Annotated in this window: 72 protein-coding genes; 42 read left to right on the forward strand and 30 right to left on the reverse strand. The window is 73.4% G+C overall.

Translation table 11 applies throughout. From position 1 onward, the window contains the following. Window positions 1-969 (reverse strand): 3-oxoacyl-ACP reductase (locus tag AB0K37_RS03880; protein WP_363974343.1); only part of this gene is annotated, 969 nt, incomplete at its 3' end. 172 nt (window positions 970-1,141) lie between these two features. On the opposite strand from AB0K37_RS03880, the gene AB0K37_RS03885 reads away from it, so the two are divergent. The 6 genes from AB0K37_RS03885 to AB0K37_RS03910 all read left to right on the forward strand — a co-directional run bounded on the left by AB0K37_RS03885 (window position 1,142) and on the right by AB0K37_RS03910 (window position 7,733). Further along, complete coding sequence (locus AB0K37_RS03885) at window positions 1,142-2,737, forward strand: AMP-binding protein (RefSeq protein ID WP_363974346.1); 1,596 nt, start codon at window positions 1,142-1,144, stop codon at window positions 2,735-2,737. Between the two features lie 78 nt (window positions 2,738-2,815). Beyond that, window positions 2,816-3,976, forward strand: coding sequence for a steroid 3-ketoacyl-CoA thiolase (locus AB0K37_RS03890; RefSeq protein WP_363974348.1), 1,161 nt, complete (start codon window positions 2,816-2,818; stop codon window positions 3,974-3,976). A gap of 7 nt (window positions 3,977-3,983) precedes the next feature. Further along, entirely contained in the window at window positions 3,984-6,161 is a 2,178-nt protein-coding gene (locus tag AB0K37_RS03895) for an acyl-CoA dehydrogenase (RefSeq protein ID WP_363974351.1), read from the forward strand. Then, window positions 6,158-6,769, forward strand: coding sequence for a PaaI family thioesterase (locus tag AB0K37_RS03900; RefSeq protein WP_363974354.1), 612 nt, complete (start codon window positions 6,158-6,160; stop codon window positions 6,767-6,769). The genes AB0K37_RS03895 and AB0K37_RS03900 overlap by 4 nt, the downstream gene beginning before the upstream one ends. Before the next feature lie 58 nt (window positions 6,770-6,827). Continuing rightward, window positions 6,828-7,454 (forward strand): Type 1 glutamine amidotransferase-like domain-containing protein, encoded by a 627-nt coding sequence (locus AB0K37_RS03905; RefSeq protein WP_363974357.1) that lies wholly within the window; start codon window positions 6,828-6,830, stop codon window positions 7,452-7,454. Window positions 7,455-7,565: 111 nt separating this feature from the next. Further along, window positions 7,566-7,733, forward strand: coding sequence for a hypothetical protein (locus tag AB0K37_RS03910; protein WP_363974359.1), 168 nt, complete (start codon window positions 7,566-7,568; stop codon window positions 7,731-7,733). 261 nt (window positions 7,734-7,994) lie between these two features. Here the strand turns inward: AB0K37_RS03910 and AB0K37_RS03915 are convergent, their stop codons facing one another. Further along, the gene (locus tag AB0K37_RS03915; protein WP_363974362.1) at window positions 7,995-8,735 is read right to left on the reverse strand and encodes a hypothetical protein; all 741 of its coding nucleotides are present in this window, start codon (window positions 8,733-8,735) and stop codon (window positions 7,995-7,997) included. 143 nt (window positions 8,736-8,878) lie between these two features. Further along, complete coding sequence (locus AB0K37_RS03920) at window positions 8,879-9,286, reverse strand: MerR family transcriptional regulator (RefSeq protein ID WP_363974364.1); 408 nt, start codon at window positions 9,284-9,286, stop codon at window positions 8,879-8,881. Window positions 9,287-9,375: 89 nt separating this feature from the next. Between AB0K37_RS03920 and AB0K37_RS03925 the strand changes: the two genes are divergently transcribed. Beyond that, window positions 9,376-10,383: an SDR family NAD(P)-dependent oxidoreductase gene (locus AB0K37_RS03925; RefSeq protein ID WP_363974367.1), complete on the forward strand. Its 1,008-nt coding sequence runs from the start codon at window positions 9,376-9,378 to the stop codon at window positions 10,381-10,383. A 13-nt stretch (window positions 10,384-10,396) separates the two neighbouring features. On the opposite strand, the gene AB0K37_RS03930 is transcribed toward AB0K37_RS03925, so the two are convergent. Next, window positions 10,397-10,903: a DUF4240 domain-containing protein gene (locus AB0K37_RS03930; protein WP_363974370.1), complete on the reverse strand. Its 507-nt coding sequence runs from the start codon at window positions 10,901-10,903 to the stop codon at window positions 10,397-10,399. 109 nt (window positions 10,904-11,012) lie between these two features. Here AB0K37_RS03930 and AB0K37_RS03935 point away from each other — a divergent pair, with 109 nt between their 5' ends. Both AB0K37_RS03935 and AB0K37_RS03940 read left to right on the forward strand, forming a co-directional pair. Further along, entirely contained in the window at window positions 11,013-12,434 is a 1,422-nt protein-coding gene (locus AB0K37_RS03935; protein WP_363974373.1) for an ATP-binding protein, read from the forward strand. Window positions 12,435-12,513: 79 nt separating this feature from the next. Further along, entirely contained in the window at window positions 12,514-13,305 is a 792-nt protein-coding gene (locus AB0K37_RS03940) for an NAD(P)H-binding protein (RefSeq protein ID WP_363974376.1), read from the forward strand. A 6-nt stretch (window positions 13,306-13,311) separates the two neighbouring features. Here the strand turns inward: AB0K37_RS03940 and AB0K37_RS03945 are convergent, their stop codons facing one another. Both AB0K37_RS03945 and AB0K37_RS03950 read right to left on the reverse strand, forming a co-directional pair. Beyond that, window positions 13,312-13,824 (reverse strand): DUF6624 domain-containing protein, encoded by a 513-nt coding sequence (locus AB0K37_RS03945; RefSeq protein WP_363974379.1) that lies wholly within the window; start codon window positions 13,822-13,824, stop codon window positions 13,312-13,314. Window positions 13,825-13,853: 29 nt separating this feature from the next. Then, window positions 13,854-15,461, reverse strand: a complete 1,608-nt coding sequence (locus tag AB0K37_RS03950) for an AMP-binding protein (protein ID WP_363974382.1) — start codon at window positions 15,459-15,461, stop codon at window positions 13,854-13,856. A 251-nt stretch (window positions 15,462-15,712) separates the two neighbouring features. Here AB0K37_RS03950 and AB0K37_RS03955 point away from each other — a divergent pair, with 251 nt between their 5' ends. From AB0K37_RS03955 to AB0K37_RS04035, 17 genes are all read left to right on the forward strand, one after another. Continuing rightward, entirely contained in the window at window positions 15,713-16,474 is a 762-nt protein-coding gene (locus tag AB0K37_RS03955; protein ID WP_363974385.1) for an SDR family oxidoreductase, read from the forward strand. Window positions 16,475-16,587: 113 nt separating this feature from the next. Further along, the gene (locus tag AB0K37_RS03960) at window positions 16,588-18,006 is read left to right on the forward strand and encodes an ABC transporter substrate-binding protein (protein ID WP_363974388.1); all 1,419 of its coding nucleotides are present in this window, start codon (window positions 16,588-16,590) and stop codon (window positions 18,004-18,006) included. Window positions 18,007-18,063: 57 nt separating this feature from the next. Further along, the gene (locus tag AB0K37_RS03965) at window positions 18,064-20,274 is read left to right on the forward strand and encodes an ABC transporter permease (RefSeq protein WP_363974391.1); all 2,211 of its coding nucleotides are present in this window, start codon (window positions 18,064-18,066) and stop codon (window positions 20,272-20,274) included. After that, window positions 20,267-21,016 carry an ABC transporter ATP-binding protein gene (locus AB0K37_RS03970; RefSeq protein WP_363974394.1) on the forward strand — a complete coding sequence of 250 codons (750 nt, stop codon included), beginning with the start codon at window positions 20,267-20,269 and terminating at the stop codon, window positions 21,014-21,016. Before AB0K37_RS03965 ends, AB0K37_RS03970 begins: the two co-directional genes overlap by 8 nt. After that, the gene (locus AB0K37_RS03975) at window positions 21,009-21,755 is read left to right on the forward strand and encodes an ABC transporter ATP-binding protein (RefSeq protein WP_363974397.1); all 747 of its coding nucleotides are present in this window, start codon (window positions 21,009-21,011) and stop codon (window positions 21,753-21,755) included. Before AB0K37_RS03970 ends, AB0K37_RS03975 begins: the two co-directional genes overlap by 8 nt. A 6-nt stretch (window positions 21,756-21,761) precedes the next feature. Further along, a complete protein-coding gene (locus AB0K37_RS03980; protein WP_363974400.1) occupies window positions 21,762-22,115 on the forward strand; it encodes a hypothetical protein in 354 nt (117 codons plus the stop codon). A gap of 85 nt (window positions 22,116-22,200) precedes the next feature. Continuing rightward, a complete protein-coding gene (locus AB0K37_RS03985; RefSeq protein WP_363974402.1) occupies window positions 22,201-23,400 on the forward strand; it encodes an NADH:flavin oxidoreductase in 1,200 nt (399 codons plus the stop codon). After that, window positions 23,393-25,048, forward strand: a complete 1,656-nt coding sequence (locus AB0K37_RS03990; protein WP_363974405.1) for an AMP-binding protein — start codon at window positions 23,393-23,395, stop codon at window positions 25,046-25,048. The genes AB0K37_RS03985 and AB0K37_RS03990 overlap by 8 nt, the downstream gene beginning before the upstream one ends. 16 nt (window positions 25,049-25,064) lie before the next feature. Beyond that, on the forward strand, window positions 25,065-26,228 hold the full coding sequence (locus AB0K37_RS03995) for an acyl-CoA dehydrogenase family protein (protein ID WP_363974408.1): 1,164 nt from the start codon (window positions 25,065-25,067) through the stop codon (window positions 26,226-26,228). Further along, the gene (locus AB0K37_RS04000; RefSeq protein ID WP_363974411.1) at window positions 26,225-27,232 is read left to right on the forward strand and encodes a bifunctional MaoC family dehydratase N-terminal/OB-fold nucleic acid binding domain-containing protein; all 1,008 of its coding nucleotides are present in this window, start codon (window positions 26,225-26,227) and stop codon (window positions 27,230-27,232) included. Before AB0K37_RS03995 ends, AB0K37_RS04000 begins: the two co-directional genes overlap by 4 nt. Next, window positions 27,232-28,296, forward strand: coding sequence for an acyl-CoA dehydrogenase family protein (locus tag AB0K37_RS04005; RefSeq protein ID WP_363974414.1), 1,065 nt, complete (start codon window positions 27,232-27,234; stop codon window positions 28,294-28,296). Before AB0K37_RS04000 ends, AB0K37_RS04005 begins: the two co-directional genes overlap by 1 nt. Before the next feature lie 11 nt (window positions 28,297-28,307). Then, window positions 28,308-28,772, forward strand: coding sequence for a MaoC family dehydratase (locus tag AB0K37_RS04010; protein WP_363974417.1), 465 nt, complete (start codon window positions 28,308-28,310; stop codon window positions 28,770-28,772). Further along, window positions 28,769-29,944, forward strand: coding sequence for a lipid-transfer protein (locus AB0K37_RS04015; RefSeq protein WP_363974420.1), 1,176 nt, complete (start codon window positions 28,769-28,771; stop codon window positions 29,942-29,944). The genes AB0K37_RS04010 and AB0K37_RS04015 overlap by 4 nt, the downstream gene beginning before the upstream one ends. Before the next feature lie 149 nt (window positions 29,945-30,093). After that, window positions 30,094-30,858: a MaoC/PaaZ C-terminal domain-containing protein gene (locus AB0K37_RS04020; protein WP_363974423.1), complete on the forward strand. Its 765-nt coding sequence runs from the start codon at window positions 30,094-30,096 to the stop codon at window positions 30,856-30,858. 11 nt (window positions 30,859-30,869) lie between these two features. Next, a complete protein-coding gene (locus AB0K37_RS04025; protein WP_363974426.1) occupies window positions 30,870-31,661 on the forward strand; it encodes an SDR family NAD(P)-dependent oxidoreductase in 792 nt (263 codons plus the stop codon). Window positions 31,662-31,948: 287 nt separating this feature from the next. Then, window positions 31,949-32,578 (forward strand): HNH endonuclease family protein, encoded by a 630-nt coding sequence (locus AB0K37_RS04030; RefSeq protein WP_363974429.1) that lies wholly within the window; start codon window positions 31,949-31,951, stop codon window positions 32,576-32,578. A 71-nt stretch (window positions 32,579-32,649) separates the two neighbouring features. After that, on the forward strand, window positions 32,650-33,417 hold the full coding sequence (locus AB0K37_RS04035; protein WP_363974432.1) for a hypothetical protein: 768 nt from the start codon (window positions 32,650-32,652) through the stop codon (window positions 33,415-33,417). 59 nt (window positions 33,418-33,476) lie between these two features. Here AB0K37_RS04035 and AB0K37_RS04040 read toward each other — a convergent pair whose 3' ends face one another. Both AB0K37_RS04040 and AB0K37_RS04045 read right to left on the reverse strand, forming a co-directional pair. Continuing rightward, window positions 33,477-34,409: an aminoglycoside phosphotransferase family protein gene (locus AB0K37_RS04040; RefSeq protein ID WP_363974435.1), complete on the reverse strand. Its 933-nt coding sequence runs from the start codon at window positions 34,407-34,409 to the stop codon at window positions 33,477-33,479. Window positions 34,410-34,521: 112 nt separating this feature from the next. Then, complete coding sequence (locus AB0K37_RS04045) at window positions 34,522-36,114, reverse strand: Coagulation factor 5/8 type domain-containing protein (protein ID WP_363974438.1); 1,593 nt, start codon at window positions 36,112-36,114, stop codon at window positions 34,522-34,524. Window positions 36,115-36,985: 871 nt separating this feature from the next. On the opposite strand from AB0K37_RS04045, the gene AB0K37_RS04050 reads away from it, so the two are divergent. After that, window positions 36,986-38,545, forward strand: coding sequence for a FadD3 family acyl-CoA ligase (locus AB0K37_RS04050; RefSeq protein WP_363974441.1), 1,560 nt, complete (start codon window positions 36,986-36,988; stop codon window positions 38,543-38,545). Here AB0K37_RS04050 and AB0K37_RS04055 read toward each other — a convergent pair. Then, window positions 38,542-39,444: an acyl-CoA dehydrogenase family protein gene (locus tag AB0K37_RS04055; protein ID WP_363974444.1), complete on the reverse strand. Its 903-nt coding sequence runs from the start codon at window positions 39,442-39,444 to the stop codon at window positions 38,542-38,544. The two genes, AB0K37_RS04050 and AB0K37_RS04055, sit on opposite strands and share 4 nt — an antisense overlap. Then, window positions 39,441-40,571 carry an acyl-CoA dehydrogenase family protein gene (locus tag AB0K37_RS04060; protein WP_363974447.1) on the reverse strand — a complete coding sequence of 377 codons (1,131 nt, stop codon included), beginning with the start codon at window positions 40,569-40,571 and terminating at the stop codon, window positions 39,441-39,443. Before AB0K37_RS04060 ends, AB0K37_RS04055 begins: the two co-directional genes overlap by 4 nt. A gap of 253 nt (window positions 40,572-40,824) precedes the next feature. Between AB0K37_RS04060 and AB0K37_RS04065 the strand changes: the two genes are divergently transcribed. The 3 genes from AB0K37_RS04065 (at window position 40,825) to AB0K37_RS04075 (ending at window position 42,964) form a co-directional block, all read left to right on the forward strand. Beyond that, window positions 40,825-41,112 (forward strand): hypothetical protein, encoded by a 288-nt coding sequence (locus tag AB0K37_RS04065; RefSeq protein WP_363974450.1) that lies wholly within the window; start codon window positions 40,825-40,827, stop codon window positions 41,110-41,112. Next, window positions 41,054-42,463, forward strand: a complete 1,410-nt coding sequence (locus tag AB0K37_RS04070; protein ID WP_363974453.1) for a carboxylesterase family protein — start codon at window positions 41,054-41,056, stop codon at window positions 42,461-42,463. The genes AB0K37_RS04065 and AB0K37_RS04070 overlap by 59 nt, the downstream gene beginning before the upstream one ends. A 96-nt stretch (window positions 42,464-42,559) precedes the next feature. After that, window positions 42,560-42,964, forward strand: coding sequence for a LytTR family DNA-binding domain-containing protein (locus tag AB0K37_RS04075; RefSeq protein WP_363974456.1), 405 nt, complete (start codon window positions 42,560-42,562; stop codon window positions 42,962-42,964). 214 nt (window positions 42,965-43,178) lie between these two features. Here the strand turns inward: AB0K37_RS04075 and AB0K37_RS04080 are convergent, their stop codons facing one another. After that, the gene (locus AB0K37_RS04080) at window positions 43,179-44,000 is read right to left on the reverse strand and encodes an SAM-dependent methyltransferase (RefSeq protein WP_363974458.1); all 822 of its coding nucleotides are present in this window, start codon (window positions 43,998-44,000) and stop codon (window positions 43,179-43,181) included. A gap of 202 nt (window positions 44,001-44,202) precedes the next feature. On the opposite strand from AB0K37_RS04080, the gene AB0K37_RS04085 reads away from it, so the two are divergent. Continuing rightward, window positions 44,203-44,958, forward strand: a complete 756-nt coding sequence (locus AB0K37_RS04085; protein WP_363974461.1) for an NYN domain-containing protein — start codon at window positions 44,203-44,205, stop codon at window positions 44,956-44,958. A gap of 8 nt (window positions 44,959-44,966) precedes the next feature. On the opposite strand, the gene AB0K37_RS04090 is transcribed toward AB0K37_RS04085, so the two are convergent. The 3 genes from AB0K37_RS04090 to AB0K37_RS04100 form a co-directional block, all read right to left on the reverse strand. Then, the gene (locus AB0K37_RS04090) at window positions 44,967-46,253 is read right to left on the reverse strand and encodes a phosphodiester glycosidase family protein (protein ID WP_363974464.1); all 1,287 of its coding nucleotides are present in this window, start codon (window positions 46,251-46,253) and stop codon (window positions 44,967-44,969) included. Between the two features lie 114 nt (window positions 46,254-46,367). Beyond that, entirely contained in the window at window positions 46,368-47,324 is a 957-nt protein-coding gene (locus AB0K37_RS04095; protein ID WP_363974467.1) for a DUF5954 family protein, read from the reverse strand. Between the two features lie 230 nt (window positions 47,325-47,554). Next, the gene (locus AB0K37_RS04100) at window positions 47,555-48,925 is read right to left on the reverse strand and encodes an endo-1,4-beta-xylanase (protein ID WP_363974470.1); all 1,371 of its coding nucleotides are present in this window, start codon (window positions 48,923-48,925) and stop codon (window positions 47,555-47,557) included. 432 nt (window positions 48,926-49,357) lie between these two features. Between AB0K37_RS04100 and AB0K37_RS04105 the strand changes: the two genes are divergently transcribed. Genes AB0K37_RS04105 through AB0K37_RS04115 form a run of 3 tightly spaced genes read left to right on the forward strand, consistent with a single transcriptional unit; the run spans window position 49,358 to window position 51,766 of the window. Further along, entirely contained in the window at window positions 49,358-50,368 is a 1,011-nt protein-coding gene (locus tag AB0K37_RS04105) for a patatin-like phospholipase family protein (protein WP_363974473.1), read from the forward strand. Between the two features lie 44 nt (window positions 50,369-50,412). Further along, entirely contained in the window at window positions 50,413-50,913 is a 501-nt protein-coding gene (locus AB0K37_RS04110) for an ArsR family transcriptional regulator (protein WP_363974475.1), read from the forward strand. Between the two features lie 46 nt (window positions 50,914-50,959). Beyond that, window positions 50,960-51,766 (forward strand): M23 family metallopeptidase, encoded by an 807-nt coding sequence (locus tag AB0K37_RS04115; protein ID WP_363974478.1) that lies wholly within the window; start codon window positions 50,960-50,962, stop codon window positions 51,764-51,766. A 13-nt stretch (window positions 51,767-51,779) separates the two neighbouring features. Here AB0K37_RS04115 and AB0K37_RS04120 read toward each other — a convergent pair whose 3' ends face one another. From AB0K37_RS04120 to AB0K37_RS04170, 11 genes are all read right to left on the reverse strand, one after another. Next, complete coding sequence (locus AB0K37_RS04120) at window positions 51,780-52,811, reverse strand: M20/M25/M40 family metallo-hydrolase (protein WP_363974481.1); 1,032 nt, start codon at window positions 52,809-52,811, stop codon at window positions 51,780-51,782. Next, a complete protein-coding gene (locus tag AB0K37_RS04125; RefSeq protein ID WP_363974484.1) occupies window positions 52,808-53,611 on the reverse strand; it encodes a [LysW]-aminoadipate kinase in 804 nt (267 codons plus the stop codon). Before AB0K37_RS04125 ends, AB0K37_RS04120 begins: the two co-directional genes overlap by 4 nt. Window positions 53,612-53,622: 11 nt before the next feature. Continuing rightward, window positions 53,623-54,636 (reverse strand): N-acetyl-gamma-glutamyl-phosphate reductase, encoded by a 1,014-nt coding sequence (gene argC / locus AB0K37_RS04130; RefSeq protein ID WP_363974487.1) that lies wholly within the window; start codon window positions 54,634-54,636, stop codon window positions 53,623-53,625. After that, the gene (lysX, locus tag AB0K37_RS04135; RefSeq protein WP_363974490.1) at window positions 54,633-55,487 is read right to left on the reverse strand and encodes a lysine biosynthesis protein LysX; all 855 of its coding nucleotides are present in this window, start codon (window positions 55,485-55,487) and stop codon (window positions 54,633-54,635) included. Before lysX ends, argC begins: the two co-directional genes overlap by 4 nt. Then, on the reverse strand, window positions 55,484-55,651 hold the full coding sequence (gene lysW, locus AB0K37_RS04140) for a lysine biosynthesis protein LysW (protein ID WP_258940458.1): 168 nt from the start codon (window positions 55,649-55,651) through the stop codon (window positions 55,484-55,486). Before lysW ends, lysX begins: the two co-directional genes overlap by 4 nt. Then, on the reverse strand, window positions 55,626-56,636 hold the full coding sequence (locus tag AB0K37_RS04145; RefSeq protein ID WP_363974494.1) for a transketolase C-terminal domain-containing protein: 1,011 nt from the start codon (window positions 56,634-56,636) through the stop codon (window positions 55,626-55,628). Before AB0K37_RS04145 ends, lysW begins: the two co-directional genes overlap by 26 nt. Continuing rightward, window positions 56,633-57,472, reverse strand: a complete 840-nt coding sequence (locus AB0K37_RS04150) for a transketolase (protein ID WP_363974497.1) — start codon at window positions 57,470-57,472, stop codon at window positions 56,633-56,635. Before AB0K37_RS04150 ends, AB0K37_RS04145 begins: the two co-directional genes overlap by 4 nt. Continuing rightward, a complete protein-coding gene (locus AB0K37_RS04155; protein ID WP_363974500.1) occupies window positions 57,472-58,326 on the reverse strand; it encodes a family 3 encapsulin nanocompartment shell protein in 855 nt (284 codons plus the stop codon). The genes AB0K37_RS04150 and AB0K37_RS04155 overlap by 1 nt, the downstream gene beginning before the upstream one ends. A 2-nt stretch (window positions 58,327-58,328) precedes the next feature. Continuing rightward, window positions 58,329-59,102: an SDR family oxidoreductase gene (locus AB0K37_RS04160; protein ID WP_363974503.1), complete on the reverse strand. Its 774-nt coding sequence runs from the start codon at window positions 59,100-59,102 to the stop codon at window positions 58,329-58,331. A 1-nt stretch (window position 59,103) separates the two neighbouring features. Then, window positions 59,104-60,042, reverse strand: coding sequence for a sulfotransferase (locus tag AB0K37_RS04165; RefSeq protein ID WP_363974506.1), 939 nt, complete (start codon window positions 60,040-60,042; stop codon window positions 59,104-59,106). 178 nt (window positions 60,043-60,220) lie between these two features. Then, entirely contained in the window at window positions 60,221-61,258 is a 1,038-nt protein-coding gene (locus AB0K37_RS04170) for a ketoacyl-ACP synthase III family protein (protein WP_363974508.1), read from the reverse strand. A 156-nt stretch (window positions 61,259-61,414) separates the two neighbouring features. Between AB0K37_RS04170 and AB0K37_RS04175 the strand changes: the two genes are divergently transcribed. Beyond that, window positions 61,415-63,664 (forward strand): lantibiotic dehydratase, encoded by a 2,250-nt coding sequence (locus AB0K37_RS04175; protein WP_363974511.1) that lies wholly within the window; start codon window positions 61,415-61,417, stop codon window positions 63,662-63,664. Here AB0K37_RS04175 and AB0K37_RS04180 read toward each other — a convergent pair. Both AB0K37_RS04180 and AB0K37_RS04185 read right to left on the reverse strand, forming a co-directional pair. Further along, complete coding sequence (locus tag AB0K37_RS04180) at window positions 63,637-65,034, reverse strand: MFS transporter (RefSeq protein WP_363974514.1); 1,398 nt, start codon at window positions 65,032-65,034, stop codon at window positions 63,637-63,639. The genes AB0K37_RS04175 and AB0K37_RS04180 overlap by 28 nt on opposite strands. Before the next feature lie 74 nt (window positions 65,035-65,108). After that, a complete protein-coding gene (locus tag AB0K37_RS04185; RefSeq protein ID WP_363974517.1) occupies window positions 65,109-65,693 on the reverse strand; it encodes a dihydrofolate reductase family protein in 585 nt (194 codons plus the stop codon). Window positions 65,694-66,454: 761 nt separating this feature from the next. Between AB0K37_RS04185 and AB0K37_RS04190 the strand changes: the two genes are divergently transcribed. After that, window positions 66,455-68,212 (forward strand): hypothetical protein, encoded by a 1,758-nt coding sequence (locus AB0K37_RS04190; RefSeq protein WP_363974520.1) that lies wholly within the window; start codon window positions 66,455-66,457, stop codon window positions 68,210-68,212. Continuing rightward, window positions 68,196-69,593 (forward strand): hypothetical protein, encoded by a 1,398-nt coding sequence (locus AB0K37_RS04195; protein ID WP_363974522.1) that lies wholly within the window; start codon window positions 68,196-68,198, stop codon window positions 69,591-69,593. Before AB0K37_RS04190 ends, AB0K37_RS04195 begins: the two co-directional genes overlap by 17 nt. Here the strand turns inward: AB0K37_RS04195 and AB0K37_RS04200 are convergent, their stop codons facing one another. Further along, the gene (locus AB0K37_RS04200) at window positions 69,594-71,033 is read right to left on the reverse strand and encodes an MFS transporter (protein ID WP_363974525.1); all 1,440 of its coding nucleotides are present in this window, start codon (window positions 71,031-71,033) and stop codon (window positions 69,594-69,596) included. Between the two features lie 127 nt (window positions 71,034-71,160). Here AB0K37_RS04200 and AB0K37_RS04205 point away from each other — a divergent pair, with 127 nt between their 5' ends. After that, the gene (locus AB0K37_RS04205; RefSeq protein ID WP_363974528.1) at window positions 71,161-71,787 is read left to right on the forward strand and encodes a TetR/AcrR family transcriptional regulator; all 627 of its coding nucleotides are present in this window, start codon (window positions 71,161-71,163) and stop codon (window positions 71,785-71,787) included. Here AB0K37_RS04205 and AB0K37_RS04210 read toward each other — a convergent pair whose 3' ends face one another. After that, the gene (locus tag AB0K37_RS04210; RefSeq protein ID WP_363974531.1) at window positions 71,788-73,056 is read right to left on the reverse strand and encodes a PQQ-binding-like beta-propeller repeat protein; all 1,269 of its coding nucleotides are present in this window, start codon (window positions 73,054-73,056) and stop codon (window positions 71,788-71,790) included. Between the two features lie 121 nt (window positions 73,057-73,177). On the opposite strand from AB0K37_RS04210, the gene AB0K37_RS04215 reads away from it, so the two are divergent. Next, window positions 73,178-74,122: a TIGR01777 family oxidoreductase gene (locus AB0K37_RS04215; protein WP_363974534.1), complete on the forward strand. Its 945-nt coding sequence runs from the start codon at window positions 73,178-73,180 to the stop codon at window positions 74,120-74,122. 164 nt (window positions 74,123-74,286) lie between these two features. Here the strand turns inward: AB0K37_RS04215 and AB0K37_RS04220 are convergent, their stop codons facing one another. Next, complete coding sequence (locus tag AB0K37_RS04220) at window positions 74,287-75,360, reverse strand: hypothetical protein (protein WP_363974537.1); 1,074 nt, start codon at window positions 75,358-75,360, stop codon at window positions 74,287-74,289. A gap of 348 nt (window positions 75,361-75,708) precedes the next feature. On the opposite strand from AB0K37_RS04220, the gene AB0K37_RS04225 reads away from it, so the two are divergent. From AB0K37_RS04225 to AB0K37_RS04235, 3 genes are all read left to right on the forward strand, one after another. Further along, on the forward strand, window positions 75,709-79,899 hold the full coding sequence (locus AB0K37_RS04225) for a peptidoglycan-binding protein (RefSeq protein WP_363974539.1): 4,191 nt from the start codon (window positions 75,709-75,711) through the stop codon (window positions 79,897-79,899). After that, the gene (locus AB0K37_RS04230) at window positions 79,896-83,342 is read left to right on the forward strand and encodes a DUF6603 domain-containing protein (protein WP_363974542.1); all 3,447 of its coding nucleotides are present in this window, start codon (window positions 79,896-79,898) and stop codon (window positions 83,340-83,342) included. The genes AB0K37_RS04225 and AB0K37_RS04230 overlap by 4 nt, the downstream gene beginning before the upstream one ends. 1 nt (window position 83,343) lies before the next feature. Continuing rightward, the coding region (locus tag AB0K37_RS04235) for a hypothetical protein (RefSeq protein WP_363974545.1) at window positions 83,344-84,747 on the forward strand (1,404 nt) is incomplete at its 3' end.

Below are 84,747 nucleotides of genomic sequence, written 5' to 3' on the forward strand. Positions count from 1 at the left end.
GGCGACATGGTCGCGCTGATGGCCGCGCCGACCGTGGAGCACAAGTTCACCGCCGCGGACGGCGTCTTCTCCGTCGAGCGCGGCGACGCTGTAGGCGGCGTAGGTCCGGTGCGGCTCGCGCCCCTCGAAGTACGGGGTGATCTGCTCGCCGAGCTCCTCGACGGAGAAGACGCCGTCCGCGGCGGTGAACTTGTGCTCCACGGTCGGCGCGGCCATCAGCGCGACCATGTCGCCGTACACCACGAACACCTGCCCGCTGATCTTCTCCGCCGCCGGGGACGCGAGGTAGCCGACGAACGTCCCGACCCGCTCGGGCGCCATGGAGTCCAGTCCGCCGGGGGAGGTGCCCTCGGCGAACGTCGCCTCGGTCATCGCCGTCCGGGCGCGGGGGCAGATCGCGTTGGCGCGCACCCCGTACCGGCCGAGGCCCGCCGCCGTCGACAGCGTCAGCGCGACGATGCCGGCCTTGGCCGCCGAGTAGTTGGGCTGGCCCGCCGACCCGAACAGGAACGCCTCCGACGCGGTGTTGACCACCCGTCCGTAGACGGGGCCGCCCGCGGCCTTGCTGGCGGCCCGCCAGTGCACGGCGGCGGCCCGCGACACCGCCGCGTGCCCCTTCAGGTGGACGCGGACGACGTCGTCCCAGTCCGACTCCGACAGGTTGAACAACATCTTGTCGCGCAGCACGCCCGCGTTGTTGACCAGGACGTCCAGCGAGCCGAACGTGTCGACGGCGGCCGACACCAGCGTGTCGCCCATCGACCAGTCGCCGACGTCCCCGGTCACCGCGACGGCCTGACCGCCCGCCCGCTTGATCTCGGCGACGACCTCCTCGGCGGCCGGTCCCATGTCGTTGACGACGACGTTGGCACCCCGCGCGGCCAGGGCGAGGGCCTCGCAGCGGCCCAGCCCCGCGCCCGCGCCGGTGACGACGGCGGTGCGGCCCGCCAGAGAGAGGTCGGCGTTCATCGGAGCCTCCGGGTCGGTGTGGGGGGAACGTCCGCCGGGAGGCTAGTACGTATTCTAGTTCCGCCGCCGGAGACGTCCCGCTGAGCGGACCCGCACCGGCCGTTCGACCGGCGCGGACCGCTGAGTGGGACAGCCGTTGCCCTCGAATGAGAATGAATTCTAGTCTCGCGCCATGACGCTGAACCTGGCGACCCTCTTCGAGGCGGTGGCCGCGGCCGTGCCCGCCCGTCCGGCTCTCGTCTGCGGCGACCGCAGGCAGACCTTCGCCGAACTGGACCGGCGGGCGGACGCCGTGGCGCACCGGCTGCGCGCGGCGGGCATCGCGCCCGGGGAGCACGTCGGCGTCCACATGCTGAACAGCGCCGAGTACGTCGAGACGCTGCTCGGCTGCCTGAAGGCCCGCGCCGTCCCGGTCAACGTCAACTACCGGTACACCGACCGCGGGCTGCGCCACATCTACACCGACGCCGAGCTGGCGGGCCTGGTCGTGGACGCGGAGTTCGCCCCCGCCGCCGCCCGGGTGGCCGGCGACTGCCCCGCGCTCCGCCACGTGGCGGTCGCCGGGGCCGGCGGCGACGCCCCGGCATGGCCGCCGCAGATCGACGTCGCCGCCTACGACGCGGACGAGACCGAGCCCGGCCCGTCCCTCAGGGAGGGCCGCAGCGCCGACGACCGCTACATCCTCTACACGGGCGGAACCACCGGGCCGCCCAAGGGCGTCGTCTGGCGCCACGAGGACTTCTACATGGCCGCCGTGAAGGGCGGGAACCCCTACGGCGACCCGCACCTCACCGCCGAGTCCCTCGCCACCGCGGCGCGGGACGGGTTCGCGCTCGGCTACATGCTCACGATGCCGCTGATGCACGGCGCCGCGACCTACACGCTGCTGATGTCGCTGTTCACCGGCTCCACCACGATCCTGATGCGGCGTTTCGACCCGATCGAGGCCCTCGGCCTGATCGAGCGCGAGAAGCCCATGATCGTGACGGTGGTCGGGGACGCGATCGCGCGCCCGCTCGCCGACGCGATCCGCGCGCACGGCGCCCGTCACGACCTGTCCTCGTTCAAGGTGCTCGGCTCCGGCGGCGCGATCCTGTCGCGCAGCGTCCAGGAGGAGTTCGCCGAGCTGATCCCCGGCCTGCACGTCAGCAACGGCTTCGGCGCCTCCGAGTCCGGCGTGGACGGCAGCATCAGCGTGGGCGAGGACGGCCTGATGCGGCTCGCCGCCGGCCCGCACGTCACCGTCGTCGACGCGGACATGAAGCCGATCCCGCCCGGCTCGGACGAGGTCGGCCACGTCGCCCGCTCTGGCCACGTCCCCCTCGGCTACCACAACGACCCGGTGAAGACCGCCCGGACCTTCCCCGTCATCGACGGCGAGCGCTGGACGATCCTCGGCGACATGGCCCGCGTCGAGGCCGACGGCACCGTCGTCGTGCTCGGCCGCGGCTCCGGCTGCATCAACACCGGGGGCGAGAAGGTCTTCCCCGAGGAGGTCGAGCAGGCCCTCAAGTCGCACCCGGCGGTGATGGACGCCCTGGTCGCGGGCGTCCCCGACGACCGTTTCGGCGAACGCGTCGCCGCCGTCGTCGAGCTGCGAACCGGCGCGCCCGCCACCGCCGAGGACCTGCGCGCCCACTGCCGCGCGCACCTGGCGGGCTACAAGATCCCGGCCGTCGTCGCCTTCACCCCGGTCGTCCGCTCCCCGAGCGGCAAGGCCGACTATCGCTGGGCCGAACAGGTCCTCGCCGGCGAGCCCACGGCCTGACCTACCGCCCGGGGAACGCCGCCGCGCGTTCCGGGGCGGCGTACCGATCCGCTTGTTCGTAGTGAAGGAGTGTCCGCCATGCCCGAGGCCGTCATCGTCGATGCCGTCCGAACTCCGGTCGGCAAGCGGTACGGGGCCCTGTCGGGGCTCCACCCGGCGCAGTTGCTCGGGGCGGTGCAGCGCGGGCTGCTCGAACGCGCCGGCGTCGAGGCCGCGACCGTGGGGCAGGTCGTCGGCGGCTGCGTGACGCAGGCGGGCGAGCAGTCCAACAACGTCACCCGCAACGCCTGGCTGTACGCGGGCCTGCCGTACCAGACGGCGTGCACGACGATCGACTGCGCGTGCGGGTCGTCCCAGCAGGCCGTGCACCTCGTGGCGGGACTGATCGCGTCCGGGGCGGTGCACACCGGGATCGGCTGCGGCGTCGAGGCGATGAGCCGGGTCTTCCTCGGCCAGGCGCTCACCCCGGAGACCGGCAGCCCGGCGCCCGACGGCTGGGAGCTGGACATGCCCGACCAGTTCACCGCGGCCGAGCGCATCGCGAGGAAGCGCGGCATCACCCGGGAGGACGCGGACGCGTTCGGGCTGGCGTCGCAGGTCAAGGCGAACGCGGCGTGGGCGCAGGACCGCTTCGCGGGACAGATCCTGGAGATCGAGGCGCCGGTCATGACCAAGGAGGGCCCCACCGGGGAGACCGCCGTCGTGACCCGCGACCAGGGCCTGCGCGACACGACCGCCGAGGCGCTCGCCGGGCTGAAGCCGGTCCTCCCGGACGGCGTCCACACCGCGGGCAACTCGTCGCAGATCAGCGACGGCGCCGCGGCGGTGCTGCTGATGGCGGCGGACCGGGCCGCCGAGCTGGGCCTGCGCCCCCGGGCCCGGATCGTCGCGTCCGGGATGGTGGGCTCCGACCCGTACTACCACCTGGACGGGCCGATCGAGGCGACCCGGCATGTGCTGGACCGGGCCCGGATGAGGCTGTCCGACATCGACCTCGTGGAGATCAACGAGGCGTTCGCGTCGGTCGTGCTGTCCTGGGCCTCGGTGCACGGCGCGGACATGGACCGGGTCAACGTCAACGGCGGCGCCATCGCCCTCGGCCACGCGGTCGGCTCCACCGGCGCCCGCCTCATCACCCAGGCCGTGAACGAGCTGGAGCGGTCCGACAAGTCGACCGCCCTCGTCACGATGTGCGCGGGCGGCGCGCACTCCACGGCCACCATCATCGAACGGATCTGAGGAGCACATGACCATCGGGCTGACCGAGGAGCACCGCGACCTCCGCGACGCCGTGCGCGCGTTCACCTCCCGGCAGGTGCCCCCCGCGGCCGTCCGCGCCGCCGTGGACGCCGGGCGGGAGGAGGCTCCCGCGTTCTGGGACGACCTCGCCGCGCAGGGCCTGCTCGGCCTGCACCTCCCCGAGGACGCGGGCGGCGCGGGCTACGGGATGGTCGAAGTGGCCGTCGTCCTGGAGGAACTCGGGCGCGCCGTCACCCCGGGGCCGTTCCTCCCGACGGTGCTGGCGAGCGCCGTGCTGCACCGGGCGGGGCGCGCCGAGCACCTGCCGTCCCTCGCCGACGGGAGCGCGACCGGCGCCGTGGGGCTGGACACGGGAAGCCTGGCGGTCTCCCGCTCGGGCGGCGAGATCACGGTGGCCGGCACGTCGGGGCCCGTCCTGGGCGCCCCCCTGGCGGACGTGCTCGTCCTCCCGGTGAAGGACGGCGACGCGACGGCCTGGATCCTGCTGCCCCGGGACGCCGTGAGGGTGGACGAACTGCCCAGCCACGACCTGACCCGGCGGCTGGGCAGGGTCGGGCTGGAGAACCGGACCATCCCCGGGGGTTCGGTCCTGGAGATCGGCTCGCAGGCCGTGCGGGACCTCGCGGCGGTGCTGTTCGCCGCCGAGGCGTCCGGCCTGGCGGACCGCGCGACGAGCACCGCCGCCGAGTACGCCAAGGTCCGCGAGCAGTTCGGCCGTCCCATCGGGCAGTTCCAGGGGGTCAAGCACCGCTGCGCGCGGATGCTCGCGCACGCCGAACAGGCCCGCGCCTGCGCCTGGGACGCCGCCCGCGCCCACGACGAGGGGCGCGGACGGGAGGCGTCGCTGGCGGCGGCGGTCGCCGGGGCCACCAGCGTCCAGGCCGCGTTCCAGACCGCGAAGGACTGCGTGCAGACCCTCGGCGGCATCGGCTTCACCTGGGAGCACGACGCGAGCCTCTACCTGCGCCGCGCCCAGACCCTCCGCGTCCTGCTCGGCTCCACCGCGTCCTGGCGCCGCCGCGTCGCCCGCCTCACCCTCGACGGCGTCCGCCGCGAACTCCGCGTCGAGCTCCCCCCGGAGGCCGAGCGGATCCGCGCCGAGATCCGCGCCGAGCTGGAGCCCGCGAAGGCCCTGGACGGCAAGGAGCGCCGCGCCTACCTCGCCGCCCGCGGCTACACGTCGCCCCACCTGCCCCAGCCCTGGGGCAAGGGCGCCGACGCCGTGTCCCAGCTCGTCATCGCCGAGGAGATGCGCGCCGCCGGCCTGCGCGCCCACGACATGATCATCGGCAACTGGGTGGTGCCGACGCTGATCGCGCACGGTTCGGCCGCCCAGCACGACCGCTTCCTGCCGGCCTCGCTGCACGGCGACATCCGCTGGTGCCAGCTGTTCTCCGAGCCCGGCGCGGGCTCCGACCTCGCCGCCCTCAGCACCCGCGCGGAGAAGGTCGAGGGCGGCTGGAAGATCACCGGCCAGAAGGTGTGGACGTCCATGGCCCGCGAGGCCGACTGGGGCATCCTGCTGGCGCGCACCGACCCGTCCGTCCCGAAGCACAAGGGCCTGTCGTACTTCCTGCTCGACATGAAGTCGCCCGGCATCGACATCCGGCCGCTGCGCGAGCTGACCGGAGACACGCTCTTCAACGAGGTGTTCCTGGACGGCGTCTTCATCCCCGACGACCTCCTCGTCGCCGCACCGGGCGACGGCTGGAAGCTCGCCCGCACGACCCTCGCCAACGAGCGCGTCTCGCTCTCGAACGACTCGTCCCTCGGCAGCGGCGGCGAGGCCCTCCTCAAGCTGGCGACGGACGCCGACGACGAGCGCCTGACCACGCTCGGCGGCATCCTCTGCGACGCGCAGTCGAGCAGCCTGTTCGGCCTGCGCACCACCCTGCGCTCCCTCGCCGGGGCCCAGCCGGGCGCCGAGTCCAGCATCGGCAAGCTGATCGGCGTCGAGCACATCCAGCAGGTGTGGGAGACGGCCGTGGACTGGATCGGCCCGGAGGCGCTCTCCGGCGAGGGCGGGGGCGGGATGGACGACCCGACCTGGATGTTCCTGAACTCCCGCAACATGTCGATCGCGGGCGGCACCACCGACGTCCAGCTGAACATCATCGGGGAGCGCCTGCTCGGCCTTCCGCGCGACCCGCGGGCGGCGTCGTGACCCTGGACCTGCAGGCCGAGCACCAGGCGACCGGCGTGGACACGGCGGCCGCCGCGGCCCGCCGCGTCGTCGACGCGCTGGTCCGCTCCGGCGACCTCACGGGCGCCGACATGTCCGACGTGGCCGACCGCCTGAACGCCGTGGCCGACGACCTGGAGGCGGCGGCCCCGCCGCTGCGCGACCGCCTGGTCGACATGTGGCGCGGCGACGGCAACACCCGCCACGACCCGGTCACCGGCCCCGAGAACCCGATCGCCCCGCCGCTCGAATACACCGCCGCGGACTCCCGCACCATCGAGGCGACCACGACGCTGGGCCTGCCCTACCAGGGGCCGCCGTCCAGCGTCCACGGCGGGATCTCGGCCCTCCTGCTGGACCACACCCTCGGCGTGGCGAACGGATGGGCGGGCAAGTCGGGCATGACAGCGGAGCTCACCCTCCGCTACCACCGCCTGACCCCCCTCTTCGAGCCCCTCACGATCAGCGCCCGCCAGATCTCCGTGGACGGCCGCAGGATCCGCACGGTTGGAGCGATCCAGGCCGGCGGCCACGACTGCGTGACCGCCGAGGGCCTCTTCATCGCCAAACACCCACCCCGCCCCCGCTGACCCGCCCCCTCACACCCCCGACGCGCCGCCCATGTCCGGGCGGCGGGAGGATCAAGGCGTGACGTTCTTGGAGGCACGGTTGTTTCTGGGGTCGGCTGGGCTAGGGGCGCTGCCCGCCTGGCTGGGCTCGCTGGCGGTTGCGGCCCGTCGGGCGGTCCTCGTCCCCACGGCGGCGAATCCGCTCCCGTCCGCCCCGTTCGTCCGTGCCGCCGCCGACCTGCTCAAGGCCGAGGGGCTGGCGGTGGACGTCCTCGATCTGGAACGGGCCGCTGGTGACCACGTCCGGCGCCTACTTGACGGGGCTCAGGTCGTCTTCGTCACCGGCGGGTATCCCATCTTCCTGCTGGAGCATGTCCGTCGCAGCGGGTTCGATCGCGTCGCCGCGCCCGCCGTCGCCGACGGCTCACTGGCCTACGTGGGGATCTCGGCCGGGGCGGCTCTCGCCGGGCCCGATCTGGGGCCGCTGCAAGGGGCCGACGATCCCGGAGCCGTCGACTCCACCGCCGGGCTCGGGCTGGTCCCGTTCGTCGTGCTGCCCCACCGGAACCGGGGCAGGGCCGCGCGCCACGACCGGCTGGCCCGCGAGTCTCGCCGGAGATGGCGCGTGCTGTCGATCGACGATGACCAGGCCGTCAGCGTCGCCGGCGACGGATTTGAGATCCTGGAGTCCGCTTGCTCAGGTTGAAGATCCGCAGCACCGGCGAGATCGAGGCGGGCGGCAGGACCTGCGTCTCCGCCGAGGGCCTCTTTATCACCCAGCACCCACCACGCCCTCGTTGACGGGCATCATGGACATATGAGCGATCACGAGCGGTCCGAGAACCCGGAAGGCCGATGGCGCGCGCTGCCGCCCCGCGTCCAGTTGGAGGACACGGTTCCAGGCCAGGAGGTCCCGCCCAAGCCCCAGGCGATAGCGGAAACGACCCCCACGCCGATCGACGAGGCCACCCGCTACCCGATCTAGCGGTCCGGCCGGCCGCACGGAGAGCGCTCCACGCGTCCGCGACCGGACCGACGTGCCGGAGCTTGTCCGAGTTGTTGACCGTACGGATCGTCTGGATCCGCCCGTCGAGGATGTCGAGTGCCCACGTGGAACCGCGCGGCGAGTCCGGTGCCTCGGTCCGGTCGGCGGTGAACCGGGTGCGGCCCGAGTCCATGTGGCGGCGAGGCCGGACGGCAAGCCGGCGGCATGCGGCCTCGGATGTGCTGTCGATCGCGGGTCGTGCTAACGGCCGGTGCCCAGCGCGGTGTGGGCATTGCAGCCCTTCCCGAGCTCGGCCGGGGACGGAAGCCACGCCTTCGCCTTGCCCGGGACGACCCTGGCGAGGACGCAGGGCGATTCGCCCGGGGCTGCCGTGGCGGTGACCAGGGCCACGCCGACGGCGAAGTCGGATTGAGCCTCGGTCTCGACCCTGATCGCGGGGTGCAGGCCGAGCTTCGCGAGCGCGGCGCGGACGTCCTTCTCCTCCACGCCCCGGCCTGAGGGAAGCGTGTTCACCTTGGGCAGGGCTCGCTCGATCCGCGCGACGGAGATCGATGGTGCGTCGGCCCAAGGGGCGAAGGTCAGGGGAGTTCCGGGAGGGCAGGGAGTCTGTGGCGGGACGGCGTTCCACTCGCCGGGCCCGCCGGCGAAGGCCAGCTCGAAGCAGCGGTCGACAGTGACCCGCCCAGGCCCTCGGAACAGCCCCTCGCCTTGTTGCGCGACACCGGAGACCCGCACGGTCACCCGGACGCCGCGCGGATCGCCGGTTCCGGCACCCGTCACCGCCAGAACCTCGACGTCCTTGAGGTCCGCGATGTGGTGGCCGATGTCGTCCGCATTGACCAGCCGGGTGCCGTACATGGCGTTGCCCACCTGCATGGCCTTGTCGCGCGCGTCGCCCGCGGCGTTCCTCTCGGCCGTGGTGTCCGCGCAGCCGGCGGCCAGGGCCGTGACGGCGAGGACCGCGATCATGGTGAGTCGCACCGGTCGACTCAATCACACCGCCGAGCCGCGCGCCTCGGACCGGCCGGCCGTCGCGGTCGATGGCGTGGAGGAGACGCTTGCACGCCCGGTTCGGGTCGGCTCAGTGGCGGACAGGTCGCGGGCAGCGGTTTCGAGCTGCGGAGTCATCCCTCCTGCGGTTGCGGTGGCGCGGGTTCCGCGGGGACGGGGCCGAGCCGCTGCAGGGCGGTGGCGAGGATCGAGTCGAGCGCGTGCTGGGCGGTCCTGAGCCGGGTGATCGTCCCGGCGATGCGGGAATGCTCCTGCCGCAGCTTGGCGATCGTGGTCGGGCAGGACGACGGCACCATCCGCCCCTCCTCGTCGTGGACGCAGGGCAGGAGTTGGGCGATGGTCGCGGTGGTGAGTCCGGCGGCGAGCAGGGCGCGGATGTGGCGCACCGCCGCGACGTCGGCGCCGGTGTACTCCCGGTAGCCGTTGGCCAGCCGTACCGGGTGCAGCAGGCCCTGCTCCTCGTAGTAGCGCAGCAGCCGCCGGTTCACCCCCGTCGTGGCGGCGAGCTCACCGATCCGCATGCTTCTCCCCCTCCGGAGTTGACCCTCACACGAATGTGACGCCTTAGCGTGCCGAGTATTCCCGACCAAGGATTTCGAGGAGGCGGAGAGTGTCCGGAGCAGTGATCATCGGAGCGGGCCCGGGGATCGGGCAGGCGGTCGCGCGCAGGTTCGCCGGGGAGGGGTATCCGATCGCCCTCGTGGCCCGCGGTGACGAGACGCTACGAGCCGGGGCTCGTGCCGTCGAGTCCAGCGGGGTGCCCGTCCTCACCCTCGCGGCCGACTGCGCCGACGAGGACGCCCTGCGCGCCGCCCTGGACCGGGCCGTCGCCGAGTTCGGGCTTCCCGACGTCGTGGTCTACAACGCCGCGATCGTCCAGGCCGATGCGCCGGGGGAGTTGCCGGCGCGCGCACATCTGGCGGCCTGGGCGGTCAACGTCGTGGGTGCGCACACCGCCGCCGACCATCTGGCTCCGGAGATGGCACGCCGCGGGAGCGGGTCGATCCTCATCACCGGAGGAATGCCCGAGCCGAAATGGCAGTACACCAGCCTCTCCCTCGGCAAGGCGGGCGTCCGGACCCTGGTCCGAATCCTCGACCAGCGGTACGGGGACGCCGGAGTGCACGCCGCCAGCGTCACCGTCGACGGACCCGTGGCGCCGGGTACCGACTTCGATCCCGACGACATCGCCGAGCACTACTGGCGCCTGCACGGCCAGCCGCGGCACCAGTGGGAGCACGAGGTCCTGCACACCGCGCGGCAGGCGGCGACCGGCGTCCTCGCGGGACTGCTGGACGCCTGGCGGGGCGCCTTCGACCGGCGCCGGCCCGACGAGCTGTCCTCGCTCTTCAGCCCGGACGCGCTCTTCCAGGGCACCACCCCCTCCCTGCGCCGGGGCAGGGAGGAGATCGTCGGCTACTACGCCGACGTCCCCGAAGGCACGACGGCCAGGGTCGACGTGCTCGGCGAGACTCGTCTGAGCGAACGCCTGGTGAGCGGGTTCGCCGAAGTGACCTTCACCGCCCCGACCGGTGAGGAGCGCCCCGTGCGGCTGTCCATCGTCGCCGAGCACCGCGGCGACGCCTGGCTCATCCGCCAGTATCACGCCGCCGGCTGACGATCGGGCCGCCTCAGCCCGGCCAGCCGTCGCGGTTCGTGCAGCTCTCGCGGGAGATGCCCGAGCCGGTGTCGGGGAAGTCGCCGAAACGTCCGCGGTGCGCGTGGGCGAAGAAGTAGCACATCGACTCGCAGTCGGCGTCCAGCACGGCGACGCGGGGGTCCGCGGCCACCGCCGTGTAGAAGTCGCGGCCCATGGCCACGATGAAGCCGCGCGCGTAGAGGAAGCCGTCGTCGGAGCCGTCCGTCACCTCGTGGATGTCGGCCCGGTCGATGTCGTGGAGCAGGCGCTCGCACACCCGGTCGAGGTCGGTCAGCTCCTCGGCGGACAGGTCGCGGGCGGCGGCTTCGAGGTTGCCGAGAAACGCGTCCAGGCCCTTGTCGACCACGGAGATCTCGGGCATCTCCCAGACGTCCGTGGACAGGTCGCGCGTGGTGAGGGCCCGTCGTGCGGCGGCGACCTCGTCCCCCAGGGGCGCCCATGCCGCTTCGATCAAGTCCCAGAATCGTTCGTCGGTCATGGCGGAAGCCAACCAGGCCCGGCCGACAGTTCACCGGCGTCAGGCCCCCTCGGGGACCTTCTATGTAGACTCAATCTACATAGATACGCGCTACCTACATGGGGGCCCGATGTTCATCGGTCGGAGGGCCGAGCTGGCGCTGCTGGGGAAGCGGCTGGAGCGGGTCGCGGCCACGGGGGCCGGGACGGCGGTCGCCTTGCGCGGTCGGCGCCAGGTGGGCAAGTCGCGGCTCGTCCAGGAGTTCTGCGACCGCGCCGGTGTGCCGTACCTCTTCTCGGCCGCCACGAAGGGAGCATCGCCCGTCGAGGCGGTGGCCTCGTTCACGCGCGACCTCAGGGAGTCGGCCCTGCCGGGCGAGCCCGACCTCGTCCCCCGGTTGGACGGCGGCAACTGGCCCGACGCGTTCAGGGTCCTGGCGGCGACGCTTCCCGACACGCCGTCCATCGTCGTGCTGGACGAGCTGCCGTGGCTCGCCGAGCAGGACCCCGTGTTCGACGGCGCGTTGCAGACCGCGTGGGATCGGCTTCTGTCGTCCAAGCCCGTCCTGCTCCTGCTCCTGGGCAGCGACCTGCACATGATGGAGCGCCTCACCGCCTACGACCGCCCGTTCTACGGGCGGGCCGACAACATGGTGCTCGGTCCGCTGAACCCGGCCGACCTGGGCCAGGCGCTCGGGCTCGGCGCCGCCGACGCCATCGACGCGCACCTCGTCTCCGGAGGGCTGCCGGGCATCGTCAGGACCTGGCCCCATGCCACGCCCGCGCTGGACTTCATGCGGGACGAGTGCGCCGACCCGGCGGCGGCCCTGTTCGGCGTGCCGGAGGCGTCCCTGCTGGCGGAGTTCCCCAATCCCGACACGGCGCGGCGCGTGCTGGAGGCCATCGGCTCGGGCGACCGGACCCACGCCAACATCGCCGCGGCGGCCGGTGGGCGCGGCGAGGCGCTCCCGTCCGGGACCCTGTCGCCCCTCCTGCGCCGGCTGACCCGGGAGAAGCGCGTCCTCGCCGAGGAGCACCCCCTCTCCACGAAGTCCGGCAGGCCCGCCCTGTACCGGATCGCCGACAGCAACATGCGCCTCTACCTGGCGGTCCTCCGGTCCGCCCACGAGCAGGCCCGCCGGGGGCGGCCGGACGCGGGCTTCCGCCTGATCGAGCGCCGCTGGACGTCCTGGCGGGGCCGGGCCGTGGAGCCGCTCGTCCGGCAGGCCCTGGAGCTGTCGGACCTGCCCTGGCCGGACGCCGGCGCGGTCGGCGGCTGGTGGAACCGCCGCTTCGATCCGGAGATCGACCTCGTCGGCGCCGACCGCGCCCCCGTGGCGAACCGGATCCTCTTCGCCGGCTCGATCAAATGGCTGAACGGCCCGTTCGACGACCGCGACCTGGCGGACCTCCGCCGCGCCGCGAACGAGGTGCCCGGCCTGGACCCGGCGGCCGCGGGTCTCGTCGTGGTGTCGCTCTCCGGCTCGGACATCACCGGTGACGTCGCCCTGAGCTGGGGCCCCGACGATGTGGTCGGCGCCTGGCGCCAGTAGACGAGCGCGCCGATGTCACATTTTCGGTGCCGGTCCAGTCGTGACGGGTGAATGCACAGGGGATTCGCTTGGAGGGGTCATGGGAGCAGCCATCCTGGTCACCGGTGGGACGGGAACGCTCGGACGGCAGGTCGTCCCGCGGCTGCGGGACGCCGGGCGGGACGTGCGGGTGCTCAGCCGCAGCGAGCGGAAGCCCGCCGGCGGCGTCGAGTACGTGACCGGCGACCTGTTCAAGGACGAGGGCATCGACGCCGCGCTGGACGGCATCGAGACCGTCCTGCACCTCGCGGGCGGCAACAAGGGCGATGACGTGGTCGCGCGGAACCTGGTGCGCGCCGCCTCGCGCGCGGGGGTGAGGCACCTCGTGCTCATCTCGGTCATCGGGGCCGACAGCGTGCCGCTGGCCTGGCTCAAGTCCCAGCTGGAGGTGGAGCGGGCCGTGGAGGAGTCGGGCGTGCCGTACACGATCCTGCGGGCCGCGCAGTTCCACGACCTGGTGTTCAAGGTAGTGCAGGGGATGGCGAAGTCCCCGGTGGTGCCGGTCCCGCGCGGGCTGCGCTTCCAGCCGGTGGACGCGCGCGACGTCGCGGAGCGGCTCGTGGAACTGGCGCTCGGCGAACCGGCCGGCCGCGTCCCCGACCTGGCCGGGCCCGAGGTGTTCCCGCTCGGCACGCTCATCCGCGGATACCTGAAGGCGAGCGGCAAGCGGCGCGCGACGGTGCCCCTCCGCATCCCGGGGAAGGCCGGGCGCGCCTACCGCGCCGGCGACAACCTCTCCGTCGAAGGAGCCGACCAGGGCACGCGCACCTGGGAGGACTTCCAGGCGGAGCGGCTCGGCCGCCCCGCCCCGGCCGAGGCGGCGGTCGGCTGAGCGGGCTCACGGCTGCTCGCCGCGGGCCAGGCGACGCATGCGGGCGTCCTGTTCGGCCATCGGCGGAAGCCCCGCCTCGGCCCGGCGCTCGCCGAGGCGGTCCGGGTCCTCGATCGGCCGCGGCCCGAAGACGCCCCCGGCCGTGTGGTACTGCGTCCCGTACAGCTGGGGGAGCCCGGCGTTGACCCGGACGCGGTCCTCCAGGTAGGCGAGGTCCCTGCGGTCGGCGTCCCCGGCCTCGACCGCCCCGCGCAGGGCCTTGAGGAACATGCGCTGGAGGCGCGGCCGCCGGTCGGCGTGCTGGGCGAGCAGCCAGGCCGCGTGCGCGGCCTCCGCGCCGACGGCCGCGACGCCCGGCCATCCGTGCCGGCGGACGGCGCGGGCCAGCCACCCCGTGTTGCGCCGGTCAGTCCAGAGGAAGCGCAGCCCCTGCACGATCGTCAGCCGGCCATCGGGCGCCGCCGCCTCCCGGACCCGCTGGTCCCGTTCCGCCCGACGTAACAACTCGTCCCGCAGCATGCCTTCACTATCGCGGCAGACCGGGCGGGTCAGAGGACCTCGGTCTCGACCTGTTTGCGGAGGACCTTTCCGGTCGCGTTGCGGGGGAGGGGGTCGGTGGTGACGTGCCAGCGGGACGGGACCTTGAAGTAGGCGAGCCGCTCCCGGGCGAAGTCGGCCAGCTCCTCGGCGGCGGGCGGGGCGTCGGCGAAGACGGCGACCGCGGCGACCTCCTGGCCGAGGTCGGGATGGGGGACGCCGATGACGATGCACTCGCGCAGCCCCGGGTACTCGGCGAGGACGTTCTCGATCTCCGCCGGGTAGACGTTCTCGCCGCCGCGGATGATCAGGTCGGAGCGGCGGGTGGTGAGTCGCAGCCGGCCTTCTTCGACCATGCCGATGTCGCCGGTGTGCAGCCAGCGGTCGGCGTCGAACGCGCGGGCGGTGGCCTCGGGGTCGCGCCAGTAGCCGACCATGTTGTAGGCGCTGCGGACGCAGACCTCGCCCTCGACGCCGTCGGGGAGCGCCTTGTTGTCCGGGTCGCGGATCTCCAGCTGCACCCCGACCGACGGGCGGCCGAGCGTTCCCGGCGCCTCCTCCAGGTCGGCGGGGGTGGCGGTGGACACGCCCGTGCACGACTCGGTGAGGCCGTAGCTGTCGACCAGGCCGCCCTTCGCGGGCGGGAACACCGCGCGCAGCCGCTCCTTGAACGCCGGTGAGGACGGCGCGGTGGCCAGCGAGAACGCCGTGAGCGAGGAGACGTCGTACTTCGACAGGTCGCCGTGCTCGATCATCCGGTGCGCCATGGTGGGGACGGCGCCCCAGTTGGTCACGCGCTCCCGTTCGATGAGGCCGAGCACCTTGTCCACGTCGAAGCCGCCCTCGTGCATGATCACGGCGGTGCCGGTGGCGAGCCGGGGCACGGCGAGGTTGTGCAGGCACGCGATGTGGAACAGCGGCAGCGCCAGCAGGTAGCGGCGGGACGCGGGGTCCACCGGGTCGCCGAAGGCGCGCATCAGCGCGTCGTTGAAGCGGTGGTACTCGATCACCGAGGTCAGGTTCCGGTGCGAGTGGACGGCCCCCTTGGGGCGGCCCGACGTGCCGCTGGTGTAGAGGATGACCGCCGGGTCGTCCTCGGCGACCCGCGGGGGCTCCAGGACGGCGTCCGGGTAGCGGCGCGTCAGCGACGGGACGTCCCGCTCCATCGTCAGCACGTCCTCGGAGATCAGCGCGGCGCGCTTCTCGTCGGCGATGACGACCTTCGGGTCGGTGTGCCCGAGGGCGTACTCGATCTCGCGGGGCGCCCACCAGGCGTTGTAGCCGACCGCGACGGCCCCGGCGGCGATCGCCGCCCAGAACGAGACGATCCACTCGGGGCTGTTGGCGGCGTCGATCGCGATGCGGTCCCCGGGGCGCACGCCGAGGTCGTCGCGCAGCGCCTTCGCCATGGAGGCGACGGCGGCGGCGTGCTCGGCGAAGCTCAGCCGCCGGTCCGCGGTGACGATGTAGTCCCGGTCGCCGTGGGACGCCGAGTGGACGAGCACCTCGCCGAGGCTGCGGGCGCGGTTCGCGAACACCGGGATCCGGGCGCCGAGCACGTCCTCCTCCCGGAGCTCGAACTCGCCGCCGGGACCGGTCAGCTTCCGGACGATCTCCATCGGGACCCCTCCTCCTCGCCGGACGCGCTCATTGTCGGCCGCCCCACCACGGGCTTCACCAGGGCATTCCGCTCAGCGGGACCCCGGTCCGCACCCCCGGTCGCGGTGATTCCCGGTGAGCGGGACTGGTCCCTTCGCGTGGTCCCCATCACATCACCATGGGCCCTCACCAGGACTGATTCAGTCCGGTCCCGCCGCGTGCGGCGACAGGACCGGGCTGGGCGCGAAGCAGGACTGAGCGGAGTCGTTTCATGGGAAGCCTCAGCGGCAAGGTCGCGATCGTGACCGGAGCGGGACAGGGCGTCGGGCAGGGCATCGCCCTCGCGCTGGCGTCGGAGGGCGCGGCGGTCGCCGTGCTCGGCAGGACGCGGGCCAAGCTCGACGCGACGTGCGAGCTGGTCCGGGCGCGCGGCGCCGAGGCCGAGGCGTTCGAGTGCGACGTCGCCGACACCGAGGCGATCCCCGCGCTGGTCGAGCGCGTCGCCGCGACGTTCGGCGGCATCGACATCCTCGTCAACAACGCCTACTCCGGCGCCTACGGGCCGCTCCTGGAGATGAGCGACCGCGCGTTCCGGAAAGGGTTCACGACCGGCCCGTTCGCCGCGTTCGCGTTCATGAGGGCGTGCCACCCCCACATGAAGGCGCGGGGCGGCGGCAGCATCGTCAACCTCGTCACCTCCGCCATGGTCCGCTGGGACCCCACCACCTTCGGAGCCTACGCGGCCGCCAAGCAGGCGCTCCGGTTGCTGACCCGCACCGCCGCCGCCGAGTGGGGGCCGGACGGGATCCGCGCCAACAGCATCGCCCCGCACGCCCTCTCTCCCGGGCTGAAGTGGTGGGCGGAGACGAACCCCGAGGAGGCCGAGGAGTTCCGCAGGACGATCCCCCTCGGCTACATCGGCGACTGCGAGGACGACATCGGCAAGGCCGTGGCGGCGCTCGTCCAGCCGGCCATGCGCTACCTCACCGGCGCCACCATCCCGCTTGACGGCGGCCAGGCCCACTTCGGCTGAACCGGCGGCGACCCAGACCACGCCCCCCGCCTGACATCACCCCACCACCCCATCTCAACCCACCCCATGCCACCGGCCGCGTTCGCGCGCGCCGGTGAAAGGAGCACGTCCGTATGAAGGTCGACAAGATCGGACGCCTCGCGGCGGGAGCCCTCGCGCTCGCGCTCGTGACGACGTCCTGTGCCAGCGACCGCTCGGGCACCGACGGGACGGCCGCCGGGAACGGTCCAGGCGGCGGCGCGAGCGCGGGCGCGGGCGCCAAGGCGTTCGGGACGCTGCCGTCGCCGTGCGGGCCCGGCGACGCCAAGGGCAGGACAGACCAGGGCGTCACCGACGACCAGATCGCGATCGGGTTCGGCGACGACCGCGGCTTCACCTCCGCGCCCGGCCTGTCCAAGGAGATGGGCGACGCCGTCAGCGCCATGATCGACTGGTGCAACCAGCAGGGCGGCATCAACGGGCGCAAGATCAAGGGCAACCAGTACGACGCCGCCTACATGCAGTCCGCGAAGGTGGTGCAGGAGTCCTGCAGGCAGGACTTCATGCTCGTCGGGCAGGGCTTCGCGATGGACGAGGCCGCCGAGCAGTACCGGGTGGGCTGCAAGCTGCCGACCGTCGCCGGCTTCACCGTCGGCCCGAACGCGGCGATGGGCCCGATGAAGTACGAGGCCGTCCCGTACCCGGTGGACATGATGAACATCGGCGCGCTGCGCATCGCGCAGAAGATGTTCCCCGACTACAAGGACAAGACGGACCTGCTGCTGTCGACGTCCCCGGCCGTCAGCACCGGCACCAACAAGGTCGCGAGCGCGATGAAGGGGATCGGCGTCACGCCGCTGGAGTGCGGCGTCCGGCTGAACGACGCGGGCGAGAGCAGCTACATGCCGTTCGCCAAGAAGATCAAGGACTGCGGGGCGAAGTACCTGTGGACGTCCGACTCGCCCGACCCGGGGCAGTTCAACCTGCTGGAGTCGATCGAGCGGGCGGGCGCCGACCCCACCTACGTGTTCGAGGCGACCTGGTACAGCTCGCTGGTCTCCAAGTGGAACACCTCCGGCGCGGGTGACCGCCTGCACGTCGGCATGATCTTCCAGCCGCTGGAGAACGCGGACAAGGTCCCGGCGGTCAAGCAGTACACCGACCTCGTCAACGCGAAGAAGGGCAAGGTCGCGCTGCTCGGCATGCAGGCCACCTCGGCGTTCCTGCTGTGGGCGCAGTCCGCGAGCAAGTGCGGCTCGGACCTGACCCGGCAGTGCGTGATCGACGAGCTGTCGAAGGTGCACGAGTGGACGGGCGGCGGCCTGCACGCGCCGACCGACCCGGGCGGCAACAAGCCGGCGTCGTGCTCGCTGATGGTCAAGCTGAACAAGACCAGGTACGAGCAGGTGTACCCGAAGAACGTCGGCGAGTTCGAGTGCGGCGGCGACTTCGTCGTCAAGACCGACCCGAAGACGTGGGGGACGCGGCTCGGCGACGACCGGATCTCCACCAAGTTCCTGACCGGCGACGTCATCAAGCCCCAGACGTCCTGACCGCGACGGCGGCCGGAGGCGTCCTCCCCATGGCGGTGAACAAGTGGCGGTGACCACGTGACCACGTTCCTGACCTACACCATTCTCGGCCTGGTCCTGGGCTCGGTGTACTCCATCGCGGCCTCGGGGCTCGTGCTGACGTACAACACCTCGGGAATCTTCAACTTCGCGCATGGCGCGCAAGCCATGTTCGGAACGTTCCTGTACTGGCACTGCACCGAGCGGTGGGGCTGGCCGGTGTGGCTCGCGCTGATCGTCGTGGTCGGCGTCGCCGGCCCCGCGATGGGCGCCGCCCTGCACGCCGTCATCATGCGGGGCCTGCGCGGCACCGCCGACGTCACGAAGATCATCGTGACGGTGGCGGTGCTGCTCGGGACCGTCTACCTGGCGCAGTGGATCTGGAATCCCGACGAGGCCCACACCGTCGCCATGTTCTTCGGCGCGGGCTCGAAGATCACGATCGCCGGGGTGGTGGTCCGGTACCACGAGATCGTGTGCCTGGTCGCCGCCGTCGCGATCGCGGCCGGGCTGCGGGTGCTGTTCACCCGCAGCCGGGTCGGCGTGGTGATGCGCGGGTCCGTCGACGACCCCGACCTGCTGCGGCTGAACGGCCACGACCCGGAGCGCGCCGCGATGCTGTCGTGGGCGCTCGGGTCGACGCTGGCGGTGCTCGCCGGGGTGCTGATCGTGCCGATCAGCGGCGGCGGGCTGGACGCGGGCGCGCTGACGCTGCTGGTGATCGACGCGTTCGCGGCGGCGATGTTCGGGCGGCTGCGCAGCATCCCCCGCACGTTCGCCGGCGCGATGGTGCTCGGCCTGGCCGCGAACTACGTGCTGGCCTACCTGCCGTCGGCGGGCACGTTCACCGGCAACCTGCGCGTCTCGCTGCCGATGATCATCCTGTTCGTGGTGCTGGTGGTGCTGCCCCAGGACCGGCTGCGCGGGGCCGCGGTCCGGACCCGCGAGCGGTACCGGCCGCCGACCGTCCGGTCGGCGGCGGTGTGGGGGCTCGTGCTGGTCGCCGCCGTCTACCTCTACAGCCTGCTGCTGTCGGACGGCGCCGTCACCATGTTCTCGCTCGGCATGACGTTCGCGATCATCGCGCTGTCGCTGACCGTCCTCACCGGCTACGCGGGCGAGCTGAACCTCGCGCCGCTGGCGTTCGGGGCCGTCGCGACGGTGGTGGCGTTCCACTTCGGGGTGCAGGGCAGCGGGCTCGGAGCCCGGACGAACCTCCAGGGCGTGCTGCTCGGAGTCGCGGCGGCGGCGCTGGTCGGCGGGCTCGTCGCGCTGCCGGCGCTGCGCCTGCGCGGCCTGTACCTGGCGCTGGCGACCATGGCGTTCGGCGAGTTCCTGTCGAACATGGTGCTGCGCGACACCACCGAGCACGAGCTGTTCGGGATGAGGTTCACCCTCTTCCCGGACGGGGCGCTCGTCGTCCCGCCGCTCAGGGCCGGCCCGCTCGACCTGCGGGACGGGACGACCTCGCTGATGACCGCGACCGTGCTGTTCGCTCTCATCGCCGTCGGGCTCGCGGCGCTGCGCGGCAGCGGCTTCGGGCGGCGGCTCGCGGCGATGAAGGACAGCCCGGCGGCGACGGCGATGCTCGGGCAGAACCTCGTCCGGCTGAAGCTCAGCGTCTTCATGATCTCCGCGGCGATCGCGGGGCTCGGCGGCGTGCTGATGTCGGCGGCGACCGGGACCGTCGCGCAGGAGAACTTCTCGTTCACCGGCAGCCTCGCGCTGCTCATGCTCGTCGTGGTGGCGGGCATCGGCTACCTCAGCGGCGCCCTGTTCGGCGGGCTGATGGCGGGCGTCGGCTCGGCCGTCCTCGTCTCCACGTTCGGCGACCTGGCCCTGGAGAACGAGGGCATGGCCACCGTCTACCGGGCGCTCGGCCACCTCGTCCTCGTCGGGACGGCGCTGGTCGGGATGGGCGTCGGCCGGAACCCGAGCGGGTTCGTCCACGACCTCGTCGAGGGCTACCGGGCGATCCGGGCCGCGCGCCCGCTGCTGTTCGGGGCGGGGGCCCTCGGCGCCGTCCTGTACGTCCTCGCGCTGACCGGCGTGATCGGCACGTGGACGTTCGCGCTGGCCGCGCTGTGCGTCGTCATGCTGCTGCCCGCCGTGGGCCGCGCCTACCTGGAGGAGGGGCGCAGGGCCCGCCCGGTGCCGCTGGAACTCGCCGGCGTGGACGAGCCCTACACCGACGAGCTGCGCGTCCGCCTCGACCGCGAACTCGGCCTGAAGGGAACGGTCCATGCCTGAGACCCCGCCCCTGCTCGCGACCCGCGGCGTCACCGTCCGGTTCGGCGGCAACACCGCCGTGGACGACGTGAGCCTCACCATGGACGAAGGCCGCATCACCGGGCTCATCGGCCCGAACGGCGCGGGCAAGACCACGATGTTCAACACCATCACCGGCCTGCAGAGGCCCGCGTCCGGCCAGGTGCTCCTGGACGGGGACGACATCACCCGGCTGTCGCCGGCCAAGCGCGCCCGCCGCGGCATGGCGCGGACGTTCCAGCGGCTGGAGCTGTTCCTGTCGCTGTCCGTGCGCGACAACGTCCGCGTCGCGGGCGACGTCCTGCGCGCCACGTCCCGCAAGCGGTTCGACCTGGACGAGGAGACCGACCGCGTCCTGGAGCGCACGGGCCTCACGGACGTCGCCGGCCGCGACGTGTCCGACATCCCGATCGGGCGGGCCCGGGTCGTGGAGGTGGCGCGCGCGCTGATGACCTCGCCGCGCGTGCTGCTGCTGGACGAGCCCGCCTCCGGCCAGACCGAGCGCGAGACGGAGGCCTTCGCCGGGATGCTCACCGGCCTGGCCGCCGAGGGCCTCGCGATCTGCCTGGTCGAGCACGACCTGCCGCTGGTCATGCGGCTGTGCTCCACCATCCACGTCCTCGACTACGGCGCGCTCATCGCCTCCGGCACACCGCGGGAGATCAAGGAGTCGCCGGAGGTCATCGCCGCCTACATCGGCACCGAGGAGGCGAGTCATGCCTGAACCGGACACGACCACCGGGCCGGCAGCCGCCGCCGCGTCCCCGGAACCGCTGCTCGAAATGAGGGGGATCCGGGCGGGCTACGGCGCCATCGAGGTCCTGCACGGCGTCGACCTGGCGCTGCGGCCCGGCTCGCTGCTGGCGCTGCTCGGCCCGAACGGCGGCGGCAAGTCGACCGCGATGCGGGTGTGCGCGGGCCTGCACCCGCCGACCGGCGGGGACCTGCTGTTCGCCGGGCGCAGGGTGAACGGCGTCTCGGCGCAGGACGCGGCGCGCCTCGGCGTCTGCGCGATCCCCGAGGGCCGCGGGATCTTCCCCAACCTGACGGTGCGGGAGAACCTGTGGGCCGCCACCGGGACCGGCGCCCGGCTGGAGGACCTGGAGGAGCGGGCCTACGCGCGCTTCCCGATCCTCGGCGAGCGCCGCCACCAGCTCGCCGGATCCATGTCCGGCGGCGAGCAGCAGATGCTCGCGCTGTCGCGCGCGCTCGGCAGCGACCCCGCGGTGCTGCTGCTCGACGAGCTGTCCATGGGCCTCGCGCCCATGATCGTCACCCGGATGTACGAGACGGTCGCCGAGCTGGTCGAGGGCGGCCTGTCGGTGCTGGTCGCGGAGCAGTTCGCCCGCGCCGTCCTGCCGATCGCCGACACCGCCGCGCTGATGCTGCACGGGCGCGTGGTGGCGGCCGGCCCGCCCGCCGAGATCGAAGACCGGCTGTCCAGCGACTACCTGGGAGGTTGACCCACCATGCTCACTGAGGAACGGCGCCGGCGGTTCAAGGACGACGTCGCGCGGCAGCGCCTGAGGACCGACGGGTCCCGGTTCGACGGGGCGGCGCGGATCGCCGGGATCCTGGCCATGGTCGCCGGCGTCGCCGGGACCCTCGTCGCCTACAACGTCTCCCTCACCAAGGACGACCTGCGGGACGTTGGCTCGCTGCAGACGCTCGCCGTCGGGTTCCTGGCGGTGACCGTCCTCGGCGCGGCCCTCTACCTGGCCGCCGCCGTGACCCGCGTCCTGCGCCTGTGGCTGCTGCGCCAGCTCGTGGAGCAGCAGTCCCAGGCCGACCAGATCGCCGCCGCGCTGCGACGGGACGCCTAGCGGCCCGTCGCTCCCAGTCAGCGGGATGTCCGGAGTGCCCGGACATCCCGCTGATTACCGTCTAGTCCGGATGGAGGACTCTCAGATGAACGACCAGAAGCCCGACGTGTTCGAGCCGGCGAAGCTCGGCCCGGTCACGCTGCGGAACCGCACGATCAAGGCGGCGACGTACGAGGGGCTGACCAAGGACGGCCAGGTCACCGACGCGCTGATCGACTTCCATGTCCGGCACGCGCGCGGCGGCGTGGGGATGACCACCGTCGCGTACTGCGCGGTGGCGCCGGAGGGCCGCACCGACCGCAGGCAGATCCACTGGCGGGACGAGGCGATACCCGGCCTCCGCGAGCTGACCGACGCCGTGCACGCGGAGGGGGCGGCCGTCCAGGCTCAGATCGGGCACGCCGGCCCGGTCGCCAACCCCAAGAGCAACGGGCTCCCCGCGCTCGCGCCCAGCCGCCACTTCCACCTGACCACGCAGACCGTCGCGAGGGCCGCCACGCACGCGGACCTCCGGCGCGTCGTCGAGGCGCACGGACGCGCGGGCCGGATGGCGATCGAGGCGGGGTTCGACTCCATCGAGATCCACATGGGGCACAACTACCTGACGAGCTCGTTCCTCAGCCCCAAGGTCAACCACCGCAAGGACGAGTACGGCGGGTCGCTGGAGAACCGCGCCCGGCTGGCGCGCGACATCGGCCGCGCCGTCCGCGACGCCGTCGGCGACCGCATCGCGATCACCGCGAAGCTCAACATGGACGACGGCGTGCCCGGCGGCTTCTGGATCGACGAGGCCATCCAGGTCGCCCGGTGGCTGGAGGCCGACGGCACGGTCGACGCGCTCCAGATGACCGCCGGCAGCTCCCTGCTCAACCCCATGTACCTGTTCAAGGGCGACGCGCCGCTGCACGAGTTCGCCTCCGTCATGAAGCAGCCGACCAAGCTCGGGATCAAGCTGATCGGCAGGCACTTCCTGAAGTCCTACCCCTACGAGGACCTCTACCTGCTGAGGGACGCCCGGCAGATCCGCGCCGCGGTGAAGCTGCCGATGATCCTGCTGGGCGGCGTCACCGACAGGGCGGGGATGGACACCGCGATGGCGGAGGGCTTCCAGTTCGTCGCGATGGCCCGCGCCCTGCTGCGCGAGCCCGACCTGATCAACCGGATCAAGGACGAGCCCGCGACCGAGTCGCTGTGCATCCACTGCAACAAGTGCATGACCGCGATCTACGGCGGCACCCACTGCGTCCTGTCCACCGAGCCGGCCTGGGGTGCCGCGGGTGCGTGACGAGACCATCGCGGCGATGCTGCTGGCCCGGCTGGGCGACACCCGGCCCGGCCTGCGCAGCCGCGAGCGGACGTGGACCTGGGACGAGGTCGTCCGGGAGAGCGCGGCCCGGGCGGCGCTGGCCCGCGAACTGCGCAAGGAGGGGCCGTTCCACATCGGCGTCCTGCTGGAGAACGTCCCGGAGTACGTCCTGTGGCTCGGGGCGGCGGCGCTCGGCGGCGCGACGATCGTCGGCATCAACTCCACCCGGACCGGCGCCTACCTGGAGCAGGAGGTCCGGCACACCGACCTCCAGCTCGTCGTCACCGACCGGGCCGGGCTGGAGCTGCTGGACGGCCTCGACGTCGGCGTCCCGCGCGACCGCTTCCTGCTGGTCGACGACGACGGCTACCCGGACCTGGCCGCCGCCCACGCCTGCGAACCCGAGCCCGATGAGTCGATCACGCCGGAGACGCAGATGCTCCTGCTGTTCACCTCGGGCACGACCGGCGCGTCGAAGGCGGCGCGCTGCTCGCAGGGCCGGCTCGCCGAGCTCGGCCGGAACAACAGCGCCAAGTACGACGTCAAGCGCGAGGACGTCAGCTACTGCCCGATGCCGCTGTTCCACGGCAACGCGCTGATGGCGCTGTGGGCGCCGTCGCTGGCGGTCGGCGCGACCGTCGTCCTGGCGAGGAAGTTCTCCGCGTCCGGGTTCCTGCCGGACGTCCGCTACTACGGCGCGACGTTCTTCACCTACGTCGGCAAGGCGATCGGCTACGTCCTCGCCACCCCCGAGAAGCCGGACGACGCCGACAACACGCTGACGCACGGGTTCGGGACGGAGGCGTCCCCGGAGGACAAGGCCGAGTTCCTGCGCCGCTTCGGCGCGCGGCTGGTCGAGGGCTACGGGTCCAGCGAGAGCGCCGGAATGATCAGGCGGGATCCGCAGGCGCCGCCGAGCGCGCTCGGCCGCCCCGCCCACGACGGCGTCCGCGTCGTCAACCCCGAGACGCGCGAGACCTGCGCGCCCGCCGTCCTGGACGGGCACGGCCGCGTCACCAACGCCGAGGCCGCCGTCGGGGAGATCGTCGACGTGCACGGCGCGGCGAGGTTCGAGGGCTACTACAAGAACCCGGAGGCCGACGCCGAGCGGGTCAGGCACGGCTGGTACTGGACGGGCGACCTCGGCTACGTCGACGGCGAGGGGTTCCTGTACTTCGGCGGCCGGTCCGGCGACTGGATCCGGGTGGACTCGGAGAACATCTCCGCGCTGCTCACCCAGAACGTCGTCCGCCGCCACCCGAAGATCGTGGACGCGGTCGCGTTCGGGGTGCCCGACCCGCGCTCCGGCGACCAGGTGATGGCGGCGATCGAGATCCCCGAGGGCGTCGAGTTCGAGGACCTGGACCTGCCCGCCTTCCTGGCCCGCCAGGACGACCTCGGCACCAAGGGGGCGCCGCGCTTCGTGCGCGTCTCGCACGCGCTGCCGACGACCGGGTCCGGAAAGCTCAAGAAGAAGGAGCTGCAGCTCGACGGCTGGCGCACGTCCGACCCCGTGTTCCGGTGGGCGGGCCGGGGCGCGCCGGAGTACGTCCCGATGACCGAGGCGGACAAGGCCGCGCTCCGCGAGGAGTTCACCGCCGCGGGCCGCGGGCGCTTCCTCCCCTGACCGAGAAAGGGCATGTATGGATCTGCGTGAGTCCGAGGCGCATCGCGAGTTGCGCGCGGAACTGAGGGCGTACTTCGCGGGCCTGCTGCCCGAGGACGTGCGGCGCCGCGCCGGCGAGCAGGGCGTGGGCGGCGAGCGGTTCCGCGAGATCGTCAAGATGCTCGGCAACGACGGCTGGCTCGGCTACGGCTGGCCGGAGGAGTACGGCGGGCAGGGCAGGTCGATCGCCGAGCAGTACGTGTTCTTCGACGAGGTGCAGCGCGCCGGGCTGCCGTTCCCGTTCGTCACCGTGAACACGGTCGGCCCCACGCTGATGCGGTTCGGCACCGACGAGCAGAAGCGCAGGTACCTTCCCGGCATCCTGTCGGGCGACATCGTCTTCGCGATCGGCTACACCGAGCCCGACGCCGGGACCGACCTCGCCTCGCTGCGCACCAGGGCCGTCCTCGACGGCGACCGGTACGTCGTCGACGGCAGCAAGGTCTTCACCAGCGGCGCCAACACCGCCGACCACATCTGGCTCGCGGCGCGCACCGACCCGGACGCGCCGAAGCACAAGGGCATCTCGATCCTGATCGTCCCGACCGACGCCGACGGGTTCTCCTGGAGCCCGATCCCGACGGTCGGCGGGATGGTCGTCACGGCGACGTACTACAACGGCGTCCGGGTGCCCGCGTCGTCGGTCGTCGGGGACGTCGACGGCGGCTGGAGCCTGATCACCACGCAGCTCAACCACGAGCGCATCGGGCTCGCCGCGCTCGGCGGCCGGATGATCCGGCTGTGGGAGGACGTCCGCGACTGGGCGCGCGGGAACGGGGTGATCGACCTGCCCTGGGTGCGGGCCGACCTCGCCCGCACGCACGCACGGCTGGAGGCGATGCGGCTGATGAACTGGAAGATGACGATGGCGGTGGAGGCCGGGACGCTGACCGGCGCGCAGGCCGGCGCCGCCAAGTCCTACGGGACCGAGACGCACATCGACGTCCAGCGGACGCTGACCGGGATCCTCGGCGCCGCCGGCCGGATCCGCCCCGAGTCGCCGGGGGCCGTGCTGCACGGCCAGATCGAGCAGCTGTCGCGGCAGGGCATCGTCAACACCTTCGGCGGCGGCGTCAACGAGGTGCTGCGCGACATGGTCGCCGTCCAGGGACTGGGTCTGCCGAGGTCGAGGCGGTCATGAGCGGGAACGGCGAGGAGTACGAGGCGCGGCTCCGGGCGTGGGCCGGGCGGCCCTGCGGCGCGCGGCGGGCCGGGCAGGACCCGGTGAACGTCCCCATGATCCGGCACTGGGTCGAGGCCATGGAGGACGGCAACCCCGTCTACCTGGACGAGGAGGCCGCCCGGGCCACCGGCCGCGACGGCGTCGTGGCGCCCGCGTCGATGATGCAGGCGTGGACGATGCGCGGGTACGCCGCGTCCGTCCGCGCCGACCCCGCGGGCCCCGACGAGCTGACCGAGCTGCTGGCCGAGGGCGGCTACACCTCCGTCGTCGCCACCGACTCGGAGTTCGAGTTCCACCGTGAGCTGGTGCCGGGCGACCGCGTCAGCGTCGAGGAGACCGTCGAGTCGATCTCCCCGGAGAAGAAGACCGCGCTCGGCGCGGGACGCTTCGTCAGCACGGTCAAGACGTACCGGGACGGGGCGGGGGAGGTCGTCGCCACGCAGCGGTGGCGCCTCCTGCGGTTCCGTCCCGCCGAGAAGCCCGCCCCCGAGCCGGCGGAGAAGCCCGCGGAGAAGCCCGCGGAGAAGCCCGCGGAGAAGAAGGCGCTGCGCCCGCGCCCGGCGATCAACCTGGACAACGCGTTCTGGTTCGAGGCGGCGCGCGAGCACCGGCTCGTCATCCAGCGCTGCGCCGACTGCAAGTCGCTGCGGCATCCGCCGGGGCCGTGCTGCCCGCAGTGCGGCTCGTTCGACTGGGACACCGTCGAGGCGTCGGGCGACGGCCACGTCCACAGCTACGTCGTCAACCACCACCCGCGCCACCCCGCGTTCGACTACCCGCTGGTCGTCGCCGTGATCGAGCTGGCCGAGGGGACGCGTCTCATCGCGAACATGACCGGGGTCGCGCCGGAGGACGTCGAGATCGGCATGCCCGTCGTCCTCGACTGGATCGACCCCGACCCCGACCTGTCCCTGCCGGCGTTCCGCCCGGCCGGGCCGCCCCACGTTGTCAAGGAGCGCTGATGGACTTCACGCTTGGCGAAGAGCTGGAGGCGGTCAGGGACCTCGCCCGGCAGATCTTCACCGACCGCGCCACGCAGGCGCGGATCAAGGACGCCGAAGGGTCCGAGCGCGGGTACGACGAGGGCCTGTGGGCCGAGCTCGGCGAGACGGGCCTGCTCGGCGTCGCGCTGCCCGAGTCCGCGGGCGGCGCGGGCCTCGGCGCCGCCGGGCTGGCCGTCCTGCTGGAGGAGCAGGGCCGCACCGTCGCCCCCGTCCCGGTCTGGCCCGCGGTCGTCGCCGCGCTCACGCTCGCCTCGCACGGCGAGGACGTCCCCGCGTCCTTCGCGGACGGGACGTCGCGGCCGACCGTCGCGCTGGAGGAGTTCGCCCCCGCCGACCCCGCGGCGCCGCGCTGCGCCGCCGTCCGCGACGGCGCGAACTGGCTGCTGACCGGGACGAAGGCCGCCGTCCCGACGCCGTTCGGGGCGAGCCACGTCCTCGTCTCGGCCGTCTCGCCGCAGGGGCCCGGCCTGTTCCTGCTGGAGACCTCGGCCGCCGGGGTGTCGTGGGAGCGCGCGGAGACCACCAGCCGCGACGCCGCCGGGCACCTGACCCTCGACGGCGCCCCGGCGCACGCCCTTCCGGACGGCGCCCTCGCCACCGCGCTGCGGCTGGCCCGCGTCTCCCTGGCCGCCGTCCAGGTCGGCGTCGCGGAGGGCGCCCTGCGCATGGCCGCCGACTACCTGTCGGGCCGGGAGCAGTTCGGCCGCCCGCTCGCCACCTTCCAGGCCGCCCAGCACCAGCTCGCCGACTGCTACATCGAGATCGACGCGCTGCGCGTCTGCCTCTGGCACGCCCTGTCGCTGATCGACGCCGGGGAGGACGCCGAGACCGCCGTCCTGGTCGCCAAGTGGTGGTCGGACGAGGGCGGGCTGAACGTCGTCCACCGCGTCCAGCACCTGCACGGCGGCATCGGCGTGGACGTCGACTACCCGGTGCACCGCCACTTCCTGTGGGGCAAGCAGATCTCCGGGACGCTCGGCGGCGCGTCCTGCGACCTGGAGCTCCTGGGGGCGGCCCTGTGAGCGGGGATGCGGTGACCAGGCGGTACGAGGAGGTGGCGGTGGGGGAGGAGCTCCCCGAGCTGAGCATCCCGCTGACCCGCACGATGATCGTCGCGACCGCGCTGGCGAGCCGCGACTACCAGGACGTCCACCACGACCCGTCGCTCGCCGTCGAGCGCGGCTCCCGGGACGTCTTCATGAACATCCTGACGACCAACGGGCTCGTCGACCGGTACGCGACGAGCTGGGCCGGGCCCGCCGCCGTCGTCAAGGCCATCAAGATCAGGCTGGGCGCGCCCAACTACCCGGGCGACACGATGGTGCTGACCGGGACGGTCGCGGCCAAGGACGACTCCGGCCGCCGGGTCGAGATCGCCGTGCGCGGCGTCAACGCGATCGGCCCGCACGTCACCGGCACCGTCGTGGTCGAACTGCCCGCCGTCGAAGCACCCATCGTCGAAGCACCGGCCGTCGAAGCACAGGGGAGCGGCGCATGAGCGTGCTGCCAGGGGCGGCCGCGGTCGCCGGGATCGGCGCCACCGAGTTCTCCAAGGAGTCGGGCCGCAGCGAGCTGCGCCTGGCCTGCGAGGCGGTGCTCGCCGCCATCGTGGACGCGGGGCTCCAGCCGTCCGACGTGGACGGCATGGTGACCTTCACCGCCGACACCAGCTCCGAGATCCACATCGCGCGCAACCTCGGCATCGGCGAGCTGAAGTTCTTCTCCCGCATCGGGCACGGCGGCGGCGCCGCCTGCGGCACCGTCCAGCAGGCGGCGATGGCCGTCGCGACCGGCGTCGCCGACGTCGTCGTGTGCTACCGCGCGTTCAACGAGCGGTCCGGCACCCGCTACGGCCTCGGGCAGGCCGACCGCCCGATGGACGTCAGCGCCGACAGCGCCGCCTACGCGTGGATGAACCCGTTCGGGCTCTCGACCCCCGCCCAGTGGGTCGCGATGTTCGCCCGCCGCTACATGCACGAGTACGGCGCGACCAGCGAGGACTTCGGCCGCGTCGCCGTCGTCGACCGCAGGCACGCCGCCGCGAACCCGGCCGCGTGGTTCTACGGGCGGCCGATCACGCTGGAGGACCACCAGGCGTCCCGGTGGATCGCCGAGCCGCTCCGGCTGCTGGACTGCTGCCAGGAGAGCGACGGCGGCCAGGCCCTCGTCGTCGTCTCCGCCGAGCGCGCCCGCGACCTCCCGCACCGGCCCGCCGTGATCTGGGGCGCGGCGCAGGGGTCCGGCAACGACCAGCACATGATGACCAGCTACTACCGCTCGGAGATCACCGGCATCCCCGAGATGGGCCTGGTGGGACGGCAGCTCTACGGGCAGTCGCGGCTCACCCCGGCCGACGTCCAGGCCGCGATCCTCTACGACCACTTCACGCCGCTCGTCCTCCCGCAGCTGGAGGAGCTGGGCTTCTGCGCGAAGGGCGAGGGCAAGGACTTCGTCGCCGACGGCAACCTGGAGCTCGGCGGCCGGCTCCCGGTCAACACCCACGGCGGCCAGCTCGGCGAGGCCTACATCCACGGGATGAACGGCATCGCCGAGGCCGTCCGGCTCGTGCGCGGCACCTCGGTGAACCAGCCGGGGGACGTCCACAACGTCCTCGTCACCGCCGGCACTGGCGTCCCGACCAGCGGCCTGATCCTCGGAGCGGACCAGTGAACGAGCGGAGCGAACCGGGGGGTGTGGGGGGTCGTCCCCCCACAGGAAGCAGGAACGAGCGGAGCGAACCGGGGGGTGCGGGGGGTCGTCCCCCCACCGGCCGCACCCGGACCCACGAATGGCAGGGGCGGTCGCTCGGCGCCCGGACGGTGACCTACGACGAGACGCGGCCCATCCTCTACGCGCTCGCGGTGGGGGCGGGGGCCTCGGACCTCGACCTGGTGTTCGAGGAGAGGCTCCGCGTCCTGCCCACGTTCGTGCTGACCCTCGCCCAGTGGGCGCCGGACGTCCTGGGCTCGGCGGGCGCGTTCGACGTGCGGACGGCCGTCCACGGGACGCAGCGCCTCCGCGTCCTGAAGCCGCTGCCGCGCTCCGGCTCGGTGGAGATGAGCGCCCGCGTCACCGACGTGTGGGACAAGGGCTCCGCGGCCGTCTTCGACGTGGCGGTCGAGAGCGAGTACTTCGAGGCGACGTGGTCGCTGTTCGCGCCGGGGAGCGGCGGTTTCGGGGGCGAGCGGGGTCCGTCGTCGCGCCGCCGTCCCGAGGCCGGTCCCGACGGCGTGCTGACCGTCGCCACCGCGTCGCGGCAGGCGGCCCTCTACCGGCTGCTCGGCGACCGCCACCACCTGCACATCGATCCGGAGGCGGCGAAGGCGGCCGGGATGCCGCGCCCGATCATGCACGGCCTGTGCACGCTCGCGGCCGTCACCCTCCCGCTCGCCGAGTCCCTCGGCGCCCACCCCGCCGACCTGGCCGAGCTCGAAGGCCGCTTCGCCGCGCCCGTCTTCCCCGGCGACGCGCTCCAGGTGAGCACCTGGCGTGACGGCGACGGCGGAGCGGTCCTGTTCGAGGCGGCCGTGGACGGGACGACGGTCATCTCGGGCGGACGCGCCCGCTTCGGCGCGGCCCGTTAGGCGGCGGCGCCATGGGCGAGCCGTCGAGCGTCGTCGTGACCGGCGGGAACCGGGGGGTGGGGCGCGCGGTCGCCGCGGAGGCCGTCCGGCGGGGTCACCGGGTGACGATCGTGGCACGGCGGCCGGACGCGGGCGCGGTCGCGGCACGGGAGGTCGGCGCGGACCTCCTCGTGGGCGACCTGTCGTCCGTGCGCACGGTCCGCGAGCTGGCCGGGGCGCTCGCCGCGGCCGGCTCCGGGCCGGGCGTGCTCGTGCACAACGCGGCGCTCTGGCCCGACCGGCGCGAGGTCAACGAGGACGGCTTCGAGCAGGCGTTCTTCACCAACCACCTGGCACCGTTCCTGCTGAACCGCCTGCTGGAGGCGCGGCTGCGCCGGGTCGTGCAGGTCAGCGCCGCCCTCTACGTGGCGGGCCGGGTCGACCCCGACCGGACGCCCGAGGGGCGGGACTTCCATCCCGTCCGGACCTACGCCGACACCAAGCTCGCGAACCTGCTGATGGTCCCGCTGTTCGCCGAGCGGTGGAAGGACACCGGCGTGACGATCGACGCGGTGCATCCGGGCGTGCTGCGCACGGACCTCACCACGCGGGGCGGGCCCCTCGGCCTGCTCATGAGGGCCGTCAAACCGACCTTGAAGCCGGTGGGGAGGGCCGCTCCGCCCGTCGTTGACCTGGTGGACTCGACCGGCACCGGACGGTACTTCCACGTCGCCAGGGAGAAGCCGCTCAAGGCCAGGGCCCGCGACGGCGCGCTCGCCCGCCGCCTCTGGGACGACGCCGAAAGCGTCCTCGCGACCATGTAGCTCCGGGCGCCTTGCCTCGCGCCCGGACCGGGCTTTGCCCGGCGCTGGGCCCGGAGTTCAAGAACTCTTCATCCGCCGTCACGGGACCGGCATCGCCTGTTTCGTCGCAGCTCAGAGGCCTTCGGCCGGCGATAGACGTCAGCTTCCGACCAACGGCGGCAGCGCGCATGAGCAAAGCGTGACATTTATTCGTATTTGTCGAAAATGTCACCGTCGCAGTGCCGTCGTTCCCGCTCCCCCTCGGGGTTCCAGCCCCGGCCCGGGGACGACTGCGGAAAGGCATCCCGATGCGACGACTCCTCACGTTCGCGCTCCCCGCCGCCCTGAGCGCGGCCCTGCTCGGCGCGGCGGCCGCGCCCGCGTCCGCGACCCCGCCCAACATCCCGTCCGCCGCCACGGCCGCGAGCCGCCTGGCGACCCTGACCGTGGCCGCCGAGTCGCACGGGAGCACCTACGACCGCGACCTGTTCCCGCACTGGATCACCATCTCCGGGACGTGCAACACCCGCGAGACCGTGCTGAAGCGGGACGGCACGAACGTCACCACGGACTCCGCGTGCGCCGCGACGTCCGGCAAGTGGTACTCGCCCTACGACGGCGCCACCTGGACGCAGGCGTCCGACCTGGACATCGACCACATGGTGCCGCTCGCCGAGGCGTGGGCGTCCGGCGCCTGGTCCTGGACGACCTCCCGCCGCCAGTCGTTCGCCAACGACCTCGGCGGCCCCCAGTTGTGGGCGGTCACCGACAACGTCAACCAGGCGAAGAGCGACAAGGACCCGGCCGAGTGGCAGCCCTCGGTCACCTCCTTCCGCTGCACCTACGCCCGTGCCTGGATCCAGGTGAAGTGGTACTGGGGCCTGACGGTGGACGGCTCGGAGAAGAGCGCCCTCACCACGATGCTCGGCACCTGCTGACCCGTCCCGGCCCGCCGCCCGGCGGCAGGGGCGGCGGGCCTCCCGGACCGGAACTTCTAGAATGTATGGCCATGTCCTTGTCGCACCTTCCCGACTCGGCACATCCGCGGGTCGCCGTCGATCCCGAGCTCTCCGGCGGGGAGCAGCGGGCGCTCCGTGAGAACCAGGACGTCCTGCCGCCGGGGACGAGCCCGCCGCCCGGCCGGTTGCACGGGCTGGTCGGCGGCGGTGCCGCCCGCCTCGCCCGCAGGCTGCACGGCCGCTACATCGTGGCCGCCGACCCCGACCCCGACGCCAAGATCCTGCTCTGCAGGGCGCAGGAGGCGATCGGCGCGGTCCTGGGATCGGAGGTGAACAAGGCCGGGCTGCTCGACGGCATGGACAACGCGCTCACCCTCCCCGCCGAGGAATGGGAGATCGCCCAGACGCTCGTGGCCCACTCGCGGATGCGGGAGGAGCAGCGAGCCCTCCGCGAGTCCGATCTGACTCCGCTCCAGAAGTCCCGGTTCGCTCCGCAGCGGGACGCCCTGCGGCGCTCCGTGGCGGCCCTGACCGGACGGATCGAGGCGCTGGAGGAGTACGCCGCGCGCACGGCGGCGGCCGACGCCGTCTACCGGAGGCGGCGGCGCGGGACCCTCCCGCCGCCCGACCGGGCCGCCGAGATGGCCGAGCTGCAGGGGCGGAACGAGGCGTACGAGGAGCTTCTGGCCCGCACCGCCGCGCACGAACTCGCGACCGAGCGGATCGGGGAACTGGCCGAGGACGCGGCGGAGATCGAGGCCGCGCTGCGCCGGGCCGCCGACGCGGGCACCCGCCTCGGCCCCGTGCCCGGCGCCTGACGCCCGGATCCGGGGGAGATGTCCATGGCATTCGCGGAACCCCCGGGAACGCCCCGACGTCAGCTCGCCCGGTGGCGGAGCAGGGCGGTGGCGATGGCGACCTGGGCGGGGTCCAGGGCGGTCTCACCGTCCTCGACGTCCCACAGCGCGTTCTGCAGTACGCGGCCGAGCGTCCAGCCGGTGGCCCGCTTCCGGTCCAGGCCGAGGGCCTCGGTGAGCAGGTCGAAGCGGCGCAGGACCGTCCGGGTGACGTCGCCGCTCGCCACCACCTCCTCCCAGCGGTTGTCCAGCGCCGGCAGCAGGTCGAATCCGGGGTCGCCGGCCAGGGGCTTGGGATCGATGGCCAGCCAGGGTTCCCGCTCGGCGGCGAGGACGTTGTCGTAGTGCAGGTCCCAGTGGAGCAGGCGGTCGCCCGGTTCGCCGACCAGTTCGGCCACGGCCGAAGCGCACGTCCGCACCAGCCGCCGGTCGGCCGGGTCGCCCAGCGCGGGCACGGCGCCGGGAACCTGGTCGAGCATGGCGGCGGCGATGTCGGCCAGACGGCGCAGGCCCTCGGGCGCCGGCACCGCCACCAGGCGCACCAGCAACTCGGCCAGGACGCCCACGGCGGTGTCGTCGTCGGCCGCCGACGACAGCGGCCGGGTCGCGTCCAGGCGTTCGAGCAGCATCGTGCCGGTGTCCGCGTCGTGGTCGAGCAGGCGCACCGCGCCGTCGCCGTCCCATACGCGCAGGCCGACCGGTTCGGTGGCATGCTCGTCGGTGACCGGCTGGAGCTTGAGCGCGGCGGGCGTGCCGTCCGCGCGGGTCACCGGCAGCACGAGCGAGGCCATGCCGTGACGTCCCGGACCGTCCAGGCGCAGCGCCCAGCGGTCCAGGAAGCCGGCGGCCAGGTCGGGCAGCGCGGCGATCCAGGCGCGGCCGGACGCGCCGAAGTGCTTGCCGTGCGAGGCGGCCAGCGCCTCGGGAACGTCGATGCGGATCGACGTGCTCATGGTCGACGTCTCCTTCGTGGGCTCCGGTTCTGGTCGCGTGTCACGAAGGAGACGTCGGCGGTGCCCGGCTTCCGGGCAGGGGTCAACGCATGCCGTGAAGGCTATCGCCCTCTCAGGACGGCGCCTCCTCGGCGCCGCGCCACATCCGCAGGTAGACCTCCGCGCCGCGCGCCATGTCCTCGGTGATCTCCGGCCCGCCGACCGCGCGGATGTCGGCGATCCAGTCCGGGACGAGGCCGTAGTTGGCGACGCCGTCGGTGTTGAGGTCCCAGGTGCGCAGCCCGGCGCGGAGGCGGTCGAGCTTCACCGCCGGGTCGATCGGCGAGGTGAAGGGGTAGCGCAGCGGGCCCGCGTCCCCGCCCGTGCGGGGCTCCGGCAGTGCGCCCATGCCGTTGGCGTCGAGCCCGTACCCGTAGCCGAACGGGCGGGCGGGATCGCGCTGGGCCTTGTTGCGCCGCCACTCGGCGGTGAACCGGTCGGCCGCGCTGCCGTACCCGGCCACCATGCCGCCGAGCCGGTAGACGCGGGGCAGGTACGTCGCGTCCATCCAGCTGTGGGACGAGATGACGCCGGGGTACCGCGCGGCCTCGAGGATGCCGAGGGTCCGGTCGGCGGCCCTCGCGCTCATGTGGTCGACCTCGACGATCATGTGCCGCTTCATCATCCCCTGGACCATGTACGCGCCGAGGCCGCTGAGCCCCCGGACGTTGCAGTGCGGGCCGCTCGGATAGACCGGGAGCGTGATCCCCGCCATCCCGAGCAGCTTCAGGATCGGCTGGAGGGCGTCGCCGACCTCGCCCGCCGGGGCGATCGTGTTGTCGTGGGCGGGGCCGGTGCACGTCTCGGCCTGCCAGAACCGCCCGGTGCCGACGAAGTTGGCGAGGTTGACGAACGCGCCCGCCACCCCGCCGTCGAACCGCACGCCGCACAGAGCGTTGTCGTACTTGTGGCACACGAACATCGAGGCCACGCCGAGGCTCCGCGCCTCGTCCAGGCCGCGGTCGATGTCGGCGCGCGTGCAGGCCGGGGCGCCGTTGACGAGCCGGCAGCCGAACGGCTCGGAGGTCTCGATGCCGAGGACGACGGCGAGCTTGCCGTCCTCGATGACCCGGCGGGCGTCCGCCGAGTCGCGCACGATCCGGAACCAGCCCTTGCCGGGGCCGCCGCTGCGCTCGTCGATGAAGGCCTGCATCTCCCGCATCCGCTGCGCCTGGAGCCGGATGCCGGCCATCTCGTCGCAGGGGTTGCGCTTGAGCGGATAGATCTCGCAGAGCTGCCGGTTGTCCACCAGATGGTTGACGAGGACGCGCTGCCCGGCCCGCCAGGACCGCTCCAGCCACTCGTAGTACACCTGCTGGTGGGTGCGGGAGTCGTAGGCGGGCCAGTCCTTGAACGTCGGCCAGCCGGTCGGGTCGTGGGTCCCGAACGGGGTGCCGTACCTGTTGAAGTTCTCCCACCAGGCGAGCACGCCGTTGCCGGCGTGGTCGGGGCAGTCGCGCAGCGCCTCCTGGATGCCGCGCGGGTCGAACGGCTTGCCGCACATGAGCGCGCCGCCGAACGCCTCGTACGCCATCAGATGGCTGTGGGCGTCGATGTAGCCGCGCACCTCGCGCGGCTCGCCCTCCGCGTGCGCGCGGGGGACGGGGAGGAGGACGAGCAGGAGAACGAGGAGGATCGGAACGCGGGTGGCACGGCGGACGGGCATGGGGGCACCTCGGCCGGGGGAGACGTCCAGTGGCTCTCCGCCGAGTGAAACACCGATCCGGCAAAATGTGAATAGTCCTCACGTCGTGGCCGGTCAGCCCGGGTGCGTCGGGAGGGTCAGGAGGACTCCGCCGCGAGCCGGTTGCTGAACCGGGCGAGCAGGGCGCTCTGGGACGTCTCCGGGAACAACCGGCCCACCAGCGGCGGGATGCGCCAGCGGACGAGGTCCTCCGGCAGGCCGGCGGCGAGCCGTCCGAGCAGGTCGCGGCGGGCGATGGCCTTTGTCTCGAAGCCGTAGCGGGACGTGGCGTGCGCGATGTCCTGCCCGGTGCGCAGCCGCCCGGACGACGTGAGGGCGTCGATCCGGTCGATGCGGTCGCTGGCCGGTGGGCGCGACTTCCGAAGAGCTCCGGTGCCGTCCGCCTCGGCGACGCTTGACGGCAGACCCTGTTGCGGATCTTGGCTTGCGAAAGAGAAGAATCCCGGTGGGAGCGGCGCACGGCCACCCCCACCGGGACTCGTTGATCAGGCTTCCGCTAGGGCGGAGTCCTCATGTGGCGCTGATGCTCACAGCACCGCCGGCGGCCGCGGCGCACCCGGGCCGCCCGGGGTCTGCGGCGGCTTCGGGAGCGGAGGCGGGTACGGGGTGGCGCAGAGCATGGCGTAGTGCATGGCTCGATCCTTTCGGTTAGGCGACCATCGGTCGCGGCCCGTAAAGCTCGTCCGCGGCTCGCGATCTTGTGCAACCCGGACCAGGGCGCGGACGGCGAGACGGGCCGGGCCTACACCCTTGTCTGTTGGGACGAGACGGATGTACCGGTCAATGGGACGCCGACGGTCGGGCGGGGGTGCGACCGGGATGATGGTGGCTCATGAGCGAGCTGACGGTTCCGGGGTTGGTGGCGCGGGCGGCGAGGGAGTTTCCGGACGCGGAGGCGGTCGTGGACGGGGACGTCCGGGTCACCTACGCCGAGCTGCGCGAGCAGGTCCGCCAGGCGACGGGCGCGTTCGTCGGCGCGGGAATCGAGCCGGGGGACCGCATCTCCATCTGGGCGCCGAACGGCCTGCGCTGGATCGTCACCGTGCTCGGCGCCCTCGGCGCCGGCGCGACGCTCGTCCCGCTCAACACCCGCTACAAGGGCGACGAGGCCCGGTGGCCGCTCTCCAAGGCCGGAGCGAAGATCCTGTTCGTGGAGGACGGGTTCCTCGGCATCGACTACCCCGGCATGCTCGGCGTGGACGGATCCGGCGCCCCCGGGCTGCCCGCGCTGCGGACGGTCGTCACGTTCAACGGCGCCGCGCGCCCGGGAGTGATCTCCTGGGACGACTTCACCGCCGAGGCCGCGCCTCCGGACGAGGCGGACGCGCGGGCCGCGGCCGTCGCGCCGGACGACGTCGCCGACATCCTGTTCACCTCCGGAACCACCGGCAGGCCCAAGGGCGCCGTGGTCACGCACGAGCAGAACGTCCGCACCTACCGGGCGTGGGCGGGCCGCACCGGCGTCCGGGCCGGCGACCGCTACCTCATCGTGAACCCGATGTTCCACACGTTCGGCTACAAGGCCGGCGTGCTGGCGTGCGTGATGCAGGGCGCCACGATGGTGCTGCAGCGCACGTTCGACGTCCCGGAGACGCTGCGGCTCATCGAGCGGGAGCGGATCACCGTCCTGCCGGGGCCGCCCACCATCTACACCGCGCTCCTGGACGCGCCCGGCCGGGACGAGCGGGACCTGTCGTCCCTGCGGCTGGCGGTGACGGGCGCGGGGGACGTGCCCGTCGCGCTGGTGCGGCGCATCAAGGACGAGCTGTTCCCCGAGGTCGTGACCGCGTACGGGCTGACCGAGTCGTCCGGCACGGTCTCGGCCTGCTCGGTGGACGACGACGACGAGACCATCGCCACCACGTCCGGCAGGCCCATCGCCGACGTCGAGGTCGCGATCGTCGACGGCCAGGGCGAGCGGGTCCCGCCCGGGACCGACGGCGCGATCCTCGTGCGCGGCTACAACGTCATGAAGGGCTACCTGGACGACCCGGAGGCGACCGCCGAGACGGTCCGCGGCGGCTGGCTCGACACCGGCGACCGCGGGCGCGTCGACGAGCGCGGCAACATCACCATCACCGGCCGCACCAAGGAGATGTTCGTCGTCGGCGGGTTCAACGTGTACCCGGCCGAGGTCGAGAACGTCCTCGCCCGCCACGACGCCGTCGCCGAGTCGGGCGTCGTCGGCGTCCCCGACGAGCGCATGGGCGAGGTGGGGCGCGCCTACGTCCGGCTCCGCCCCGGAAGGACGGCCACGCGGGACGAGCTGGTCGCGCACTGCCGGGAGCGCCTCGCGAACTTCAAGGTCCCCCGGGAGGTCGTCTTCGTGGACGACCTCCCGAAGACCGCGTCCGGCAAGATCTGGCGCGTGAAGCTCAAGGAGCGCCTCTAGAGGGCGGCGACGACCCGCGCCCTGTGCTCGGCCACGGTGCCCCACGCCGAGTACAGGGCCCGCGCCTTGCGGATCCACAGCGACGGGTCGTACTCGTCGGTGTAGCCGATCGCGCCGTGCACCTGGAGCGCGGTCTTGGCCATCCCGTAGGACGCCTCCGACGCGGCGACCTTCGCGGCGGACACGTCCCGCGCGAAGTCCGGCGTCCCGTACGCCAGCGCCGCCCCGAACACCAGCGGGCGGGCGAACTCCAGCTCGACCATCGCGCTCGCCAGATGGTGCTTGATCGCCTGGTACTCGCCGATCGGGCGGCCGAACTGCTGCCGCGTCCTGGCGTACTCGACCGACACCTCCAGCAGCGCCCGCCCGAGCCCGACCTGCTGCGCCGCGCACAGCAGCACGCCGAGGTCGGTGAACCCCGCGCCCCCGGGGACGCGGAACAGCCGCCGCGCCGGGTCCAGCGACGCGACGGCCTCCCCGGCCGCCTCCCGCTCGACGCCGTCCGCGGTGAGCACCAGGTCGGCGACGTCGGCGTCCAGCGCGTGCGGGACGGCGAGCGTCACGACCGCCTCGCCCTCGGCGATGCGGGGCAGCCACGGCGACCCGTCCAGCAGCTCGGCGGCGGCGAGCGTCTCCACGTAGGGGCCGGGCGCGGCGGCCCGCCCCAGCTCCTCCGCGGCGACGGCCAGCTCGACGGGCAGCGGCCCGGCGCCGCCCGCCTCCTCCGGGACGGCCACCGCGAACGCCCCGGCCTCGGCGACCGCCGACCACAGCGCGCGCCCCGGCCCGGTGTCCCCGGCCGCCCAGGCGCGGGCGGCGTCGGCGGTGCCGGCCGCGCCCAGCAGCTTGCGCAGCGTCTCGCCGAACATGCGCTGCTCGGCGGAGAGAACGAACTTCACCGGGACCCCCTCGGCAGGCCGAGCAGCCGCTCGGCGATCACGTTGCGCTGGATCTCGTTCGTGCCCGCGTAGATGGGGCCGGCCAGCGAGAACACGTAGTTCTCCAGCCACTCCGACTCCAGCTCGCCGTCCGGGCCGAGCAGGTCGAGCGCGGTCTCGTGCAGCGCCACGTCCAGCTCCGACCAGAACACCTTGTTCAGGCTCGACTCCGCGCCGACGTCGTCGTCCCGCGAGACCGTCTCGAACCCCTTGAGCCGGTAGGCCCGCGCCCTGATCCACGCGTCCGCGACCCGGTCCCGCAGCGCGTCGCCGGAGGCGTCCGCGCGCTCCTTCCACAGCTCGACGAGCCGCTCGGCCGCCGCGGTGAACCGGCCGGGGCTGCGCAGCGTGAGGCCGCGCTCGTTGCCGGCGGTGGCCATCGCGACCCGCCAGCCGTCCCCGGGCGCGCCGATGACGTCCTCGTCGGGGACGAAGACCTTGTCGAGGAACAGCTCGGCGAACGCGGGCTTGCCGTCCAGCCGCCCGATCGGGCGGACCGTCACGCCCTCCGCGTCCAGCGGGAACATCAGGTAGGTGAGCCCCTTGTGGCGGGACGAGTCCGGGTCCGACCGGAACAGCCCGAAACCCCGGTCCGCGAACGCCGCCCGGGAGCTCCACGTCTTCTGCCCGTCCAGCAGCCAGCCGCCGTCGGCGCGGGTCGCCGTCGCCCGCAGGGCCGCCAGGTCGCTGCCCGCGCCCGGCTCCGACCACGCCTGCGCCCAGATCACCTCGCCCGCCGCCATCGGCGGCAGGATCCGCGCGAGCTGCTCGGGCGTCCCGTGCTTGAGCAGCGTCGGCGCCAGCAGGTTGATGCCGTTCTGGCTGACCCGTCCCGGCGCGCCCGCCGCGTAGTACTCCTCCTCGAAGACCAGCCACTGCAGCACCGACGCGCCGCGCCCGCCGTACTCCTCCGGCCACGACACCACGCCCAGCCGCGCCGCCCCGAGCGTCCGCTCCCACTCGCGGTGCGCGGCGAAGCCCTCCCCGGTCTCCAGCGACGGGAGGGGCCGCGCCGGGACGTGCTCGCGCAGCCACGCCCGCACCTCGCCGCGGAACTCCTCGTCCGCCGCCCCGAACTCAAGATCCATGCGACCCTCTTTCTAACAACTGTTTGGTAGGGTATCCGCCCCTCGCCGCCCCCGCCGCCCCCTCCCGCCCAGTGAGATCCCCGGCGGCCGGGAAACCCCTCCAGAAGCCGCCGCCCGGCGGTGAGCGGAAGCCGTTCGGCGCGTCGGTGCCGCCGCTCTCCGCATCTGCCGGGGATGTCCTGTCGTGGGGCTCGTGGGCCGCCTTACGTTCTGGCCGTCCGGCAGGAGACCCACGCGGTGAGGACGGTCAGACATGGAGTCCAGAAGATGGCTTTTCGTGGTCGCCTCGGCGGCGTCGGCGGGAGCGGCGGCCGCGGCGTTCGCGGCCTCGGCGCCCGCCCGGGCGCAGGACGGGCCGCGCGCCGGAGAGGCCCCGGCCTGCGCGGAGGGGACGACCGTGCAGACAGACAAGGGCCCGGTGTGCGGGACGGCGGGGAACGGCGTCCGATCCTGGCTCGGCGTCCCCTACGCGGCGCCCCCCCGTGGGGAACCTGCGGTGGGCGCCGACGGCGCCGCCCGCGGGTTGGACGTCCACCCTTGAGGCGACCCGGCGCGGCGGCGCGTGCCCGCAGCCGCCCGGCCTCGGACCCGGCTCGACCAGCGAGGACTGCCTCAAGCTGGACATCACCGCCCCCGAGAAGACCGGCGGCGGACCGCTGCCGGTGATGGTGGAGCTGCACGGCGGCGGTTTCCGGCTCGGGTCGCCGTCCGACGGCACGCACCTCGTCAAGGAGGGCGGCGTCGTCAACGTCGGCGTGCACTACCGGCTCGGGATCTTCGGGTTCATGGCGCACGAGGGGTTCGGCGCCCACGCGGGCAACTACGCGCTGCGGGACCAGCAGGCCGCGCTGCGGCGGGTCCGGCGCAACATCGCGCGCTTCGGCGGCGACCCCCGCAACGTGACGATCTACGGCGCGTCCGCCGGAGGGTCGAGCGTCTGCGCCAACACCGCCTCCCCGGCCGCGAAGGGCCTGTTCCAGAAGGGCATCGCGCAGAGCGGCGAGTACAACTCGCTGCTCGGCGCGGACGTGCAGTGGCAGCCGCAGGACTGCAAGGCCGAGCTGCCGAGCGAGCAGGAGGCCCGGAAGGCCGGTGAGCGGTTCGCAGCCGCGCTCGGCTGCGAGGACGCCGCCTGCCTGCGCGCCCTGCCCGTCGACACGCTGCTCTCGCAGGCCGGCGACGGCATCGGCCCGGACGTCGGGACGCAGGGCCCGGTCGTGGACGGCGAGATCCTGCCGATGTCGCCCGGCCGGGCGTTCGCCGAGGGGAAGGTCAACAAGGTCACGCTGATGCACGGCGTCGACCGGGACGAGGTCCAGCTCCCGTCCGCCGACACCCCCGAGAAGTACCGGGAGTACGTCCGGCAGCAGTACGGGCCGCTCGCGAACCGCGTCCTCACGCTGTACCCGCTGGAGCGCTTCCCGGTGCCGTCCACGTTCATCGCGTACCGGACGATCGTCGCCGACTCCAACTCCGTGTGCCCCGCGCTCCTCAACGACGAACGGCTGGCCAGGCACATCCCGGTCTTCGCGTACCAGACCGACAACGCCGACGCCCCGCCCATGTTCTTCCTGGACCCGACGAAGCCGAACGGCTCCTACCACGTGAGCGAGAGCCCGTTCCTGTCGCCGTTCCCCGGCGGCGCCGAGCCGACCGCGAACCAGAAGGCGTTCGGCGCGCAGCTCACCGCCCAGTGGGCGGGGTTCGCCCGCACCGGGAACCCCACCGTGGACGGGACGCCCTACGGGCCGCGCTTCACGCGCCGGGACCCGGCCGTCCTGTCGCTCGTCCCGGCCGGGGACAGCCAGGTCACCCACGAGATCGCGGAGCAGCACCACTGCGGCTTCTGGAACCGGCACGCCCCCTTCCGGAAGATCCGCGCTGCCGGCTGACCGCCTTTGACGCCCGGTGCCACGACCTGTGCCGGACGTGACAGATGCCCCACCCCGCCCTTGATCATCGTTCGGCCCCGCGGTTTCCATGTGCGCATGCACGCCACAGTGGTCGTCCTCGTGGTCGACGCCGGCGGACGGCGGGAGGCCGCCGACGAGGTGATCCCGGTCGGGGTGGGGCGCGCGGTCCGGTTCGTCCGGCGGTCGGACGTCCGGTACGCCGAGGCCCACGGCGACTACGCCCGCCTCTACACGGGCACGGGCAGCCACCTCGTCCGGGTCTCGCTGGCCGCGCTGGAGGAGGCGTGGCGGGACGCCGGATTCGTCCGCATCCACCGGTCGCATCTGGTCGCCCTCGCCCACGTCGAGGAGATGGTCGTCGAGTCGGGGCGGTGCACGCTCCGGCTCGGCGACGCGCGGCTGACCGTCAGCCGCTGCAACGCCGGCGCCCTCCGCGACCGGCTCGTCCGGGGCGCCCTCCCCGGAACCAGAACCCCGTGAAGGAGATCCCATGCGTCACAGCAGACGGGCGGCGGCCCTCACCGCTGGAGCTTCGACACCATCGCCGACTTCCCGACCGTCGACGGCGGCACCGCCCGCGGCGGCTCCCTGGCCGGCGGAGGCGGCGCCGTGGTCTCGCACGGCATGGTCTACGTCCTGACCGGCGACATGTTCACGCCCTACCCCAACGACAGGGGCTACGCCCTCCTGGCCTTCAGCCGCTGACGCGGGCGACGCCGCAGAAGGCGTCCACCTCCGGCGGCTCGTCGAACGGGGACGGCTCGGGACGCCACCGCGACACCGGCACGACCCCCGGCTCCAGCAGCTCCAGGCCGTCGAAGAACCCGGTGATGCGCTCGGGGGAGCGAAGGTTGTAGGCGATGCCGCCCGCCTCGACGTACCGGGCGATCGCACGCGCGCGGGCGGTGTCGTCGGCACCGTCCGCCCCCGGCGCCCCGAAGACGTCGCTGCCGTCGTTGATGACGACATGGCTGCCCGGCGCGAGGGAGGCCACCAGCCGGGCGAGAACGCCCTCCGGGTCCTCCTCGTCGGTCAGGTGACCGAGGATCCCGAGGAGCAGCAGCGCCACCGGCCGGTCGAAGTCGAGCGTCTCGGCGGCCTTGGCCAGGATCACGTCCGGCTCGCGGACGTCGGCGTCGATGTAGGACGTGACGCCCTCGGGCGCGGAGGTCAGCAGCGCGCGGGCATGCGTGAGGACGAGCGGATCGTTGTCCACGTACACGACTCGCGCGTCGGGCGCGATCCGCTGCGCGACCTCATGCGTGTTGTCGACGGTGGGCAGGCCGGTGCCGATGTCGAGGAACTGCCGAATCCCGACCTCGCCCGCCAGATAGCGCACGGCACGCCCGAGAAAGGCCCGAGAATGCCGGGCGATGTCCACCTGACCAGGAAAGATCGCGAGAAACTCGTCCCCGACCTCCTGGTCGATGGGGTAGTTGTCCTTCCCGCCCAGCCAGTGGTTCCAGATCCGCGCCGAATGCGGAACCGACGAGTCGATCCGCGGATGCTCGGTCATCGAAACCCTCCAGAGGGCGGGGAGATCGTCGCGGCCGCCCATGATCCTATTGCGCCGCTCTTCGGCGCTTGACACGGCGGGACGAGGCCGCAGAGTACCAGGCCGGCGCGGCAGTTCCCGGGCGGGGGCGCCGGGCTTGGATAATGAGGAGTGGGCCGGCGGCTGACGAGGGGTGCGTATGGTCAGTGAGAACACTGCCAGGTTGGCGGTACTGATCGATGCCGACAACGCGCAGCCTGCGATCGTCGAGGCCCTGCTGGCCGAGGTCGCGAAGTACGGAACGGCCCACGTCAAGCGCGCCTACGGCGACTGGACCGGCACCAGCCTGCGGGGCTGGAAGGAGCAGCTGCTCGACCAGTCGATCCAGCCGATCCAGCAGTTCGCCTACACCAAGGGCAAGAACGCGACCGACGCCGCGATGGTCATCGACGCGATGGACCTGCTGTACTCCGACCGCTTCGACGGGTTCTGCCTCGTCTCCAGCGACAGCGACTTCACCCGCCTGGCCGCGCGCATCCGCGAGTCGGGCCTGACCGTGTACGGCTTCGGCGAGCGCAAGACGCCCAAGCCCTTCGTGGCGGCGTGCGACAAGTTCATCTACATCGAGAACCTGCTGTACGACCAGGACGCGACCACCCCGGCCGCCGCGACGCTCAAGCCGGCGCCCCCGACGCCGGCCGCCAAGCTGAAGAAGGACGCCGCCCTCGTCAACCTCCTCCGCAACGCCGTGGAAGCGGCGTCCGACGAGGACGGGTGGGCCGCCCTGGCGTCCGTCGGCCACATCATCACCAAGCAGCGCCCCGAGTTCGACTCCCGCAACTACGGCTACGCCAAGCTCAACGAGCTGATCGCCGCGACGACGCTGTTCGTCCTGGACCGCCGCAGCCCCGGCGACGGCAAGGCGAACATCATCTACGTCCGCGACAAGCGCCACCAGGACAAGAAGCCGGGCTCCTGACGGACCCGTCAGCGGCGTGCGCTCTTCGTGAAGACGCCGATGCCGTTGGCGACCGCGCGTTCTGATCCCTCCGAAGGGGTGTTGCGGACGGTCACCGCGGGCTCGCCGGGGGACCGTGCGACGAGGGCCGAGGAGCCGCCGCCGTCGAGGTTCACGGCGTCGTCGGCGCCGGCCTTGTCGAGCAGGGACGCCAGTTCGGCGACGGTCAGGCCGCCGCTGCGCTCGGACCTGCCGTCCACCACCACGAGGTAGAAGTGCCGGCCGTCGCGGCTCACCCCGGCGGCCGTGCGCGGCGCCGGGCCGGTGGCGCTCAGGCCGTCCAGCGGCCTGCCGTTCCGCAGGATCGGGAACCCGCCGACGGCGAACCGGAAGCGGACCGGCCCGGTGAAGCGGTAGGAGACCCGCACCCGGTCGCCGGGCTTGAGGCGGCGCAGCGCGTCGGCGCCCTTCTCCCGGCCGACGAGCACGGTCGTGCCGGACGGGATCGCGCCGCCGTCCACCGTGCCGGAGACCCCCGTCACCACGCCCCGCCGCACGGTCACCTCGGCGGTGTCCGTGCTGCACGGGTCGTTGCGCACCTTGTCCGTCCCGCACACCGCGCGCTGCCGCGACATATCCCCCCATTCGGGGCCGAACGCCCCGACGCCGCCGACCGGGAGCGCGTACTGGTTGAGGCCGCGCAGGGCGATGGACGTCTTGCCGGAGCGGACCGTCCCGGCCAGGCGAAGGCGCGCCACATGCCCGCGCCGGTCGACGCCGACGCCGACGACGTCCTCGGTGGACGTGCCGGGCGGCAGCGAGGGGCCGAAGCGCTGCCCGTCGGGCACGGCCCCCTTGAGCGGACGGCCGCCGTCCACCTCGGGCCCGGACGACGACCCCGTGGGCGTCACCCCGGCATGGGTCTCGCTGATGTTGAAGAAGTCGCCGTTCACCCCGGCCACGGCGTGCTGCGCGTCCGCCATCGCCGACACCGTGCGCCGCGCGGCGACCACGGGCGGCCGCAGCAGCCCGACCCCTGCCTGCCGCAGGTCGACGTCCACCAGATTCCCGGCGACCGCTCCGCCGGCCCCGGACGTCTCGAACACCCGGAACGTCGCCCCGGACGCGAGCCTCTCCGAGGAGGTGAACCGTACGTCCCCGATATCGGCCGAGACGCGGGCCCGCGCCCCGGCCGCCTCGGCGCGCTCACCCGATCCGGCACCGTCGCCAGGCGGCGCGTCCGCCCGTGCCGGAACCCACCCGATCCCGACCGCCACGACCGCCGCCGCTCCCGCGGCCGCCCACCTACCAGCCATCCGCCCACCTCTCCACCTGGCTCCTCTGCTTTCGATCATGACGCGCGCCGGGTGAAAGGCAAAGGATGCGGAGGTTGACACCCGAGGAAGATCACGCGACGCGCACCGGGGCGGTCAGCCGAAGGTGGGGAGGCCGTAGCGGTCCTGGTCGGAGGGGCGGGGGGCCTCAGGGCCGTCGCGGCCCAGGCGGAGCATGCGGCAGACGCGGACGGTGCGGAACTCGCGGCCGCGGACGTTGTACACGTGGCCCGGCGCCGCGCGGATGCCGTCGGCGATCGCGGTCCACTCGGCGAGCTCGGCGTCGGACGGGGAGCCGCCCTGGAACTCGCGGAGCCTCGGCATCAGGTCGGTGAAGTGGCGCGCCAGCCGGTCGCGGGCCTCCTCCGGGTCGTCGCCGCCGGTGAGCGGGGCCCAGGCCCCGCCGTCGACCTCCACCGCGATGAAGGTGGGCGGGAGCAGCAGGACCCCGGGGTGCGTGCGGATCGCGTGCCGCGCTTCCGTGCGGACCATCTCCGGAACGGTGCCGGGCACCGGGAGCCGCCCGACGAGGTTCAGCCGGAGTTGCGCCTCCCACTGGCCGCACGGCGCGGGCGGGTCGAGCAGGTGGTCGCGCAGCAGGGCGTCGGCGGACAGGTCGGCGTCGGTGGACCGGGGCGGCTCCATCACGCGGTCGCCGAGCAGGATGAACTTCTCCACCCGGATGACGCGGTAGCGGCGGTCGCCGATCTCCCACTCGTCCTTGGCGAGCTGCTCGCCCTCCTCGGGGTCGAGCCGCGCGGCCGCCGCGAGCATCGCGCGGGCGGTCGGGGGATCGGTCTCCCGCGCGGCGGTGGCGCGGAGGTCGATCGCGAGGTTGTAGCGGGCGCCGGCGGGACCGTCCGCGCCCAGCGACCCGATCCGCCATTCTTTCCCGAATTGCACCGCGTGGCCGAATTCGGGGGATCCTGCGGGAAAGAGCTTCGGGTACCGCTGAATCCTCTCACCGAGTTCCCGGTCCCGGACGTCCGCGACCGGATCCAGCCGGGCCACCACGTTGATGTGGTCGTACCCGGGCATCAGCGGGAAGGTCATGCCCGCATCCTGGCCGGATGCGGCAACGCCCGCACGGCTTTTCCCGTATTCGAACGCCGGAAAGATTAGAGATTGAGGTATTTGCGGTAGTTATTTGAGCGCCCTAGGGGATGAGGATGATTACGGCTTTCGCATCGTCCGGAGGGGGCGAGGGCGCCCGTCCGCGGGCCGTCCGGCACGGCGGCACGGGAGCCGACGCCGTGCCGGACGGCGGTCTCTCGGAGCGGGCGTCAGGGGCTGCCGCAGGTGACGGACGGGGCCGCCTGGTTCCCGCCCGGGGCGTTGACGGTGAACCCGAAGGAGGCGGACGCGCCCGGGGCCAGGTTGGCGTTCCAGCTCACCGGCCTCACCGTGACGACGTTGCCGCTCGTGCTCGGGGTCCCGTTCCACAGGCCGCTGATCTGCTGGCCCGAGCCCATCGTCAGGACGACCGTCCACGAGCTGACCGCACTGGCGCCCGCCGTGATGGTCACCTGGCCGTTGAAGCCCGTGTCCCACTGCGCGGTGCGGGTGTAGGCGCAGGTGACGGTGCCCGGGTCGCCGGGGTCCCCCGGGTCGCCCGGGTCCGTGCCGCCGAGGGCTTCGAGGGACGCGTTGTAAGCGGGCTTCTTGGCGTAGTTGCCGTCGAACAGCAGCGCGGCCCCCTCACCGGGGAACACGTCGGGAATCCACGAGTACCTGTCGGTGATGCCCCAGACGGTGATGACGGTGCAGCGCGACACGGCGAGGCACGCGGAGACGACCTTCTTGTAGTCGTTCGCCTGGGTGGCGAGCTTGGAGGTGTCGGCGGGCGTGGACATGCGGATGTCGAGTTCGGTGATGTGGACGTCCACGCCCAGGTCGGCGAAGCGCTGCATGTTGGCCTGCATGTCGGACGGGACGCCGCCCAGCGTCAGGTGCGCCTGCAAACCCACGCAGTCGATCGGAACGCCGCGCGCCCTGAAGTCCTTGACCATGGCGTAGACGGCATTGCTCTTCGCGTTCTGGCCGTCGATGTTGTAGTCGTTGTAGCAGAGCTTGGCGGCGGGGTCGGCCGCCCGAGCCGCCCGGAACGCCTCCTCGATGTAGCCGTCGCCGATGACGCGCTGGAACACCGAGTCGCGCCGCGCGCCGGAGCCGTCCTGGAACGCCTCGTTGACCACGTCCCAGTAGGCGATCTCGCCCGCGAAGTGGCCGGCCTCCTTCGCGATGTGGTTCCGCATGGCGCTCAGCAGGTCGTCGCGGGAGGAGATGCCGCCGACCCAGCCCGGCAGCTGGTTGTGCCACACGAGGGTGTGCCCGCGGACCTTCATGCCCTGCGCCCGGGCGTGGCCGACGAGCTGGTCGGCCGCGCCGAAGCCGAACGAGTTCCTGGACGGCTCCGTGGTGTCCCACTTCATCTCGTTCTCGGGCGTGAGCTGGTTGAACTCGCGGTCGAGCGTGGAGGCGTACGCCGACTCGCCCATGTGGGACTGGGCGGCGGCGGCGCCGAAGACGCGGCCTTTCGCCGCGGCGGCCTCCTTGAGGGTGCCCGGGGCGGCCGACGCGGGGAGCGGGACGGCCACCAGCGCCGCCAGGAGCAGTGCGCTCGCGCCGAGCAGCGCGAGGAGTGCTCTCCTCATGGTCTCCTCCTTGGGGTGGGGGACGAGAGTCATCGAAAAGTTTCGATATCTTTTCGACAGCCGAAGGGAAAGTAACCCCAGGAATCTCGGGGGTCAACGGTCTTTCCTCTGTTTTCAGAGGTCAGTGCGACTGACCTGCGATCCGGTCCGGGGTTCTTTGTCGAAAGATTTCGGGACGTGCTCGCGGAGAGCCGGTCTCCGCTCCCTCCGCGGCCCGGCCGTTGATCGGTTCCCGTCCGGCCGCAGGCCGTTTTCCTCGATTGAGGAAATGTCCTGCAAAAAATGTCGGACGGGCCATTGAAGTAATGATCGAAAGGGCATCTTTCTGGGGAGGGGCGGAACGGAATCCATAGCGCATGCCGGTCGTTTTCCGCTTGCCCCCGGAACAGTGGACCGCGGCGTCCGGCGGGCTCCGCGGCGGAAGGGAGATCGATGGAATCTTCGGCAGTGCCGCGCGCCGACCTCGTGCTGGAGGGCGGCGGCGTGAAGGGCATCGCGCTGGTCGGCGCGATCGCCGAGACGCAGGCGCGGGGATACCGGCTCGGCGCGCCGGCCCGCGTCGCGGGGACGTCCGCCGGCGCGATCGTCGGAGCGCTGCTGGCCGCCGGGATGCCGGTCCCGGAGATGGTCGACCTCATGCGGAACCTCGACTACCGGTCGTTCCGGGACGGCTCGCGCTTCGGCGTCGTGCGGGGCCTTTCCCTGCTCACCACCCTCGGGCTGCACAAGGGCGACGCCCTGCACCGGTGGATCTCCGCGCACCTGAAGGAATGCGGGGTCGAGACGTTCGGGCAGTTGAGACTGCGCGATCCCGATTCGGCGCTCCCGCCGGAGCGCGCCTACAAACTCGTCGTCGTGGTCTCCGACATCAGCAGCGGGCGAATGGTCCGCCTTCCGTGGGACTACGAACGGTACGGTCTGGATCCCGACGAGCAGTCCGTCGCGGACGCGGTGCGCGCCTCGGCGTCCATTCCGGTGTTCTTCCGGCCGCGCCGCGTCTCCCGGAAGGACGGCCGCGCCTGCGTCCAGGTGGACGGCGGGATGCTCTCCAACTACCCGATCACCATCTTCGACCGGGAGGACCGCGAGCCTCGCTGGCCGACCTTCGGAGTGAAGCTGTCGGCCCGCCCTCTTCCCGGGGGCGCCTTCCCGCAGTGGCGCGCCGTCCGCGGCCCCGTCGGCTACGGGCGCGCGCTCGTCTCGACGATGGCGGAGGCGCACGACCGGGTGCAGATGGACGAGCCGGCCATCGTGGCCCGCACCATGTTCGCCCCCACCGGCGGCGTCCTCGCGACCGACTTCGACCTCGACGCGGCGACCCGCGACCGTCTCTACGCGGCGGGCCGCGAGGCCGCGGCCCGCTTCCTGGACGACTGGGACCACCGCACCTACCTGGCGCGCCACCGGGCTCCCCGCCCTCTCACGAGCCCGGCCCCCGACTGACCGCGCCGTTTGTCGAATCTACGTACTTACGTAATAATGGAGTGGTGGCGGAGGAGACGCTGGCGGAACGGGTCGCGCGCCTGGAAGAGCGCGTGGCCGCGCTGGAAGGGGCCGCGCCCGCCGCCGGACGCCCCGAACCGTCCGGCACGTTCTGGGCCCTGGACGCCCTGAAAGAGCGGGCCGCCGAGCCCGGCGCCGTGCTGTTCACCGGCTCGGTGACGCTCCCGTCCGGAGAGCACTACGAATGGCAGCAGGGGCACCCGACCGGCGACCTGCTGTCGGACGACTGGTCGCAGAACGCCGAGACGCTTTCGGCGCTCGCGCATCCCGTCCGGCTGCTGCTGCTCCGAAAGATCCTTCAGGGCGCGCGCACCACAGCCGAGCTGGCCGACCACGAGAGCCTCGGCACGACCGGCCAGCTCTACCACCACCTGCGGCAGCTGGTCGCGGCCGGCTGGCTGCGCACCACCGGGCGCGGACGCTACAGCGTCCCCGGTGAACGGGTCGTGCCGATTCTGACCGTGCTGGCGGCCACCCGCCGCTGACCGACCCGACGGAGGGGCGATGCTCAGGAAACTCGCACGATTCCGGATGCCGTTCATCTTGCTCGGCCTGGTGCTCGCGCTCCCCGCGCCCCTGCACGGCATCGACGCGCTCTGGTGGCTCGGGACGGCCATCGTCGTGGCCGGGGTCGTGCTGTTCTTCGTGCGCAGCGGCCCCTCCGACGCGGAACCGGTCGTCCTGCTCAGCCCGATCGAAGGACGCTGGGTACCCGTCAACAGCCCCGCCGACAGGGTGCCCAGCCACGGAACCCACGAACTGGGCCAGACCTATGCGATCGACCTGGTCCACGTCCCGGACGGCGAATGGAGCGCGGTGCGGGGCTGGCCTCTCGCGGCGCGCCCGGACTCGTTCCCGTCCTTCGGGCAGGAGGTCCTCGCGCCGGCCGACGGCGTCGTCGTCCAGGCGAGCGGATGGCAGCGCGATCACTGGAGCCGGAACTCCTGGCCCGGTTTCCTCTACCTGATGGTCGAGGGGATGGTGTTCCGCCAGATACTGTCGCTGCTGACCCTCTCGGCGGGACGGTTCGTCGTCGGCAACTCCGTCACCCTCGATCTGGGCGACGGGGTGTACGCGGTCTTCGCCCACCTGCGCCGCGGCTCGTTGCGCGTCTCCAAGGGCGACCGGGTCCGGGCCGGGGACGTCCTCGGCCAGGTCGGCAACTCCGGCAACTCCTCCGAGCCGCACCTGCACTTCCACCTCATGGACCGGCCGCGCCCGCTGGCCGCCGCCGGCCTTCCGTTCGCCTTCCCCTACGAGAGCGGAGGCGAGAACCGGTCCGGCGTCCCCGGCGGGCGCCGCCCCTTCACCACGGGGGTCGGCGCGCCGACGCGATAGGCCGAGGCCGGGGTCAGAGCGTGGCGGCGAGTTCGTCGAGGGCGGTGGTGAGCACGTCCACGCCCTTCAGGAACTCGGCGATCTCGATGTGCTCCTCGTCGGAGTGGTCCAGCGAGCTGTCGCCCGGCCCGTACGTCGCCATGGGCACGTCCCAGTGCGGGGCGACGGTGTTCATGTCGGACGTGCCCGTCTTGAGGGTGGGCCTGGGCGTCCCGCCGTGCCGCCGGATGGCCGCCGACACCGCCCGCACCACCGGGTCGGTCCGCCCGCGCCGGACCGCCGGGACGTGCCGGACGATCGTGACCTCGCCGCCGTTCGCGCGAGCACGCAGCCGGGCGGCCAGGGCCTCGGCGTCGTACCCGGGCGGGACGCGGCAGTCGACGTCGAGCCGCGCCTCGGTGAGGTCGCCGTGGACGCCGCGCAGGGTGGCGGCGGGCAGCCCGAACGCGCCGTGGTCGCGCTCGGGGCCGAGCGCCTCCAGCAGGTCGTGCCAGAACGCCACCGCGACCTCGGTGGCCTTGGCGCAGGGGTTGGTGGAGTGCGTCGCGGCGCGGGCCACCCGGTACCCGATGTCGATCTTGCCCTTGTAGCCGAGCACGACCCGCGACCAGCCGCTCGGCTCCCCGACCAGCAGCGCGTCCGGCGCGGGGACGGTGCGCGCCAGATGCTCGCCGCCCCGCGACAGCCGTTCCTCCTCCACCGCGCCCACGACCCGCAGGGTGCCGGGGAACGAGGGCCGGGCCGCCGCCGCGCTGATCATCGCGGCGAGCGGCCCCTTGGCGTCCGCGGCGCCCCGGCCCACGAGGCGGCCGCCCTCGCGCCGCGCGGGCAGCGGCCGGTCGACGGTGTCGAGGTGGCCGAGCAGCATCACCACGGGCCCCCGGCCGGTGCCGATGTCGCCGATCACGTTGCCGGCCTCGTCGCGTCCCGCGGCCATGCCGAGGTCGTTCATGGCCTTCTCCAGGTACCGCGCCAGCTCGTCCTCCCGGCCGGACGGGGAGGGGATCGACAGCATCGCGTGCAGCAGGTCGACGGGGCCGCTCATGTGATCTCCAGTGTCGTGCCGGCGCCGGCCAGGGCCGCGGTGACCGGGCGGGGGATCCGCCCGTCGCCGATCGACACCCGGGGGACGCCCGCGAGCAGGGCCTCGCGGGAGGCGATGAGCTTGCGGTGCATGCCGCCGCTCGCCGCGTGGGGGACGGGGCCCTCGCGCGGGAGCGGGCAGCGGTCGAGCAGGGAGCCCTCGTCGGACGGGTCGCGCAGCACGCCCGGCGCCGCCGTCAGCAGGACCAGCCGCTCGGCGCGCAGCGCGCCCGCGACCGCCGCCGCGACCCGGTCGGCGTCCACGTTCACCGGCGCGCCGTCCTCGCCCAGAGCAGGCGGCGACACCACGGGCACGAAACCGGCGCCGACCAGCACGTTCAACACCCGCGGCCGGACGCCGGTGAGCCGTCCGCTGTGGTCGTCCCGGACGATGACGGTGCGGCCGTCGCGCACGGTGCGCTGCGCGGGCTTGCGCCGCGCCCGCAGCAGCCCGCCGTCCAGTCCCGTCAGCCCGACGGCCGGGACGCCGTTGGCGGCGAGGGCGCGCAGCAGCCGCGGCTTGACCCGTCCGGCGAGCGCCAGCGTGAGCACCTCCAGCGTGGCCGGATCGGTGTGGCGGCTGGTCACGCCGCTCGGCGAGACGAGGGTGCGGGCGGGCACGCCGAGGTCCGCGGCGAGCCGGTCGACGTCGGCGGCGCCGCCGTGCACGAGGACGGCCCGGCCCGCGAGCCCGGCGAGGTCCGCGCACACCGTCTCGGCGGGCACCGCGCCGCCGCACTTCACCACGACGATCCCTCTCACACCGGTCCCCATCAGACCGGGTGCAGGCCGGGGAACCCCAGGCCCAGGGTCTCGGGCTGGCCGGTGCGGATGTTCAGGCACTGCACCGCGGCGCCCGCCCCGCCCTTCACCAGGTTGTCCAGCGCGGCGATCGCGGTGATGCGATCGCCGTCCACGGCGAAGCCGACGTCGCAGTAGTTGGACCCGGACAGCAGCTTCGGATCGGGGAGCCGGTGCGTTCCGGTGCGGTGCGCGACGATCCGCACGAACGGCTCGCCGGCGTAGCGCTCGCGGTAGGCGCGGCGGACGGCCCTCTCGTCGGCGGAGGCGGTGCCGGTGGCGTGGCAGACGACCTGCACGCCGCGCACGGCCTCGACCCCGGTGGCGGTCATCCTGGCGTTCAGCCCGGTCAGCCGCGCCACCTCCGCCTCGTGGCGGTGCCGCGCGGGGGCGAACACCCGCAGCGCGCCGCTGCGTTCGGCGTGCAGGTTGGCGTCCCCGGCGAGGGCGCCCGACCCGCTCGACCCGGTGCGGGCGTCGATCTGCACGTCCGGGCCGATCAGCCCGGTCAGGGGGCGCAGCGCGAGGATCGCCGCCGTGGCCATGCACCCGGGCACGCTGATGAGGTCGGCTTCGGCCAGCTCCGCGCGGAACAGCTCGGGGACGCCGGGGACGAACGCGCCGAGCAGTCCGGGCGCGGTGTGCGGGACGCCGTAGTACCGCTCGTAGACGGCGGGGTCGGGGTCGCGGAAGTCGCCGGAGAGGTCGATGACCGTCTTGGCCCGTCCCCTCATCTCGGGCAGCAGGCTCATGGTGGCCTTGTGCGGGGTCGCCGTCAGCAGGACGTCGCAGGCGTCGAGGTCGTCCGGGGCGCTGAACAGCAGGTCGGTCTGGGCCCGCAGGTTGGGGTGGACGGAGTCCACGCGGCGGCCGGGGAACCGGGTCGAGACCGCGTGCGCGACCTCCGTCCCCGGATGGCCGATGAGCAGCCGCAGCAGCTCGCCGCCGAGGTAGCCGGCGGCGCCCACGACGCCGACCCGGATCACGCCGCCTCCAGCACGTGGGAGACGATCGCGTCCGCGACGTCCACGTCCTCGCCGTGCGCGTCCTGCAACCCGCGGAACTCGACGTTGTGGTTGACCTCCAGGACGAGCGGCCCCTCGGGTCCCTCGATCAGGTCGACGCCCAGGATCCCGCCGCCCACGGCCCGCGCGGCCCGCAGGGCCGGCCCGACCAGGTCGGGCGTGAGCGGGCAGGGCTCGGAGCGCGCGCCCCGGGCGGCGTTGGTGCGCCAGCCGTCCGAGTAGCGGTACGTCGCGCCCACCACGGTGTCCCCGGCGACGATCACCCGGATGTCGCGTCCCGGTTTGTCGACGAGTTCCTGCAGGTAGACGATGTGCTGGAGCGGGGAGGGCAGAGCGGCCCGGTGCTCCAGGACGGTCTGCGCCGACTCCCGGTCGCGCACGGCCGCCGCGAGCCGTCCCCACGACCCCGTCAGCGGTTTGATCACCACGGGGAAGCCCAGCCGCTCGGCGGCCTCGGCGCCCTCGTCCGGGGTGAGCGCGACCGCCGTGCGCGGGGAGGGGACGCCGGCGCGCTCCAGCGCCAGCGAGGTGCGCAGCTTGTCGCCGCACACGGCGATCACCTCCGACCGGTTGACCGTCGGCACCCCGCGCGCCTCCAAGATCATCGACGCGTAGAGGGCGCGGCTGTGGGAGATCTCCCGGTTCAGCGCCGCCGCGTACCGCGGCCCGGCGCTCGCCGCCCCACCGCCCAGTTCGGCCCTGAACCGCCGGGTGTCCACGTGCGCGTACGGTACGCCGCGGCGCTCCAGCGCGGCGAAGACGCGCTTCTCCTCGTACCGCACCCGGGAGGCCAGCACGGCCACCGGCCTCACTCGCCCCAGTCCTCCTCGATCTCGGGGGCGAGCGCGAGTGCGACCGGGTCGAGGCCGACGACCTCCAGTTCGCTGGAGCAGTCGGCGCACTGCGCGATCTCGCTGAGCCGGACGGGCTCGGCGAGCTGGACCGGGCCCTCACACTCGGGACAGGTCTGGGTCATGCGTGCCACCTCCATGGGTTCCGCTGGTCAGGTTCAGCGCGGCGGCGACGACCGCGCCCGCCGTGATGCCGTACCGGTCGAGCAGGTCCTCCTGGCCGCCCGCGCGCTCGGCGAACGTGTCGGGCATGCCGACCCGCGCCACCCGGGCCGGCGCGTGCTCGGCGAGGGTCTCGGCGACGGCGCCGCCGAGGCCGCCCGAGCGCCAGTGCTCCTCGACGGTGACGACGCCCGCGGTGCCCTCGGCCGCCGCGACGACGGCCGCGACGTCGAGCGGGCGCAGCGTGTGCAGGTTGAGGACGGCGGCGCGCACGCCCTGCTCGGCGAGCCGGTCGGCGGCGCGCGCCGCGGCCAGCACCGGGTGGGGTCCGCAGGCGACGATCGCCACGTCCCCGCCGCGCCGCAGCCACTGCGCCCGTCCGATCTCGAACGGGCCGGCTTCGGGCGCCGCGCCGTCCAGGCCGGGGGTGGCGGAGCGGCCGAGCCGGATGTAGGCGGGGCCGGGCAGCGCCGCGCTCTGCCGGACGGCCTCGCCCGCCTGCCCCGCGTCGCCCGGGACGACCACGGTGAAGCCGGGCAGCGCCCGCATGACGGCCAGGTCCTCCAGCGCGTGGTGGGTCGGGCCGAGGTGCCCGGCGGCCAGCCCGCCGTGGGTGGCGACGATGCGGACCGGCAGCGCGTTGTACGCGATGTCGATCTTGATGGCCTCCAGCGCCCGGGTCGCGGCGAAGGTCGCCATCGTGGTGACGAACGGGACGTTCCCGCTGGCGGCCAGGCCCGCGGCCGTGCCCATCAGGCTGTGCTCGGCGATGCCGAGGTTGAGGTAGCGGCCGGGGACGCCGGCGAAGGCGGCCGCCTCGAACAGCCCGGTGTCGCTGTCCAGGCAGTACAGCCGGTCGTCGGCGCGCATCAGCTCCGGCAGCAGGTCGCGGTACACCTCCCGCGCGGAGCGCGGCCGGGGCGTCTGCCGGGCGGGGTCGGCCGTCATGAGACGGCCCGCCTGCGCCGGGCCTGGAGCACGGCCAGGGACCGCTCGGCCTGGCGGCCGCTCAGCCTGGCGTAGTGGCTGCGCGTCTTCGCCTCCAGCGACGGCAGGCCGCGCCCCTTGACGGTGCGGGCGACGACCACCGTCGGAGGCCCCTCCCCGGTTCCGCCCGGGGCGAGCGCCTCGCGCAGCGCGCCGAAGTCGTGGCCGTCCGCCTCGCGCACCGTCCAGCCGAAGCTGCGCCAGCGGTCCGCCAGCGGCTCCAGCCCGATCGCGTCCTCGGTGGGGCCGGTGATCTGGAGGCGGTTGCGGTCGACGACGGCCGTCAGGTTGCCGAGGCCGAGCGAGGCCGAGGCCATGGCCGCCTCCCAGACGGCGCCCTCCTGCAGTTCGCCGTCGCCGAGGACGGCGAAGCAGCGGCGGCCCCGGTCGGCGAGGGCGAACCCGTTGGCGAGCGCGAGCCCGTGCCCGAGCGATCCGGTGGGCATCTCCACCCCCGGCACCGCGCGGACCGGATGGCCCATCAGCCGGCTGCCCGGCCGGGAGTACTCCGCCAGCTCCGCGACGGGGAAGAAGCCCCGCTCGGCCAGTACCGCGTACAGGCACATCGCGCCGTGCCCCTTGCTGAGGATGAAGATGTCACGGTCCAGCGCGGCGGGACGGCGCGGATCGACCCGCATCACCTCGAAGTACAGCAGGGTGAGGATCTCCACCAGCGACATCGACCCGCCGAGGTGGCCGCCCTCCGGCCCGGCGCACATCCGCACGATGTGCTCGCGGACCCGGTGGGCGACCGCCGGCAGGTCCGCCGCCGGATCGGCCGGCGCCGGCGCGCCCATCAGCGCCCGCCGGGAAGCGAGGCGAGCACGAAATGGCCGGGCAGGTGGACGGCGAGGCCCTCGCGGATCTCGGCCACCAGCGCGTCCCCGTCCAGCCGGATCGTCGAGGACCGGCGGTCCAGCAGCGTCGCGGCGGCGGTGAAGTCGCCGACCAGGGCCGTTCCCGCGGGCACCATGCGGGTCCTGCTGACCTTGACGCCCTGCACGGCGAGCCGTTCGAGGAACGCGCCGTCCGCCACGAGCGGCCACCAGTCGTCGGGGTGCATGACGATCCCGTCCGCCGACCCGCCGTACCACTCGCACAGCGCCGCCGTCGCCAGCAGGGTCCGGGCGGCCGAACCGCCGTCCGCCGGGTCGCAGGGCCGTTCCCGCAGGCCCGGGACGCGCAGCAGGCCCTGGATCGGCCCCGTCCCGTTGAGCAGGACGTCGTTCTCCGCCGTGCCGAGCCGCACCAGCAGGCGGTAGTCGACGAACGCGGCGAGCGCGGCCGGGTCGGCGAGGATCTCCTTGGGCACCGGCACCGAGGCCCGCACGACCTGCGTCCGGACGGTCGCGGAGCCGACCTCGAACTCCCACTCCGGGGCGGCGTCGTCCGGCGAGGTGTTCTCGGCCCGCTCGGTGAAGACCGTGACCTCGTCGGCGTCGACGACGGCCTTGCGGAGCAGGTGCCGGACGGTGAGGCGGGGACGGCGCCTGGCCGGCGGGAACAGGTCGCTGATGGAGGCGCGCAGCTCGACCGCCGCGTCCGGCCCGTGGCGGGCGTGGGCGAGCGCGAACTCCTCGCCCGGGCTGCGCCGGGTCAGCTCGGGGTCGTCCAGCATCATGCGCACGTCGGACACCGGCATCTCGGACATGGTCAGACCCCCAGGGAGCGGCCGCCGTCGACGACCTGGACGGTGCCGGTGACGAAGCTCGCGCGGGCGCTCAGCAGGAACACCCCGGCCGCCGCGACCTCCTCCGGCCGGGCGACCCGGCCGAGCGGGATGCCCGCCTCCCGCGCGACGCGGGCCGTCTCCGCCCCGGGTTCGCCGGTGATGCCGGACAGCAGCGCGTCCGTCGCGGTGTATCCGGGCGCGAGGACGTTGACGGTGAGGTCCCCGGGGCCGAGTTCGTGCACCAGGGTCTTGGCGTAGCCGACCAGCCCGGTCCGCACGATCCCCGAGAGCGCGAACGCGGGGATGAGGTCGCGGATCGTCTCGCTGGTGACCATCAGGATGCGGCCCCAGCCGGCCTCCCGCAGGTGCGGAAGCGCCGCCTGCGCGAGCCCGATGTGGGAGACCATCGCGAGGTCGAGGGCGGCGCGGTAGTCGTCCGGGCCGAACGCCCCGGTCGGCCCGGCGGGAGGCCCGCCCGCGTTGGTGACCATGATGTGGACGGCGCCGTGCTCGGCCGCGGCGTCGTCCACCCAGGCGCGCGCCGCCTCGCTGTCGCGCACGTCCAGCGCCCGGGTGCCGACCTCCGCGCCGAGGTCCGCGCGGATCGCGTCGCGGGCCTTGGCCAGCCGGCCGGGGTCGCGGCCCGCGATCGACACCGCGGCGCCCTCGCGCACCAGGTCTCGGGCGATCGCGAGCCCGATGCCCGCCGACCCGCCCGCGACCAGGGCCACTTTTCCGTCCAGTCCGAGGTCCACGTCACACCCTCTTCTCGTAGCCGTACCGGTGCAGCAGCGGGAGCGCCATGAGCGTGGTCGCGGAACGCTGGGAGCGCGGGAGCGCGGCGTGCCACCTGCGGTCCTCCTCGATCCGGGTCCGGCCGCGGCCGAACCGGTTGGGGTTGCCGGTGACCGTGTGGTTGCCGCCGAGCTCGACCGTCCCGTCGGCGGCCACGGGGTTCGGGCCCTCGTGGCCGAGCAGGTCCAGGATGGTTCCGACCGCGGCGCGAGGGCTGCGGACCAGGGCCTCGTAGCGCATGTGCAGCGAGCGGTCCGGGTGCGCGCGGCCGACCGCCTCGGCCGCCAGGTTGAAGCCGGTCCAGTGCCAGGTGCTGTTCAGCGCGGAGCGGCGGCCCGTGTACGCCTTGGGCCGCAGCCACGAGCAGGCGACCGCGCGGGGGTCGCGGATCAGGTGGACGTAGCGGCCCTCCACGCCCGGAAGGGACGCCAGCAGCGCGGCGTCGGAGGCGAACTTGGAGCTGTCGACGATGACGCGCGCGCCCGAGACCCGGGCGATGGCGTGGTAGGCGGCGGAGAGCGCGTCCGGCCACCCGTTGCGCGGCGGATCGCGCAGAACCCGCCAGGTGTGCCGGGTCCGGTACGCGTCCTGCCAGGCGACGACCTCGGCGGCGTGCCGTTCGAGGGGCGTCCCGGGCGGGCGGACCTCCTCCAGCACCGCGGACCAGAACGGGCATTCGCGATGGCCGAGCCCGCAGCCGCACCTGCCGTTGCTGCCCGTTCCGAGAACCCCGTTCAGCCAGAGGAAACGCAGTTCGCCGACGTGCACGATCCCCGGGGCCTCGGCGAGGACGTTGCCCAGCATGGTGCTGCCGCTGCGACACCAACCGGTGATGTAAAGCACCTTCATTGGCAAACCGCGACCTTCCGGGGGGTACCGGCACAAGCTGGTCGGGAACATAAAAACATGATCTTCCGTAAAGTGGAACCATCAAGAGAGGAACAGGATTGATTCGTCTTTTTGTGACGTCATGACATAACAGAGCGGGGTCGTGATGGCGGGGACGGCCAGCGCTCCGCAATATCGGCGGGCACGCTGGTGAGGACGCCGATGGGCGCCTGACGTGGGAGCGGCGGGATCAGCCGCCCCAGGAGGGACGCTCGACGATCTCGACGGCGGCGCACGTCCAGGCGAACCCGGCGCCGATCCCGACCAGCAGCACCCGGTCGCCCGGCCCCACCCCTCCGGACTCCACCAGATGGGTCAGGCCGGTGAGCTGGTCGGCCGCGCCGACGTGGCCGGTGCGGCGGCCCCAGTCCCAGGTGGTGCGTTCCACGTCCAGGCCCAGCGGCTCGGCGTACCGGGTGCGCAGCACGTGCAGGCCGACGTTGGGGAAGGCGAACCGGGAGATGTCGGCGATCTTCAGCCCGGCCTCGTCCAGCGTCCGGCCGACGGCCTCGGTCAGGCCGGAGGCGGTCCGCTCCGCGAGGCTCCCCACCAGCGCCCTGGCGTGCGCGGCGAACGCGGAGCGGCGGGCCCGCACGTCCACCGGGCGGCCGGGCGCGGAGGCGAACGGCTCGTCGCCGCGGTACAGGCCCTCCAGCGCGGTGTCGACGACCGTCGAGACGGCCAGCAGCCGGGCGAAGCCCTCCCGGGCGAGCACCGCCGCGGCCGCGCCGTCGCCGTAGACGATGCCGCGCACGTCCCCGCGCCACCGGTCGAACCCGGGGTCGGTGAACCGGTCCGCGGTCGTGACCAGGGCGGACGCGCGGGACGCGTCGGCGGCCAGGTAGGAGGCGGCCAGCTCCAGCGCGCCGAGGGCGCCCGCGCACATCTGCTGGACGTCCAGCGCGGGCGCGAGCCGGCCGTCGTCGCCGAGGACCTCGCGGTGCACGTACGAGGCGGCCGGCCAGTAGTCGACGCCCTGGAACCAGGCCGACGCGTGCAGCAGGAGCGCGACGCCGGACGGCGGGATCCCGGACCGGTCCAGCGCGCGGCGCGCCGCCGCGGCCGCCATCTCGGGCGGGGCCTCGTCGGCGGCCACCGCCACGGAGGCGTACCCGTCGGCCCTCCGGTCGTCGGCGTCGTAGCGGCCGCCGTCCACCGCCCCGTCCACGTCCACGGCCTCGGGGAGCCGGTGGGCGAGCCCGGCGAGGAACAGACCGTCGCAGCGCATGTGCGGACCTCCGGGAGGGTGACGGCAAACAAATCACACATTATGTTGATCTTCTTCGCGGGGCGAGAGCCGTTTCGTTGGCGGAGGGAGATCGCAGTGGGCGACGTACGGCACTCGGTGCCGCTACCCGGAACGCGATGGTCGGTTTGGCGAGATGTGCTGATCCGCTCCACCGGATTCCCCGCGGACGGGCTCGCGCTTTTCGCCGCGCCGGAATGCGCCGCGACCGCCGACGCCTTTCTCGACGGCGCCGCCGGGGAAACCGAATTCGCGCAGGCCATGGACGCCGCATTGGCGGACGCGGGCCGCGCCGCCGCGAAGATCGCCGCCGATCCGCTCTTCCGCGAGGCGGTGACATGGCAGAACCCCACCGCCGCGGTGCATTTGGCACGTCTCGCCGACGGCCCGGCCGCCCGGCCGGGGAAGAACCCGAGGCTGGAGCGCAAGAAGCGGCGGGGGCGCGAGAACACCCTCGTCCGCTACTGGCAGCGCTACTGCGGCAAGAACGACACCGCCGGGTTCTTCGGCCCCGTCGCCTGGGGCACGCTCGACTCCGGGGCGGCGGACGCGGTCGAGGCGAGGCCCGGCGCGGGACTGCTGCGGTCCCGCAGGGTCGACTACGAGTTCTGGGCGCTGGAGGCTTACGTCGCCGCGCTCCTGGACGACCCCGGCGTGGCGCCGTGGCTGCCCGCCGGCGTCCACCCGCACCTGCTCGTCCAAGGAGGGGAAGTCCTGCGGCCGGGGGAGGACCCGCGGCCCCTGACCGCCGCCGAAGCCGAGGTGCTGTCCCGCTGCGACGGCACCCGGCCCGCGGCCGAGATCGCCCCTGACCCGCACCTGGCCACCATCCTGGACCGGCTGGTCGAGGAGGGAATCGTCTGGCGGGGCGTGAACATGCCGTACAACCCGCGGGCGGAGCGGGTGCTCCGCGACACCCTCGACGCGATCGCCGAGCCGCAGACCCGGGACCGGGCACTGGCCGGACTCGCCCGGCTCGACCGCGCCCGCGCGTCCGTGGCCGCCGCGGCGGGCGACGCCGACGCCCTGGCGGCCGCGCTGGAACGCCTGGACGCCGAGTTCACCGCCGTCACCGGGGCGGAGCCGGAGCGGCGCAGCGGGCAGATGTACGCGGGACGGCGGCTCTGCTACGAGGACACCGTCCGCGACCTGGACGTCACGTTCGGCCGCCCGCTCCTGGACGCGCTCTCCGGCCCGTTCGGGTCCGTCCTCCTGCCCGCCGCGCGATGGCTGTCGGCGACCCTCGCGGACGCCTACGACGCCGCGTTCCGCGACCTGTACCGCGACCTGCTCGAACCGGGCGCCCGCGGCGTGCCGATGCCGGCGTTCTGGGACGCCGCCCAGGCGCTGCTGACCGGGCGCGACCGCCCGGCGGACGCGGTCGCCGCCGAGTTCGCCCGCCGCTGGAACGCGCTGTTCGGCCTGGACGGCGCGCCGGACGAGCGCCGCCTCGCCTTCACCGCCGCCGACCTGGCGGATCCCGCCGCCCGGCTGTTCGCCGCCGAGCGTCCCGGCTGGGCGGGGGCCCGCATCCACAGCCCCGACCTGTGCCTCGGCGCGGCCGGCCCCGAGGCGATGGCGGCGGGGGAGTTCACCCTCGTCCTCGGCGAGATGCACACCGCGTGGCCGACCCTCGACTGCGCCGTCTTCGCCGACCGGCACCCCGACCCGGACCGGCTGCGCGCCGCGGCGGCCGAGGACATCGGCCCCCAGTTCCGGCCGCTGTACCCGACCTGGTGGCCCCAGTACACCGCGCGCATCGCCCCCGTCCTCGGCGTCACCGACCACCAGCTCGCCTTCACCCCGGCGCCGGGAGCGGACCCCGCCCGCGTCCTGCCGCTGGTCGCGCTCACCGTGTCCGAGCACACGGGGGCCCCGGGGCACGCCGGAACCCTGGAGGTCACCGGGCCGGACGGGCTCCGGTGCCCGCTCCGCGAGGTGTTCGCGCTGCTGTTCGGCTGGCTCGGCGCCGAGGCGTTCAAGCTCGCCGGCGCCGGCCCCCACCATCCGCGCCTGACGCTGGACGGGCTCGTCGTCGCCCGCGAGACCTGGCGCACGACCGTCGGCGGTACGGCCATCGCGCCCGCGCACGGCCCCCGCGAGTACCTCGCCGCCCGCCGCCTGCGCCGCTCCCTCGGCATGCCCGAACGCGTCTTCGCCAAGGTCGGCACGGAGGTCAAACCGGTCTACGTCGACTTCACCGGTCCCCGGTACGTCTCCTCGTTCGCCACGCTGCTGCGCGCCGCCCGCGCGACCTCCGGCGACGACGTCCCCGTCGTCTTCACCGAGCTCCTCCCGGATTTGGACGAACCGTGGCTGCCCGACGCGGCGGGCCGGCGCTACAGCTGCGAACTGCGCCTTCAGTTCTGCGATCCGGAACGTCCCTGAGAGCGGAAGGCTGCCAGCGCCAGGAGCATGCAGACGGTGAACGCCACCCCGGCCGTGAACGCGTCCCGCATGCCGTCCACCTTCGACGAACCGGCGTGGTCCACGGTGACCAGGACGGCGACGCCCAGCGATCCGCCGATCTGCTGCATGCTCTGCAGCAGCGCCGAGGCGGCCCCGGACTCCCCGGGCGGCACCGACCGCATCGCCGTGAACGTCGCCGCCACCGCCACCAGGCCCGTCCCCGCACCGAACAGCAGCACCGGCCCGAGGATCATCGCGACGTAGGAGCCGTCCCGCGACACCTGCGTCAGCCACACCATCCCGGCCACGCACAGCACGGTCCCGGCCGCCATGATCGGCCGCGGCCCGTACCGGGGCAGCAGCCCGGGCACGGCCCGGCTGGCGGCGATCAGCGCGACCGTCGTCGGCAGGAACCCGAACCCCGTCGCCAGCGGCCCGTACCCCAGCACCCCCTGCACGTAGAGGGTCAGGAAGAACAGCATCCCGCTCATGGCCGCCGTGAGCAGGAACCGCATGAGGAAGGCGCCCACCCGGTCGCGGTCGGCGAACAGCCCCAGCGGGACGATCGGCTGCCGCGCCCGCGCCTCGACCACCGGGAACAGCACCAGCAGCGCCGCCGCCCCGCAGAAGGCGCCCACCGTGAGCGCCCCGGACCACCCCTGCTCGGCGGCGCGGATGAACCCGTACACCAGCAGCGTCGCCCCGGCGGTGCACGCGACCGCCCCGCCCGCGTCGAACCGTCCCTCCTGCCTGGCCGACTCCCGCACGACCCGCGGCGCGAGCAGCACGATCGCGAGGCCCACCGGCACGTTGACGAACAGCACGGCCCGCCAGGACGCCCACGCGGTCAGGACGCCCCCGAGCACCAGCCCGGCGACCATCCCCACACTCGCGACGATGGAGAACACGGCCAACGCCCGGCTCCTGCGCTCCGCGTCCTGGAAGGTGGTCGCGATGAGCGCCAGCGCCCCCGGACCCGCGAACGCGGCCCCCGCTCCCTGCATCGCCCGAGCCGCCAGCAGCCACCCCGGCGAGACCGCGAGCCCCCCGGCCAGCGACGCGACGGTGAACACCCCGACCCCCGCGACGAACACCCGCCGGTGCCCGAGCAGATCACCGGCCCGCCCCCCGAGCAGCAGCAGCCCCCCGAACGCGAGCGTGTACGCGTTCACCACCCACGAGAGCCCGGCGTCGCCGAACCCGAGCCCCCGCTGGATGCTGGGCAACGCGATGTTCACGATCGAGGCGTCGACCACCAGGGTGAGCTGGCACCCGCACAGCAGCGCCAGCGCCGGCCCCCCACCCCCCGCACCCAGACGACGCCGACCAGACGCTTCCGCAGGGAGCATGGGTCTCCTAACCACGAGCGGCCAGCCCAAAAGCTAACCAACCCCCCACACCCCCACCAGCCCCCAAATCCGACTCAGCGGCGGGTGTAGTGGGCGATTATCACGCCCTTGGGGGTGGTGACGCTGCCGGTGAGGTCGAACTCGGTCAGCGGGGCGGGGCCTTCGAAGAGGCGCTTGCCGGAGCCCAGGGTCAGCGGGTGGATCAGCAGCGTGTAGTGGTCGATCAGGCCGGCGGCGTGCAGGCTCTGGACCAGGGAGGCGCTGCCGTTGATCGCGAGATTCCCGCCCGGCCGGGCCTTCAGCTCCGCCACCGTCTCGACGGCCTCGCCGCGCAGGAGGATCGAGTTCTCCCACGCGTCCGCGTCGTCCAGCGTCTTCGACACCACGTACTTCGTGGCCGCGTTCATGTGCGTGCTGAACGGGTTGCCGTCGGTGGCCCGTCCCCACGCGTTGAGGAAGTCCTCCCACGTCCGGCGTCCGAACAGCATGTCTCCGGCGTTGGCCATCCCCTTGGCCATCTCCCGGCCCATCACCTCGTCGTTGTACTGCGGGCCCCAGCCTCCGTGGGCGAACCCGCCGCGAGTGTCCTCGTCCTGACGTCCCAGCCCCTGGACCACTCCATCGAGGGAGACGAACATCGTGACGCTGATCGAACGCATCGACCCGGTCCTTTCCGTAGTGCGGGCCGCCCGGCCGGGGCCCGTCACCCTCTACACGAACGCCCGCCCCCGGAATCGACACCGCCCCGCGAGAACTCGTCGGCCCGGTCGCGCCGTCGAGCGGGGGCGCCGGCCGCGCATGCCGTCGAAGCGCTTAACCGAAACCTCGGGCGGCGGCCGGATTCGGTCAGCTAGCGGATTTTGTAGCAAAGTCGCGGGCCGTGAGCGCCTCTTATGGGGAATGGCGGGGAGGTGCGGCGCGATCGGTGGCCGGGTTTCCGGATGTTTGCGCGGCGGTCGGCGCCGAGAACGGGGCGGGACATTGACTTCAGAGTTCACTCCGCGTCGGCGGGACGGTGGAGGAGCCGGGCGGGGCGCCGGACGGCGGTCGGCGCGACCGTATATGCGCTGACCAGCGGGTCTGTAAGGTGCCCTCTGCCTGTGGAGGTCGAGGTGAGCTCCCTGACCGTGCCCGGTGGAACGTGTGAAGCCGGGCCTGCCGGATCGCCGGGCCGAATCGCCGGCAACACCCTTGCGGAACGGAGTGCCCGGACGCGGAAATCTTTCACGTTCAGGGGCCCGCGGGCGGCCGGGACGCAATCCGCGCGCCCTTCCGCCTTCGGGCCGGCGTGCTGCGCGCCCGACTCTGGATAGCTAGTAATTAGTATAGTAAATTGACGCCGATCGGCGATCCCGCCTGCGGAAACACGGGGGACAAGGCCATGGTCGGCATTGAACCGTTCTCGAAACTGCGCCGAAGGTTGATCGTTCTCATCGCGCTGGCGGCGGCGGCCGCCTGCCTGGTCGCGTTCCAGCCCGTGGCAGGGGCGGACGCCGGAGCCGGCGACGTGGTCGTCAGCACGTCCAGCGTCAAGGGGCGCGACGGCACCACCTACACCGTCACGAACCACATCGTCCGGACGAACGGCCAAGGCCACCGGAAGGAATGGCTGCTGGTCTGGACGGGCGACGCGAGCGTCCCGGGCGGCCCGGTCGGCGCCGCGGGCCACGCCGCCCACCGGAAGGCCGACGTCGAGGGCTCCGCCGACCCCGACTTCCTCGCCGTGATCGACGCGACGAGGGGCTCCCGCGACTACGGCAAGGTCGTCAACACCGCGACCATCGGCCCGCTGCTGCAGAACGAGCCGCACCACATGCAGTACGTGTGGCACAAGGGCGACAAGGTGTACGCCGGCGGGCTGCTCAGCGACACGACCTACGTGTTCGACGTCGCGAGGCTTCCCCAGATCCGGCTCAGCGGCGTCGTCACCGCGACGGACACCCCCTGCGGCACGGCCCCGGACGCCTTCACCACCCTGAAGGACGGCACCGCCTACGGCGCCTACATGGGCGGTCCCAACGTCCCCGGGCCGTGCACGTACACGCACGGCGAGGTCAGAACGGGCAACGGCGCGGCCGGCACCCCCGGCGAGGTGCTCCGGCTCGACCAGAGCGGCAGGGTGCGGGTCGAGTACCCGGCGGCGACGGAGGCGGCCGAGCCCGACACCTGCCACAGCATCCCGCAGGTGGACCCGCCGACCTGCGCCAACCCGCACGGCATCCGGGTGCGCGAGGACCTGAACCGGCTGGTCACCAGCGACTTCGCCGAGGTGCGGAGCCTGATGCTGATCCCGTCCGCCGACTTCTACATCGCCCGCGACACGGTGCGGATCTACGACATCGCGCAACGCGACCGGCCCAGGCTGCTGTCGGTCTCCCGGCTGCCGGACGGCCCGCGCAAGGAACCGTTCCTCATCGAGGAGGAGCCGCGCGTGGTGATGGAGACGGCGCTCACCAACGAGCGCCACCACCGGGGCGGGTTCGTCTCGACGATGGGCGGGGCGTCCATCTACTACACCCCCGACATCACCGACCCCAAGCCGACGTGGCGCGAGGTCTTCGACGACACGACCGCCTTCACCAGGCTCGCCCCCGAGCTGGACAACCGCGTCGGCATGGACGGCGGCTCCTGGCTGCAGACCAGCGCGGACGACCGCTACCTGTACCACGTCGTCATGCGCCGGGGCGACGAGTCGTCCGGCGGCAAGGACACCGGCATGGTGTACGTGCTGGACGTCCGCAAGCTCGTCGACGCGGGCAAGCAGGCCCGGTGCAACATCGACACCATGGAGGAGGTCACGCGCGGCGGCGCCGAGCCCGACTGCCCGTCGCTGGTGAGCGTCATGCCCGTCGAGGACCCGACGACCGGCGGCCCGCACTGGGCGGCGCTCGACAACTTCCGGCAGGGTCCCGGCGGCTACTACCAGGAGACGCGGCAGCCGACGCGCCTCGTGATGGCGAACTACTTCGTCGCCGCGTCGCCGTTCGACGGAGACCACCGCGTCTGCATGGTGAACATCTCCCCGCGGCAGCAGCTCTCCATCGACCGCGGCTTCAAGGACGAGAACACCGGCCGCCCGTGCGTGGAGTTCAACCGGGCGGCGTGGCCGCACGGTGAGACCGGCGATGCCCGGCCGCACGGCGTCCTGTTCGCGGTCTCCGATGCCGACGTCCGCTGACGTCCGGCGCGTGGCGGCGGGGACGGCGGCGCTGCTGCCGCTCCTCGCCTCCCCGGCGTGGGCGGAGGGCGGCCACGGCGGGCACGGCGCGGTGCCGGACGCAGGCTGGGCGACCACGGCGATCCGCGTCGTCGCCCTGCTCGCGACCGCCCTCGTGGCGGGCGCCGCGCTGCTCCGGCCGCGCGTCGGCCCGCCGACCCGTCGCCTCACCGTGCTCGTCTCGATCGTCGCGGCCGTCGCGGCGGTCGGATACCTGGTGGCCGTCGACCGCGTCCTCGTGGCCCTGGCGCTCGGCGCGGTGGCGCTCGCGACGCCCCGCGCGCTCCGGCACCCCCGGCGCTCCGTCGCGTCGGGCGCGGTGCTGGCCGCCGCGCTCGCGACGCTCACCGTGGGCGGCTCGCTCACGGTCGTCCGCGACCGGGGCGCCCCCGGCGTTCCGCTGTTGCGCGAGGTCGACCTTGCCGGGGAGCGCGTGCCGATCCTGGTGACTCCGCAGCGCCCCGGCTGGAACCTCGTCCACACCGGAGACCGTCCGGTCTCGGTGGGGACGTCCCGCGACCCGGCGGGCGCCACGGCGCGCATGCCGGGCGCGCCGGGAACCTGGCGGCAGGTGTGGCTCCCGCCCGGCCGCAGCCGGATCCGCCTGGCGTCCGGCGGCCGGACGACCTCCCTCGCGGTCGACACCGGACAAGGTCCGGCCGCGTCGCCGCAACTCCGCACGGACGGCCCGGAGTGCGCGAGCGCCGCCCTCGGCGTCCTCGTCTCGGGCGGAGACACGGCCGTGCCCTGCCCCGCCGACCGGCTCGACGCCGCCGACGCCGCAGCCCTCCGCGCGACGGTCGGGTTCCTCGCCGGCCGCGGGGTGCGCTCCGTCCATCTGGTCGGGGACGGATCGCCCCGGTCGCGGGCCGCGGCACTGGTCGTCCGGGAGGCGAGCGCGCGGGCCGGACTGACGATCACGGCCGCGGGCGCGGACCGTCCGGTCATCCTCGTCCCGGGCTGGCCGGGCGCGGACGCGGCCCTCCGCCGGATGGCGCGGGGAAGCCTGCGCGGGCAGGGCGCCTACCTGGCGCCCTGGCTGCTGAGCGCACCGCTGCTGGCCATCCCGGCCGCCCAGATGCTCCCGCTGCGCTTCTCTCCGCGCGACCCGGACCCGCTCCGCTACGCCGCCGAGCTGGGGGCCCGCTTCCCGGACGAAACACCCACCGTCGTGGGCTACCGGGCATGGCGCGGCCCCGGGGGAACGGACGGCCCGCCCCGCCTGTACGCGGCCTCCCTCGTCACGTTCATGCCGTCGCGAGCCCCGGCGCGACACGCGCACACCGGCACCAGCTGGCTCCCCGGCGGCACCATCACCGTCGCCACCGGCCCGCTGACCTAGCTAGTGGGCGTGCGGGCCCCCGGTCATCTGCGGCTTGCCCGGCGGCACCAGCCAGAGGGAGACGATCGCGGCGGCCGCCGCGGCGATGGCGAACACGGTGAACGCGGTGGTGAAGCCGTCGATGGAAGGGACGGCCGCGAGGCCCGTCGCGGCGATCGTGGACGCCACCGCCACGCCGATCGCCGCGCCCAGCTCGTGGAAGGTGTTGATCACGCCGGAGGCGAGGCCCGCCTCCGAGTGCTCCACGTGGGCCAGGGCGGAGGCGCTCGCCGCGACGAACACCGGCCCCACGCCCGCGGCCGCGATCACCATGCCCGGGAGCAGCTCCAGACCGACCCCGCCGTCCGCCGACAGGCCGGTCAGCAGGCCGGCGCCGGCGGCGACCAGGGCCAGGCCCGCCGCGGCGACCGGACGAGTGCCGACGGAGCCCACGAGCCGTCCGGCGACATGCGCTCCGACGCCGGTCCCGAGTGCGGCGGGCAGGAACAGCAGGCCCGTCTCCAGAGCGCTGATGCCGCGCGCGTGCTGCAGGTACTGGGACCCGAGGAAGAACAGGGAGATGAGCAGGCCGGAGGCGACGAGCATGAGGAAGGCTCCGGCGGCCACGGGACGGCGGGCCAGCATGGTCACGTGCATCAGCGGGGTCCTCACCGCGCGCTCGATCCAGCCGAAGGCGCCGTACAGCAGGACGGCGGCGGCCAGCGGGACGAGGGTGCCGGAGGCGGACCAGCCGTCGTCGCCGGCGTTGACCATTCCGTAGATGAACGCGGCCGTCGCGGCGGTGACCGTGCCGGCGCCGAGCAGGTCGAGCCGCTGCCCGGAGGGCCGGTCGGAGCGGCCGCGCACCACCGTCGGCAGCGTTCCCAGCAGGACGAGCCCGACGGGGACGTTGACGAAGAACACCCAGCGCCAGCCGGGGCCGGCGGTGAGGACGCCGCCCAGCAGCACGCCCGCGGCGAAGCCGACTCCTCCTAGCGCACCCCAGATGCCGAGGGCCTTGTTGCGTTCGGGGCCGTGGAAGGTGGTGGCGACGGTGGACAGCGCCGCCGGGGACAGCAGCGCCGCGCCGGCGCCCTGCGCGATCCGGCCGCCGAGCAGCAGCGTCCCGTTCTGGGCGAGGCCGGTGGCGAGGGAGGCGGCGGTGAAGACGGACAGGCCGATCAACATCATGCGCCGGGCGCCGAAGGTGTCGGCGAGCCGTCCGCCGAGCAGCATCAGGCCTCCGAAGAACAGCGTGTAGGCCGTGACCGCCCATGTCAGGCCGGTGCGGCCGAGCGCCAGGTCGACGCCGATGTCGGGGAGCGCCACGTTCACCACCGTGACGTCCAGGATCAGCATGAACTGCGCCACGCTGATCAGCGCGAGCGCCGTCCAGCGGCGCGGATCCGGTGGCGCCGCGGAAGCCGCGGTGTGGTCGCGGGTGGACGAACCGTGAGCCATGAGGGGCCTCCCAGCCTGGCGGACACCGGAGCGTCGCCAATAAACTGAACAGCAGTGTTCGGGTTAACGTATACCGCACGGGGCATAAAGTGAACAGCGCCGTTCGACTTGACGTAGGGTGTCGGCCATGGGAGGCAGGACGGGCGGCCGAGCGGGGGCGGAGACCGGCGGACGCCGCCGCGCGGACGCCGAACGCAACAGCGCAGCGATCATCACGGCCGCGACGGACCTGTTCGCCCGCGACCCGGACGCGAGCATGACCGACATCGCCCGCGCCGCCGGCGTCGGCAGGGTCACCCTCTACGCGCACTACCCGTCCAGGGAGGACGTCATCCGGGCCGTCCTCCGGCGGGCGATCGACCAGAGCACGGAGACCATCGAAGGCGCGCGGAGCGCCGAGTCGCCCCCGGCCGCCGCCTTCGCCCACCTCATCCGCACGGCCTGGCCGCTCATCGGCCGTTTCGGGCGCCTGCACAACGCCGCGCGCCGGACGCTCCCGGCCGAGGAGGTCCGGCAACTGCACGACCCGCCGATGGCGCACGTCCGGGAGCTGATCGTCCAGGGGCGGGACGCCGGAGACTTCCGCACCGACCTCCCCGTGGAATGGCTCGTCAGCACCGTCTACGCACTGCTGCACGCCGCGATGGAAGAGGTCTCCGCGCAGCGCTTCGACCAGGCCGAGGCCGGCGAGGCCCTCGTGCGGACCCTGCTGGGCGCCCTGCGCGCCGGTCCGCCGGACGCCGCCGGCAGGTAGTCAGACGCGGACGAAGTCGTAGGTGAGCGTGTTCACCTTGGCGTCGTGGCCTATCGCCACCCAGTCGTTCCCGAGCCCCTGCAGCCAACCGGGGAAGCGGCCGAGGCGGCGGCCCGTCGACGCGTCGTAGACGAGGACGAACGGGTGGTCGCCCTCGGCTCCGCTGACGGCGATGCGCCGCTGGGTGACGGCGGTCTCCCAGCTGGCGGACGTCCCCGGCAGGCCGGGATCGGGGGCCTTCCACAGGACGCGGCCCGTGGCGAAGTCCAGCAGGGAGAGGGCGCCGGTGTCCGCGTGCTCGCGGACCAGGAGCGCGTGCCCGTCACCGTCGATCGGGACGCCCGGGGCTTCGCCGCGCCAGACCGTCCGTCCCGAGGCGAGATCGAAGACCTGCGGCCTGCCGGTGTCGGTGGACGCGGCGATCCGGCGGCCCTCGCCGATCAGATCGAGGCCGGTGCTGGACGGCGCGAGCCGCCTCTCGCACTCGCCGCCGGCGTCGCGACCCGCATAGACCTTCCTGGTCCATTCGCGGTGAGCGGTCTCCGCCTCGGTCGCGGAGACGGTGACCGTGCAGTTCTCGTCGCCGGACGGAGGGTCGTGGTCCGTGCTGACCAGCGTCCGTCCGACCACCACCGAGTACCAGCCGCTCCCGTCGGCGCTCTTCCCTCCCGCCGGGGGCAGGGGCCGGTCGTCGCCGCGGCGGGAGGCGAAGATCTGATCGGTGTCCGGGACGAGCGGCCGCCGCACCCCGACCGCCGTGTCGGCCGCCCGGACGTCGTCGCTCCCGAGCCTCCAGCGGACCTTCCCGGTCCGCAGATCCCTCCGGGTGATCTCGCAGTCGGCTCCCTCGCCGCAGACGGTGGTGAGGACGGCGTCCGTCGTGACCTGCGCCTTCGTGACCGGGCCGTCCTGCCAGAGCGTCCCGCCGCTCGCCGGGTCGATGACGCTGAACCGGACCAGGTCGTCCGCGGAGCCCTTCCGCCGCTGCACGATCAGGTCGCCTGCCACGTCGACCTCGTCGTCCTCGCCCGAGGGCACCCGCCACAGCTCCCGCCCGGACCCGGGGTCGACGCCGAGGACCGCCCGGTCGTTCGCGATCACCGCGACCCGCCCGACGACCGCCGTGGTGTTCTCGCCGGTCGGCACGGACAGCGACCAGGCCGCGGGCGGGCCCTCGCGCGACGGAAGCTCCAGCGAGGCGGCGGAGCAGCCGGCCCCCGCCGCGGACACCAGAAGCACGAGGGCGGCACCGAGCCGGGAGCGGATCATCCCGACATCATCCCGGCCCGGCCTTCACGACCGCCATGGGCCGCCCGATCTTCTTGCGGCCGAGTATTGAACGTGTTCAAATAACCCGGGTGGGGCTCGTGTCGCGAGGCGGGGAGAACCGATGAGAATCGTGATGCCCGGAGGGACCGGGCAGGTGGGCGCGGTCCTGAACCGCGCGCTGTCCGCCGCCGGCCATGACGTCGTGGTCCTGACCAGGCGCCCGGCGCACGACCACGAGGTCGGCTGGGACGGCGAGACGCTCGGCCCCTGGACCGAGGCGATCGACGGCAGCGACGTGGTGGTCAACCTGGCCGGGCGCAGCGTGAGCTGCCGTTACACGCCGGCCACCCTTCAGGCCATGATGGATTCGCGGGTGCGCTCCACCCGGGTGGTCGGTGCGGCGATCGCCGGCGCCGCGAAGCCTCCCTCGGTCTGGCTCCAGATGAGCACCGCCACCGTCTACGCCCACCGCTTCGACGCGCCCAACGACGAGGCGACCGGCGTGATCGGCGGCACCGAGCCCGGCGTCCCCGGCTACTGGGCCTACAGCGTGAAGATCGCCAAGGAGTGGGAGCGGGCGCAGCGGCAGGCCGGGACGCCGTCCACCCGCAAGGTCGCCCTGCGTTCCGCCATGGTGATGAGCCCCGATCGCGGCGGGGTCTTCGACTACCTGCTCTGGCTGGCCAGGCTCGGCCTCGGTGGCCCGGTCGCGGGCGGTGCGCAGTACGTGTCCTGGATCCACGACCAGGATTTCGTCCGCGCAGTGGAGTTCCTGATAGCCAGGGACGACATCGTCGGCCCGGTGAACCTCGCGGCCCCCGGCCCCGTCCCGCAGCGCTCCTTGATGCGGACACTGCGCACCGCGTGGGGCGTCCCGGTAGGCCTGCCCGCAACGAAATGGATGGCCGAACTAGGAGCGCTCGCACTGCGCACGGACACCGAGCTACTCCTGAAAAGCCGCCGCGTAGTCCCCGGCCGCCTCCTCGAATCAGGCTTCACCTTCCACCACCCCCACTGGCAAGAAGCCGCCGAAGACCTCGTACGACGTGTGCGCACCTCGCGTTAGCGGCCGCCCTCCGGGGCATCCCGACTCGAAGAATTTTCGCGTTCTGTCAAGAGAGGGTGTTCGGGGTGAGGAACCTTCCCAAGGCGTCAAGAATGATGTTCTTGCTGCTGGGCGCTGTCAGCGCAGCTTGTACTAGGGACGGGCGCTTGGCGTAGTCGGCTTCCTTAAGGGTCGCGGGCAGCCGTGCATCCCGGTAGGACGGCGAGGTCAGCTGCGAGGCGTTCCAGACGATCGGGCGAAGCGCCGCGATCACGCATCCATTGGAAGTTGATCGACAACGTCGACTTGTTGGCCCCTGTGTAGATGCTCCATATGGCGGCTTCGTCGTTGCCCATATGGAACCAGGCCGTGGCCGAGGGATGCGCGCCTTCACCGAAGTAGTACCCGGCGAAGGCCGGATGGGTTTCGGCATGCCGATATACGGCTAGGAGAGTGTCCGCGACCTCGGGCGTGCAGTAATCATTGATGCTTTCGAGCAGGCTGTTCTCGTCCCAGAGGCTGCGTCCGCGCACCAGCACCGTGCGAGTGGTGACCGGTACCTCGCCGAGACCGTCGGCGTCCTCGGGGAGCTGGTTGTAGTCGGGAGCCGGGGTAACCGGTCCCAATGCCCGCAGGATTCCCGCTGCGATTCTCTCCAGCCAGTCGATGACGTCGTCCGCGGAGTCCGCCGTGATGGCGGCGCGTCCGCTTCTGGTTTCCGGATCGCGGTCGGCGGTATGGGCGATGGCGTTACGACGATATGCGATCTCCCGCAGCCTGGTGCGCACGACGTCAGCGGTGATCGGTTCGGCGTCCGGCTGTTCGTTGAGGATTTCAGCCACCCGCGGCCAGAGATTCACGGTGCTGACGTAACCTAGACCTTCCTTGATCTTGTCAGGGTTCTGGAAGGTCATGAACCCGAAGAACTGCTCCAGGTGGGGCCGGATCGCCTCGGTGAGCGGCTGCCGATGGTGTTGGACCCTCTCGAACAGATCGATACTGATGGTCAGCTTGCTGAACTTGGGCGGTCGGGTCATCGCCGGCTGAGCGAGGACGACCGCTCGGTCAACGATCTCTCCTGTCACCCAGTGGTCGAGCGCCGCGACTGCCTGCACCCACGCGGCGCGGTACAGATCGTCGACGTCGAATGCTCCGACCTTCAGTTGCGCGAGCCGACGCCCACCTTCGACCAGTTGGCGGGCGTAGTTGAGATTCTGCTGGAACTCCAGGAAGGCTTCAGTGGCCTCGGGAACTTGCACTTCGTCCTCGGCTTCACGGTTCGGGGGATGACCAACGCGGCAGAAGAGGGCGCCGTTTGACAGGGTAGGGGATTTGTCGTGCGAGCATTCCGGACGAAGCCGTGACGGGCCCCTTGTTGAGTACTAGCCGGGAAGATGCCGATTGAATACCTGAGGTCAGGGATGTTCGGGGGTGGGGGTTAGCGGCAAGGTTGGGGCGTTCGTTCCGGACGGCGCCCCTGAGGTGTCCTGCCGGGCGGGCGGACTTCAGGGGGAGTCCGTTGTGATCGGCGGCGGCCGAGGCGGGCGGGTGTGGGAACCCGGCCTTTCTCGTGGCGTGGCTCCCCCGCGCATGCGAGGGGGCCACAGGTGGGCAGGACCGCTTCCACGACGCCGTTCGTGCTGTTCGGGCCGATGGTCCGGCGGGTCGACCGGACGAGCGTCACCGTCGTCGTCGGCGTGCGGGAACGCTGCCAGGCGACGCTCAAGGTGTTCCCGGCCGGGGACGGGCCGGAGTACCCGAGAGGCGCGCCGGAGATGTCGGCCGCGGCGCCGACGGTCCGGTTAGGAGAGTCCCTGCACGTCGTGGCGGTGACGGTGCAGGGCACGCTGGCCGCGGGACGCCTGTACGGCTACGACATCGACTTCGGCGGCGAGCGGGGGAGCCTGTTCGGCGCGGGGGTCGTGCACGCCGACCCGGCCGAGGCCGCGCGGGCGCTCACCTACCCGGGCGGTCCCGGTTACCCGACCTTCCCGACGCCGCCGGACGACCCGAACGACCTGCGCGTGTTCCACGGGTCGTGCCGCAAGCCCCACGGCGAGGGGTACGACCTGCTGCCGTCGCTCGACCACATCGTGCGCGTGAACGTCGGGGACCCGCGCCTGCGGCCCCAGCAAATGATCATGACGGGGGACCAGATCTACGCCGACGCCGTGGCGGACCCGCTGCTGGTGATGATCCAGCAGGTCACCGCGCGGCTGGGGATGGCCGCCGAGACCCTGCCGGCGGACGGCGGCCCGGCCGACACGGCGCTGCGTCCCGGGCTGCGCGCCGACGTGGTGCACGGGCAGGCGCACTTCACCTCCGGCCACTGCGACAGCCACCTGATGTCGTTCCGCGAGTACGCCGGGATGTACCTGCTGGTCTGGTCGGACGTGCTCTGGGACGAGACCCTCCCGAGGTTCGAGGACGTCTTCCCCGAGGACACCGCGGTCCTGAAGGACCCGGCGCGGCGCAGGCCCGGCGAGGACGTCCACAGCCTGATCGTGCGGGGGCTGCCGTACCGGCCGTTCAAGCACCAGAAGGCGATCGCCGAACGGTTCGTCCGGTGGCGGGAGGCCGCGCCGCGGCTGGAGGAGTTCCGCGAGGGGCTCGGCCTGGTCCGCCGGGCGCTGGCCAACACCCCCACGTACATGATCTTCGATGACCACGACGTCTCCGACGACTGGAACATCGGCACCGACTGGATCACCAAGGCCGTCATCGCCGACGGGCTCGGCCGGCGGATGGTGCGCAACGCGCTGGCCGCCTACTCGGTGTTCCAGGGATGGGGCAACACGCCCGACCGGTTCGCGGACGGGCGGCCGGGCCGCGCGATGCTCGGCGCCCTGGAGCGGTGGCTGGCCGCGCCCGGCGCCGCCGACGACGCGGCGCTGCGCACCGCCCTCGGCCTGCCCCTGGAGCTGAAGTACGGCGTCCAGGTGAAGCCGCCCGCGGCGGACATGCTGTCCTACCACTACACGATCACGTGGCCGCGGTACCAGCTCGTCGTCCTGGACACCCGGACCTGGCGCCGGTACTTCGGCCAGCGGGGCGTGCTGCTGTACGACGACGGCCCGCTGGAGGCGATGCTGGCCGCGGAGCCGCCGCTCGGCGACGACGCGGTGACGATCGTGGCGCAGCCGACCGCGTTCCTCGGGGTGCCGGCCGTCGAGCAGATCGTGCAGCCGCTCTTCAAGGCCGTCGGCGGCCGGTACGAGGCCGACGCGGAGGACGCCTGGTTCCACGACGACGCGTCGATGCACAAGACGATCGGCCGGCTCTGCGCCGCGGCGCCGCCCGGCGAGGACGGGGTGCGGCGGCGCCGGCTCGTCCTGCTCGGCGGGGACGTCCACTACGGCTTCGCCGAGCGGACGCGGTTCTCGGCGGTGCTCCCGTACGCCTGCGGCCCCGACCGGAGCAGGCCGTACGAGGGGGAGAACCGGACCGAGGCGGTGCTGGCCACGTTCGTGGCGAGCGCGCTGCGCAACCAGGACTTCAAGACCACGCTGCTCAACTGGACGGGATTCGAGGTCGGCGACGACGTCCCGCACCTGCACTACGTCGGCTGGGCCGCCGAGGACCGCGGCGGGGCGCGCCGGCAGGTGGGCGTCGAGGTACCGCTGACGGGCGGCGACCCGGTCGGCTGGTCGGTGCAGGGCAAGCCGTCGGTGGGCGAGCTGACCCCGGGACGGATGCTGACCGTCAAGCCCGAATGGCGGCTGGCCAGCCGGTTCGTCCGGCACGTGGAGGACGATCCCCGGCGGCCCGCCGGGACGCCGGTCCCGGTGGGCGACCCGACCGGCAGGACCGGGCCGGAGGCGCTCGCCGAGTACCTGGCGGCGTCCCGCGACTTCGACGGCTACCTCGGCGACTGGGGCAGCGGCAAGGAGATCGTCGGCTACTGCAACCTCGGGGAGCTGCGCTTCTCGTGGGGGGACGGGGAGGCCAAGAAGGCCACGCAGATCCTCTGGTGGCACCTCGACGACCGGCCGGAGCCGGGCCCGCTGACGACGTTCGAGGTCGGCATGGAGTTCGGACCGTCCCTCACCGAGGACATCCCCTACGGCTTCGTGCTGCGGGAGTACGACCACGACGCGCGCGGCGGCGACGAGGCCGTCTACGACGGGCTGCGCCGCCCCGCCTCCGTCTCCGCCGGGACGGCCGTGGAGCGGCTGCAGAAGGACCTGGCCGAACTCGGCTTCGGCGCCCCTCCGCCGCGCTACGGAACCTACGACACCGACACCGTCCGCATGGTGCGGGAGTTCCAGACCTACGCGCGGCGCGCCCGCGCGGCGCGCGACACCGGTGTCGCCGCCGTCCGCTACTCCGACCGCCTGGAACCGGTGGACGTGCCGGACGCCGACCGGTACGTCGGCCCGGCGAGCGGGGTCGCCGACCTGCCCACCCAGCTCGCGATCGCGAGGTGGAAGCGGAATCGGTGGCGCTGCCCGGTGGTGGTCGAGGGCTGGCGGACGGCCGGGACGACCCTCGTCGAGCTGGTCGACGCCAACGTGTGGGGGGCGGGGCAGGCCTCGGCGTCCACCACCCTGTTCGCGCGGGACGTCGCGGGCGCCGCCGCCGGCCCGGCGCCGCCCGGCCATCCGGAGCTGACGCCGCTCGGCGCGGTCGCCGTCGACCCGTCGTATCCGGAGGGTGCGGGGCCGGTGGTGCCGGGGCGTTCGGAGCTGCTGCCCGAACACCTGCTGCCGCGGCTGCCGGACGGCCCGTCCGGGCCGACGCTGGCGCGGCTCGTCGCCGGCCGGTCCGACGAGCACGTGGCGAAGCAGCTGTCGACGTTCAAGGTGCTGCGGGGCGTCGCCGAGGCGACGGCCGGGGCCTGGTTCGACGCCGTCACCGCCAACGACGCCGCGCTGCTGCGCCTCGGGCCGTTCGGCTGGGCGGGCGACGGACCGTTCCCGCCCGCCACGACCGTGCGGCCGCAGCGGGAGTGGTCGGGGGAGCTGTGGGCCTACCTGGCCTTCCTGCGCGCCACCGACCGCGACGCCTTCGACTCGCTGACGGGCGGCGGCGGGCTCGTCCCGCTGCCCGGCTGGGGGGCGGACGGCGCCGGGCTGCTCGACACGGGGCTGCGGGTGCCGAGGTCGCGGCCGACGCTCACCGGGGAGAACGGCAGGCCGGGCGCGCCGCTGACGCACGAGTTCACCCTCGGCGTGTTCCGCGACTGGCACTGGATCCACCGGTTCGTCGCCGCGACCCGGACGGACGCCGCGGTCCGCCGCGGTTTCTGGAAGGCGGCCCGGCAGCGGCTGCACGACCTGCTCGCCGCGCCGTGGGACGGCCCGGCGGCGCCGTCGACCGTGCAGTACGTGCGCGGAGCCGACGGCAACCCGCGCCCGGCGCGGGTCGGGGACCTGTTCACCTCCGAGCGGGCGGCGGGGATGCTCAGCTGCGCGCACCTGCTCGAACCCGGGTTCGTCCTGTCGGCGGCCGACCCGGGCGCGGCCGAGCCGCCCGAGAGCCGGTTCGCGGGACGGGCCGCGACGCCCCTGCACCAGGTGCTGGAGGCCGCGAAGGCGACCGGCCCGGACTTCTCCGGCCCGGCCCACGACTGGACCGACGACCACGAGACCGCGCTGATCGCCGCGCTGGCGCGGGCGACGGCGACGCGCGCCGCGCTCGCGGCACCGGTCGATTCGGTGCGGAAATGGCCCTCCTGGCCCACCGGAACCCCCTACACCCTGCCGATCGAAGCACTGCCTCCCGCCGAGCGGAACCTGTCCGGACTGCGCCGCTCCCTGCGCCTGGACACCGACGATCTGCCCAGGAGGCAGCCGTGACGGACAAGACGGAGCCGGCAGCGGACGGCGCCACGGCGGCGGCGTCCGGGGACCCCGAGCGCGGCGTCCTCGCCCAGATCCTCACCGAGTTCGCCCTCTTCGCGGAGCCGGCGCGGTCGGCGGCCGACCCGTGGCGGCGCAACCATCTGCTGCGCGCGCTGGGCTGGGACCTGGGCCCGCTGATCGGCTACGACTCGCAGGCCTTCCAGGAGTGGGCGGACGGGATCGACCGCGCGGTCAAGGACATGGCCGAGGCCGCCGCCGAACTGCCGCGCGACTCGCTCGGCGGCGTGATCAAGGCGTTCCAGAAGCTCGGCGAGGCCGCCGGGCCGCTGAAGGCCCTGCCGCCCAAGGTCGGCGGCGAGGTGCCGGACGAGCTGTTCGACGCCATGCTCGGCGACCTGCTGAACCATCTCCCGGCCGCCTACCTCGCGCGCCGCGCCCGCTGGACGCTGCCGGCCGCGGTGCTGCTGGGGATCGTGACCCCGGCGGCCGACCAGGCCGACCCCAGTCCGCCGATGCCGCCCGGGGACAACCCGATCCGGCTGCCGCGGCGCCGGACCGAGGTCCACCCGGACCGGCTGATCGACCTGCTGTCCGACCCCGGGGCGTACTTCCGGGCGCTGTACGTTCCGGACGGACTGGACACGCCGGAGGCGGTCGACAGGGCCGCGGCCCGCATCCTCCCCAAAGCGGCGGAGCTGCTGCGCGGTCTCGGCCTGGACGCCGCCTGCGGCGTCCGGCCCGGCGTCGGCCCGGACCTCGGGCCGGACGGCGCGCGGCTCGCCGGGCACCTGCTGTCGGTGCGCGCCCGGATCCCGGACGCGGACGGCGGGGACGAGGTGGAGCTCGGGGCGAACTTCGGCCTCGGCCTCATCGACGGAAGGCCGGCCCTGGTCGTCGTCCCGCGCCTGGCGGCGCACGTGGCGGGCCGGGCCGGCGGCTGGAACGTCAGCGGCGACCTGGAGGTGTCCGCCGAAGCGTTCGCGTTCGGTCCGGGCGGCGTCACGGTGGCGGGCGCGGACCCGGCGGTGCGGGTCGCGGCGGAGGTGGCGCGGATCTCGGCGCCCGACGGGCCGGCCTGGGTGGTGGGTGCGCCCGACGGCGTGCACCTGGCGGTCGGCGAGCTGGTGCTCGCCCTGCGCGCCGCGCTCGGCGCCGGGCGCGACGACATCGAGGTCGGCGTGCGGGCCGGCCGGGCGGAGGTCGTGCTCGCGGGCGGCGACGGCGACGGCTTCGTCAAGCGGGTCCTGCCGCACGAGAAGGTGTCGATCCCGTTCGAGCTCGGGGTGGCGTGGTCGCACCGCGCCGGCCTGCACCTCACCGGGGCCGCCGGCCTGGTCGCGGAGTTCCCGGTGCACGGCACGGTGCTCGGGGTCAGCCCGGAGATGGTCCGGATCGGCGTCGACGCGTCCCTCGCGGACGAGGCGGTCTCCGCGTGGGCGACCGCCACCGTCTCGGTGCGGCTGGGCCGGCTCACCGCGGTGGTCGAGGACGTCGGCGTCGCCGCCGACCTCACCTTCCCCGCCGGCGGCGGCAACCTCGGCCGGGCGAACCTGGCGCCGCGCTTCAAGGCGCCGTCCGGCCTCGGGCTCCACCTGCTGCTCGGCGTGGTGGACGGCGGCGGCTACCTGTCCATCGACGAGCCGCGCGGGATGTACTCGGGCGCCTTCCAGTTCGGGATGGCGAGCAGCATCGCGCCCGGTTCGAGCGGGTTCCGCCTCCAGGCGGTCGCCGTCCTCAACACGAAGACCGCGGACGGCAAGCCGCTCACCGGGCGGGACGGGAGCGAGAGCTACTCGCTGCTGGTGTCCGGGTCGTTCCAGTGGCGTCCCGGCCTGGTCCTGCCGGCCGGCATCACCCTCACCGGGCTCGGCGCCGTCCTCGGCCTCAACCGCCGCGCCAACCTGGAGGAGCTGCGCAACGCGACCCGTTCGCGGAGCCTCGACGCGGTGCTGTTCCCGGCGGACCCGGTGGGCAACGCCCCGGCGGTCGTCGCCACGCTCGGGCGGATGTTCCCGCCCGACCCGGCGGGCACGCTCGTCGGGATCATGGCCCGGCTGGAGTGGCTGGCCGGCGTCGTCCGCGCCGACCTCGGCATCATGATCGAGTTCCCGGAACCGATCCGGCTGATCGTGCTGGGCCGGCTGCTGATCAACTTCCAGGAGGCGGGGAAGTTCCAGCTCGACGTGGTCGGCACGCTCGACCCCGCCGCGGGGGAGGCGTCCCTCGACGGCAGCCTCGTCGACTCCAAGCTGTTCGGCCGCCCGGTCAGCGGCGACATGGCGCTGCGGCTGCGGTGGAAGGGCGAGAAGAACTTCGCCGTGTCCATCGGCGGCTTCCACCCGGCCTTCCCCGCGCCCGTGGGCTTCCCGGAGCTGAAGCGCTTCTCCATCAACCTCAACAAGAGCAACGACCTGCTGCGCGTCGAGGCGTACCTCGCCGTCACGAGCAACAGCGTCCAGTTCGGCGGGGCGCTCAACCTGCACTTCGAGTTCTGGGAACTGCTCGTGGACGGCCGCGCCTGGCTGGACGCGGCCATCCAGTTCAAGCCGTTCTGGCTGACCGCCGAGCTCGGCGCGACCGTGTCGGTGAAGTGGGGCGACCGGACCCTGCTCGCCCTCACCCTCCTCATCGGCATCAGCGGTCCCGGCCCCTGGCGGGCGCACGGCGAGGTCAGCGTCCACTTCCTCTGCTGGGAGATCAGCAAGCGCTTCGACAAGGAGCTCGGCGACCCGGCCGAGAAGCAGCGGGAGGCGTTCGTCGACGCGGCCCTCCTCCTGCTGGAGACGCTCAAGCAGCCGGCGACCTGGGACGTCACGACCCCGGACACCGGCGGGGAGATGGCCGCGCTCACCACTCCCGAGACGGCCGCGGGCCAGATCGTGATGCACCCGGGCACCGTCCTCGGCGTCCGGCAGAACCTGCTGCCGCTCGGCGTGGACCTGGACCGCATCGGCACCAGCCGCGTCCAGGGCGCCCGCCGCTTCGACGTCACCTCGTTCACCCTCGGCGGGGAGCCCGGCGACCTCGGCGACCCGATCCACGACTACTACGCGCCGGGCCAGTTCTTCGACCTGACGATGCCGGAGATGGTCGAGCGGCCGCAGTCCGAGCGCCGCGAGGCGGGCCGGAGGCTCGTGGCCCGCGGCGGGACGGCCCTCCCGGACGCCGCGCTGACCGTGTTCGCCGCGGCGGGCGGCGACGAGTCCTACGACCGGATCGTCATCGACGACCCGGACGCCGCGGGCCGACCCCTGCCGGAGGCGCCCGGCGCCGCCCGCCGCGACGGCGCCGGGCGCTCCGCGGCGCGCGACGGCGCCCTGCTCGCCGCGCTCGCCGGGAACGGTCCCGCCGCGAACGCCCGGACGCGGAGCACCGGTTCCGCCCGCTTCGCCGCGCGGCCGCTCGCCGCCCGGATCGACCACTCGGAGGTGTCCTGACATGGCGGCCGGACTGCGCTTCCTGCCCTGGGTCCGCGACGGCCTGGCCCGCGCCGTCACCGGGACCGATCCGCGGACCGGGCCCCTGCCGCGCGTGCGCGGCGAGATCCCGCTGCGCGTGGAGTTCACCGCCGACGACGGGCAGGTGGTCCCCGCCGCCACCACCGCGGTGATCCACGGCCCCGGCGACGTCACCGGCCTGGACGACCGCCAGATCATCCGGAGCTTCCCGGCGCCCGGCACCGACGGCGCGGAGGACACCCTGTTCGCCGCGGTCGAGTTCGACCGTCCCGACCTGCCCTGGGCGTTCACCCCCGCCGAGGCCGACGGCCAGGGGCGGCTCCGCCCCTGGCTCGTCCTGGTGGCCGTCCCGGCGGCGGACGCGGAGCTCGCCGCGCCCGCCGGGTCGCTGCCGACCCTCACCTGCGAGGTCGGCGAGCTGCCGCCGCTGGGGGAGTCGTGGGCGTGGGCGCACGCCCAGGTGCTGGTCACCGGGGACGGCGACGACGTCGAGGACGTCCTGCGCGACCACCCCGAGCGCACGCTGTCGCGGCTCGTCTGCCCCCGCCGGCTCCGCGCGGGCACGCGCTACCACGCGGCGGTGGTCCCCGCCTTCGAGGCGGGGCGGCTGGCCGGCACGGGCGGGCGGGCTCCGCAGGCCGGGGAGCTGGCGCCCGCCTGGGGGCCGGGTTCCCCGAAGCCGGACCCGGGAGACGTCGTCGTGCTGCCCGCCTACCACCACTGGTCGTTCACGACCGGCCCGGACGGCGACTTCGAGTCCCTCGTCCGCAGGCTGCGCGCGCGCCCGCTGCCGCCCGAGGTCGGCAAGCGGCCGGTGGACGTCTCGGCGCCCGGCGGCGGCCTGCCCGCCACCGAGCCCCCGGGCCGGGAGGGCACCTCGGTGCTCGGCTTCGAGGGCGCGCTCGCCTCGCCGGCGATGGAGCCGACCGTCTGGGACGAGGCGGTCCGGGCCTCCTGGCGGCAGGTCATCGAGCTGCTTCTGCAGGACACCGACGAATGGCTCACCCCGCCGCTGTACGGCGCCGCCCACGCGGAGGCGACGGGCCTGCCCGCGGGCGAACCGGAGTGGCTGCGGGAGCTGAACCTCGATCCGCGCCACCGGGCCGCCGCCGCGCTGGGCACCGAGGTCGTGCGACGGCACCAGGAGGAGCTGGCCGCGGCCGCGTGGGAGGCGGCGGCCGCCGTCCGGGACCTGAACGAGCGGCTGCTGGCCGGGCAGGCGGCGCGGGAGGTGTCGGCCGCGCTGCACGCCAAGCGGCTCGACCCCGGGCAGCCCGGCCGGGCCCTCATAGGTCTTGGAGCCGATGATGCCCGCGACGTGGGTGCCGTGGCCGTTGCAGTCACGTCCGTCGCCGTTGAACCTGCTCGCCGCCCAGGCGATCGA

The sequence above is a fragment of the Actinomadura sp. NPDC049753 genome (assembly GCF_040674655.1).
Taxonomy (GTDB): Bacteria; Actinomycetota; Actinomycetes; order Streptosporangiales; family Streptosporangiaceae; genus Spirillospora; species Spirillospora verrucosospora.

Excerpts from the sequence above, each read along its gene's own strand:
- AB0K37_RS03885 (WP_363974346.1), top strand. The coding sequence starts at position 1,142 with ATGACGCTGAACCTGGCGACCCTCTTCGAGGCGGTGGCCGCGGCCGTG.
- AB0K37_RS03890 (WP_363974348.1), top strand. The coding sequence starts at position 2,816 with ATGCCCGAGGCCGTCATCGTCGATGCCGTCCGAACTCCGGTCGGCAAG.
- AB0K37_RS03895 (WP_363974351.1), top strand. The coding sequence starts at position 3,984 with ATGACCATCGGGCTGACCGAGGAGCACCGCGACCTCCGCGACGCCGTG.
- AB0K37_RS03910 (WP_363974359.1), top strand. The coding sequence starts at position 7,566 with ATGAGCGATCACGAGCGGTCCGAGAACCCGGAAGGCCGATGGCGCGCG.
- AB0K37_RS03920 (WP_363974364.1), bottom strand. The coding sequence starts at position 9,286 with ATGCGGATCGGTGAGCTCGCCGCCACGACGGGGGTGAACCGGCGGCTG.
- AB0K37_RS03930 (WP_363974370.1), bottom strand. The coding sequence starts at position 10,903 with ATGACCGACGAACGATTCTGGGACTTGATCGAAGCGGCATGGGCGCCC.
- AB0K37_RS03935 (WP_363974373.1), top strand. The coding sequence starts at position 11,013 with ATGTTCATCGGTCGGAGGGCCGAGCTGGCGCTGCTGGGGAAGCGGCTG.
- AB0K37_RS03940 (WP_363974376.1), top strand. The coding sequence starts at position 12,514 with ATGGGAGCAGCCATCCTGGTCACCGGTGGGACGGGAACGCTCGGACGG.
- AB0K37_RS03945 (WP_363974379.1), bottom strand. The coding sequence starts at position 13,824 with ATGCTGCGGGACGAGTTGTTACGTCGGGCGGAACGGGACCAGCGGGTC.
- AB0K37_RS03950 (WP_363974382.1), bottom strand. The coding sequence starts at position 15,461 with ATGGAGATCGTCCGGAAGCTGACCGGTCCCGGCGGCGAGTTCGAGCTC.
- AB0K37_RS03955 (WP_363974385.1), top strand. The coding sequence starts at position 15,713 with ATGGGAAGCCTCAGCGGCAAGGTCGCGATCGTGACCGGAGCGGGACAG.
- AB0K37_RS03960 (WP_363974388.1), top strand. The coding sequence starts at position 16,588 with ATGAAGGTCGACAAGATCGGACGCCTCGCGGCGGGAGCCCTCGCGCTC.
- AB0K37_RS03970 (WP_363974394.1), top strand. The coding sequence starts at position 20,267 with ATGCCTGAGACCCCGCCCCTGCTCGCGACCCGCGGCGTCACCGTCCGG.
- AB0K37_RS03975 (WP_363974397.1), top strand. The coding sequence starts at position 21,009 with ATGCCTGAACCGGACACGACCACCGGGCCGGCAGCCGCCGCCGCGTCC.
- AB0K37_RS03980 (WP_363974400.1), top strand. The coding sequence starts at position 21,762 with ATGCTCACTGAGGAACGGCGCCGGCGGTTCAAGGACGACGTCGCGCGG.
- AB0K37_RS03985 (WP_363974402.1), top strand. The coding sequence starts at position 22,201 with ATGAACGACCAGAAGCCCGACGTGTTCGAGCCGGCGAAGCTCGGCCCG.
- AB0K37_RS03995 (WP_363974408.1), top strand. The coding sequence starts at position 25,065 with ATGGATCTGCGTGAGTCCGAGGCGCATCGCGAGTTGCGCGCGGAACTG.
- AB0K37_RS04000 (WP_363974411.1), top strand. The coding sequence starts at position 26,225 with ATGAGCGGGAACGGCGAGGAGTACGAGGCGCGGCTCCGGGCGTGGGCC.
- AB0K37_RS04005 (WP_363974414.1), top strand. The coding sequence starts at position 27,232 with ATGGACTTCACGCTTGGCGAAGAGCTGGAGGCGGTCAGGGACCTCGCC.
- AB0K37_RS04015 (WP_363974420.1), top strand. The coding sequence starts at position 28,769 with ATGAGCGTGCTGCCAGGGGCGGCCGCGGTCGCCGGGATCGGCGCCACC.
- AB0K37_RS04025 (WP_363974426.1), top strand. The coding sequence starts at position 30,870 with ATGGGCGAGCCGTCGAGCGTCGTCGTGACCGGCGGGAACCGGGGGGTG.
- AB0K37_RS04030 (WP_363974429.1), top strand. The coding sequence starts at position 31,949 with ATGCGACGACTCCTCACGTTCGCGCTCCCCGCCGCCCTGAGCGCGGCC.
- AB0K37_RS04035 (WP_363974432.1), top strand. The coding sequence starts at position 32,650 with ATGTCCTTGTCGCACCTTCCCGACTCGGCACATCCGCGGGTCGCCGTC.
- AB0K37_RS04040 (WP_363974435.1), bottom strand. The coding sequence starts at position 34,409 with ATGAGCACGTCGATCCGCATCGACGTTCCCGAGGCGCTGGCCGCCTCG.
- AB0K37_RS04045 (WP_363974438.1), bottom strand. The coding sequence starts at position 36,114 with ATGCCCGTCCGCCGTGCCACCCGCGTTCCGATCCTCCTCGTTCTCCTG.
- AB0K37_RS04050 (WP_363974441.1), top strand. The coding sequence starts at position 36,986 with ATGAGCGAGCTGACGGTTCCGGGGTTGGTGGCGCGGGCGGCGAGGGAG.
- AB0K37_RS04060 (WP_363974447.1), bottom strand. The coding sequence starts at position 40,571 with ATGGATCTTGAGTTCGGGGCGGCGGACGAGGAGTTCCGCGGCGAGGTG.
- AB0K37_RS04065 (WP_363974450.1), top strand. The coding sequence starts at position 40,825 with ATGGAGTCCAGAAGATGGCTTTTCGTGGTCGCCTCGGCGGCGTCGGCG.
- AB0K37_RS04075 (WP_363974456.1), top strand. The coding sequence starts at position 42,560 with ATGCACGCCACAGTGGTCGTCCTCGTGGTCGACGCCGGCGGACGGCGG.
- AB0K37_RS04080 (WP_363974458.1), bottom strand. The coding sequence starts at position 44,000 with ATGACCGAGCATCCGCGGATCGACTCGTCGGTTCCGCATTCGGCGCGG.
- AB0K37_RS04090 (WP_363974464.1), bottom strand. The coding sequence starts at position 46,253 with ATGGCTGGTAGGTGGGCGGCCGCGGGAGCGGCGGCGGTCGTGGCGGTC.
- AB0K37_RS04095 (WP_363974467.1), bottom strand. The coding sequence starts at position 47,324 with ATGACCTTCCCGCTGATGCCCGGGTACGACCACATCAACGTGGTGGCC.
- AB0K37_RS04100 (WP_363974470.1), bottom strand. The coding sequence starts at position 48,925 with ATGAGGAGAGCACTCCTCGCGCTGCTCGGCGCGAGCGCACTGCTCCTG.
- AB0K37_RS04105 (WP_363974473.1), top strand. The coding sequence starts at position 49,358 with ATGGAATCTTCGGCAGTGCCGCGCGCCGACCTCGTGCTGGAGGGCGGC.
- AB0K37_RS04115 (WP_363974478.1), top strand. The coding sequence starts at position 50,960 with ATGCCGTTCATCTTGCTCGGCCTGGTGCTCGCGCTCCCCGCGCCCCTG.
- AB0K37_RS04120 (WP_363974481.1), bottom strand. The coding sequence starts at position 52,811 with ATGAGCGGCCCCGTCGACCTGCTGCACGCGATGCTGTCGATCCCCTCC.
- lysW (WP_258940458.1), bottom strand. The coding sequence starts at position 55,651 with ATGACCCAGACCTGTCCCGAGTGTGAGGGCCCGGTCCAGCTCGCCGAG.
- AB0K37_RS04145 (WP_363974494.1), bottom strand. The coding sequence starts at position 56,636 with ATGACGGCCGACCCCGCCCGGCAGACGCCCCGGCCGCGCTCCGCGCGG.
- AB0K37_RS04150 (WP_363974497.1), bottom strand. The coding sequence starts at position 57,472 with ATGGGCGCGCCGGCGCCGGCCGATCCGGCGGCGGACCTGCCGGCGGTC.
- AB0K37_RS04155 (WP_363974500.1), bottom strand. The coding sequence starts at position 58,326 with ATGTCCGAGATGCCGGTGTCCGACGTGCGCATGATGCTGGACGACCCC.
- AB0K37_RS04165 (WP_363974506.1), bottom strand. The coding sequence starts at position 60,042 with ATGTTCCCGACCAGCTTGTGCCGGTACCCCCCGGAAGGTCGCGGTTTG.
- AB0K37_RS04170 (WP_363974508.1), bottom strand. The coding sequence starts at position 61,258 with ATGCGCTGCGACGGTCTGTTCCTCGCCGGGCTCGCCCACCGGCTCCCC.
- AB0K37_RS04180 (WP_363974514.1), bottom strand. The coding sequence starts at position 65,034 with ATGCTCCCTGCGGAAGCGTCTGGTCGGCGTCGTCTGGGTGCGGGGGGT.
- AB0K37_RS04185 (WP_363974517.1), bottom strand. The coding sequence starts at position 65,693 with ATGCGTTCGATCAGCGTCACGATGTTCGTCTCCCTCGATGGAGTGGTC.
- AB0K37_RS04195 (WP_363974522.1), top strand. The coding sequence starts at position 68,196 with ATGCCGACGTCCGCTGACGTCCGGCGCGTGGCGGCGGGGACGGCGGCG.
- AB0K37_RS04200 (WP_363974525.1), bottom strand. The coding sequence starts at position 71,033 with ATGGCTCACGGTTCGTCCACCCGCGACCACACCGCGGCTTCCGCGGCG.
- AB0K37_RS04205 (WP_363974528.1), top strand. The coding sequence starts at position 71,161 with ATGGGAGGCAGGACGGGCGGCCGAGCGGGGGCGGAGACCGGCGGACGC.
- AB0K37_RS04210 (WP_363974531.1), bottom strand. The coding sequence starts at position 73,056 with ATGATCCGCTCCCGGCTCGGTGCCGCCCTCGTGCTTCTGGTGTCCGCG.
- AB0K37_RS04215 (WP_363974534.1), top strand. The coding sequence starts at position 73,178 with ATGAGAATCGTGATGCCCGGAGGGACCGGGCAGGTGGGCGCGGTCCTG.